This window comes from Pseudacidovorax sp. NFM-22 (assembly GCF_021401245.1).
Taxonomy (GTDB): domain Bacteria; phylum Pseudomonadota; class Gammaproteobacteria; order Burkholderiales; family Burkholderiaceae_C; genus Xenophilus.
On the sequence record NZ_JACBFY010000001.1, the window covers coordinates 1,129,429 to 1,240,687 of the forward strand.

At 69.4% G+C, this 111,259-nt stretch carries 110 protein-coding genes and 3 tRNA genes (1 of these 113 cut by a window edge); 51 read left to right on the plus strand and 62 right to left on the minus strand.

Translation table 11 applies throughout. The annotated features are described in order from the left end of the window. The 6 genes from L0984_RS05070 to yaaA all read right to left on the minus strand — a co-directional run. Positions 1-16, minus strand: the 5' portion of a protein-coding gene (locus tag L0984_RS05070; protein WP_234192633.1) for a hypothetical protein. The gene continues 668 nt to the left of window position 1, outside the view; the window shows 16 of its 684 coding nt (coding positions 1-16); its start codon is at positions 14-16; its stop codon lies beyond the left edge, outside the window. Further along, a complete protein-coding gene (locus L0984_RS05075; protein WP_234192787.1) occupies positions 13-369 on the minus strand; it encodes a response regulator in 357 nt (118 codons plus the stop codon). Before L0984_RS05075 ends, L0984_RS05070 begins: the two co-directional genes overlap by 4 nt. A 155-nt stretch (positions 370-524) precedes the next feature. Beyond that, a complete protein-coding gene (gene queF / locus L0984_RS05080) occupies positions 525-1,382 on the minus strand; it encodes an NADPH-dependent 7-cyano-7-deazaguanine reductase QueF (RefSeq protein WP_234192634.1) in 858 nt (285 codons plus the stop codon). Then, on the minus strand, positions 1,379-2,296 hold the full coding sequence (locus tag L0984_RS05085; protein ID WP_234192635.1) for an alpha/beta fold hydrolase: 918 nt from the start codon (positions 2,294-2,296) through the stop codon (positions 1,379-1,381). Before L0984_RS05085 ends, queF begins: the two co-directional genes overlap by 4 nt. Positions 2,297-2,312: 16 nt before the next feature. After that, entirely contained in the window at positions 2,313-3,143 is an 831-nt protein-coding gene (locus L0984_RS05090) for a 2OG-Fe(II) oxygenase (RefSeq protein WP_234192636.1), read from the minus strand. Between the two features lie 45 nt (positions 3,144-3,188). Beyond that, positions 3,189-3,968, minus strand: coding sequence for a peroxide stress protein YaaA (gene yaaA, locus L0984_RS05095; protein ID WP_234192637.1), 780 nt, complete (start codon positions 3,966-3,968; stop codon positions 3,189-3,191). A 117-nt stretch (positions 3,969-4,085) separates the two neighbouring features. On the opposite strand from yaaA, the gene L0984_RS05100 reads away from it, so the two are divergent. Then, positions 4,086-6,971: a valine--tRNA ligase gene (locus L0984_RS05100; protein ID WP_234192638.1), complete on the plus strand. Its 2,886-nt coding sequence runs from the start codon at positions 4,086-4,088 to the stop codon at positions 6,969-6,971. A 66-nt stretch (positions 6,972-7,037) separates the two neighbouring features. Beyond that, positions 7,038-7,925 (plus strand): UTP--glucose-1-phosphate uridylyltransferase GalU, encoded by an 888-nt coding sequence (gene galU, locus L0984_RS05105; RefSeq protein WP_043119077.1) that lies wholly within the window; start codon positions 7,038-7,040, stop codon positions 7,923-7,925. Positions 7,926-7,997: 72 nt separating this feature from the next. Here the strand turns inward: galU and L0984_RS05110 are convergent, their stop codons facing one another. From L0984_RS05110 to cysM, 3 genes are read right to left on the minus strand one after another with little or no spacing between them, the layout of a single operon-like run. Next, entirely contained in the window at positions 7,998-8,234 is a 237-nt protein-coding gene (locus tag L0984_RS05110; RefSeq protein ID WP_255697122.1) for a sulfurtransferase TusA family protein, read from the minus strand. Between the two features lie 23 nt (positions 8,235-8,257). Continuing rightward, positions 8,258-8,812: an NUDIX domain-containing protein gene (locus tag L0984_RS05115; RefSeq protein WP_076510984.1), complete on the minus strand. Its 555-nt coding sequence runs from the start codon at positions 8,810-8,812 to the stop codon at positions 8,258-8,260. Positions 8,813-8,870: 58 nt separating this feature from the next. Then, complete coding sequence (gene cysM, locus L0984_RS05120) at positions 8,871-9,773, minus strand: cysteine synthase CysM (RefSeq protein ID WP_234192789.1); 903 nt, start codon at positions 9,771-9,773, stop codon at positions 8,871-8,873. A gap of 87 nt (positions 9,774-9,860) precedes the next feature. On the opposite strand from cysM, the gene L0984_RS05125 reads away from it, so the two are divergent. Then, positions 9,861-9,945, plus strand: a tRNA-Leu gene (locus L0984_RS05125). 199 nt (positions 9,946-10,144) lie between these two features. Next, entirely contained in the window at positions 10,145-10,378 is a 234-nt protein-coding gene (locus tag L0984_RS05130; protein ID WP_234192639.1) for a hypothetical protein, read from the plus strand. Between the two features lie 13 nt (positions 10,379-10,391). Here the strand turns inward: L0984_RS05130 and L0984_RS05135 are convergent, their stop codons facing one another. Next, positions 10,392-11,783, minus strand: a complete 1,392-nt coding sequence (locus tag L0984_RS05135) for an aminotransferase-like domain-containing protein (RefSeq protein ID WP_234192640.1) — start codon at positions 11,781-11,783, stop codon at positions 10,392-10,394. A gap of 354 nt (positions 11,784-12,137) precedes the next feature. Here L0984_RS05135 and L0984_RS05140 point away from each other — a divergent pair, with 354 nt between their 5' ends. From L0984_RS05140 to L0984_RS05175, 8 genes are all read left to right on the plus strand, one after another. Then, on the plus strand, positions 12,138-12,620 hold the full coding sequence (locus L0984_RS05140) for an MSMEG_0572/Sll0783 family nitrogen starvation response protein (protein WP_234192641.1): 483 nt from the start codon (positions 12,138-12,140) through the stop codon (positions 12,618-12,620). A 20-nt stretch (positions 12,621-12,640) separates the two neighbouring features. Continuing rightward, on the plus strand, positions 12,641-13,636 hold the full coding sequence (locus tag L0984_RS05145; protein WP_234192642.1) for a Nit6803 family nitrilase: 996 nt from the start codon (positions 12,641-12,643) through the stop codon (positions 13,634-13,636). A 20-nt stretch (positions 13,637-13,656) separates the two neighbouring features. Then, positions 13,657-14,754: an MSMEG_0568 family radical SAM protein gene (locus L0984_RS05150; protein WP_234192643.1), complete on the plus strand. Its 1,098-nt coding sequence runs from the start codon at positions 13,657-13,659 to the stop codon at positions 14,752-14,754. Between the two features lie 134 nt (positions 14,755-14,888). Next, entirely contained in the window at positions 14,889-15,431 is a 543-nt protein-coding gene (locus tag L0984_RS05155; protein ID WP_234192790.1) for an MSMEG_0567/Sll0786 family nitrogen starvation N-acetyltransferase, read from the plus strand. Between the two features lie 239 nt (positions 15,432-15,670). Continuing rightward, complete coding sequence (locus tag L0984_RS05160) at positions 15,671-16,807, plus strand: sll0787 family AIR synthase-like protein (protein WP_255697203.1); 1,137 nt, start codon at positions 15,671-15,673, stop codon at positions 16,805-16,807. Continuing rightward, the gene (locus tag L0984_RS05165; protein WP_234192644.1) at positions 16,800-18,050 is read left to right on the plus strand and encodes an MSMEG_0565 family glycosyltransferase; all 1,251 of its coding nucleotides are present in this window, start codon (positions 16,800-16,802) and stop codon (positions 18,048-18,050) included. The genes L0984_RS05160 and L0984_RS05165 overlap by 8 nt, the downstream gene beginning before the upstream one ends. Continuing rightward, on the plus strand, positions 18,038-18,331 hold the full coding sequence (locus L0984_RS05170; RefSeq protein WP_234192645.1) for an MSMEG_0570 family nitrogen starvation response protein: 294 nt from the start codon (positions 18,038-18,040) through the stop codon (positions 18,329-18,331). Before L0984_RS05165 ends, L0984_RS05170 begins: the two co-directional genes overlap by 13 nt. A gap of 36 nt (positions 18,332-18,367) precedes the next feature. Beyond that, a complete protein-coding gene (locus L0984_RS05175; RefSeq protein WP_234192646.1) occupies positions 18,368-19,654 on the plus strand; it encodes an MSMEG_0569 family flavin-dependent oxidoreductase in 1,287 nt (428 codons plus the stop codon). A 12-nt stretch (positions 19,655-19,666) separates the two neighbouring features. On the opposite strand, the gene L0984_RS05180 is transcribed toward L0984_RS05175, so the two are convergent. From L0984_RS05180 to L0984_RS05225, 10 genes are all read right to left on the minus strand, one after another. Next, entirely contained in the window at positions 19,667-20,845 is a 1,179-nt protein-coding gene (locus L0984_RS05180) for a CMD domain-containing protein (protein WP_234192647.1), read from the minus strand. Next, positions 20,842-22,152 (minus strand): acyl-CoA thioesterase/bile acid-CoA:amino acid N-acyltransferase family protein, encoded by a 1,311-nt coding sequence (locus L0984_RS05185; protein WP_234192648.1) that lies wholly within the window; start codon positions 22,150-22,152, stop codon positions 20,842-20,844. Before L0984_RS05185 ends, L0984_RS05180 begins: the two co-directional genes overlap by 4 nt. A gap of 10 nt (positions 22,153-22,162) precedes the next feature. Further along, positions 22,163-23,737, minus strand: coding sequence for an ABC transporter substrate-binding protein (locus L0984_RS05190; RefSeq protein ID WP_234192649.1), 1,575 nt, complete (start codon positions 23,735-23,737; stop codon positions 22,163-22,165). Positions 23,738-23,777: 40 nt separating this feature from the next. After that, positions 23,778-24,821 carry an ABC transporter ATP-binding protein gene (locus tag L0984_RS05195; RefSeq protein WP_234192650.1) on the minus strand — a complete coding sequence of 348 codons (1,044 nt, stop codon included), beginning with the start codon at positions 24,819-24,821 and terminating at the stop codon, positions 23,778-23,780. Then, entirely contained in the window at positions 24,818-25,810 is a 993-nt protein-coding gene (locus L0984_RS05200; protein ID WP_234192651.1) for an ABC transporter ATP-binding protein, read from the minus strand. Before L0984_RS05200 ends, L0984_RS05195 begins: the two co-directional genes overlap by 4 nt. Next, positions 25,807-26,730 carry an ABC transporter permease gene (locus L0984_RS05205; protein WP_234192652.1) on the minus strand — a complete coding sequence of 308 codons (924 nt, stop codon included), beginning with the start codon at positions 26,728-26,730 and terminating at the stop codon, positions 25,807-25,809. The genes L0984_RS05200 and L0984_RS05205 overlap by 4 nt, the downstream gene beginning before the upstream one ends. Then, a complete protein-coding gene (locus L0984_RS05210; protein WP_234192653.1) occupies positions 26,727-27,701 on the minus strand; it encodes an ABC transporter permease in 975 nt (324 codons plus the stop codon). Before L0984_RS05210 ends, L0984_RS05205 begins: the two co-directional genes overlap by 4 nt. Continuing rightward, positions 27,698-29,209: a SidA/IucD/PvdA family monooxygenase gene (locus L0984_RS05215; RefSeq protein ID WP_234192654.1), complete on the minus strand. Its 1,512-nt coding sequence runs from the start codon at positions 29,207-29,209 to the stop codon at positions 27,698-27,700. Before L0984_RS05215 ends, L0984_RS05210 begins: the two co-directional genes overlap by 4 nt. A gap of 13 nt (positions 29,210-29,222) precedes the next feature. Further along, a complete protein-coding gene (locus L0984_RS05220; protein ID WP_234192655.1) occupies positions 29,223-30,251 on the minus strand; it encodes a LysR family transcriptional regulator in 1,029 nt (342 codons plus the stop codon). Between the two features lie 333 nt (positions 30,252-30,584). Continuing rightward, a complete protein-coding gene (locus L0984_RS05225; RefSeq protein ID WP_234192656.1) occupies positions 30,585-30,788 on the minus strand; it encodes a hypothetical protein in 204 nt (67 codons plus the stop codon). 200 nt (positions 30,789-30,988) lie between these two features. Between L0984_RS05225 and L0984_RS29780 the strand changes: the two genes are divergently transcribed. After that, positions 30,989-31,120 (plus strand): hypothetical protein, encoded by a 132-nt coding sequence (locus L0984_RS29780; RefSeq protein WP_255697128.1) that lies wholly within the window; start codon positions 30,989-30,991, stop codon positions 31,118-31,120. Between the two features lie 362 nt (positions 31,121-31,482). Next, entirely contained in the window at positions 31,483-32,217 is a 735-nt protein-coding gene (locus tag L0984_RS05230; protein WP_370645889.1) for a DNA/RNA non-specific endonuclease, read from the plus strand. A 113-nt stretch (positions 32,218-32,330) separates the two neighbouring features. Here the strand turns inward: L0984_RS05230 and L0984_RS05235 are convergent, their stop codons facing one another. The 3 genes from L0984_RS05235 to L0984_RS05245 form a co-directional block, all read right to left on the minus strand. Then, entirely contained in the window at positions 32,331-34,043 is a 1,713-nt protein-coding gene (locus L0984_RS05235; protein WP_234192657.1) for an ion transporter, read from the minus strand. Between the two features lie 39 nt (positions 34,044-34,082). Beyond that, positions 34,083-34,634 carry a hypothetical protein gene (locus L0984_RS05240; protein WP_234192658.1) on the minus strand — a complete coding sequence of 184 codons (552 nt, stop codon included), beginning with the start codon at positions 34,632-34,634 and terminating at the stop codon, positions 34,083-34,085. Positions 34,635-34,774: 140 nt separating this feature from the next. Then, positions 34,775-36,703 carry a solute carrier family 23 protein gene (locus tag L0984_RS05245; protein WP_234192659.1) on the minus strand — a complete coding sequence of 643 codons (1,929 nt, stop codon included), beginning with the start codon at positions 36,701-36,703 and terminating at the stop codon, positions 34,775-34,777. Positions 36,704-37,227: 524 nt separating this feature from the next. Here L0984_RS05245 and L0984_RS05250 point away from each other — a divergent pair. Continuing rightward, positions 37,228-37,896 (plus strand): enoyl-CoA hydratase/isomerase family protein, encoded by a 669-nt coding sequence (locus tag L0984_RS05250; RefSeq protein WP_234192660.1) that lies wholly within the window; start codon positions 37,228-37,230, stop codon positions 37,894-37,896. A 51-nt stretch (positions 37,897-37,947) separates the two neighbouring features. Here L0984_RS05250 and L0984_RS05255 read toward each other — a convergent pair whose 3' ends face one another. The 13 genes from L0984_RS05255 to L0984_RS05315 all read right to left on the minus strand — a co-directional run bounded on the left by L0984_RS05255 (position 37,948) and on the right by L0984_RS05315 (position 55,636). Beyond that, positions 37,948-38,646, minus strand: coding sequence for a prepilin-type N-terminal cleavage/methylation domain-containing protein (locus tag L0984_RS05255; RefSeq protein ID WP_234192661.1), 699 nt, complete (start codon positions 38,644-38,646; stop codon positions 37,948-37,950). Positions 38,647-38,666: 20 nt separating this feature from the next. Beyond that, a complete protein-coding gene (locus tag L0984_RS05260) occupies positions 38,667-39,794 on the minus strand; it encodes a type II secretion system protein (protein WP_234192662.1) in 1,128 nt (375 codons plus the stop codon). Further along, on the minus strand, positions 39,791-40,882 hold the full coding sequence (locus L0984_RS05265; RefSeq protein ID WP_234192663.1) for a prepilin-type N-terminal cleavage/methylation domain-containing protein: 1,092 nt from the start codon (positions 40,880-40,882) through the stop codon (positions 39,791-39,793). Before L0984_RS05265 ends, L0984_RS05260 begins: the two co-directional genes overlap by 4 nt. Then, a complete protein-coding gene (locus tag L0984_RS05270; RefSeq protein ID WP_234192664.1) occupies positions 40,879-41,976 on the minus strand; it encodes a hypothetical protein in 1,098 nt (365 codons plus the stop codon). The genes L0984_RS05265 and L0984_RS05270 overlap by 4 nt, the downstream gene beginning before the upstream one ends. A 95-nt stretch (positions 41,977-42,071) precedes the next feature. Next, positions 42,072-43,325, minus strand: coding sequence for a type II secretion system F family protein (locus tag L0984_RS05275; protein ID WP_234192665.1), 1,254 nt, complete (start codon positions 43,323-43,325; stop codon positions 42,072-42,074). Beyond that, positions 43,322-44,986, minus strand: a complete 1,665-nt coding sequence (locus L0984_RS05280; RefSeq protein ID WP_234192666.1) for a GspE/PulE family protein — start codon at positions 44,984-44,986, stop codon at positions 43,322-43,324. The genes L0984_RS05275 and L0984_RS05280 overlap by 4 nt, the downstream gene beginning before the upstream one ends. 15 nt (positions 44,987-45,001) lie before the next feature. After that, entirely contained in the window at positions 45,002-45,616 is a 615-nt protein-coding gene (locus tag L0984_RS05285) for a tetratricopeptide repeat protein (RefSeq protein ID WP_234192667.1), read from the minus strand. After that, a complete protein-coding gene (locus tag L0984_RS05290; RefSeq protein ID WP_234192668.1) occupies positions 45,613-49,182 on the minus strand; it encodes a hypothetical protein in 3,570 nt (1,189 codons plus the stop codon). The genes L0984_RS05285 and L0984_RS05290 overlap by 4 nt, the downstream gene beginning before the upstream one ends. Positions 49,183-49,826: 644 nt before the next feature. Beyond that, positions 49,827-50,783 (minus strand): phage terminase large subunit family protein, encoded by a 957-nt coding sequence (locus L0984_RS05295; RefSeq protein ID WP_234192669.1) that lies wholly within the window; start codon positions 50,781-50,783, stop codon positions 49,827-49,829. 74 nt (positions 50,784-50,857) lie between these two features. Next, a complete protein-coding gene (locus tag L0984_RS05300) occupies positions 50,858-51,463 on the minus strand; it encodes a hypothetical protein (RefSeq protein WP_234192670.1) in 606 nt (201 codons plus the stop codon). After that, positions 51,460-52,242, minus strand: coding sequence for a hypothetical protein (locus tag L0984_RS05305; protein ID WP_234192671.1), 783 nt, complete (start codon positions 52,240-52,242; stop codon positions 51,460-51,462). The genes L0984_RS05300 and L0984_RS05305 overlap by 4 nt, the downstream gene beginning before the upstream one ends. A 269-nt stretch (positions 52,243-52,511) precedes the next feature. Next, positions 52,512-54,935 (minus strand): DUF5906 domain-containing protein, encoded by a 2,424-nt coding sequence (locus L0984_RS05310; RefSeq protein ID WP_234192672.1) that lies wholly within the window; start codon positions 54,933-54,935, stop codon positions 52,512-52,514. A 164-nt stretch (positions 54,936-55,099) separates the two neighbouring features. After that, entirely contained in the window at positions 55,100-55,636 is a 537-nt protein-coding gene (locus L0984_RS05315) for a phage regulatory CII family protein (protein ID WP_234192673.1), read from the minus strand. 261 nt (positions 55,637-55,897) lie between these two features. On the opposite strand from L0984_RS05315, the gene L0984_RS05320 reads away from it, so the two are divergent. Then, the gene (locus tag L0984_RS05320) at positions 55,898-56,398 is read left to right on the plus strand and encodes a hypothetical protein (RefSeq protein ID WP_234192674.1); all 501 of its coding nucleotides are present in this window, start codon (positions 55,898-55,900) and stop codon (positions 56,396-56,398) included. Positions 56,399-56,709: 311 nt separating this feature from the next. Then, a complete protein-coding gene (locus L0984_RS05325; RefSeq protein ID WP_234192675.1) occupies positions 56,710-56,916 on the plus strand; it encodes a hypothetical protein in 207 nt (68 codons plus the stop codon). 197 nt (positions 56,917-57,113) lie between these two features. Here L0984_RS05325 and L0984_RS29930 read toward each other — a convergent pair whose 3' ends face one another. Continuing rightward, the gene (locus L0984_RS29930; protein WP_370645890.1) at positions 57,114-57,383 is read right to left on the minus strand and encodes a transcriptional regulator; all 270 of its coding nucleotides are present in this window, start codon (positions 57,381-57,383) and stop codon (positions 57,114-57,116) included. Here L0984_RS29930 and L0984_RS05330 point away from each other — a divergent pair. From L0984_RS05330 to L0984_RS05340, 3 genes are all read left to right on the plus strand, one after another. Next, positions 57,382-58,173, plus strand: a complete 792-nt coding sequence (locus L0984_RS05330) for a S24 family peptidase (RefSeq protein WP_234192676.1) — start codon at positions 57,382-57,384, stop codon at positions 58,171-58,173. The genes L0984_RS29930 and L0984_RS05330 overlap by 2 nt on opposite strands. Positions 58,174-58,501: 328 nt before the next feature. After that, a complete protein-coding gene (locus L0984_RS05335) occupies positions 58,502-58,903 on the plus strand; it encodes a hypothetical protein (protein ID WP_234192677.1) in 402 nt (133 codons plus the stop codon). A gap of 21 nt (positions 58,904-58,924) precedes the next feature. Further along, positions 58,925-59,098 (plus strand): hypothetical protein, encoded by a 174-nt coding sequence (locus L0984_RS05340; protein ID WP_234192678.1) that lies wholly within the window; start codon positions 58,925-58,927, stop codon positions 59,096-59,098. Positions 59,099-59,161: 63 nt separating this feature from the next. On the opposite strand, the gene L0984_RS05345 is transcribed toward L0984_RS05340, so the two are convergent. Beyond that, positions 59,162-60,052: a P63C domain-containing protein gene (locus tag L0984_RS05345; protein ID WP_234192679.1), complete on the minus strand. Its 891-nt coding sequence runs from the start codon at positions 60,050-60,052 to the stop codon at positions 59,162-59,164. Between the two features lie 564 nt (positions 60,053-60,616). Between L0984_RS05345 and L0984_RS05350 the strand changes: the two genes are divergently transcribed. Genes L0984_RS05350 through L0984_RS05395 form a run of 10 tightly spaced genes read left to right on the plus strand, consistent with a single transcriptional unit; the run spans position 60,617 to position 64,479 of the window. Beyond that, the gene (locus L0984_RS05350; protein ID WP_234192680.1) at positions 60,617-60,805 is read left to right on the plus strand and encodes a hypothetical protein; all 189 of its coding nucleotides are present in this window, start codon (positions 60,617-60,619) and stop codon (positions 60,803-60,805) included. 23 nt (positions 60,806-60,828) lie between these two features. Next, positions 60,829-61,236 carry a hypothetical protein gene (locus L0984_RS05355; RefSeq protein ID WP_234192681.1) on the plus strand — a complete coding sequence of 136 codons (408 nt, stop codon included), beginning with the start codon at positions 60,829-60,831 and terminating at the stop codon, positions 61,234-61,236. Further along, a complete protein-coding gene (locus L0984_RS05360) occupies positions 61,233-61,391 on the plus strand; it encodes a hypothetical protein (RefSeq protein WP_234192682.1) in 159 nt (52 codons plus the stop codon). The genes L0984_RS05355 and L0984_RS05360 overlap by 4 nt, the downstream gene beginning before the upstream one ends. A gap of 11 nt (positions 61,392-61,402) precedes the next feature. Continuing rightward, the gene (locus L0984_RS05365) at positions 61,403-61,627 is read left to right on the plus strand and encodes a hypothetical protein (RefSeq protein WP_234192683.1); all 225 of its coding nucleotides are present in this window, start codon (positions 61,403-61,405) and stop codon (positions 61,625-61,627) included. Then, positions 61,624-61,938, plus strand: coding sequence for a hypothetical protein (locus L0984_RS05370; protein ID WP_234192684.1), 315 nt, complete (start codon positions 61,624-61,626; stop codon positions 61,936-61,938). The genes L0984_RS05365 and L0984_RS05370 overlap by 4 nt, the downstream gene beginning before the upstream one ends. Next, positions 61,935-62,102, plus strand: coding sequence for a hypothetical protein (locus L0984_RS05375; protein WP_234192685.1), 168 nt, complete (start codon positions 61,935-61,937; stop codon positions 62,100-62,102). The genes L0984_RS05370 and L0984_RS05375 overlap by 4 nt, the downstream gene beginning before the upstream one ends. Positions 62,103-62,118: 16 nt before the next feature. Further along, positions 62,119-62,319: a hypothetical protein gene (locus L0984_RS05380; protein WP_234192686.1), complete on the plus strand. Its 201-nt coding sequence runs from the start codon at positions 62,119-62,121 to the stop codon at positions 62,317-62,319. After that, a complete protein-coding gene (locus tag L0984_RS05385; RefSeq protein ID WP_234192687.1) occupies positions 62,316-62,909 on the plus strand; it encodes a hypothetical protein in 594 nt (197 codons plus the stop codon). The genes L0984_RS05380 and L0984_RS05385 overlap by 4 nt, the downstream gene beginning before the upstream one ends. Before the next feature lie 5 nt (positions 62,910-62,914). Then, positions 62,915-63,574, plus strand: a complete 660-nt coding sequence (locus tag L0984_RS05390) for a hypothetical protein (RefSeq protein WP_234192688.1) — start codon at positions 62,915-62,917, stop codon at positions 63,572-63,574. Next, entirely contained in the window at positions 63,571-64,479 is a 909-nt protein-coding gene (locus L0984_RS05395; RefSeq protein WP_234192689.1) for a recombination-associated protein RdgC, read from the plus strand. Before L0984_RS05390 ends, L0984_RS05395 begins: the two co-directional genes overlap by 4 nt. A gap of 425 nt (positions 64,480-64,904) precedes the next feature. On the opposite strand, the gene L0984_RS05400 is transcribed toward L0984_RS05395, so the two are convergent. Further along, the gene (locus L0984_RS05400; RefSeq protein WP_234192690.1) at positions 64,905-65,600 is read right to left on the minus strand and encodes a hypothetical protein; all 696 of its coding nucleotides are present in this window, start codon (positions 65,598-65,600) and stop codon (positions 64,905-64,907) included. A 24-nt stretch (positions 65,601-65,624) separates the two neighbouring features. Then, positions 65,625-66,170 (minus strand): HNH endonuclease, encoded by a 546-nt coding sequence (locus tag L0984_RS05405; RefSeq protein WP_234192691.1) that lies wholly within the window; start codon positions 66,168-66,170, stop codon positions 65,625-65,627. Between the two features lie 479 nt (positions 66,171-66,649). On the opposite strand from L0984_RS05405, the gene L0984_RS05410 reads away from it, so the two are divergent. The 3 genes from L0984_RS05410 to L0984_RS05420 are packed head-to-tail and all read left to right on the plus strand — an operon-like array spanning position 66,650 to position 68,210. After that, positions 66,650-66,907 carry a hypothetical protein gene (locus L0984_RS05410; RefSeq protein WP_234192692.1) on the plus strand — a complete coding sequence of 86 codons (258 nt, stop codon included), beginning with the start codon at positions 66,650-66,652 and terminating at the stop codon, positions 66,905-66,907. Continuing rightward, a complete protein-coding gene (locus tag L0984_RS05415; protein ID WP_234192693.1) occupies positions 66,904-67,146 on the plus strand; it encodes a DUF4224 domain-containing protein in 243 nt (80 codons plus the stop codon). Before L0984_RS05410 ends, L0984_RS05415 begins: the two co-directional genes overlap by 4 nt. 32 nt (positions 67,147-67,178) lie before the next feature. Beyond that, positions 67,179-68,210 carry a tyrosine-type recombinase/integrase gene (locus L0984_RS05420; protein ID WP_234192694.1) on the plus strand — a complete coding sequence of 344 codons (1,032 nt, stop codon included), beginning with the start codon at positions 67,179-67,181 and terminating at the stop codon, positions 68,208-68,210. Positions 68,211-68,302: 92 nt separating this feature from the next. On the opposite strand, the gene L0984_RS05425 is transcribed toward L0984_RS05420, so the two are convergent. From L0984_RS05425 to uvrC, 6 genes are all read right to left on the minus strand, one after another. Then, a tRNA-His gene (locus L0984_RS05425) sits at positions 68,303-68,378 on the minus strand. A 47-nt stretch (positions 68,379-68,425) separates the two neighbouring features. Continuing rightward, entirely contained in the window at positions 68,426-70,354 is a 1,929-nt protein-coding gene (locus L0984_RS05430) for a SurA N-terminal domain-containing protein (RefSeq protein WP_234192695.1), read from the minus strand. Positions 70,355-70,705: 351 nt separating this feature from the next. Beyond that, positions 70,706-70,781 (minus strand) — tRNA-Val (locus L0984_RS05435). Between the two features lie 13 nt (positions 70,782-70,794). Beyond that, positions 70,795-71,067 carry an HU family DNA-binding protein gene (locus L0984_RS05440; RefSeq protein WP_017757574.1) on the minus strand — a complete coding sequence of 91 codons (273 nt, stop codon included), beginning with the start codon at positions 71,065-71,067 and terminating at the stop codon, positions 70,795-70,797. Positions 71,068-71,287: 220 nt separating this feature from the next. Continuing rightward, positions 71,288-71,863 (minus strand): CDP-diacylglycerol--glycerol-3-phosphate 3-phosphatidyltransferase, encoded by a 576-nt coding sequence (gene pgsA / locus L0984_RS05445; RefSeq protein WP_234192696.1) that lies wholly within the window; start codon positions 71,861-71,863, stop codon positions 71,288-71,290. Positions 71,864-71,937: 74 nt separating this feature from the next. Continuing rightward, positions 71,938-73,947 (minus strand): excinuclease ABC subunit UvrC, encoded by a 2,010-nt coding sequence (gene uvrC / locus L0984_RS05450; RefSeq protein WP_234192697.1) that lies wholly within the window; start codon positions 73,945-73,947, stop codon positions 71,938-71,940. A 226-nt stretch (positions 73,948-74,173) separates the two neighbouring features. Between uvrC and L0984_RS05455 the strand changes: the two genes are divergently transcribed. Further along, a complete protein-coding gene (locus L0984_RS05455; RefSeq protein WP_234192698.1) occupies positions 74,174-76,030 on the plus strand; it encodes a gamma-glutamyltransferase family protein in 1,857 nt (618 codons plus the stop codon). A 115-nt stretch (positions 76,031-76,145) separates the two neighbouring features. Here L0984_RS05455 and L0984_RS05460 read toward each other — a convergent pair whose 3' ends face one another. The 4 genes from L0984_RS05460 to L0984_RS05475 are packed head-to-tail and all read right to left on the minus strand — an operon-like array spanning position 76,146 to position 80,428. Continuing rightward, the gene (locus tag L0984_RS05460) at positions 76,146-77,129 is read right to left on the minus strand and encodes a Bug family tripartite tricarboxylate transporter substrate binding protein (RefSeq protein ID WP_234192699.1); all 984 of its coding nucleotides are present in this window, start codon (positions 77,127-77,129) and stop codon (positions 76,146-76,148) included. Between the two features lie 56 nt (positions 77,130-77,185). Beyond that, the gene (locus L0984_RS05465) at positions 77,186-78,187 is read right to left on the minus strand and encodes a Bug family tripartite tricarboxylate transporter substrate binding protein (RefSeq protein ID WP_234192700.1); all 1,002 of its coding nucleotides are present in this window, start codon (positions 78,185-78,187) and stop codon (positions 77,186-77,188) included. A gap of 37 nt (positions 78,188-78,224) precedes the next feature. Further along, the gene (locus L0984_RS05470; protein ID WP_234192701.1) at positions 78,225-79,208 is read right to left on the minus strand and encodes a hydroxymethylglutaryl-CoA lyase; all 984 of its coding nucleotides are present in this window, start codon (positions 79,206-79,208) and stop codon (positions 78,225-78,227) included. Then, positions 79,205-80,428: a CaiB/BaiF CoA transferase family protein gene (locus L0984_RS05475; RefSeq protein ID WP_370645891.1), complete on the minus strand. Its 1,224-nt coding sequence runs from the start codon at positions 80,426-80,428 to the stop codon at positions 79,205-79,207. The genes L0984_RS05470 and L0984_RS05475 overlap by 4 nt, the downstream gene beginning before the upstream one ends. 129 nt (positions 80,429-80,557) lie before the next feature. On the opposite strand from L0984_RS05475, the gene L0984_RS05480 reads away from it, so the two are divergent. The 4 genes from L0984_RS05480 to L0984_RS05495 all read left to right on the plus strand — a co-directional run bounded on the left by L0984_RS05480 (position 80,558) and on the right by L0984_RS05495 (position 84,242). Next, positions 80,558-81,451 (plus strand): LysR family transcriptional regulator, encoded by an 894-nt coding sequence (locus tag L0984_RS05480; protein ID WP_234192702.1) that lies wholly within the window; start codon positions 80,558-80,560, stop codon positions 81,449-81,451. Then, the gene (gene earP / locus L0984_RS05485) at positions 81,448-82,524 is read left to right on the plus strand and encodes an elongation factor P maturation arginine rhamnosyltransferase EarP (protein WP_234192703.1); all 1,077 of its coding nucleotides are present in this window, start codon (positions 81,448-81,450) and stop codon (positions 82,522-82,524) included. Before L0984_RS05480 ends, earP begins: the two co-directional genes overlap by 4 nt. 166 nt (positions 82,525-82,690) lie before the next feature. After that, positions 82,691-83,245 carry an elongation factor P gene (gene efp / locus L0984_RS05490; protein ID WP_234192704.1) on the plus strand — a complete coding sequence of 185 codons (555 nt, stop codon included), beginning with the start codon at positions 82,691-82,693 and terminating at the stop codon, positions 83,243-83,245. 124 nt (positions 83,246-83,369) lie between these two features. After that, entirely contained in the window at positions 83,370-84,242 is an 873-nt protein-coding gene (locus tag L0984_RS05495; RefSeq protein WP_234192705.1) for a TIGR00730 family Rossman fold protein, read from the plus strand. A gap of 268 nt (positions 84,243-84,510) precedes the next feature. On the opposite strand, the gene L0984_RS05500 is transcribed toward L0984_RS05495, so the two are convergent. The 3 genes from L0984_RS05500 to L0984_RS05510 all read right to left on the minus strand — a co-directional run bounded on the left by L0984_RS05500 (position 84,511) and on the right by L0984_RS05510 (position 87,136). Next, positions 84,511-85,233: a GntR family transcriptional regulator gene (locus tag L0984_RS05500; protein ID WP_114803412.1), complete on the minus strand. Its 723-nt coding sequence runs from the start codon at positions 85,231-85,233 to the stop codon at positions 84,511-84,513. Positions 85,234-85,304: 71 nt separating this feature from the next. Further along, the gene (locus L0984_RS05505) at positions 85,305-86,006 is read right to left on the minus strand and encodes a maleate cis-trans isomerase family protein (RefSeq protein ID WP_234192794.1); all 702 of its coding nucleotides are present in this window, start codon (positions 86,004-86,006) and stop codon (positions 85,305-85,307) included. A gap of 74 nt (positions 86,007-86,080) precedes the next feature. Beyond that, the gene (locus L0984_RS05510) at positions 86,081-87,136 is read right to left on the minus strand and encodes an ABC transporter substrate-binding protein (RefSeq protein WP_234192706.1); all 1,056 of its coding nucleotides are present in this window, start codon (positions 87,134-87,136) and stop codon (positions 86,081-86,083) included. Positions 87,137-87,415: 279 nt separating this feature from the next. Between L0984_RS05510 and L0984_RS05515 the strand changes: the two genes are divergently transcribed. Genes L0984_RS05515 through L0984_RS05525 form a run of 3 tightly spaced genes read left to right on the plus strand, consistent with a single transcriptional unit; the run spans position 87,416 to position 90,238 of the window. Beyond that, the gene (locus tag L0984_RS05515) at positions 87,416-88,507 is read left to right on the plus strand and encodes an ABC transporter ATP-binding protein (RefSeq protein ID WP_234192707.1); all 1,092 of its coding nucleotides are present in this window, start codon (positions 87,416-87,418) and stop codon (positions 88,505-88,507) included. A 5-nt stretch (positions 88,508-88,512) separates the two neighbouring features. Next, positions 88,513-89,370, plus strand: a complete 858-nt coding sequence (locus L0984_RS05520; protein WP_234192708.1) for an ABC transporter permease — start codon at positions 88,513-88,515, stop codon at positions 89,368-89,370. After that, a complete protein-coding gene (locus L0984_RS05525) occupies positions 89,363-90,238 on the plus strand; it encodes an ABC transporter permease (protein ID WP_234192709.1) in 876 nt (291 codons plus the stop codon). The genes L0984_RS05520 and L0984_RS05525 overlap by 8 nt, the downstream gene beginning before the upstream one ends. A gap of 59 nt (positions 90,239-90,297) precedes the next feature. On the opposite strand, the gene L0984_RS05530 is transcribed toward L0984_RS05525, so the two are convergent. Further along, positions 90,298-90,813, minus strand: coding sequence for a nucleoside deaminase (locus tag L0984_RS05530; RefSeq protein WP_234192710.1), 516 nt, complete (start codon positions 90,811-90,813; stop codon positions 90,298-90,300). Between the two features lie 38 nt (positions 90,814-90,851). On the opposite strand from L0984_RS05530, the gene L0984_RS05535 reads away from it, so the two are divergent. The 7 genes from L0984_RS05535 (at position 90,852) to pbpC (ending at position 98,480) form a co-directional block, all read left to right on the plus strand. Next, a complete protein-coding gene (locus L0984_RS05535) occupies positions 90,852-92,360 on the plus strand; it encodes an amidohydrolase family protein (RefSeq protein ID WP_234192711.1) in 1,509 nt (502 codons plus the stop codon). Beyond that, positions 92,357-93,280, plus strand: coding sequence for a polysaccharide deacetylase family protein (locus tag L0984_RS05540; protein WP_234192712.1), 924 nt, complete (start codon positions 92,357-92,359; stop codon positions 93,278-93,280). The genes L0984_RS05535 and L0984_RS05540 overlap by 4 nt, the downstream gene beginning before the upstream one ends. Beyond that, positions 93,277-94,026 (plus strand): aspartate/glutamate racemase family protein, encoded by a 750-nt coding sequence (locus L0984_RS05545; protein ID WP_234192713.1) that lies wholly within the window; start codon positions 93,277-93,279, stop codon positions 94,024-94,026. Before L0984_RS05540 ends, L0984_RS05545 begins: the two co-directional genes overlap by 4 nt. 71 nt (positions 94,027-94,097) lie before the next feature. Further along, positions 94,098-95,552: an amidase gene (locus L0984_RS05550; RefSeq protein WP_234192714.1), complete on the plus strand. Its 1,455-nt coding sequence runs from the start codon at positions 94,098-94,100 to the stop codon at positions 95,550-95,552. Positions 95,553-95,612: 60 nt separating this feature from the next. Continuing rightward, complete coding sequence (gene vapB, locus L0984_RS05555) at positions 95,613-95,858, plus strand: type II toxin-antitoxin system VapB family antitoxin (protein WP_234192715.1); 246 nt, start codon at positions 95,613-95,615, stop codon at positions 95,856-95,858. A 7-nt stretch (positions 95,859-95,865) separates the two neighbouring features. Then, a complete protein-coding gene (locus tag L0984_RS05560) occupies positions 95,866-96,270 on the plus strand; it encodes a type II toxin-antitoxin system VapC family toxin (protein ID WP_234192716.1) in 405 nt (134 codons plus the stop codon). Next, positions 96,267-98,480, plus strand: a complete 2,214-nt coding sequence (gene pbpC, locus L0984_RS05565; protein WP_234192717.1) for a penicillin-binding protein 1C — start codon at positions 96,267-96,269, stop codon at positions 98,478-98,480. The genes L0984_RS05560 and pbpC overlap by 4 nt, the downstream gene beginning before the upstream one ends. A 67-nt stretch (positions 98,481-98,547) precedes the next feature. Here the strand turns inward: pbpC and L0984_RS05570 are convergent, their stop codons facing one another. Together L0984_RS05570 and ompR are read right to left on the minus strand one after the other, a co-directional pair. Then, a complete protein-coding gene (locus L0984_RS05570) occupies positions 98,548-99,915 on the minus strand; it encodes an ATP-binding protein (protein ID WP_234192718.1) in 1,368 nt (455 codons plus the stop codon). Next, positions 99,912-100,640 carry an osmolarity response regulator transcription factor OmpR gene (gene ompR, locus L0984_RS05575; protein ID WP_234192719.1) on the minus strand — a complete coding sequence of 243 codons (729 nt, stop codon included), beginning with the start codon at positions 100,638-100,640 and terminating at the stop codon, positions 99,912-99,914. The genes L0984_RS05570 and ompR overlap by 4 nt, the downstream gene beginning before the upstream one ends. 297 nt (positions 100,641-100,937) lie before the next feature. Between ompR and L0984_RS05580 the strand changes: the two genes are divergently transcribed. The 3 genes from L0984_RS05580 to L0984_RS05590 are packed head-to-tail and all read left to right on the plus strand — an operon-like array spanning position 100,938 to position 102,956. Then, entirely contained in the window at positions 100,938-101,249 is a 312-nt protein-coding gene (locus tag L0984_RS05580; protein WP_234192720.1) for an EF-hand domain-containing protein, read from the plus strand. Positions 101,250-101,265: 16 nt separating this feature from the next. Continuing rightward, positions 101,266-102,126, plus strand: a complete 861-nt coding sequence (locus L0984_RS05585) for a sterol desaturase family protein (protein WP_234192721.1) — start codon at positions 101,266-101,268, stop codon at positions 102,124-102,126. Then, positions 102,123-102,956, plus strand: a complete 834-nt coding sequence (locus L0984_RS05590) for an alpha/beta hydrolase (RefSeq protein ID WP_234192722.1) — start codon at positions 102,123-102,125, stop codon at positions 102,954-102,956. The genes L0984_RS05585 and L0984_RS05590 overlap by 4 nt, the downstream gene beginning before the upstream one ends. Before the next feature lie 98 nt (positions 102,957-103,054). Here the strand turns inward: L0984_RS05590 and L0984_RS05595 are convergent, their stop codons facing one another. The 6 genes from L0984_RS05595 to clpS all read right to left on the minus strand — a co-directional run bounded on the left by L0984_RS05595 (position 103,055) and on the right by clpS (position 111,214). Next, entirely contained in the window at positions 103,055-104,218 is a 1,164-nt protein-coding gene (locus L0984_RS05595) for a GGDEF domain-containing protein (protein ID WP_234192723.1), read from the minus strand. Next, on the minus strand, positions 104,218-105,246 hold the full coding sequence (locus L0984_RS05600; RefSeq protein WP_234192724.1) for a GGDEF domain-containing protein: 1,029 nt from the start codon (positions 105,244-105,246) through the stop codon (positions 104,218-104,220). Before L0984_RS05600 ends, L0984_RS05595 begins: the two co-directional genes overlap by 1 nt. 154 nt (positions 105,247-105,400) lie before the next feature. Continuing rightward, entirely contained in the window at positions 105,401-106,846 is a 1,446-nt protein-coding gene (sbcB, locus tag L0984_RS05605; RefSeq protein WP_234192725.1) for an exodeoxyribonuclease I, read from the minus strand. A 43-nt stretch (positions 106,847-106,889) separates the two neighbouring features. Next, the gene (cls, locus tag L0984_RS05610) at positions 106,890-108,341 is read right to left on the minus strand and encodes a cardiolipin synthase (protein WP_114803396.1); all 1,452 of its coding nucleotides are present in this window, start codon (positions 108,339-108,341) and stop codon (positions 106,890-106,892) included. Between the two features lie 125 nt (positions 108,342-108,466). Beyond that, positions 108,467-110,788, minus strand: a complete 2,322-nt coding sequence (clpA, locus tag L0984_RS05615; RefSeq protein ID WP_234192726.1) for an ATP-dependent Clp protease ATP-binding subunit ClpA — start codon at positions 110,786-110,788, stop codon at positions 108,467-108,469. A gap of 60 nt (positions 110,789-110,848) precedes the next feature. After that, the gene (gene clpS / locus L0984_RS05620) at positions 110,849-111,214 is read right to left on the minus strand and encodes an ATP-dependent Clp protease adapter ClpS (RefSeq protein WP_370645892.1); all 366 of its coding nucleotides are present in this window, start codon (positions 111,212-111,214) and stop codon (positions 110,849-110,851) included. Between the last annotated feature and the right edge of the window lie 45 nt (positions 111,215-111,259).

A 111,259-nucleotide genomic window follows, 5' to 3' on the forward strand; every position in this document is an offset into this window, starting at 1 on the left:
TCGGGGAGGATTTCATGCGGAAGCCGGCCGGGCCAGCAGCCGGTCGAGCGCATCGAAGTCGATGGGCTTCTGAAGGTAATGGTCGAAATAGGGCACGGCCTGCGCACCTGTCGCGTCGCCGGCACCGTAGCCGGAAATGGCCACCAGCAGCAGCGGCCGGTCGCCGGCATTGCTGCGCAGGTGTTGCGCCACCTCGGTGCCCGGACGGTCGGGCAGCGTGAGGTCGACCAGCGCGACGTCGTAGCGGTCCTGCGAGAAGGCGTCGATGGCCTCCTGCGCGGTGTGCGCACAGCGGGCCTGGTGGTCCTGCAGGACGATCAGCTCCTGCAGCAGTTCGGCCGCGGAGACGTTGTCGTCGACGATGAGCACGTTCAAGCGGAAGGTCCTCTTGCGTTGTGTCTGGATGGAAGGCCGCTCCAGGGTCGGCGGCCGGTGGGGCAGTATGCGCGCCGCCGTCCGCCCAGGCTGTAGGAGCATGCCGACGGCGCGTTCCACGGCGGCGCCGGCCGGGCCGGGGCCCCGGCTCATTGCCGGGCGGTGCGGATGTTCGGCGGCAGCGCCTGCGGCGAGCTGGTGCGCCAGGGATTGATGTCGAGCCCCCCGCGCCGGGTGTAGCGGCAGTAGACGGCCAGGCGCGTCGGGGCGCAGCGGCGCCAGATGTCCGTGAAGATGCGCTCGGCGCAGGGCTCGTGGAATTCGTTGTGGTTGCGAAAGCTCACGATGTAGCGCAGCAGCCCTTCCTGGTCGATGGGCGGGCCGCTGTAGCTGATCTGCACGCTGCCCCAGTCGGGCTGGCCGGTGACGCGGCAGTTGCTCTTGAGCAGGCGGCTCGTCAGCGTCTCGTTGACCGCAGGCTCGCCCGGCACGGTGCGCAGCAGCTCGGGCCTGGGTTCGTAGTCGGTGCAGTCCACGTCCAGGCGGTCGAGGTCCAGGCCTGACAGCTCCTCCAGCCGCTCGGCATCGAACTGGGCCGGGGCCAGCAGCCTGACGCCCACGCTGCCGCTGCGCTCGCTGCCGCGCCAGACGGCCTCGCCCAGGTCGGCGCGCAGGCGCTCGCGCACGGCCTCGGCGTCGGCAAAGGTGCTGCTGTTGAAGCTGTTGAGGTAGAGCTTGAAGGACTTGCTCTCGATGATGCTGGGCGTCTCGCAGGGCACCGTGAAGTGCGCGATGGCCAGTTGCGGCTTGCCGCGCGGATTGAGCCACGACAGCTCGAAGGCGGTCCACAGGTCGGCGCCGAAGAAGGGCAGGCGCTGCGTGTCGATGCCCATCTCCTCGCGCTGCAGGGCGCGCGGCAGGGGGAAGAGCAGCGAGGGGTCGTAGCGGTCGACGTAGGCCGAGGCCCGGCCCAGCTGCGACTGCTCGGGGGTGTTGTCCAGACTCATGCCGCCGATTGTCGGCGGGCGTCGGCGTCCTGAAGAAAGGGAAGGACATGCCCCGCCAGCTGCGCCGCGACGGCCGGTGGCCAGTCGTGGCCCATGCCGGGGATGCCGACGAAGCGCGCGCCCGGAATGCGGCGCGCGGTGTCGCGTCCGCATTCGATGGGCAGCAGCGGGTCGGCCTCGCCGTGCAGCACCAGCGTCGGACACGCGATGCGAGACAGAAGCGCGGGCCGTTCGCTGTCGGCCCAGATGGCCAGCAGCTGGCGCTGCGTGCCCGCCGGGTCGTAGTTGCGGCGCAGGGCGGTGCGCACCTGCTCGCGCAGCACGGCGTCGTCCAGCGGCCAGGGGGGGCTCTGGATCAGGCGCAGCAGGCCGACGCTGTGGTCCACCAGGGCGTCCTCCCCGGCGCTGCGGCGCGGCGGCCGGCGCAGCATCGCGGCAGCCACCTCGGCCCGGGGACCGGGCAGGTGGCGGGCCCCGCTGCTGCTCATGACGCTGGTCAGGCTGAGCACGCGTTCCGGGGCCGTGGCCGCCATGCGCTGGACGATCATCCCGCCCATGGAGACGCCCAGCACATGCGCCTGGGCGATGCCCAGCGCGTCGAGCAGGCCCAGCGCATCGCCCGCCATGTCCTGCAGGCCGTAGGGCACGTCCAGCGCCAGGCCCATGCGCATGCGCAGCGCCTGCCACATCAGGTTGCTGCGCGCGGCATCGTGCAGGTGGGTGGAGAGGCCCGCATCCCGGTTGTCGTGGCGCAGCACGCGGTAGCCGGCGCCGGTGAGTGCATCGACCAGCGCGGCCGGCCAGGCGATGAGCTGCATGCCCAGGCCCATGACGAGGAGCACCGCGGGGCCCGAGCCGCCGCTGTCCTGGAAGGCGATGTCGATGCCGTTGGCGCGGGCGGTGCCGGAGGTCATCGCGACGCGATCCCGCTCACTTGAATTCGCCCTCTCGCAGCCATTTGGTGGCCACCCATTTCTCGCCTGCCTCCACCGGTGCGCCGCCGTGCAGCGTCTTGGTGGTGGGATGCGGCCGGTCGTAGGAGAAGAAGACGCCCGTGCCCCGCACCGGGGCCACGGCCAGGCCCACGTCCGGAAAGGTGGTGGCACCGCCGCGCTCGGGCTCCTGCAGGTACATCACCAGCGTGCCCACGCGCTGGCCGCCGCGGCGCAGGATGGTGGGCGTGCCGGGCTCGCCCGGGTCGAAGTAGTCGTAATGCGGTCGGTACTGGGCGCCGGGCGAGTAGCGCAGGATCTGCAGCCCCTCCCCCCGCTCCACCGGCCAGTTCAGCAACCGGGCGATGCGGGCCTCGATGCGGCTGACCAGCTCGCTCTCGCCGCGCTGGAAGAACATCCCGTCGCTGGTGCGGTCGGCATTGACGGCCTCGCCGCCCGTCTTGGTCTCCACCGTGAGCGAGCGGGCCAGCCGGGCCCGGGCCGCCTCGATCAGCCCCTCGCACTCCTCGTCGCTGAGCAACTGGCCGAAGACGACCACGCGCGGTTGGGCCAGCGTCTGCATCACCTGCACCCGGCGGTCGCCGGCGTCGAGGTAGAGCGGGTCACCGTCGAGCCGGGGCTCGGGCATCTCGGTGCGCCTGGGCGGCGGCTCGGCGGGTGCGCCGCGCTCCAGTTCGGCCAGCGCCATGTCGGTCGCATCGTCGCGCCAGCCGGCGGCATGCATCGACGCGCGCAGCGTGGCGACGGAATGGCCGGCAGCGAGCTGGGACTGGATCCACTGCCGGAGTTCGGGGGTGAGGGCTTGCATGCGCTGGGACTCCCTGGGCTTGGGCCGAATGCGTCAGGATACCTTTCAGCCGCGACGGAACACCAGTCGGTCCGGCTGCGAGACCTCGGGCGCGAAGGCATAGCCTTCGAGGTCGAAGGCCTCCAGCCGGCGCGGCGTGGCCGCCTTGTGCAGCACGGCCCAGCGCGCCATCAGGCCACGGGCGCGCTTGGCATAGAAGCTCACGATCTTGTAGTCGTCGCCCTTGCGCTCCTGGAACACGCATTCGACCACGCGGGCCTTGAGCGCCTTCTGGTCCACGGCCTTGAAGTACTCCTGCGAGGCCAGGTTGACGACCACCGGCGTGCGGTCCGCGGCCAGGCGCTCGTTGAGCCACAGCGAGATGCGATCGCCCCAGAACGCATACAGGTCCTTGCCGCGCGGATTGGCCAGGGCCGTGCCCATCTCCAGGCGGTAGGGCTGCAGCCGGTCCAGCGGACGCAGCACGCCGTAGAGGCCGCTGAGGATCACCACATGGTCCTGCGCCCAGGCCAGCTGCGCGGCGCTCAGGCTGCGCGCGTCCAGCCCGCCATAGACGTCGCCGTCGAAGGCCAGCGCGGCCTGGCGGGCGTTCTTCGCCGTTCCCTTGGGCGCCCAGGCCTCGTAGCGGGCGGCGTTGAGGGCGGCCAGCTTGTCCGACAGGTGCATCAGCTCGGCCACCTGCAGCGGCGACTTCTGGCGCAGCAGGCCGATGAGCTCGGCGGCGGGGCCGCGGGCGCCCTCGAACACGGGCTGGGTGGCGGGCAGGTGTTCGGGGACGGGTGCTTCGTAATCGAGCGACTTGGCGGGCGAGAGCAGGAAGAGCATCGGGGAATTATGGAAGACCCGGAGACTCGGGGAGTGCCCCGTAAAATTGCCCGCTTCCCGTCTTCGAACACCCACGGCATGCCGGCGCCCGCCAGCGTGCCCTGACTCCATCCGCCCATGAGCGACACCCCCCTGCAACCCGGCCTCCAGAGCCTCGCCAAGTCCTTCGAACCCGCCGCCATCGAGGCCCACTGGGGGCCCGAGTGGGAGCGCCGCGGCTATGCGAAGGCGGGCTTCCGCGGCACGCAGGCGCCCCAGGCCGGCGCGCCCTCCTTCGCCATCCAGCTGCCGCCGCCCAACGTGACGGGCACGCTGCACATGGGCCATGCCTTCAACCAGACCATCATGGACAGCCTGACGCGCTACCACCGCATGGCGGGCGCGAACACGCTGTGGGTGCCGGGCACCGACCATGCCGGCATCGCCACGCAGATCGTGGTGGAGCGCCAGCTGCAGGGCCAGGGCACCAGCCGCCACGACCTGGGCCGCAAGAACTTCGTCGCCCGCGTGTGGGAGTGGAAGGAACAGTCCGGCAACACCATCACCCAGCAGATGCGCCGCATGGGCGACACGGTGGACTGGAGCCGCGAGTACTTCACCATGGACGACAAGCTCTCCACGGTGGTGACCGACACCTTCGTGCGCCTGTACGAGCAGGGCCTGATCTACCGCGGCAAGCGGCTCGTGAACTGGGACCCGGTGCTGATGTCCGCCGTCTCCGACCTGGAGGTGGAAAGCGAGGAGGAAGAAGGCGCGCTGTGGCACATCGCCTACCCGCTCGAAGACGGTAGCGGCAGCCTGACGGTGGCCACCACCCGGCCCGAGACGATGCTGGGCGACGTGGCGGTGATGGTGCACCCGGAAGACGAGCGCTACACCGCCCTCATCGGCAAGCAGGTGCGCCTGCCGCTGGTGGACCGGCTGATCCCCATCATTGCCGACGACTACGTGGACCGCGAGTTCGGCACCGGCGTGGTCAAGGTCACGCCCGCGCACGACCACAACGACTATGCGGTGGGCCAGCGCCACGGCCTGGCCGTCATCGGCGTGCTGACGCTGGACGCCAAGATCAACGACAACGCGCCCGAGGTCTACCGCGGCCTGGACCGCTTCGCCGCCCGCAAGAAGATCGTGGCCGACCTCGAAGCTGCCGGCGCCCTGGTCGAGACCAAGAAGCACAAGCTGATGGTGCCGCGCTGCGCCCGCACCGGCCAGGTGGTCGAGCCCATGCTCACCGACCAGTGGTTCGTCGCCATGACCAAGGTCAGCGAGCAGGACCCGACCGGCAAGAGCATCGCCCAGAAGGCCATCGACGCGGTGCAGTCGGGCCAGGTGCGCTTCGTGCCCGAGAACTGGGTCAACACCTACAACCAGTGGATGAACAACATCCAGGACTGGTGCATCAGCCGCCAGCTCTGGTGGGGCCACCAGATCCCCGCCTGGTACGACGAGGACGGCCGCGTCTACGTCGCCCGCAACGAGGAAGAGGCGCAGAAGCAGGCCCCCGGCAAGACCCTCACGCGCGACGAGGACGTGCTGGACACCTGGTACTCATCGGCGCTGGTGCCCTTCTCCTCGCTCGGCTGGCCCCAGGCGCTGGAAGACGGCAACGCCCTCAAGGACTACGACCTCTACCTGCCCTCCACCGTGCTGGTGACCGGCTACGACATCATCTTCTTCTGGGTCGCCCGGATGATCATGATGACCACGCACTTCACCGGTCGCGTGCCCTTCAAGCATGTCTACATCCACGGCCTGGTGCGCGACGCGCAGGGCAAGAAGATGAGCAAGTCCGAAGGCAACGTGCTCGACCCGGTGGACCTGATCGACGGCATCGCGCTGGAGCCGCTGCTGGACAAGCGCACCCAGGGCCTGCGCAAGCCCGAGACCGCGCCGCAGGTGCGCAAGAACACGCAGAAGGAATTCCCCGAGGGCATCCCGGCCTACGGTGCCGACGCGCTGCGCTTCACCTTCGCGGCACTGGCCTCGCTGGGCCGCAGCATCAACTTTGACAGCAAGCGCTGCGAGGGGTACCGCAACTTCTGCAACAAGCTGTGGAACGCCACCCGCTTCGTGCTGATGAACTGCGAAGGCCAGGACTGCGGCCTGATGGACCACACCAAGGCCGACTGCGCCCCGGGTGGCAAGGCCCATGGCTACATGCGCTTCAGCCAGGCCGACCGCTGGATCGCCTCGCGCCTGCAGCGCGTGGAGCAGGAAGTGGCGCAGGGCTTTTCCGAGTACCGCCTGGACAACGTGGCCAACGCCATCTACCAGTTCGCCTGGGACGAGTTCTGCGACTGGTACCTGGAGATCGCCAAGGTGCAGATCCAGACCGGCAGCGAGGCCGAGCAGCGCGCCACGCGCCGCACGCTGATCCGCACGCTGGAAACGCTGCTGCGCCTGGCGCACCCGGTCATTCCCTTCATCACCGAAGAGCTGTGGCAGAAGGTGGCGCCCGTCGCCGGCCGGGCCAGCGAATCGATCATGGTCGCCGCCTACCCCGTGGCCCAGCCCGAAAAGATCGACGAGGCGGCCGAGGCGCACGTGGCCAAGCTCAAGGCGCTGGTGGCGTCGTGCCGCACGCTGCGCGGCGAGATGAACGTGTCGCCGGCCCAGCGCCTGCCGCTGTACGTGGTGGGCGACGCCGACTTCGTGCGGCAGGCCGCACCGGTGCTCCAGGCGCTGGCCAAGTTGAGCGAAGTCAAGGTTTTTGACGATGAAACGGCCTGGACGGCAGCGGCGCAGGCCGCGCCGGTGGCCGTCGTCGGCGAGGCGCGGCTGGCGCTGCACGTCGAGATCGACGTGGCCGCCGAGCGCGTGCGCCTGGGCAAGGAAGTCGCCCGCATCCAGGGCGAGATGGCCAAGGCCCAGGGCAAGCTGGGCAACGAGGCCTTCGTGGCCAAGGCGCCGCCGGCGGTCATCGCCCAGGAAAAGCAGAGATTGGCCGACTTTGGCGCCGCGCTGACACGTTTGCAGGAACAACTCGTGCGACTTGGCTGACAGCGCAGTCAAATGCGTGCAGTAGCATTGACCGATTCACGAATTTCAACTCTCCTGCACACACGCATGCCCACTTCCAGACGCATCCGCAAGGCCGTTTTCCCAGTGGCCGGCTTCGGCACCCGGTTCCTGCCTGCCACCAAGGCGCAGCCCAAGGAAATGCTGCCCGTGGTGGACAAGCCGCTGATCCAGTACGCCGTGGAAGAGGCTTATGCCGCGGGCATCCGCGACATGATCTTCGTGACCGGCCGCAACAAGCGGGCCATCGAGGACCACTACGACACGGCTTACGAGCTGGAAAGCCAGCTCGAAGCCAGCGGCAAGAACGCCCTGCTGCGCATCGCCCGCTCGGTGGCGCCCGAGGACATGACCTGCTCCTACGTGCGCCAGCCGCGCATGCTGGGCCTGGGCCATGCGGTGCTGTGCGCCGAGCATCTGGTGGGCGACGAGCCCTTCGCCGTGCTGCTGGCGGACGACCTGATGGTCGGTCCCGACGGTGGCGAGGGCGTGCTGTCGCAGATGGTGCGCACCTACAACAACCTCGGCGGCTCGGTGCTGGCCGTGCAGGAAGTGCCGCTGGACCAGGTGAAGCGCTACGGCATCGTGGCCGGCGACGCGATGGGCGACGGCCTCACCCAGGTGCGCGCCATGGTCGAGAAGCCCTCGCCCGAGAACGCACCGTCGCGCCTGGGCGTGGCCGGCCGCTATGTGCTGACCCCCGGCGTGTTCGAGGAGATCCGTCGCCAGCCCAAGGGCGCCGGCGGCGAGATCCAGCTGACCGACGGCATCGCCTCGCTGATGAAGAAGGAAAGCGTCTACGCCTATTCGTACAAGGGCGTGCGCTACGACTGCGGCAGCAAGGAAGGCTTCCTGCAGGCCACCGTCGAGCTGGCGCTGGCGCACCCCGAGGTGGGCGGCTTCTTCAAGGACTACCTGAAGAGCCTGCCGCTCTGAGCGGTCTCATCCGCTGGTGAAGAACGAAAGGGGCCTCGCGGCCCCTTTCTGCTTCTGGTGGCGTGCGCCGTCTCAGCGACGCCGGAGTACGTGGATGAACTCCGCGCCCACGGTCTCCTGCGACACCAGCCCGTGGCCGGTCTGGCGCGCGAAGGCCTGGAAGTCGCGGGTGGAGCCCGGATCGGTGGCCACCACCTTGAGCAACTGGCCGCTGGCCATGTCGTTCAAGGCCTTCTTGGCCTTGAGGATGGGCAGCGGGCAACTGAGCCCGCGGGTGTCGATTTCCTTGTCGATGGCGATGTCGGTCATGGGTCTTTCTTGCGCAGCGCGGTTCAGGTGGACAGGCCGCGGCGGCGCTCCTCGTTCTCTTCGGCGGTGAAGAACACCGGCTCGTGCCCGCGCGTGCGAAGCCAGTCGGCCAGTGCATAGCCCGTGCCGGCGGGCCAGCACTTGAGGTCGGCCAGGTCGTACAGGCGCCAGTCCACCAGCTCGGGCGAGAGCTTCACCTCGCCCTCGGCCACCACGTGGTAGGCAATGATGACCTGGTTCATGCGCTGGAAGTCGTAGGCGCCCACGATGCCGCAGCTGATCACGTCGAGGTTGGTCTCTTCCTTGACCTCGCGGGCGATGCCTTCAATGGGCGTCTCGCCGGCCTCCATGAAGCCGGTGATCAGCGCGAACATCTTGGGCGGCCAGGCCGCATTGCGCGCCAGCAGCACCTGCCCGTTGTATTCGACGATGGCGGCCAGCACCGGCGTCGGGTTGTTCCAGTGCGTGTGGCCACAGGCTGGGCAGCGCAGGCGGGCCTTGGGGCCGCCGTCTTCCATCATCTCGATCCATTCGAGCGGCGTGGCGCAGGCCTGGCAGAACTTGGGCAGGTTGTTCAAGGGCGGGGTCTCCGATGTGGTTGTTGTGGTGGTTGCGGGGACGGGGCCAGGGCGGTGCTCAGGCCGGGAACACGCCGGTGGAAAGATAACGGTCGCCGCGGTCGCAGACGATGAAGACGATGGTCGCGTTCTCCACCGTGCGGGCGATCTCCAGGGCCACCCACAGCGCGCCGGCGGCCGAGATGCCGCCGAAGATGCCTTCCTCGCGCGCCAGGCGGCGGGCCATTTCCTCTGCGCTGTCCTGGCTCACGTTGACGACCTGGTCCACGCGCGCGGGGTCGAAGATCTTGGGCAGGTATTCCTGCGGCCACTTGCGGATGCCCGGGATGCGCGAGCCCTCGGCCGGCTGCGCGCCGACGATCTGGATCGCCGGGTTCTTCTCCTTGAGGAAGCGCGACACGCCGGTGATGGTGCCGGTGGTGCCCATGGCGCTCACGAAATGGGTGATGCGCCCGCCCGTCTGCTCCCACAGCTCGGGGCCGGTGGTCTCGTAGTGGATGCGCGGGTTGTCGGCATTGGCGAACTGGTCGAGCACGCGGCCCTTGCCCTGCGCCACCATCTGTTCGGCCAGGTCGCGGGCGTATTCCATGCCGCCGCTCTTGGGCGTGAGCACCAGCTCGGCGCCGTAGGCCTTCATGGTCTGGGCGCGTTCGATGGAAAGGTCCTCCGGCATGATCAGCACCATGCGGTAGCCCTTGATGGCGGCCGCCATGGCCAGCGCGATGCCCGTGTTGCCCGAGGTGGCCTCGATCAGCGTGTCGCCGGGCTTGATCTCGCCGCGCTCCTCGGCGCGGCGGATCATCGACAGGGCCGGCCGGTCCTTGACCGAGCCGGCCGGGTTGTTGCCTTCGAGCTTGCCCAGCACCACGTTGCCGCGGGCGGCATTGGCAGCGGCCTCGATGCGTTGCAGGGCCACCAGCGGCGTCTTGCCGACCGCGTCTTCGATCGTCGGATAGGAAATGGTCATGGTTCTTGTGTAAAAGCCCGCTGCACCGAAGCGGTGTGCGAAGGCACTGTGCCATAATTTTGGGCTGTCTCGACGCTTCGTGCCGGAGTGGTGAAATTGGTAGACGCAGGGGACTCAAAATCCCCCGCCGCAAGGCGTGCCGGTTCGATTCCGGCCTCCGGCACCAACGACTGCGTGTCATGGCCTTTCCGGCCCGCGCCTGTCGTTCCAACCAGCGTTGCGCGTTCCCGCCTTCCGGCATCCGCAGCCTGCGGGCTGGTCCTCGTCCGAGGGCGCATGCCGGCACGGCTTTCCAGGGAGCCCGCCTCCCCTCGTACTGCGCTGCATTGACCGATACGCCCGATTCCCTTCCCCCAGCTTCCGGCATGAGCGACCGCCCGGCCGCGCCGATGGGTGCTCGCCCCACCGACGAGACCGACGGATCACGCATGCCTCCCGCCGGCAACACGCCGGAACCGGCCGTCGAATCCGACAGTCCCGCCTCGCTGCGCCAGCGTTTCGGCGAGGCCGCGTCGATGTTCGGCAAGCTCGACACCCGCCCCTTCGACGAGCGCAACCGCCCCGCGTCCTGGTGGTCGCGCTGGCTGCGCCGGCGTTGAGCTGAGCCCCTGATCAGGCCGCGCGGCAGCCGAGCACCGCGTCGCGCACCGCCCGCAGCGCCCGGCCGCAGTCGTCGCGCGTGAGCGGTCCGCCCAGGCACAGGCGCAGGGCCTCGGGCGGCATGCGGTCGGTCGAGAAGGCCTGGCTGGCCACCGCCGCCACGCCCATCTGCTGCAGCTGCTGCGCCAGCTCGGCGCTCACGCAGCGACCTCCCCCGTCCCCCTCATCTCCCTCCAGCGGCAGCCAGGCGTGAAAGCCCTGCGGATGCGTGCGCAGGCCCAGGTCGCCCAGCAGCTCGCGCGCCAGGGCGCTGCGCCAGCTGCATTCGGCGCGCATGGCATCGAGCGCCTGCGCCGCCAAGCCCGAGCCCAGCCAGTGCGTGACCAGGCCGGTCGTCAGCGGCGAGGCCATCACGGTCGTGGCACGCAAGGCGCCGGCCAGGCGCTGCGTGGCGGCATCAGTAGGCGCCAGCACGAAGGCATTGCGCAGACCCGCGCCCAGCCACTTGGAAGTGCCGCTCACGTAGTAGGTGAGCGCCGGGGCGAAGTCCGCCAGCGGCGGGGGCACGGCGGGCGCCAGCATGCCATAGGCATCGTCTTCGATGATGGGCACGCTGTGGTGGGCGGCGATGTCCGCCAGTGCCTCGCGCCGACCGAGCGACAGCGTGGCCGTGGTCGGGTTGTGCAGGTTGGGGCACAGGTAGAGCGCGCCGATGGCAGCGCTCTTGCACAGCGTCTCGAAGGACTGCGGCACGATGCCTTCCTCATCGCACTGCAGCGGCTGCAGCTGCGTGCCGAGCTGCGCGGCGATGGCCTTGAGGCCGGGGTACAGCAGCGACTCCACCGCCAGGCTCTGGCCCGGCCGCACCAGCAGGCTCAAAAGCGCCAGCAGCACGCTGTGGATGCCCGGCGCCACCAGCGTGTGCTCGGCACGCGCATGGCCCACCCACTGGCGCAGCCACTGCGCGGCGGCCTCGCGGTCGCGCGCGCTGCCGCCGAAGTCCTGGTAGCGCATCAGCTCGGCCACCGGCGTGGCGCCGACGAAGGCGGCAGCCTCGTCTTGCAACTGCTGGCCGACGGGATGGTCGCTCAGCTCCGGCGGCATGTTCATCGTCATCTCGGCGCCGGTGCCGCCGCGCAGCGGCAGGCCGATGAAGGAGCCGCGCACATAGGAGCCCAGCCCCGGCCGCGAGGCGATGAGCCCGCGCTCGCGCGCCTGCGCAAAGCCGCGCACCACCGTCGTGTAGTTCAGGCCCAGCTGCTGCGCCAGCTCGCGCAGCGGCGGCAGCCGGTCGCGCGGCGCGAGTCGGCCGCGCTGGAGGTCTTCGGCCAGCAGGTCGGGGATCAGCTGATAGGCCGGAAGTTCGCTGTGTCTCAGCCGCGCGGCCCAGTGCGAGAAGGGCATGGATCAATGGCTTTCAGGCGCTCGGGAAGCGCCAAGTAGAGCGCAATAAGCCGCCGCCGTGCGGTCGCAGTGCCTGCTTGTTTTGGTGCGCCATGCCATTGATCGGATGCATTGATTGCATCGGCCTGCGGCGCACTGGTGCATGGCGCGTGGGGCGCTCGTCATGCCGTGCCGGGCCGCGACCGGCCGCATGCACGCATGCCCATTGGCTTGATCGGCCATTGATCGGCCGCGCGGCTTGGCCAGCGGCCCGTTCCTCGCAAAGAGGCTGGCACCGCGGCACGAAGCGCCTGTCTTTCGAAGGCCTACCACCGCGGCCCGACCGATCCACCGCCAACCGCAACCGAGGTGCCCATGCCCCAAGTGACCCATCCCGCCGCCCAGAAGGGCGACTTCCTGGTCGACTACGAAGAGAAGGTCTTCGAAGACGTCAAGGCCGAGCCCGGCGAGAAGGCCCTGGTGACCTTCCACACCGTGGCCTTCGAAGGCTCCATCGGCTTCGTCAACCTGCTGCAGGCCACGCGGCTGCAGCGCAAGGGCTTCGAGACCTCGATCCTGCTCTATGGCCCGGGCGTGACCCTGGGCGTCAAGCGCGGCTTTCCCAAGCTGGGCGACTCCGCCTTCCCGGGCCACCAGAACTTCAACGAGCAGATCACCAAGTTCATCGCCGAAGGCGGCAAGGTCTACGCCTGCCGCTTCGCGCTGCAGGCGCTGTACGGCCATGGCGAAGGCGCGCTGATCGAAGGCATCCGCCCCATCAACCCGCTGGACGTGCTCGACATCGTGCTGCTGCACCGCAAGCAGGGCGCCTTCATCCTCGACACCTGGACGCTCTGAGCGTCGCCCCGGAGCAGCCGATGGCCCTGCCGAAGAAGAAGACCGTGCGCGCCGCCGCCGCGCAGATCGCGCCCGACCTGGACAGCGAAGGCGGCACCCTGGCCCGCGTGCTGGAGACGGTGCACGAGGCGGCCCGCCGGGGCGTGGAGCTGATCGTCTTTCCCGAGACCTTCGTGCCCTACTACCCCTACTTCTCCTTCGTGCAGCCGCCGGCGCGCCAGGGCGCGGACCACCTGCTGCTGATGCAGCGCGCGCCGACCGTGCCCGGCCCGATGACCGAGGCCGTGGGCGCCGCGGCGCGGCAGGCCGGCATGGTGGTGGTGCTGGGCGTGAACGAGCGCGACCACGGCAGCCTCTACAACACGCAGCTGGTCTTCGATGCCGACGGCCGCCTGGTGCTCAAGCGCCGCAAGATCACGCCGACCTACCACGAGCGCATGGTCTGGGGCCAGGGCGACGGCAGCGGCCTGAAGGCCGTGGACACGGCCGTCGGCCGCGTCGGCGCCCTCGCCTGCTGGGAGCACTACAACCCGCTGGCCCGCTATGCGCTGATGGCCGACCACGAGCAGATCCACTGCGCCCAGTTCCCGGGCTCGCTGGTCGGGCCCATCTTTGCCGAGCAGATGGGCGTGACGATCCGCCATCACGCGCTGGAGTCGGGCTGCTTCGTGGTCAACGCCACCGGCTGGCTGCACGACGAACAGGTGCGCCGCCTGATGCCCGACGAGGCCCTCCAGGGCGCGCTGCGCGGCGGCTGCCACAGCGCCATCGTCTCGCCCGAAGGCAAGTACCTGGCCGAGCCGCTGACCGAGGGCGAGGGCCTGGTCGTGGCCGACCTGGACCTGGCGCTGATCGACAAGCGCAAACGCATGATGGATTCGGTGGGCCACTACGCGCGCCCCGAACTGCTGTCGCTGGCCATCCGCCGCGACGCCGCCGCCACGACCCGGCCACTGGCCGCGGGCGAGCCGGCCCTTCTGTCCGACGACATCCCCCTGCCACCGGAGGCCGCATGAATCCGCAGACAAGACAGCTGATGACCGAACTGCAGACCCGCGGCCTGCGGCTCGAAGCCCCGCAGGCCGGCGCCGCCAGCCGCCGCGGCGGGGCCGGCCCCTCGGACCACAAGGCCGTGACGGTGGACGGCGTGACGCTGATGGTGCCGGTGCACACGCACGGCGCCTTCGACTCGCCCTTCGTCGCCGGCACGCCGGATGCGCAGGGCCGCGCCACGCTGCGCCACGGCACCATCCCGATCGCGCAGCTGAGCTTTCCGAAGGCGCCGCGCTTCTATGGCCGGCAGACGGCCGACGGCATTCCCTACCAGCAGATCGCCACGCTGCACGGCACCGACGTGCTGGCCACCACCGTGCTGCAGACCTGCATCCGCTACGAGAGCCGGCGCAAGGCCTGCCGCTTCTGCGCCATCGGGCAGTCGCTGGCGGCCGGCCGCACCATCGCCCACAAGACGCCCACGCAGCTGGCCGAGGTGGCGAAGGCGGCCGTCGAGCTCGACGGCGTCCGCCACATGGTGATGACCACCGGCACGCCACCCACCCGCGACCGCGGCGCGCAGGTGCTGTGCGACAGCGCCGCGGCCGTAAAGGCGACAGTGGACCTGCCCATCCAGGCCCAGTGCGAGCCGCCCGACACCGACGCCTGGTTCCAACGCCTGAAGGACGCGGGCGTCGACACGCTGGGCATGCACATCGAGGTGGTGGGGGAAGACCTGCGCCAGCAGATCCTGCCCGGCAAGGCCGAGGTGCCCATGGCCCGCTACTGGGAGGCCTTCGAGGCGGCCGTGGCCGTCTTCGGCCGGGGCCAGGTCAGCACCTACCTGCTGGCCGGCCTGGGCGACAGCGCCCAGACCCTGCTGGCCACCAGCGAGCGGCTGCTGGCCCTGGGCGTGTACCCCTTCGTCGTGCCCTTCGTGCCCATCAGCGGCACGCCGCTGGAAGACCATGCGCCGCCCGGCGCGGACTTCATGCGGTCCGTGCTGGAGCCGCTGGGTGCCATGGTGCGCCAGGCCGGCCTGCGCGCGGCCGACATCAAGGCCGGCTGCGGCAAGTGCGCGGCCTGCTCGACGCTGTCGGTGTTCGAGGACGCGGCGGCGCCCCTGGCCGAGGCTGCCTGAGCGTCCGGTCTGCTGATCTCCAGCCCCCAGACCTCCTGACCGCCCGAACACGCCGACAGCGCCAAAGCCAGTCCCTGCCCGAGTCCTCCGCTGGAGCCCATCTCATGATCCTCATTGATGCCCAACCCTGGCTCATGCCGTCGCCCCCTGCGCCGCGGGCCGACCACGCCTTCCGCATCCAGTGGGCCAGCATCCCCTGGATGCGGCGCGAGGCCCTGGCCCTGCGCCGGCAGGTGTTCTGCGAGGAGCAGCGCGTGTTCGACCGCGACGACCACGACGCCATCGACGCATTGCCCGGCACGCGCACGCTGGTCGCCTGTTCCACGCTGGCCGGACTGCCGGACGAAGTGGTCGGCACGGTGCGCATCCACGAGGAATCGCCGGGCACCTGGTGGGGCTCGCGCCTGGCCGTCGCGGCGCCCTGGCGGCGGCACGCGCTGCTGGGCACCGGCCTCATCCGCCTGGCCGTGAGCAGCGCCCATGCCCGCGGCTGCCGCGAGTTCCTGGCCCATGTGCAGCTGCAGAACGTGCCGCTGTTCGAGCGCCTGCACTGGCGGCAGGACGGCGTGGCCGACCTCCACGGCCTGCCCCATGCCCTGATGCGCGCCGACCTGCGCCAGTACCCGCCCTGCCACACGCCCGAGGCCGGCTTCGTGCTGGCAGGGAGCCGGGCATGAGCAGCCACGGCCCCGAATTCGTTCGCCCTGACTCCAGATCCGTTCGCCCTGAGCCTGTCGAAGGGCAGGACGGCGCGCGGCCAGGGCTTCGACAAGCTCAGCCCGAAAGGGTAGGGAGTGATCGGCCCGGACACCCCCAATCCGTTCGCCCTGAGCCTGTCGAAGGGCGGGACGGCGCGCGGCCGGGGCTTCGACAGGCTCAGCCTGAACGGATAGGGGGCGATCAGCCCTCCCGGCTTCTGCCCCCGCTGCTCGCCGCCCTGCGCGCCGGCCGCGGCTTCGCGCACAAGCGGGACATCGCCCGCGTGATGCAGGCGCTGGACGGCGACGCGGCACCCGCCATGGATGAACCGACGGTCATGCCCACCCACGCACCGACCACCGTCCCCAACGGCGACGACTGCGCCGTGCTGCCGCTGCCCGGCGGCGGCCACCAGCTGCTGGCCATCGAAGGACTGATGCCCGACTTCGTGCAGCAGCAGCCCTGGTTCGCCGGCTACAGCGCGGTGATGGTCAACCTGAGCGACGTGGCCGCCATGGGCGGCCGGCCCACCGCCGTCGTCGATGCACTCTGGAGCGCCGACGACGCGACCACCGCCGAGTTGCTGCGCGGCATGCGCGCCGCCTGTGCGCAGTACGGCGTGCCGCTCGTGGGCGGCCACACCAACCTTCGCAGCGCCGGCGCGCAGCTCGCGGTCGCGGTGCTGGGGCGGGCCGAGCGGCTCATCTCCAGCTTCGCGGCCCGGCCCGGCGACCGCCTGCTGGTCGCCACCGACCTGCGCGGCGCCTGGCAGGGCGATGCGCCCTTCTGGAACGCCAGCACTAGCGCACCCGCCGCACGCCTGCAGGCCGACTTAGCATTGCTGCCGCAGTTGGCCGAGGCCGGACTGGTGGACGCCGGCAAGGACATCAGCATGGCTGGCGTGCTGGGCACGCTGCTGATGCTGCTGGAATGCTCGGGCTGCGGTGCGCGTGTCGCACTGGAGCGCCTGCCCTGCCCCCCGCGCACCCACGGCGGCCCCGACTGGCACGCGGACAGCGACGCCGCCCATGCCGCGAGGCTGCGCTGGCTCAGCGCCTTTCCCAGCTTCGGCTTCGTGCTGGCCGTGCGGCCGGCGCTGGCCGCCGAGGTGCAGGCCCGCTTCGCAGAACACGGCATCGCCTGCGCCGACATCGGCGAGGTCCAGGCTGGCACGCGGCTGGATGTAGCCCTGGGCGAAGAGCAGGCCTGCCTGTGGGACCTGGCCGAGTCGGGCTTCATCCTCGGCGGGCCGGCGACATCGGCGACGGTTCCAACTTCAGCTTCGGCTTCAGCTTCGGCTTCGGCTTCGGCCCCGGCTTCGGTCGAGTCCGCGAAGGAGCGCCACCATGCCTGAGCGTCAGCAAGTGGGTCAGCCACGCGAGCACCTGCACGTCGGCCTCGCCATGCACAGCGTGCTGCCCCGCGGCGGTGTGATCCACACGCTGGAGCTGGCGACCGCCCTCGCCCGCCAAGGCGTCGCCGTGACCGTCTTCGCCCCGGTGGAGCCAGGCCAGACCCTGTTCCGCCCGCTGCCCGACGGCCTGCCGCTGCGACTGCAGGCCCTGCCCATGCCGCGCCCCAACGGCACCCTGCTGGCCGACCAGGTCGGCGAGCGCATCGCGGCCCTCCGTGCCGTACTGCCGGCCGCCGCGGCGCGGGCCGGCGTCGACGTGCTGCACGTGCAGGACAGCCTCAACGGCGCCGCGCTGGCGCAAAGCCCGCCGGCCATGCCCTGGCTGCGCACCGTGCATCACCTCGACGACTTCACCGATGCCCGCCTCGATGCCTGGCAGGCCATGGCGTGGCAGCGCGCACGGGCCGTCTGCTGCGTGAGCGACACCTGGTTCGACCAGTTGCGTGCCCGGCCTGAAGCTCCGCGCGTGCACCGCGTCTTCAACGGCGTGGACCTGCAACGCTTTCGCCCCGGCCCCGTGGCCGAGGATGCCGCGGCCCTTTCCGCACTGACGGCCGCCGGCCTCGACGGCGCGCCGCTGCTGCTGGCCCTGGGCGGCGTAGAGGCGCGCAAGAACAGCGCGCGTCTGCTGCGCGCCTTCGCCCGACTGCGCCGCGAGGTGCCGCAGGCCGCGCACGCCCGCCTGCTGGTGGCCGGCGGCGCCAGCCTGCTGCAGCACGGTGCCGAGCAGCAGCGCTGGCAGCTTGCGCTGGCCGACAGCGGTCTCGCCGAAGGGCCCGGCCAGCCGGTCTGGCGCACCGGCCCCCTGCCCGATGCGGCCAGCGCCGCGCTGATGCGTCGCGCCCGCCTGCTGGCCATGCCCTCGCTCAACGAAGGCTTCGGCCTGGTCGCGCTGGAGGCGCTGGCCTGCGGCACGCCGGTGCTGGTCTCGCGCCGGGCGCCCTTCACCGAGCACCTGGCCGGCAGCGCCGGCGTGAGCTGGTGCGAGCCCGAGGACGACACCAGCCTGGCCCTGGGCCTGGCCCGCGCCTGGACTCAGCCGCGCCTGGCGCAACCGCCCGCCGTCTGCCATACCCACAGCTGGGCGCGCAGCGCCCTGACCCATCTGCAGGTCTACCGCCAGTGCCTGGCGTCGGCCACCTCTTCCATGCCTACCCACGACCCCATCCCATGCCTGCCATGACCTACACCCTGCGCTGGCCCGATGCCAGCGAGACCGTCGCCTACTCGCCCTCGCTGGTGATCCAGGACTACTTCGCGCCCGGCCAGGCGTATGCGCTCGATGACTTCCTGCAGAAGCTGCGCGAGGCCACCGGCATCGCCAACGACCGGGTACGGGCCAAGTTCGGCTTCGCCTGCTCGCGCGCCAGCGACCAGTTGGCGGACATCGAGGCCCGCGTGGCCCGCCATGCCGGCGCGCCCGGCGCCCAGGTGCAGGTCGTGGCCTTCGGGCCGGCGGACTGAGCCACCGCGCCCGCTTCCCCATCCAAGGAGTAACCCATGACCGCTTCCACTGCCCTCGCCCCGCACTACCCCGTCGTCGTCATCGGCGGCGGCCAGGCCGGGCTGTCCACCAGCCATTACCTGCAGCAGGCCGGCATCGCGCACGTCGTGCTCGAAATGCACCGCATCGGCCATGCCTGGCGCGACCAGCGCTGGGACAGCTTCTGCCTGGTCACCCCCAACTGGCAGTGCCGTCTGCCCGACTTTCCCTACAGCGGCCCGGACCCGAAGGGCTTCATGCTGCGCGACGAGATCGTGGCCTACCTGGAGGCCTTCGCCCGCAAGACCCGACCACCCGTGATCGAAGGCGTGACGGTGCAGTCCGTGCGGCGCCATGCCGACGGCATGCTCGAAGTGAGCACCACGCTCGGCACCTGCCTGGCCGACCATGTGGTCGTGGCCACCGGCGGCTACGACCTGCCCATCGTGCCCGCCTGCGCCCACAGCCTGCCGCCGGCCATCACCCAGCTGCATTCGGTGGACTACCGCAACCCGGCGCAGCTGCCGCCCGGCGAGGTGCTGGTGGTGGGCTCCGGCCAGTCGGGCGTACAGATCATGGAAGACCTGCACCTGGCCGGCCGCAAGGTGCACCTGGCCGTGGGCTCGGCACCGCGCTCGCCGCGCGTGTACCGCGGCCGCGAATCCACCGAATGGCTGCACGAGCTGGGCTTCTACAACCTCACGGTCGACCGCCATCCGCTGGGCGACGAAGCCCGTCACAAGACCAACCACTACATGACCGGCCGCGACGGCGGCCACGAGATCGACCTGCGCCGCTTCGCGCTGGAAGGGGTGCGGCTGTACGGCACGCTGGCCGACATCCAGGGCACGCAGGTGAGCTTCCGCCCCGACCTCACGCGCAACCTCGACGAGGCCGACGAGGTGTACTGCAACATCCGCCGCGACATCGATGCCTACATCGCGCGCGCAGGCATCGACGCGCCGGTGGAACCGCCCTTCCAGAAGGCCTGGCAGCCCGATGCCGACCCCACGCTGCTGGACCTGCAGGCCGCCGGCATCACCAGCATCGTGTGGGCCATCGGCTTCCGGCCCGACCACCGGTGGATCGACCTGCCCGTCTTCGACGGCCGCGGCCATCCGCGCTTCCGCCGCGGCGTGACCGCAGAGCCGGGGCTCTATTTCGTCGGCCTGCCCTGGCTCAACACCTGGGGCTCCGGGCGCTTCCTGGGCGTGGCGGACGATGCGCAACACCTGGTCGAGGTGATCGGCCAGCGCATCGCCGCGGCCGCCGACCTGCCCGAGCCGGTGGCCGAGGCTGCCTGACGGGAGAAGGGCTCAGCCCTCGCCGCCGTACACCGGCTCGCCCAGGTTGAGCATCAGCCGGTTGGCCCAGGCGAAGATGGCGATGGCATGGACCAGGTCCAGGATCTCCAGGTCCGACAGGCCCGCCGCGCGCAGCGGTGCGATGTCACTGGCGCCGAAGCCGGCCGGGGCTGCCGTGAGCGTGATGGAGGCCTGCACGATGGCCCGCTCGCGCGCGTTGGTGCCGGCGCCCTGCGGTTCGTGGAAGACCTGCGCGATCACGTCGTTGCGCTTGGCCAGTTGCTCGAAGCGCTGGGCATGCACGGAGGCGCAGTACACGCAGCCGTTGATGCGCGAGACCACCGCGCTCGCCAGCTCGCGCTCAGCCCTCGACAGGCCGCCGGGCGCATACATGATGGCGTTGAAGACCGTGGAGCGCTCCTGCAGGATGGCCGGCTGCTGCACCAGCAGCAGGTAGTAGTCGCTGGTCTTGGCCTTGGGATGGCTGGTCTCCAGCACCGCGGTCTGCTCCGGTGTCGCGTTAGCCAGGTCCAGCACCGGCAGCCAGGCCTTCCAGCCCAGCGTCTCGCTGGTGAAGCCGTTGATGCGCAGCGGCTCGCCCGGCTTGGGCAGGTTGGCGGGGTGCACGAAGGGCGCTGTGTCCTCTGTCGTCGCGGCCGATGGGGCCAGCGCATCGCCGGCCGCGGCCAGCGCCTGCAGGCCGGCCAGCACGCGCACCTGGTAGGCCACGTAGGCGATCAGTTGGGCCAACGCCACCACGGCCGGCGTGTCGATGCCGGCGGCGGGCAGGCGCAGCAGCGCGGCCTGGTCGCCTTCGACAGGCTTGTCGGCCAGGGCGATGGCGAAGCGCAGGATCTCGGTCAGACGGGCGTCGTCGGCCGGCACCGCGTTGCCATCGAGCGCGGCCTGCTGGGCGGCGGTGGGCGTGCCCAGCGCCAGCAGCTGCGTCCGGTAGTGGTCGGCCAGGGCCGTCACGCCGGCACGGCGCGCGATCTCGTGCGCGGCCAGCAGACGCTCGGCCAGGCTCAGGCCGGTCAGCGCCGGGTCGAACAGCCGCGCGTGGCTGCCCTGCGTGGCCGTGACCACCTTGTCGCGCTGGTGGCGCACGGCATGCAGCGGCGCGCCATCGGCCAGCGGTACCAGCGCGTCGATCAGGTCGGGGACGGTGGGGGTGGAGGCAGCAGAAGTCATGGCTTGGCCTTGGCCGCCGAGGCGGCCTGTTGGAGGAAGTCGCGCACGCCGGCCCAGGAAGCCTCGTCGGCATGCGCATTGGCGGCGGGCGTGCCGCCGCTGGTGCTGAGCCGTCCCGAGACCGGATGGGCATAGGCCAGCTGCGTGGTCGGCACGTAAGGAAAGACGATGGAATGGCCGGCGCCCTCGAAGTCGAGGTGCTCCACCGGCCACGGGTGGCCATGCGCGGCCAGGCGCTCGACCACCATGCGCCCATAGAGGCTGGACGGCCAGGAGCCGTCGTCGGTGGCCGACAGCAGCATCACCGGCCCGCGGATGCGCTCGACAGGGATGCGGGCGCGCTCCACGGCCTCGGCGTCCTGCAGGGCAGTGAGCAAGGCATTGGCATGGCGACGCGGCTCCGGGCCTTCGTCCCAGGGCGCCCAGGTCGCCGTGCGGTTGCCCTGCCACAGGTGCGGCAGCGGCTGGCCGCGCCACCACCAGGCCGGGCCGTTGCGGCTGTCGGGACCGTTGGCCGGGTTGCAGGCGTTCTGCGCGCTGTGCACCACGGCGCCGGGCACGTAGCCGATCACGGCCGAGACCATCTCGGGCATCAGCGTGGCGAGCAGCAGCACCAGCTCGCCCCCGCGCGACTGGCCCGACAGCGCGACGAAGCCGCCCGCGGGTTTCAGCTGCGCATGCATCCATTGGAGGGCCGTCTCGAAATACTCCAGGTGCGTGTCCGAGATGTGATCCGGCCGGCCGGGCGACTTGAAGTAGCCCAGCGCCAGCGCCGCGTAGCCGTGCGAGGCATAGAGCGCCGCACGCGGCTCGTTGATGCCGCCCCCGCTGCCGTTGAGCACCATCACCGCCGGATGCGGGCCCGGCCCCGGCGGCAGGAAGAGCGTGGCCGACAGGCCGTCGTCCCGCACCTCGCGGCGCGTCACGCCCTCACCCATCAACCGCTGCACGAAGGCGGCCTGCCAGCGACTGCCGTCCGCGCGCGTGAGCACCAGCTCGGTCGTGAGCGGCGCAGCAGGCTCGGCCGCGAAGACCTCGCGCGGCGCGCCGGGCCGCTCGGGCACCTGCGCCCAGACCAGACCCATGGGCGAGACGCCCTCGTAGCTGCCGCCGGCCAGCGGCGCATCGCGGCCCAGGTCCACGGTGCCGTCGGCATCGGCGATCAGCCCGACCTGCGCCGTCCAGGCGATGCCCGGGCCGCGCACGGTGCGGCTCTCGATGCGCACCCGCTCGCCGGGCGCCAGTCCTTCGGCCGCGATGCGCCGCGGCACATCGATCAGCGCATCGGCGGGCGTGACTTGCAGCATCGGTGCAGCCTCAGTTGGTCCTGGTGACCTGCATGGCCGTCGTGCGGTCGCTCAGCAGCGGCACCACCTTCAGGCCCTTCTTGGCGGCCCAGATGTTCTGGTAGTGGAAGAGCGGAATGTGGCCCACGTCGTCGGTCACCAGCTTGGCCGCGTGGCGGAAGATGGCTTCGCGCCGGCGGGCGTCGAACTCGACGGTGGCGGCGTCCAGCGCCTTGTCCACGTTCTCGTTGCTGTAGCGGCCCCAGTTGTTGATGCCGCGACCGCGCTGGGGGTCGTAGCTGGCCAGGGTCTGCAGCAGGCCGTAGCCGGCCTCGCCGGTGCCGTTGCCCCAGGCGATCACGCTGACGGCGTATTCGTTCTTGGAGGCGCGGCCCGAATACACCGACCAGGGCACCACTTCCACCTTGGTCTTGACGCCGATGCGCGACCAGAACTGCGCCACGGCCTGCACCGTCTCGGGCGCCTGCGGATAGCGGTCGCCGGGCACGTGGATGGCGATCTGGAAGCCCTGCGGATAGCCGGCCTCGGCCAGCAGCTTCTTGGCCTGCTCGGCGTTGTAGGGAATGTCCTTGACCTCGGGGTTGTAGCCGAAGCTGTTCTTGGGCATCCACTGGTTGGCCTCGGTCACGGTGCCCTGCAGCACGCGGTCGACGATGGCCTTGCGATTGATGCCCAGCGACAGCGCCTGCCGCACGCGCAGGTCGGTCAGCGGGTTCTTGTCGAGCACCTTGCCGGCGTTGTCGGTGATGAACTCGTTGGGGCCTTCGCGCAGCGTGGGCTGCAGGAGCAGCACGCGCAGGCCGGGGTAGGTGTAGACGCTGACCTTCGGGTCCTTGCGCAGCTTCTCGACATCGGTGACGGCCACCTTGTCGATCACGTCCACGTCGCCGGCCAGCAGCGCCGCGGTGCGGGCCGCGCCGTTGTTGATGAAGCGGTAGGTCACCTTGTCCCACTGCGGCTTGGGGCCCCAGTAGCCGGGGTTGCGCTCGAACACGGTGCGGTCGCCCGGCGTGTACGAGATGAACTTGTACGGGCCGGTGCCCACCACGGCCTTGCCGCTGTTGTAGTCCTCGGTGCGCGCCTTCTCGCCCACATGCTTGCTCACCACGTAGATGGAGGCGATCTCCAGCGGCAGCATGGGGTTGGGCGTGCTGGTCTTGACGATCAGCGTGCCCGGGTCCTTGGCGGTGGCCGATTCGACCGAGCGCAGCGCGCCCGAGTACGAGGCCACCGAGCCCGGCACGCTGCGCGCACGCTGGAAGGAGAACACGATGTCCTCGGCCGACACGGGCGTGCCGTCCTGCCACTTGATGGCGGTGTTGATCTTGAATTCCCAGGTCTTGTCGTCCAGTGACTTCCAGCTGGAGGCCAGGCCCGGGTCCAGCTTGCCGCCGTCGCGCGAGGTGACCAGCGAATCCCAGAAATGCAGCGCCAGCGAGCGGTCGCCCGCATGGTTGTTGAGCTGCGGGTCCACCGACGAGACGGGATCGGCGAAGCCGATGGCGAGGTTCTGCGCCGCGGCGCCGGCGGCGGCGATCAGGGCGGCGGCCGCGACGGCCGCGGTGCGCAGGGAATGGGGAGTCATGGGCGATCCTTTCGTCAGGGAACAGCGGGAAGGGGGGCGATCAGAGGGCGTCCAGGTGGCAGGCGCTCTGGTGATGGATGGCGACGCCGCGAAGTTGAGGCACCTCGGTGCGGCAGCGGTCCATGGCGTGCGGACACCGTGGATGGAAGTGGCAGCCGCTGGGCGGCGCCAGCGGGCTGGGAATCTCGCCGCGGATGGGCGCGAACTGCGCACGCCGGGCATCGATGCGCGGAATCTCCTGCAGCAGCGCCCGGGTGTAGGGATGCCGCGGGTTGGCGAAAAGCTCGTCCACCGGCGCCGACTCGACCACGCGGCCGAGGTACATCACGACCACGCGGTCGCACAGGTGCTCGATCACGCCCAGGTCATGGCTGATGAACAGGTAGGCCAGGCCCAGCTGCTCGCGCAGGTCCATGAACAGGTTGAGGATCTGCGCCTGGATCGACACGTCCAGCGCGGCCACCGCCTCGTCGCAGACCAGCATGCGCGGCTGCACCGCCAGCGCCCGGGCGATGCCGATGCGCTGGCGCTGGCCACCGCTGAACTGGTGCGGGTAGCGGTGGCGCAGCGACGGATCGAGCCCGGCGCGTTCGAGCTGGGCGCAGACGTAGTCGTCCTCGCCGGCCGCGTCGGTCAGGCCGTGCAGCCGCGCCGCCTCGCCCACGATGCGGGCCACGCGCAGGCGCGGGTTGAGGCTGCCGAAGGGGTCCTGGAAGACCATCTGCACCTTCAGCCGCGCGGCAAGCCGGGCGCGGTCATCCATCCGTGCGATGTCGTGGCCGTCGACGAAGACCTCGCCCTCGCTCGGCGCCAGCAAACCGGCGGCGATGCGGCCCAGCGTGGACTTGCCGCAGCCCGATTCGCCCACCAGGCCGACCACCTCGCCGGGCTGCACCTGCAGGTCCACATGGTCCACGGCATGGGTGATGGCGGGCGCCTCGCCCAGGCCCAGGGTGCGCAGGCGGCGGTCCAGCCAGCCTTCCTGACGCTCGCCGAAGCGCTTGGAGATGGCGCGCAGATCGACCAGCGGCGTGGCCGCTGCCGGGTGCGCCATGTCGATGGCAGAAGAAGGCAGTGCGCTCATTCAGCGGCTCCCGGATGGATGCAGCGCGCCTGGTGCGCGGGCACCTCGGCCCGTGGCGCGACGAGGGCCGGCACGGCCGCCTGGCACTCTGGCGTGGCCCGCGGGCAGCGCGGTGCGAAGGCGCAGCCGGCGGGCAGGCGCGCCAGATGCGGCGCCATGCCCGGAATCTGCTTGAGCCGCGCCCCGCGCCGGTTGGCGCTGGGCAGGCTGCCGATGAGACCCTGCGTGTAGGGATGCTGCGGCCGGTCGAGCACGTCGTCCACCGCGCCGATCTCCACGATGCGACCGGCATACATCACCGCGATCGCATCGGCCAGGCCAGCCACCACCGACAGGTCGTGGCTGATCCAGATCATGGCGGTGCCGCTGTCCTTCACCAGCTTCTGCATCTCCGACAGGATCTGCGCCTGGATGGTCACGTCCAGCGCCGTCGTCGGCTCGTCCGCGATGATCAGCGCCGGCTTGTGCAGCAGCGCGATGGCGATCGCCACCCGCTGGCGCATGCCGCCCGAGAGCTGGTGCGGATAGGCGCGCAGCCGCTCTTCGGGGCTGGGGATGCCCATCAGCGCCAGCGTCTCGGCCGCATGGCGGCGGGCGGTGGCGGTGTCCACGTCGCGGTGGGCGCGCACGGCCTCGACCATCTGCACGTCGATGCGCAGCACCGGGTTCAGGGTGGCCATCGGGTCCTGGAAGATCATGGCGATGCGGTCGCCGCGCAACTGCCGCAAGGCTTTGGGCGGCAGCGTGCGCAGGTCCTGCCCCTGGAACAGCACCTCGCCGCCTTCGATGCGCCCGGGCGGATCGACCAGGCCCATGACCGAGAACCCGGTCACCGACTTGCCCGAGCCCGACTCGCCCACCAGGCCCAGCACCTGGCCGCGGCCCAGCGTGAAGGACACGCCATCGACCACGGGCAGCACGCCATCGCGGGTGTGGAAGCGGGTGCGCAGATCGCGCAGCTCCAGCACGGGAGTGGCTTCGCCGCTCATTTCTGCAACCTCGGATTCAGGACATCGCGCAGTTGGTCGCCCACCAGGTTGATCGCGACGATGGTGGCCAGCAGCGCCAGGCCGGGGAAGAGGCTGATCCAGTATTCGTTGGACAGCAGGTACTGGTAGCCATTGGAGATCAGCAGGCCCAGCGAGGGCTCGGTGATCGGCACGCCCAGCCCCAGGAAGGACAGCGTCGCCTCCAGCGTGATGGCCCGCGCCACCTGCAGCGCGCCGATCACCAGCAGCGGCGGCAGGCAGTTGGGCAGCACATGGCCGACCAGGATGCGCCAGGGCGGAATGCCCTGGCCGCGGGCGGCATCGACATACTCGCGCCGCGTCTCCACCAGCGCCTGACCGCGCGCGGTGCGGGCGTAGTAGGCCCATTCGAGCAGCACCAGCGTGAGCACGACGTTGGTGATGCCCTTGCCCAGGTAGGCCAGGATCATCAGCGCCATCAGGATGGTCGGAAAGGACAGCAGCAGGTCCACCAGCCGCATCAGCAGCGCGTCGACCCGGCCGCCTGCATAGGCGGCCAGCAGGCCCACCAGCGTGCCCAGCACTGCCGCGATGAGGGCCGAGCCCACGCCCACGCCCAGGCTGATGCGCAGGCCGTAGACGATGGCCGAGTACAGGTCGCGGCCCTGGCCGTCGGTGCCCAGCCAGTAGGTGTACCCGCCCTCGCCGCGCGGCGAGCCGGGCGGCAGGCGGGCGTCGAGCACGTCCAACTGCAGCAGGTCGTACGGGTTCTGCGGCGTGATCCACGGCGCGGCCAGGGCCACGACGACGACCACGGCCAGCATCAGCAGCCCGGCAATGGCGACGCGCGACTGCAGGAAGTCGCTGCCCACGCGCCACCAGAAGCCGCGTTCGGGCTTCGGTGCGGCGGTGGACGAAGAAGAGGTCGGCAACGCGCTCACTTGGCGCCCTCCAGCCGCACGCGCGGGTCGAGCAGGCGGTAGAGCACGTCCACCACCAGGTTGAGCGTCACGAAGATCACGACCACCACCATCAGGTAGGCGACCACCACGGGGCGGTCCAGCGAATTGATGCTGTCCAGGATCAGCTTGCCGGCCCCGGGCCAGGCAAAGATGGTCTCGGTGACGACCGCATAGGCGATGGTCGAGCCCAGCTCCAGGCCCAGCACCGTGACCAGCGGGATCAGCGTGTTGCGCAGCACGTGCACGCCCACCACCCGCACGGGCGACAGGCCCTTGGCGCGCGCGAACTTGACGAAGTCCTGCGGCAGCACCTCGCGCACGCCGGCGCGCGTGAGCCGCAGCACCAGCGAGATCTTGAACAGCGCCAGGTTGAAGGCGGGCAGCAGCAGGTGCTGCAGCCCGTCGAGCGTGAGCCAGGACCATTCGATGCCGAACAGGCTGCGCGTCTCGCCGCGGCCGCCGGCCGGCAGCCAGCCCAGTTGCACGCTGAACACCATGATCAGCATCAGCGCCACCCAGAAGGCCGGCAGCGAGAAGCCCACGATGCTGGTGGCCATGATGGCGCGCGACGCCGGATGCTCCGGTTTCATGCCCGCGAACAGGCCCAGCGGCACGCCGATGAGCACGGCCATCAGCAGCGCGGCCACGGCCAGCTCCATCGTGGCCGGCAGGCGCGCCAGGATGATGCGGATGGCCTCGTCGTGGTAGACGAAGCTCTTGCCCAGCTGGCCCTGCACCGCGCCTTCGAGGAAGGCCAGGTATTGGCGCCACAGCGGCTGGTCCAGCCCCAGGCGGGCGATGGCGGCGGCCCGCTCGGCCTGGTTCATGTCGTCGCCGATCAGGATGTCCACCGGGTTGCCGATAGCATGCAGCCCGACGAAGACGATCAGCGTCATCGCCCACACGACCAGCAGCGCCTGGCCGAGCCGGCGCAGCAGCCAACCGATCATGGGGCCGCCCCTTCGCGCGCCGGGACGGCCTGCTCGTCATAGACCGGGAACGCGGCCTCGGTCCATTCGTGGCCTTCGAGCTCGGGCTCGGCATAGCGCTGCATGGCGGCGAAATGCGCGTCGGCGTCCTCCACCATCAGCTGGCCGGCCAGGCCGCGGGCCAGGCGCTGCGAGCCGTCGGTGATCTGCGGGATGTCGCCCGCGCCGGCGCCCTGCGACAGCGCGGCGGCGTAGTTGTAGCAATGGATGCGCTCCAGGCCCGGGCAACTGCCGGGCTCGCGCGGCTGGAACTCGAACAGCGGGCCCAGGTCGGGCGACTCGGACAGTTCCTCGTCGTCCTGGCCCTCGGGCGCGGCGAAGCGGTCGCGCCACAGCCGCACATGGGGCTGCAGGCCGGCGAACTCGGGGCGCTGCGACCAGTCGATGCGAAAGCCGGTGCAGAAGATGACGAAGTCCGCCGCCAGCGGGCCCTTGGCCGTCTCGACCCGGATCACGCCATCGGACCGCACCGAGGCACCGGTCGCCCCGGCGCCCAGGTGGAAATGCGCCTGGGCATGGCGCGACACACGCAGCGTGCTGCCCTGCGGCGGCGGCACCTGCTGCACGTTGAGGTAATGGCGGAAGCGCCACTTCCATTCGTCCGGCAGCATCCAGTAGCCGTGCGACATGCCGGGGCTGCCCGAACCCTTGCCCTTGTTGATGCGCGGCAGCTCGCGGCGGCGGATCAAAAGGTCGACGCGGGCGGCGCCGTTCTCCAGCGCGGTGGCCGCGGCGTCCATGGCCGAGGCACCACCGCCGATCACGGCCACGCGTTGGCCGCGCAACATGGCGCCGTCCCAGGCATGCGAAGAATGAACCCAGCGCTCGCGCGGCAGGGCATGGGCCCAGTCCGGCACCCACGGGCCGCCCAGGCCGTCACGGCCGGTGGCGATGACCACGTGGCGCGCGAGCACGGTGTGGGCGCGGTCGCCCTCGCCTTCGTCGACCAGGTCCAGCTGCACCACGCCATCGGCGCGCGGACGCACCGCCGCCACGCGCTGGCGGTTGCGCACATCCAGCCGCAGCACCTGGCGGTACCAGCGCAGGTAGTCCATCCACTGCAGGCGCGGGATCTTGTCGAGCGCGCGCCAGGCCTCGAGCCCGAACTGCGACTCGAACCAGGCGCGGAAGGTCAGCGCCGGCAGCCCCAGGGCGGGGCCGGTCAGCTCCTTGGGCGAGCGCAGCGTCTCCATGCGCGCCGTGGTCGCCCAGGGCCCCTCGAAGCCGGCCGGCGACTGGTCGAACACCACCGCCTGCACGCCCAGGTGCTTGAGCGAAGCCGACAGCGTGAGCCCCGCCATGCCGCCGCCGATGACGACCACGTCGATCACCGACTGGCCGTCGCGCGCGCTGGGGGGCACCCAGTGCTTCGGCGGCAGGCCGAGCCAGAGCAGGTCCTGGCGCAGCCGCTGCTCCAGGTGGGGCAGGCCGGCCGGGGGCGTGAAGGCATCGGGGGCGGGCGAACTCATGGGGCGCTTTCGGTCAAGGTCGGGAAGAAGAGGAAGGCTCGGCCTGCGAGGCTTGCAAGAGCCGCGCATGGGCCTCGGGCGGATGGGCGACGAAACCGGGCAGGCGCGTCGCCGCCTGCTGAAGCGCATCGGCGAGGGCCTGCACCCGGCGGGTGACGGGCCGGCCCTGCGGCACCACGGCGCCGAAGAAGAAGGGGATGTGCACGTCCAGCGGCCGCACCTGCACGCCGGCCAGGGGCACGCCGTGCACCGTGAGCGGGTCCAGCAGCGCGATGCCCAGCCCCGCTCGCACCAGGGCCTGGGCGTTGACGGAGGAATTGGTGTCGATGACGTCCGCGCCGCGCGCGCCGCCCTCGCCTGCCGATGCGCTTTCGCCGGCTGCGTCGGCGTCGGTGGCGGCACGGCCCAGAAGCGCATCGATGCGGTGGCGCAGCCGGAAGGGGTTGCTCAGGGTGACCAGCCGACGCCCCGCGAGCGCGGCGGCGGGCACGACCTCGTGCGCGGCCAGCGGGTCGCCATCGGGCAGCAGGGCCACGCAGGGCGCCTCGCCGATCCACAGCACCTGCAGCCCGCGGTGTTCCAGCGGCAGGCTGGAGACGCCCAGCTGCACCGCGCCAGCCAGCACCGATTCCATCACCCGCTCCGGCGATCCGCTCACCAGGCGCACCGCGCCGGTGCCCTCGCCCGCTTCCAGGGCCTGCAAGGCCGCCGGCACGAGGCCCAGCGCCGCAGCCGACGTGGCCGCCAGCACCAGCGGTTGCGCGCCGCCACGGCCGATCTCGTCCACCCGCTGCTGCAGCCGCCGCCAGTCGCCCAGCAGCTGCTGCACCTCCTCGAAGAGCTGGAAGCCCTCGGCCGTCGGCGCCACGCGGGGTCCGTGGCGGGTGAAGAGCGCATAGCCCGCCGCCGCCTCCAGCTCGTGGATCAGGCGGGTGACGGCCGGCTGGGAGCGGTCGAGCAGACGCGCCGCGCCCGTGATGCTCCCGGAGGACATCACGGCGGCGAAGGCTTCGAGCTGACGAATATCGAGGTTCTTGATCATCCGATTTGCGGATGATCAAGCATGAAGCATGCAAGCTTCAAATACTTTTATCGAGAAAGCTTATTCGGGGGGCGGCGCGGCGGCCGGGATGGACCGCCGGTAGCCCCGCGTGGGTGCTGGCTTTCCCGGATGAAGCCGGGACGGGCTCCTGTTCCGGCCGACGCCGGGGCGAAAAAAAGCCCCAGGGCTGGGGCAACGTCGTTGAGCCTGTCCATTGATTGAAGTGGGACCGGCGGCACCGGGAGTCGGTGCCAGCGCCAGCCAGTCCTGCGACGCCGACGGCCGCTCTCAGGGGTCGAGGCTGCGCGCCGGGTGCCCCGGCCGTACGGCCGATCAGCCGTGCTGGGCGCGATCCGCGGCGCCCGGCGCCAGGATGCCGAAGACGGAAGACGCGAAGGCCGCGGCACCGGGCATCGCGCCGTTCAGATCGCGCTCCTCCCATTCCGCCGCCTGATGGCTGGCCCAGATCAGGCTGAAGAAGAAGAGGCCGCACGCCACTTCCACGGCGATGAGCGAGACAACGATGAAAACCCACATGGCAGCACCTGAAAAATTACGTCAAAACGTTACACCTCGAAACGTACGGTCCGCAACTGACGTTGACCCGACCCTCTTGAAAACGCCCTATGAAGGGCATAGGAAAAACGCTGAGTCGTGCGCTTTTGCACAGAAGCGCAGCGAAGCCCGCCGCGGTGGCCACCCGCGCGACGAGGGCGGTGCCGCTCAGTACACAGTCAGTGACAACCATTAACGTGGCGGCCATGGCACGCAAGGAAGACTTCGCCCACAAGGCCTCGCTGCGGGCCACCGTTCTGGCTCTTTGGCTCGTGGCGGCCACATTGGCCGTCGCGGCCATGCTGATGCAGTGAAGTGGAAACAACCCCATGCCGCGTCGCGGCTCCAAGCGGCCGCCGGAGGCGGTTGCGCATCGGGCACGTCCAAGCCTGCAGTGGCGGGCTTGGAGCCGCGGCGGTTTGATGCGATAGGGTTACTACTTAGCGCCCTGAAGACTTGAGGGGGTGCCAGCCAGGCGCAGCCGAGTCGACTCGCCCTTCCCCATCGACACGCACGCGCCCGGCGCTGACAGCAGGGCACCGCAACCGGCGGCGGGCTGCTCAGTAGACTCGCCGCCTTCATGGCGAATCTGAACAAACGTTTCCAACTCCTCCCAACCTTTTCACAAACTGTCGTCGCCCTGGCCGCGGCCGTGCTGCTCCTCGGCTGCGGGCCCTTGGAGCCCCACCCGCGCGGCGCCCGCGCCTCGGCTGCCGCCGCACGGCCGGCACCCGCCACCGCGGCGCTCAACCAGGATTTCGGCCGCTGTCCCCAGTTCTTCGCCGGTGGCCGGGCGCCTGCCGTGGCCATCGGCGGACGCCTTCGGGCCCTGTGCTTCGACAACTTCGCCGTCCTTCATTCCGGGGAGACGCGCACGCCGGTCTACGTGGCCGAGCGGCTGAACCGGGAGATCCTGCTCAAGGCAAAGACGGTGCAGCGCCACGACCGCTTCTTCGCAGACGCCCGCCTGCCCTCGGGCGAGCGCGCCGACCTGGACGACTACCGGGGCTCCGGCTTCGCACGCGGCCACATGGCACCCGCCGCGGACATGCCCACGGACCAGGCGATGGCGCAGTCCTTCAGCCTGGCCAACATGGTCCCGCAGGACCCGCGCCAGAACAGCGGCCCCTGGGCCCGCGTGGAAGAAGACACGCGCAAGTACGTCATGCGTGCGCAGGGGGACGTGCATGTGATCACGGGCCCGGTGTTCGCCGACCAGCGGGCCATCGGCCGCAATGGCGTGCGCGTGCCCTCGCACCTGTTCAAGCTGGTCTACGACCCGGCCACCGGCCGGGCCTGGGCGCATTGGCAGCAGAACCGGCCCGATGCCAAGGTCAACAAGCCGCTGAGCTATGCCGCCTTCCAGCAGTGGCTCAACCTGGACCTGCTGCCGGGCGTGAAGGTCCGCTGAGCGAAGGCCGGCGCCCGCACCTGTTCAGCGTCTTGGGTGTCGCGGCCGTCATGGAGGGCACGACGCGCAGCGAGCGGGGCATCGAAGGAGTGAGCGCGCGGTGGTCCGGCCGGCTACGCGGCCGTGCCGCCGTCGTCGGCGGGCGTGCCGCAGATGCAGGCCCAGGCCCGCCATTCGGCCTCGGTGAGCCGGCCATCGGCCCGTGCCAGGGCGGCGAACCGCGCGTGATCGGCCATGAGGCCGAGCTTGCGGATGTCGCACACGAGCGACTTGAAATGCTCGATCGCATGCGCCGGGTCGGCCGCGATGATGTGCAGCGGCAGCTTGGACAGGTCGGCGGCCATCTCCCGGGCGCGCCGGGCCTCCTGCATGAGCACCTCCACGTCTTCGGCCGACAGGTGCAGCCGCTTGGCCTCCCGGTTGAGGATCTCCGCTTCCTCCTCCGACAGCACGCCATCGCCCAGCATCTCGAAGAGTTCCTGGCGCAGGGCATCGCGCTCCTTGTGCAACTGGTCGGAGAAGGCCGACGACAGCAGCGCCGCCGGGATCGCGAAGATGCCGATGCCGATCAGGGCCAGCACGATGGTCACGGCACGGCCCGCGGGCGTGACCGGCGTGATGTCGCCGTAGCCCACCGACGCCAGCGTGATCACCGCCCAGTAGATGGACTGCGGAATGTTCTCGAACTTGTCGGGCTGCGCGTCGTGCTCGAACACATAGCCCAGGCTCGCCGTCAGCACGACGAGCAGCACCATGATGAAGGCCGCCGCCGCCATCACCGGCCATTCCCGCCCGATCACCTTGGCCAGCGTGCGCGTGGCGTCGGTGTAGCGCGTCAGCTTGAGCAGGCGCAGCAGCCGGAAGATGCGCAGGAAGCGCAGGTCCAGCACGTAGTTGAGGAAGGCTTCCGCAAAGAAGGGCAGGATCGCCAGAAGGTCGACCAGCATGCCCGGGCTGCGTGCCTGCCGCAGCCGGCCGAGCAGGGGCCCTTCGTGGCCTTCCTCTTCGACGCAGGCATACAGCCGCAGGCAGAACTCGAGCGTGAAGATCGCCACCACCGTGATGTCCACCGCCACCAGTTCGAGGTGGAACCGGTCATGGACCCACTGGACGGACTCCAGGATGACCGCCACCACCGAGACGAGCACGCAGCCGGCGATGACGAAATCGAAGGCGCTGTGCAGCCGGCCGCCATGGGGGCTGGCAAACACCAGGGCGTGGGCCTTCTGCCGCAGGCTGCGCCCCGCGTTCAGCTGCCGGAACTCCTGGACGGCCGGCACCAGGAAGCGGAAGAGCTTCAGGATGCGCAAGAGCCGGAAGACCCGCAGGACACGCAGGTCGATGGGCACCACGGCATGCAGCACGCTGGGCAGGATGGCGACGAGGTCCAGGACCGCATAGGGGTTGCGCATGAAGGCCAGCCGCGGACGCGCCGCCCCGGCGAAGGCGGGATCCTCTGGCGCCGTGTAGAGACGCAGGGCGTACTCGATCGCGAACACCGCCACCGAGATCGCGTCGAACAGGTGCAGCCAGCGCCGGGCCGCATCCGGCACGCCCGCCGTGGCCTCGAACACGGTCACCAGCAGGTTGGCGCCGATGAGCCAGGCGATGGCCCGGTCGAAGCGGCGCTGATGGTTGCTGGCATTGCCCGGGTCCAGCAGCCAGGCCCACAGGAGCCGGCGCAGCCGCTGGCGCGGGTTCAGGGCAGAGGCCTCCTGCCGCGCCCGGTCGCCCACGACGGCGGGCACCGGGCCTCGGCCCGCATGGCGGTAGGAACGCGGCTCGGGCGTCTTGGGCTCGTCGGTCATGGAGGGCATGGCGGACATGGATGGAAAGCGTGCGGGGCGTCGCGCGTGGAGTGACGCTCAGAGCGCCAGATCCGCCACGTCGATGGCATAGCCGGCGCTGTCGCAAACCTGCAGCCGCAGCGCCAGGGGATGGGTCAGGGCGTCACCCGGCGCCAGCCCGGCCGCAGTGCCGTGGCCTGCTGCGGCGTCGGATGCAGGCGGCACCCGCCGGCCGACCACGATCTGGCCGAAGGTGGCGTGCGCTCCGTGCTGGCATCGCTCGATCACCTGCAGCGGAGCGCCGCTGAAGGCATTGCGCACGCCCGCCAGCGGCCCGCCCTCGGCCACCAGCGCCCGGGCACAGTCGCCCCAGTGCGGCACCTCGCGAGGCCCGGACGGCGCCAGCGCGCAGGCCTGCGCCACCGGGTCGTCAGCACGGTGCCCGGCCTGCACCATCCATTGGTGAAGGGCGTGTGCCTGCGCCCGGCTCTGCTCGGTGCGCACGGCGCTGGACCAGGTCCGTTGCGCCGCCACCGCCATGCAGACCATGGCGGCCGCGGCGAGGACCAGAAAGACGGCATCGCCGCCGACGCGGCGTTCTGCAGGTGGGGAGGAAGGAGAGACTGGCACGGGCACCACGCAGCACAGGGAGAAGCCCCGGCGTCCGCAACAGGATGCGCCAGTCGGTCGACGGACCATGGCACATCTTTCCTGCCTACGCGCGAGGCGTTGTCATCGATCGTCAATGGGGCCGCGTGCCCCGGCGCGCGTCAGTGGGCCGTGGCCGGGCTGGCGTCGAAGGCGCGCATCCGTGCCGTCACGATGGGATTCGCATCGGCCACCAGGTCGTCGAAGCGGTAGTTGGCGATGCGGGCCATCTCGACCAGCGCCGCCGCGCGCTCGACCGCGGGCGCATTGCCCAGTCGCTGCCACCCCTGGCTCACCATGCGCTCGTAATGCGCGTCGCGGGCACTGATGATGAGTGGGAAGCCGAACTGCGCACGGTAGGCGCGGGCCATGGCCGCCACGTCTTCCTGCGAGGTGGCGGTCATGCCGGCCTTCTCGTGGTCGAGCAGGTACGCATTGGCGCCATCGCCCTCGCTGCCCAGGTCGGGAAAGGCACTCATCAGCGCCGCCTGCTCGTCGACGGTGCCCGTCAGCAGGGTGTTCTGGAAGGCGGTACGCAGCGCATGCGTGTTCTCGAAAGGCCGCAGGGCGAATGCACGCGCCAGCACCCAGTCCATGTTCTGCACCAGGGGACCGAAAGTGGCGTCGAACTCCCTGCGGCCCATGCTGTTGACCTGGTCGAGGCTCACCAGGCTTCCGGGCCGGCCGGCCACGGCGGTGTGGGCGCTGCCGCCCAGGTGGTTGAACACGATGTTCAGCAGGATGGCCGTGAGCGCGCCCAGCGTGATGCCGCTGCCGAACACGATCTCGGCCCAGCTCGGGAATGCCGTGGTGACGAAGGGCTGCGCGGTCACCAGCATGCCCAGGCCCAGGCTGGTGCCCAGGATCACGATGTTGCGGTGGTCGTTGAAATCCACCTTCGAGAGCGTCTGCACGCCCACCACGGCCACGGCGGCGAACATGGCCAGCGCCGCGCCGCCCAGCACGGGGTGAGGAATGCCTTCGACGATGGCGGCGGCCTTGGGCAGGGAGCCCAGCACGATCATGATGAAGCCCGCCGCCACCACCACCCAGCGGCTCTTGACCTGGGTGAGCCGCACCAGGCCGACGTTCTCGGCGAAGCAGGTGTAGGGAAAGGAATTGAACACGCGGCCCAGGAAGGTGGCCGCGCCGTCGGCGCGGATGGCCCGCGCGATGTCCTCGCTACCGATGCGCTTGCGCACGATCTCGCCGGTGGCGTAGACGTCGCCCGTCGTCTCGACCATGGTGATGCACATCACGATCAGCATCGACAGGATGGCCGTGATGCTGAAGGTGGGCATGCCGAAATAGAACGGCGAGGTGTAGCCGAACCAGGCCGAGCCGGCCACCTTGTCGAAGTGCGCATCGCCCAGCGCCCAGGCCACCAGCGTGCCCACCACCAGGCCCAGCAGCACCGCGACCGTGGCCATGAAGCCGCGGAACACGCGCTGGATCAGCACGATCAGCGCCAGCGTGCCGAAGGCATAGAGACAGTTCTTGAGCAACACCGGGTTCTGGATGGCGTTGGGCCCCTTGCCCACCACGATGTCGTTGGCAGCCACCGGCAGCAGGGCGATGCCGATGATCAGGATCACCGAGCCCGTGACGATGGGCGGAAAGAAGCGGATCAGCCGCGCGAAGTAAGGCGCCGCGAAGAAGGTGAACAGCCCGGCCACCAGCACGGAGCCATAGATCTGCAGCAGCCCGGTGACGCCACCGCCCGCGGCCAGGCCGATGGCGATCATGGGGCTCACGGCCGTGAAGGTCACGCCCTGCAGCAGCGGCAACCGCACGCCCACCTTGCCGAGCCCCCAGGCCTGGAGGATGGAGGCGATGCCGCAGGTGAAGAGGTCCGCGTTGATGAGGTGGATCAGCTGCTCGCTGCTCAGGCCCAGCGCACCGGCCAGGATGATCGGCACCAGCACCGCGCCCGCATAGAAGGCCAGCACATGCTGGAAGCCATAGGCCGCGAGCTGGGGAATGGGCAGCACTTCATCGACGGGATGGACCCGGCGCGGCGCCGTGGATGGGGGTGTGACAGCAGTTTGCATGGTCTTGCTCTTGGAGCTTGTGGAGGGAAACGAAGGAAGCGCTGAGGCGCGCGCAGCGCGCCGCGGAGTCCGTTGCCGATGACATGCACGCTCCCTGATTGCTTTTGTTCGTGCGTTCCCGTGACGCCAACGGTCTCCAACGTCGCATCCGGGCATGCAAGGGACATGCCGTCGGACGGGGCGGTGGACATTGAATCGCCAAGACCGCGAACAAGTTCACGACGATCCATCCGCAGACGGCCGAGTTCGCGCGGATGGCACTCTCCATTGGCCTTTCAACGCAGTGGCCCCGCCCTCCGGTGGGTCGCCATGCGCCATTCACGCACCCTGCGACGCACCATTCCATCGCACGATCAACGTCGAATTTTTCTCACCGATTGACACCCCATGGCCTTCCCCGCACCCGACAGGGCTTGGCAACACCACTCGTACATGGGCAGGCTTTCTGCTTGCCACCAAGTGGCTGTGACGGCCTCCGTGCAGGCGGCAGCGGACATGCAATCGAACCCAGGGACTCTCACACCATGACCGTGGACATCGCCTCACCCGACCTTCCTCTCCTCACCTATGCCGGCGGCATCGCCACCATCCGCCTGAACCGCCCCTTGTTCAGCAACTGGGTGCGCGACGAGGACCTGCGCTGGATCCTCAGCACGCTGCTCGCGCTCGATGCCGATCCCGCCGTCAAGGTGGTGGTGCTCACGGCCAACACGGGCGGACAGGCACGGCCGGTCTTCTGCGGCGGCTACGAGATCACCGAGGCCAATCCAGAGGCCCGCGACGCGCTCTTCACCACCACGACGACCGCCCTGGCGCAGCTGCGCCCGGTCACCCTGTGCGCCCTGAGCGGCAGCGTGTACGGACCGGCCCTCGACCTGGTGCTGGCCTGCGACATCCGCGTCGCCGTGAGCGGCACGACCATCCACCTGCCCATGGAGATGAGCCCGCTCAACAGCAAGTCCTTCTATGCGCGCGTCGGCCGCCATCTGGGCATCGACGGCGCAAGGCGCGCCTTCCTCTCGGGCAACGCCATCTCGGCCGAAGAACTGGGTGCCCGAGGCGTGTTCGAAGGCGTGGTCAGGCCGGACGCCTTCGACGGCTACGTCGGCACCCTCGCACGGCAGATCGCCACCCTCGAGGCCAGGACCATCCAGTCGGTCAAGCAGGCCCTCGACGCTGCCCTGCCGGGCTGACCCCCTCGCGCCCCGCCGATGCAGCCGGCCCGAAGTCTGATGGAACGACGCTCAGCGCCCGACCAGCAGGTAGGCCGTCAGCTCCACCGACTCGCCTTCGTCGGCGTTGCGCATGGACGCCGTCTCGTCCTGGCTCCAGTCGGTGGACGCGGCGCCCTGGCCCGCTTCCGAGCCCGCCTCGCGGAACTCGCCGAAGGACGCATCGATGCGCCCGTCCGTCATGGCGTCGAATGCCAGTGCCACCGACGGCGCGAGGCCCGTGATGCGCAGCACATGCCGTGGCACCGCCTGGAAGGTGCCCACGGTCGTGGCCGGCAAGGTCCACAGCACCGTCTCCATGCAGACCTGCACCTCATGGGGTGTGCCGCTCTTGTCGGTGTAGACATAGCGGTCGGGCATCTCGGCCGCCCGTCCGTGCGGCAAGCTCACCCCCTGCGCCAGCATGGCGTTGATGAGCGCATCGCCGCACAGCGGCGTGTTCACCGCGCCCCCGACGGCATAGGAGGGGCTGGTGGTCGAGTCGCCAGGCTGGATGCCGTAGCTGTTGGAGACGAAGGACAGATAGGCCGCACGCCAGCCCAGCACGAAGTCGCTGTACATGCGCTGGGTCATGGCCTGCCGGTAGACGTTCATGCCACCCATGACGGCGCCGATCAGGATCGAGATCACCACCAGCACCAGTGACAGCTCGACCAGGGTGAAGCCGGCCAGCCTCTGTCGGGAGGCGGCCGGTCGTCGTGTATTTCGCATGCTTGGCATTCCTTCCGGGTTCAGTCGAGGCTCATCCCGCCGGCAATGGCGGCGCGGGCCCGCGCCGCAATGGCGTCCACGAGTGCCTGCGCCTGGGACGCCTCGTCGTCGTGGGCCTGCTGGGCCTGCTCTGCTGCACTGGCGAGGTTCAGCGCGAGGCCTTTCAGGGCATCGATCTTTTCGAACAGGGTGATGATGTGCACCGCCACGTCGACGCCCGATGAAGCGCAAGCCGCAATGGCTCCGGGCTCCGCGACGTACTGGGGCACCGTGGCCATGCCCGTCACCACATCTGCGGTCAGGCTGGCCGCATTGGCGCAGGTCGCGAGCACGTTGGCCACTTTCGACGGCTGCCGGGCGGCCTCGGTGACCAGGTCGACGATGTTGTAGAAGTACGACGCCTTCGCGGCATCGAGATTCATGTTGGAGAGCGTGCGCTGCTCATTGGCCGCCAGCGCCATCATCCGCGCGGCCAGTGCGGCATTCATGTAGGCACGCCCCGCGCCCGCCACCAGGCCGCCGCAGTTCAGCTCGCCCCAGAGCTCGGGCAGCGTGCGGGTGACCTGGGCGCCCGCCGCGTCCAGCGCGCCGGCCGCGGTATTGGCGCCCGCGCCGACGCCGGCGCTGAACACCTGGTACGCCCGGGCCACGCGCCCGGTGGGCGCGGCCTTCATGGCCTTGCCGACGAGGTTGCACCAGTGGACGGTCCGGTCGGTGGATGCCTGGTCGAAGCCGACCACGCCCGGTCCGCTCGCGAGGTCGAGATTGATCACCCCGAGTCCGGGCGCCGCCTGCGCCAGCGCATCCCTGTCGATGGCATAGCGCAGGCTGCCGCCGCCGGCGTCGGGCAGCCCGATGGTCACCCAGGGCACGAAGCCGACCCGGCTCGCCATGCCGGCGGCGCAGTTCTCCACCCCGGTGTTGCTCGTCGCCGGACAGGGCAGGCGGGATTGGCGGGCGATGAAGGTCCGGATGGACTGGTCGGCGCGCGTCACCAGGTCCGTGTCGATCGCCTCCCGCGTCGCGACGATCGCGCCGCGCTGCAGCTTCCAGGCCGCCACGGTGAGCAGCCCGAGGATCAGCAGTGCGATCACCACCTCCAGGATCGATAGGCCACGCTGGGCGTGCCGCTGGCGGATGCGCTTCATGATGTCAACCCCAGGGCGGCCAGCCGGGCCAGTTCGCGTTTGGCATCCTCGAGGGCGGCGGCATAGTTGGCCTCCTCGGCCTGCGCCTGCGCCAGGGAGGCATTCAGTGCCGGCAGGTCGGTGTCGGACCAGCGCGAGATCTGCTCGCGCACGAGGTCGGCCTGGAGCACCACCTGGGCGATGCTCGACGCGTAGCCGGCGACCACGGCCAGGTGCGGCACTTCGTTCGCCAGCGACCAGGGCAGCTTGCCCACGTGCATGACTTCCAGGTTCGCCGCGTCGACGATCAGCAACCAGAGCCAGTCATTGAGCCGGGAGCCGCTCAGCACGGCGTTGGTGTTGCGGGCGTTGCCGGCCGTGATGGCATTGCGCCAGTGCGCGGTGTTCAGCTTGGCCAGTTGCAGGAGATCGGTGGCCACGTCGACATACTTGGCCGCCGCCGCCACGCGGGAGAGCCGGTCGCCGCAGCCCAGCGCGGAGAAGAGCTCCGCCGCAGAGATGGCTCGCGCCGCACGCCCCTGCGTCGATCGCAGGGCCGCGGCCGACGAGCCCGGCAACGCCACGTCGCCCGGCGAAGTGGCCGTGGGGCCCGACGACGAATACTCCATCAGGGCCAGCACCGGGATGGCGGTGCCGCCCTGCCCGGCCGCGATCAGCGACGAGGCGGACAAGCGGGTCAGCGACAGGCAGAAGTTCAAGCCCGGCGAATTGATGGCGAAGTTGGCCGACGGGCTGAACACCACCGACGGCGGCTGCGTGACGGCCGCCGCCACGTGGTAGCGCAGCCGATTGCCCCGCGCGTTGCCGGAGAGCTGGGCCGGCGCCCAACCGCCGTCCGAGGCTGGCAGCCGGGCATTGGCGCGGGCGAAGCCCACCAGCGCCCGATAGGCGCTCTGCAGACCGACGTTCTCCCGGTCTGCATTGGCCGCCCCCGTGGTGGACTGGATCAGCCGCGCCGCCACCACCACCGCGACGCCGGTGATCAGCAGCACGATGACGAGTTCAAGCAGGCTGAATCCGCCCTGGCGCCGGTCTCGGCGCCGGGGGCCGCATGCCTTCGCACGCGCAGAACGCAGGGAGAAGGTCATGGTCCGTCTTCCCAGATGAGCGGGCCCCGCGCGTCGACGTCGAAGAGGAAGGCGTTCTGCCCGTCCCAGATGTCCACGGCCTCGTAGCTCGCCTTGAAGTTCCGGGCCTGCGCGAGCTGGATGGCGGCCGCGATCACCCGCGTCTCGAGCGCGAGCACGTCCAGGGCCAGTGCAACCCCTTGAGCTGCCACGATGATGGCCTGAGCCACTTGGACCCCCGCGGCAACACAGGCGGGAAAGTACAGCGCAAAGCATGCCGCGTCGTCCTTGCCCTCGGACACGGCGATGCCGACCCCCAGCGCTGCCACCTCCGTGACGAACGACACCCCCTCGCCGACGGCCATCATCTGCGAGGTCGCCAGCGCATTCACCATGGGCCAGATGGTGTAGAGGCTGTACCAGTAGGCCGCGCCGGAACGCGCGTCCGGCATCGCGCTGTTCCACTGCGCCGCGATCGTGAGCATGTTGAGCGACCCGATCACGGCCCCGCAGTTGCTCGCCATCGCCAGCGAGCGGGCGTTGCCCGCGCGGACGCGCTCGCGGTAGATGAGCGTCTGCTCGCGGTCCTGGTCCTCCAGCGTCGCGCTGCTGCCCGCATTGAGCCCCGTGAACCCCGCCGGGCCGGGCGCCGCGAAACCGTAGACCAGCGGCGTCCTGACGCCCGCCGAGCCGGGCAGGCCACCGTCCACGCCGCCGACGCCAGGGTCGACGATCAGCAACTCGCGGCAGAAATCGTGGCCGTTGACGATGCCGTTGTTGTGCGGGTCCTTGGGGAACACGTCCTTGACGTTCGACAGCCGGGCGTCCGCGAAGTAGCGCAGTCCCTTCAGGCGCTGGGCCACGTCATCGGGCGCGAAGAGCGACGCGACGTCGGCCGGGAACCAGCCCTTGGCCAGCGTACCGTCGCAACGCTCGTTGCCCCCGTACGTGGCGGCCGGACAGGGCAGTCGCCCCTTGATGGCCGCAAACCCCTTCGTCACGGCATCGGCCTTGTCCAGGAGCACGTCCTGCGCCAGGCGGTCGGCGGCGAGCTGCTCGACCTCCCAGCGGTAGTAGACGACGAAGGCCACCACGCCCAGCAGGACCGCAAGCATGGTCACGGCCAGCAGCGAAAAGCCCTGCTGGCCTTGACGCGCGGCACGGCCAGGCTGCCACGATGGCGGACGGCGCCGCCAGGTCGCGGGGCCCCTCATCGCCGCACCGCCATGGCCTGGCCGATCAGGTCGTACACCGGCAGCACCAGCGCCACCACGAACACCGCCATCAGGCCGCCAGCGATGAAGATCACCACCGGCTTCAGGATCTCGGACAGCGTCGAGACCACGCGTGTCAGGCGCGTCCGGTACTCGCCGGCCAGGTAGTGCAGCTGATCGTCGATGGTGCCGGAGTCCTCTCCCACCGCGATCACGCGCAGCATCAACGGCGGAAAGCCGCCGATGCGCCGCATGGCGGCAGAGACACTCTCGCCGCGCTCCACGTACATCCGCACGATCGTGAGCTTCTCGCGGTAGTACAGGTCACTCGTGATGCTCTGCATCACCGTCAGGCTGCGCACGATGTCGACGCCCGCGCGCAGCAACAGCGCGAAGTACTCGGCAAAGAAGGCCATGCCACTGGCCGACATCAGGCGCTTGCTCACCGGCAGCACATGCAGCAGCCGGTAGACCTGCAGCCTGAATCTGTAGCTCGTGTACCAGGCGAACATCACCGCGGCCACGGCGGCGACCAGGCCCAGCAGCACGGCCAGCCCGTGGGTCGACACCCATTCCGACGTGCCGATGACCGCGACCGTGAGCGCGGGCAGCTTGACGCTGAACTGCTTGAACAGCGAGGCCAGGTTGGGCACCACGTAGTAGAGCCAGAAGCCCGCCGCCCCGAAGATGGCCGTGAAGACGAAGGCCGGGTAGATGAGCGCCTGCTTGGAGTCGGCCTTCAGCGTGGTGAGGCGCTCGACGTGGTCGGCGGCCTCCTGCAGCATGCGGTCCATGGCGCCGGTGGCATCGCCCAGGCGGATCAGGTTGCGCACCGGCTCCGGGAACACGCTGGGCTGCCGGTCGAAGGCCTCGCCCAGCGTCGCCCCCGCGCGCAGGTCGGCCAGCATCTTGGCGGCGACGGCCGCACAGGCCGGCCCGACGGATTCGGCGTCGTCCGCCAGCGTGCGGACCGCATCGATGATCGGCACACCGGCCTTCGCCAGCACGGCCATGTCGCGCAGCAGGACGACGAGATCCTGGTCCTTGAGCTTGCGGCCGAACAGGGCGCCCGCCGAGCGGGCCGACTGGACGAGCAAGGCCGGGATCTGCCGCACCGACAGCACGGCGCCGTCCTCGTACTCCTGCTCCAGCACTTCCCGCACCGATTGCGGGTCGGCATGGTCGAAGGCGCGCGCGGCCGAACGAACGGCGCCGGTCGCGTCCACCACGCGATAGAAATACCAGGTCAAGGTCCTACCCCCAGGGAGCGCATGATTTCCTCGCTCGTCGTGATGCCATCGCCGACGCGGCGCTTCGCGCAGGCCTCGATGTCGCGGAAGCCATTGCGCTCGGCCGCCTTGCGCAGTTCGGCGCGCCGGGCGTCGCCGGCGATCAGGTCCGCCAGTTCGTGGTTGATCGACAGGATCTCGTAGACCGGCACCCGGCCATGGAAACCCGTGCCCCTGCAACGCGGGCAGCCCCTGCCGCGCATGCCCCGGGCGCCCGCGGGCCGGCCGAGCCACCGGCATTCGCGCTCGCTCAGTTCCACCGGCTCGGCGCAGGCCGTGCAGTTGCGCCGCACCAGGCGCTGGTTCACCACCAGCAGCAGGTTCTCCGCCACGATGGGCGCCTGGCCGCCCAGCAGCGCCAGGCGCGGGACCGCGCCGAAGACCGAGGTCACGTGCAGCGTGGACAGCACCAGGTGCCCGGTGGTCGCCGCGTCCAGCGCCGCGACCACGGTCTCCGAATCCCGCATCTCGCCGACCAGGATCACGTCGGGGTCGTGCCGCAGGAAGTGCCGCAGCGCCGACTGGAATTCGTAGCCGGCCTTGCGGTTGACCTCGGTCTGCCCGGCGCCGGGCACGCGGTATTCCACCGGGTCCTCCACCGTCAGCACGTTGCGCTCGATCAGGTTCTGCATGCGCAGCGCCGCATGCAAGGTGCTGCTCTTGCCCGAGCCCGTGGGGCCGGTGATCACCACCAGGCCCGCGGGCTTGCCCAGGCCTTCCTCCAGCAGCAGCGCGTCTTCCTCGTAGTAGCCCATCTCCCGCAGCCCCTTGAGGTCATGGCTCTCGGGCAGCAGCCGCATCACCATGCGCTCGCCCAGGTCGGTGATGATGGTCGACAGCCGGATCGAATAGGGCACGTCGAGGATTCGCGTGCGGAAGCTGCCGTCCTGCGGCTTGCGCTTTTCCGAGATGTCGATCTCTGCGATCAGCTTGATGTAGCTGCCAATGCGGGTGAGTTCCTGCGGCAGCGCGAAGGCCGGATGCAGCACCCCGTCCACCCGCAGCAGCACATGGATGCTGGCCGCCGCCGGCGCGATGTGGATGTCCGTCGCCCGTTCCTGCACGGCCAGGTGCAGCAGGTGCTGCACGAAGGCCGCCGGGCTGCGGTTGCCTTCCTGGTCGGCCAGCAGGTTGCGGATCTCGGCATTGACCAGGTCGGGCACGGTGTTCTGCGCAAAGAAGAAGCTGTGCCGGATCAGCGTGCGCACGCGCGAGAACTCGCCGAGCACGAAGCGGCTGCGCAGCCCGCAGCGCCGCAGCACCAGTTGCCCGACCTCGGTGGGATTGGCGTCGCCCAGCAGCACGACGAGGTGATCGCTCTCGCGTCGCAGCGGCAGGAACTCCCCTTTCTGGCACAGCTCGCCGTTGAAAAGCGCGAGCGTCTCGGCGCCCGGCCGTTCCACCTGGTCGAGGTCGACGAACTCGATGCCGAACAGTTCGCTCAGCAGCATGCACACCATCCGCTCGCGCACGAGGCCGCTGTCCACCAGTACCCGCCAGAGGGGCTTGGCCTCGACCCGCTGCTTCTGCTGGGCGTAGCTCGCCTCGGCGGGGGACAGCAGGTGGCGCTCCTGCAGCTGGCGCGCCATGAGGGCGCTCAGGCGCTCGACGGAATACTCCATGGGTCCACCGCAGCCTCAGCCGCCGGACGCAGGGCGGCTGACCACCAGCGCCCTGCCCTCCAGCTCGGCCAGCAGGGCATCGAGCTCGATGGCGTCCGGATGGATCAGCTTGAGCTTGCGCAGCCGGGTGGTGGCCTCCTTGATGCGGCCGTCCTGGGCGTCCACGAGCGCGAGGTTCATGTTCGCGTTCAGGTCGTCCGGCAGCTTGGCCATGACCTGGCCGAGCAGCCGCCGGGCCATCTCGCGGTTGCCGCGCATCTGTTCGACCCAGGCCGCCCGCCGGACCATCGCCACGCTGTCCTGCGGCAGCAGCGACCGGAGCCTGTCGACGGCCTGCGCGGCAGCGTCGACATCGCCCTTGCGCTGGGCCTCGGAGAACGCCTCGATCTGGCGGGAGGTCTCGGCCTCGCGGGCGGCCAGCTCCTCCTTCTCGCGCGCGGCCCGCGTGGGCGGGGACTTGCGCGGCGGGGTGGGCGGCTTTTTGGCGTCCGCCGGTCGCTGCACCTCGACCGGCGTGGGCGCCGGCGGCTCGGCCGCCTTGGCAAGACCCGCGAGCACGACGGTGGCCCCCGCCACCGCAGTGAAGCACCAACGCGTCGTCGAAGGAATGCGGAAAGTGTGGGAAGTCATAGCAGGTTCGCCTTCAGCAGAATCACCAACTCGCGGCTGGTCTGGCCGTTGGAATTCGTGTCCAGCGCCCCGCCCAGGCCCGGCACGTCGCTCAGCCCGGGCACGCCCGTGTTGTTGACGTTGGACGACTGGTCGGCCAGGCCGCCCAGCACGATCAGGTCGCCGCTACGCACGGACAGGGTGGTCGCCACGCTCTTCGAGTCGATGATCGGCAGCGTGACGGAGTTGCCGCCGCCGAGCGCCACCAAGTTCAGCGAGCCCGAGCGCACGATCGACTGCAAGGGATGCACGAACAGCTCGATCGAGCCGTCCTCGCGGATCGCCGGCGTCATGCCGACCATCAGGCCCGAGAAGAGGGAATTGGTCTCGGTGCTGTAGACCGTCTGGACCACGCCCTGGACGATGTTGCTGGTGGCGGTCACCTTGGACACGTAGCGGTAGGTGGTGCCGACGCTCACGAAGGCGGGCTCCCCGCTGCGCGCACGCAGCGTGGGGTTGGAGACCAGCTTCACATTGCCGAAGGTGCGCAAGGCATTGACCACCGCCGACACGCGGCTGCCTCCCGACGCACCCCCGAAGTTGGCCGTCGCGCTGCCGCCTGTCCAGGTGCCGTTGTAGGTGCCGTCCGATGTCGTCCAGTTGGTCGTGCTGCTGTCCCACGTGCCGGCGCCGCCGTCGACGGTGTTGTTGGCTGTGGTGTTGGGGCCGTCCCAGTAGGTCAGCGGGACGCCAGTCACCACCAGGTTCACCTGGCCGGCCGTGGCCGTGCTGACGACGGCCGTGTAGCCCGCCGGCACCACGACCGACGAGAAGCTGCCCGTGGCCGTGCCCGAGCAGTTGAACAGCCGGTAGGTGCCCGGGCCGAAGGTGCCGCCGCTGGAGGTCGTCACCGTCAGCGTGCCCGCCAGCGTCAGGCTGCCCAGGCCGGCGGACAGGCTGTCGCTGGAGACGGTGCCCAGGGCCCGCGCGCGCTCGATGCCACCCGTGAGCGACCAGTGCTCGCCCAGCTTGATGGTGTTGCGCACGCCGTTGGCGATCTGCGCGGTGCGGGTGCTGTCCGCATCGGCCAGGCGGTACTCGTTGTAGACGCGGCCGCCTTCCATGTAGGCGCTTTCGATGCCCAGGATGCCGACGTTGCGGCTGGTGCTGGTGCTCGTGTCCTCGTAGAGGGTGGAGCTGAGTTCGTAGCGGCCGTAGACGCGGGTCTTGTCGGTGATGGCGTAGTTGCCGCCGACCGCCGCCATGTGCTTGCTGCTGTCGTTGGTGGCCTGCTCGCCCTCGACGAAGACCTGGGCCTGGGGCAGGCCCGGCACGGTGGCCGTGAGGCGCGCGCGCACCGTGGTCATGTCGTTCTGGCTGGTGGCCAGCGCGCTGCTGGCGGCGGTGCTGGCCAGGCTGCCCAGGCTGGTGACCGAGCTGGCACCGCTGGTGTTGCCGAAGCTGGAGACCTGGTCATAGCTGAACATCGACGCACTGCTGCTGGAGGTGGCGCCATGGCGCAGCCCCACTTCGCCGGCGAAGTAGTTGTTGAAGCGCTTGAGCAGCGAAATGGCCTCGCCGCGCGCCGCCTCGGTCTCGGTGGCGCTCTTGCTGTAGATGGCCTCGGCCCGCGCCGCCAGGGTGGGGCTGATGCGGTACTCGGCCCGGGCGCTCGCCTCGGTGTTGCCGGCGGTGAAGCCCGCCGCCGGGTTGTCGAAGCCGGTGGAGGCACGCGCGGCCTGCACCGAGATGCCCAGGTTCTCGGTCTGATGGCGCACCTCGATGCGGCTGGCCAAGCCCGCGCCCTTGTCGTCGCTGTGGGTGCGCACGGCCTCGGTGGCCATGCTGGTGTCGTCGCCGAGGCGCGCCAGGCCAGTGAGTGCGGTCATGCGCCGTGGGTTCTTGGGATCGTCGTCGATGTGGGCCACCACGCCGGCCTGCACCCGCTCGCCCACCTTGAACTGCGCGTCCACGCCCGCCACGGTGTACTTGGGACCGCCGGCGTCGACTTCATAGGTCACGCGGATGGACTGCGGATTGAGGCTGCTGTCCACCGCCGAGACCGGGCTCACGAACATCAGCCGGCGCGTGGTGGGCTCCAGGGTGTAGTCCACGTAGCGGGTGAGCGACGTGGTCTTGACGATCACGCTGGCCTGGTTGCGGTCGCGCGAGACGATTTCCACCGTTTCGCTGTTCTCGACCATGTCACCCAGGTTTCCCGCGAGGTAGTACGGGCCGGAGATGCCCTTGCCCGCGAACTCCTCGATCTGCTGGGTCTGCGAGGTGCGCGAGCCGTAGGCGGTGATGCGCATGCCGTTGTCGTCGTACACGCCCTTCATGCCAGTGAGCGTGCGACTGGTCTGGCTGAGCTTGCGCACCTCGGTGCTGCTGCTGGTCTGGAAGTCGCCATACAGCAGGTACGAGCGGTTCTTGTCGATGCGCACGTACAGCTTCTGCGAGCTCTGGGCGTCGTAGCCGCGCTCGGAGCTGTCGCCATAGACGGGGTAGAACTCTTCGGGGCGGATGTCGCGGAACAGACGGTCCTTGCTGGACTTGCCCGTGTCGAGGGCCGCGGTGAGCAGGTAGTCGCCCTTGATGGCGCCCTTGAGGAAGAAGGCGGCACGCCCGCCCGCACGGGCATTGCCGGTGTCGCCGTTGCTGCCGAGCGAGCTGAGCTCCTGCTCGAAGGCGGCGCCGGCGGGCAACTGGTCGACACCGAGCTTGCCGCGTTTGGTGAGGTCGAGCGTGCCCTCGACCACGCCCACGGCGATCATCGGGCGCAGGTCGGGCAGCAGCGTCAGACGCGCTTCCTGCACGATGGCGTTGACCGTGGCGCGCACGCGCAGGTCGCCCGGGGTGCCCGGCGGGATGAGGTGGAAGACGGCCTTGCCGCCCTCGATGAAAGCCTGCAGGCCCGGTTCGGTGGGGTTGAGGTCGTCCTCCTGCCAGCGGCCGGCGTCGCTCTCCAGGGTGATCTGGCTGCGGGCGGTGACGGGCACGCCGGCCGCGTCGGTCAGGAGCACTTCGACCGGCACGGGCGTGCGCAGGTCGGCGCGGGCGTCCTTGGGCAGCACGATGCGCACCAGGCCGAGCTTGTCGGGGGCGACGACGGAGATCTCCACGGGCTGCTCGCGCGGGATGCCGACGTCGTCGAGCACCTGCAGGCGCAGCTGGTTGCTGCCCGGCTTGAGCTGCACGCCGATGTATTCCCACGCGGTGGTGTTGGTGGAGGCGAGCGTGGCCTTCTTGCCGACACGGCGGCCGTCGAGCACGTCGCCGTTGACGGCAAGCTGCAGTTGGGCGCCCATCGGGCCTTTGACGCGCACGTTGACGACCTGGCCGGGCATGGTGTCCTTGTCGCGCAGGTCGATGAAGCCGGTGCCGCGCGGCAGGTCGGGCAGGAGCTTTTCGAGATCGACGGTGCTGGGGGCCACGGGTTGCGGCACGAGGCCAGCGGTGGGGCCACCGTCGGCACTGGCGGGCTGCTTGGCGGTGCCGGCCACGGGGACCTGGCCGGCTGCACCGGGGCTCATGCCCTTGGCTGCCTGCTGGGCGGCACTGAGGGTGACTGCCGACCAGGTCGTCATCCTTCGCTACAGGGTGAGCGTCGGCGTGGGCGCCCGCATCTCGGGCGACGCCACCAACCGTGCGCAGGCTTCCAGCAAGGGCTACACCTCCAACGAAGCCAGCCAGACCGTGCGTGTCAACGGCGGCGTGTTCTCTGACGAGGCCTTCGCCTTCGGCAAGGTCTACATGGACTGCAAGCGCGACCGCCAGCAAGAGGGCGAGGACGAGCCCGGTGTGCCTGGCGTACGCCTGTGGCTGGAGGACGGCACCAACGTCATGACCGACGGCGAGGGCCGCTGGAGCCTGTATGGCCTCAAGCCCGTCACCCATGTGCTGCGCCTGGACGAAACCACGCTGCCCGCAGGCGCCAGGGTGGCCATCCAGGACAACCGCAACGCCGGCACGCCGTCCAGCCGCTTCCTGGACCTCAAGAAGGGCGAGTTCCAGAAGGGCAACTTCCCGCTCGAAGGCTGCGACAACGCCGCCACCAAGGAGGATGTCGAGGCCCGCCGCAAGGCCGCGGCCAAGAGCCTCGATGCCGAACTGGCCGCGGCGTTGCGCACCCGGCTGGACCCCAAGGGCACCGTGGTGACCACGTCCGACAACCGCGGCATGCCGGCGTCGGGCCAGATCAACGGCAGCGGCGGCAATGGCGCCGGAAGCCTCACGACCAATTCCGGCCCGCTGATCGCGATGCCGTCCGGCGCCACCAACAGCGGCAGCGGCGCCGCTGGGGGCAGCAGCTTCCTCGACGGAGCAGGCTCCGTGGGCAGCACGAGCACCCGCGAATCTTGGATTCAGGGTTCTCTGCCACCCAGCTGCCGGCGGCGATCATGGCCGTCTTGTGGTGCTCTTCGATGTGCGCACCGCAGTCGCGGCAGACGTACCAGACCTGGCGGCCGTCGGGTGACCAATGCAGGCCGCCCCACTCCAGCGGCTGCGCATGGCCGCAGTGCGGGCACGGCACGTAGTACCGGCGCTGGTCGCTCTTGTTCCAAAGCTGCTCGATGCGGCTCAGGCCCTTGATCTGGGGCGTGCTGATGTAGAGCCGTTGCTGCGTGGTGGGGAACGCGCTGGTGCGGCCGTTGAGCATTTCCACCGGGTCGTCGCCGCCGATGAGCGCGGCGGAGAATTCGTCCAGCTCATCCACGATGAGCTTTCGCACCGTGGTGGACTTCAACCGCTGGGTGCTGCCCGCATGCTCGATCCACAGCTGGCCGCCCTCGAAGTCCTTGAAGGTCTTCGTGTTCGTCGCATCGCGCGAGGCCACGCTGGTCAGCGCGCGCTTCATGGCCGGCGTCTCATCGATCGCCGGGTTGAGCTTCTGGCCAACCCACTTGCCCATCGAGACTTCGCCGGGCAGGCAGACCATGATGGGGCACGGATCATGGTCCATCGAGTAGCCGAGCGCGTTGATGGCCACCTCGGTCTTGCCGAACTGAATGGGGAACATCAACACCGTTTGCTGCACGGTGCTGCGCGCGCTGAGGCAGTCCATGGGCTCGCGCAGCGGTGGGTTCCGGTCCGTGCGCCACTGGCCCACGATGGCGCTCCCCTTGCTGGACGTGCGCCGCTCAGCGTCTGCCCACTGGCTCACGGTCATGGGCTTGCGCGGCGCCATGGCCCGCTGCATGGCGCGCAGCCCACGGCCCGGGCTTGCGAAGTGCACCACGTCGATGCTCGGTGGGTTGGTGGTCAAGCGCAGCCCTCCGCTTCGGCTGCCATCTCGCCCAGCTGCGCGGCCAGCTCGCGCAGCAGCTGCTCGACCTGATCGGCGATGGTGGCCCGGATGCTGGCTTCGTCCCGGCCAAACAGCTGCGGGGGCAGCGTGGTGGCCCAGGTTTCCAGGCTGCTGCGCACCAACGCGCCGGCCTTGGCGAAGGCGGCGATGTGCTCGGCGACCTCGATCAGCTCGCGCGCTTCCTTGCGGTGTGCGGTCAGTTCGCGCTCGGCGGCGAAGTGCTCGCGCTTGGCCTTGCTGGCCTGATAGTCGTAGCGACCGACGGGGCCCGCGGGCATGTCGTCTTCGTCCGCGTCCGCATCGGAGTCCGGGGGCTCGTCCTGCAGGGCAGAGGCGGCGCCGCGCTGCTCGGCATGCCGCTGCACCACGCCCGCCTTGCTCGGGTCGGCCGTGGCCTTCACGCGCGCGATGCTATCGGCGACCTTCACGCGCTTGCCGTCGTCGGTCAGCACCAGACGGCCGTCCGCCTTGAGCTGGTGGCCGTAGTTGGGCTTGAACCCCATCAGCGTGGCGAACTCGCGCACGGTGAGGGTCTCGGGCAGGTCCTGGGCCATCGTCACACCCCGGCCGCCTGGCGGATGCGGTAGCGCATGCGACGGGCCAGGTACTCGCCGGCCAGGGCCTGCGCAGAAATGCGCTCCATGTCGAGGCGGGGCTGATAGGTGCCGATGCGCACGAACAGCAGCACGGGCCGCACGTCCACGTCGTCGGTGCCGCTCGCGGCCCAGATGCCAGGGGCAAAGTGACCGGTCCTGCCGCCGCGCAGCTTGCCGTAGGCCACGAAGTAGCGGCGGCCGGCCTGCTTCGCCGTGCCGCGCTGCAGGGCCTTCTTGCGCTTGGCCGTCATGTTGGCCCGGTAGCCTTGCTCACCGAAGGCCTGCAGGTAGCTCAGCAGCTGCACGAGGAAGGGCCCGCGCAGGTTGCCGCGGCCGTCGTCGCTGCCCGGGTAGGGCGTGGCGGGGATCGCCGTCTGGTACCCGTTGGGCAGCACGCCGATGCGGCGCAGAGCCACCTCGCTGCGCTTGTCGCGACGCCTGCCCCCGTACCCCTGGGCGCGGAGGATCTGCTGCGGGTCGATGCCCTTGCCGCCCATGTACGTCGGCCAGACGGTGGCCGTGAGGCGCTCGGGCGTGGCCCGCGGGTTCACCTGCACGCTGTTGAGCACGTAGGCCGTGGGGCGATCGAACACGCGGGCCATCTCGGCTTTCATCCCTCTCTGCACCTGAAAGGCCGCGTCATCGATGGCCTTCGCCAAGGCGCCGCGCAGCTGCCCATTGCTGAGCCGCTGCATGAGGCCCTGCACCTTCTCCAGCCCCTTGAATTCCATTCCGATCTGCATCTCTCTTCTCCGTGTGCGGTATGTGCTGTGTCCTGTGCGGGATGACAGTTCAGCTAACTCTTTGATTTAGAAAGGGTGTGCGGTATGTGCGGGGTGTGCGGCATGCAGGCGCACACACACGCCCGCGCCTGCACGCAGGCACACGCACCCGCACACCCACGGGAAACTGGGTTTGATGCCGCACATACCGCACAGCGTTGATCCGCAACGGTTTTTCACCGCACGGGATACCGCACGCCATACCGCACATACCGCACAGACCGGACGCATCACGCCGCCCCCCTGAAGTCCTTCAGCGCACGGCGGAAGAGATCCAGCCGCTCGCCGAGCCAGTCGGATTCATTCCTGCCGGGGCCGCATTCGTGCCCACCAGGCAGGAAGGTGATGGCCGCGGGGCCCTTGCTGCCGACCTCGGTGGCGTAGCGCTTTCGGACGGTGGTCGCCCTGTGCTTGCGCATGAGCGCGTTCGCGAAGCGCGGCTGATTGAGCGCGCGCAGGCCGACGCGGGCGCACCAGGCGCCATACAGCGCGAACAGGTCCGTGCTGAGCATGGGGCTGAGCAGCTTGGGCGAGTCGCGCGCGGGGAAGCCCTCGATGTCGCCCCCCTCGAAGGCGCGCATGAATTGGCTGGGGCTGTCCTGGCTCAGCCCGATCAGCTCCCGCTTGGCGTCCGTCATGGGCGGCAGGGTGCCGGGCCCGAAGGTGTCGAGGTTCAGGTGCAGCAGGTGGTGGTGCAGCGCCTCAACGCCGCCGTCGGCGATCTCCTTGAGCACATGGCCATAGAACTCCGGCGTGAGCTTCTCGGGCGTCCAGATGACGGCATGCCGGCGGTCGTCGTCCTCCAGCACCACCGGCATGGCCTCGTTCGAGAGGAAGACCATGTTGACGTGGTTGCGCTCGTCGTAGGCCGCCATGTTCTTGGGGTTGATGCGGATCCACTCCCCCGTGATGAACGCCTTCAGCTTGTTCTTGACGTGGTAGAGGTCGCTGCGGGCGACCACCTCGTCGGCGATCAGGAACAGCTTGCGACTGGCCCAGTCGTTGAACTTGTCTTCGATGGCTGACTGGTCGATCACCCGGCCATAGCGGCCGTAGATTTCCATGATGGCCTCGAAGAACATGTTCTTGCCGGTGCCCTGTGGGCCGTGGATCACCAGCGTGGTCTTCATCTTGGCGCCCGGGTGCTGGATCGGATAGGCCAGCCAGCAGATGACCCAGTCATACAGCTCCTCGGGCCGGCTGTCGCCCGCGCACATGTGCCGCAGCAGCTCCAGCAGGTAGTCGCACGAGCCCGCGCGCGGGCGCGTGGGCCAGCCTGACCACAGGTTGCAGCGCACCGCCTTGTCGGTACCAGCAGGATCAAAGCCCACCTCCGACACGCGCACGATCGCTTTCTCCGGGTGCTCGCGCCAGGCCTTGTGCAGCTCGCTGGTGAGGCAGGCATCGGACATGTCCTTGAGGCCCACCAGGGCGTGCTCCTGATGGTCGAACACCATGCCGCCCTGCCCGTACACGAGGGCGAAGCGCTCCAGCAGTTCATCGAGCGTGTCGATGGGCTTCAGGGGCGCCAGTTCTTCGGGTGCGTCGGCTTCCCCCGCCCCCTTGCTGGGCTGCGGCGGCGCCGCGTCGGTGGCACGCCAGCCCAACGCCGACAGGCGGGCCTCCACCTGGGCCCGCACGACGTGCAGCCCCTCGGCCAGATGCAGGTCGTTGAAGTCGTTCAGCTTGCGGCCGTGCTGGAGCCAGCCCTGCTTGCGCGCCTCGGGGTCGGCCCAGGTCGGGGCCATCCATGCGCCGCCGACGGCGATGCTGGCCAGGCTCGCCGCGCTGATGCCGGCATTGGCGGCCTGATGCTTCTCGCCGCAGCTGGGGCAGGTGTCGCCGTCGGACGGCCACACGCGGGCCTTGCACGCACGGCACTTCTGCGTGTCATCGTCATCGGCGCACACCAGGATGCGCGCGAGCTTGTAGCGCTTGCGCAGCGCTGCCACCACATGCGGAATGTTGCCCGCGTCGAAGGCGGCGGCTACGGGCAGCCCCGTGGCCTCGTGCAGGCTGGCCGCGGTGGCGTAGCCCTCGCCGACCAGCACCAGCCGATTGACCATGCCCATCAGGTGGAAGTGGCCCTTCGTGATGATGCCCTGGGGCCAATACTCCTTCTCCAGCTTGCGACCGCCGGCCTGTGCCTGCTTGCCGCGGATGATCTGCAGGCCGTGGATCCGGCCGCCGGTGTCCAGCAGCGGGATGACCATCGCGCCCTGCGGCGAGAAGCGAACGCCGTGCGCAGCCACGCCCTTGCGCTTGAGGTAGTCGCTGTCGCCCTGCTCCGTGCACTGCTGCCATGCCTTGCGTGCGCGCTCGGCCGCGCGCTCGGCCTCGGCCTTGCGCAGCAGCTCGGCGCGGCGACGGTCCTCCTGCAGCCGGGCCCGCAGACTGGCGGCCTGCTCGCGGCTCAGCGCGGTCTTGCGCAGCTCGACTTTCTGCGCGTTGTTCTCGTTGCCGCGCCAGACGCCGAAGCTGCCGACCAGCACGTCCTCGCCGGAGTCCAGGCGCAGCTCGTGCAGGCAGTACCAGCCCCGCTTCTCGCGCTCGCCCTCGACCTTGCACCGCCGCATGCGGCCGACGTCCAGCGCGTCGACCAGCAGGCCGGCGGCGCGAAGCTGGCCGAGGACGTCTTCGTAGTTGGAGGCCATCCGTCAGTAACTTCCCGCCCTGCTACCTACACACCCGAAGGGGCTCGAATTACCCTGATGGGGGTCGCCAGGGAGGACCCGAAAGCCTGGCCGCGACCGCGTCGCGCCGCAGCCTGCATCGAGCGCGCGGCGTGTGCCGCCCCTCGACCAGGGGGGTGTGGGGTTCATCGGGGCACCTCCGGGGCGGTTCGCAGGCGCGCGCGCAGCATCGCAAGGGCATGGCCGATGGCGCCGATGGCTTCCTGCGCATGGTGCTGGGCACGGCGCAGCTGGTTGGGCGACACGCCGGAGGGGCCGCCGTCCAGGCCGTCGACCACGGAGCGCACGAACTCGGCGAATTCGCTCTGGGCTTGGCTCATTGCCCGCAGGGGCTCGCCGCCGGATTGGTCCGGTGTCATGCGGGTGCAGGTGTAGCCGAGCGCATCGGCCATCGCATGCAGCACTGCGGCGTTGCCGCTCATCGCCTGCATGGCCACCGCCTCATGCAGGCTGAGGTGATGGGTCGTGTTCTGCTGGTTGACCTTGGCCGTCAGCGTGTTGGCGTTGACGCCCATGCGCAGAGCCAGCGCGCGGATGCCGCCCGGGTAGCCATGCGCCACGGCATACGCGGCATCGGCCACGTCCTGGCCGGGTTCCCTGTCGGGTGCGAACTCCACGGCGCCATAGCGCGCGGCATCGTGAATTGAGACAGTGCTGTTCATGCAAACAAGGTGGTCAGGCGATGAAGAAGACGGCGATGCGGCGCACCTGCGCCCGCTGCCCGCAGGGGCGTGCAAGAGTGCGGAGGGGCACGAGCTGGTGCTGGTATGCGTGGACCTTCAAGGGCGGCCCGTCACTCAGGGGGGCGTAGGGCGGCGGCACCCAGGCACGAGATATCTCGTCCATGCAGCCGGAGGCGCCTGCACCCCCAAGGGGCAGAATGGAAGCTCCACAGCAACCACCCCCTGGAGGGGCAGGCAAACATGGTCGACATCGGCGCACTCGCCTCAAGCCTCACCGGCACGCTCACCATCGCCAAGGCCATCGCCAGCGAGCGCGATGCGATCAAGCTCGCAGAGCTGCGCACGCAGCTCGGTGAAAAGATCATCGAGAGTCAGGGCAAGCTGCTGGAGGCACAGAGCTCGATCCAGGACCAGCTGGCCACGATCAGCCTCCTTCGCAAAGAGATTGATCAGCTTCGAGCAGAACGTAATGAGCGACAGCGTTACGACTTGGCCGCGGTGGGCGAGTTCGGGAACTTCTTTGCTTACAAGCTGCGTCCTGCGAGCGAGTTGGTTGATCGCGCGACCGAGCCCCAACATTTCCTCTGTCAGCCCTGTTTTGACGGCGGCCGAAAAAGCGTTCTCTTGCTCAACAGCCACTCGTACTGCTCGATCTGCAAACAGACCGTCCAGATCAAACGCAGCCCGCCCGCACCGCCCAACAGGTCCCGCGTGGCGAGAGGAATATCCCGGGACTGGTGAGGTAGCACTGCCCCCAGCGTCGACTGGGCGCGCCATGTCTTCGGCGCGATCGCGCAGCAACTGCATGTGGCGCTCGTGTACCGCCCCCTGGTTGCTCGTGGGCTCGACACTGATCGTCACTCGCGTTCTGATCTTCGCGACCGGCGCGCGCGACTCTCCCAGCGCTACGGCCTCCCGCTGCCTGCGGGACATCACGCGGCGGGGCTGGAGGCGGTCAGCCATGAGAGATCTCCTTCACGCAGCGGAAGGCGCCTGCACCCCCCAGGGGCAGAATGGAAGCTCTACAACAACCATCCCCTGGAGGGGCAGCCATGAACAAGTTCAAGAACGACGACGCAACCGTCAATGCCATCGTCAGTTCGGTTGGCGCCCTCGCGATGGTGCTCACGCGCCGTATGACTCCCGAACAGCGGGCAGAGACTGCAATGGAGATTGCCGAGCTGGCTCGCGATGCCGAGAAGCGCGGCGACACGTTGCTGGAAACGATGCTCATCGACATGCACCGCGCTATTCGCTGACGACGAATCGACGGTTGGCGTTCCAGCGCCGGAACTGCCATTCGACCGTTCCCGGAAACCCCGACAAGAGGCCTGGCAGCACCCTGCGGTACCAGGGCCCAGCAGTAATAGGTGCTGGCTGCGCCGTGCGCCAAGCCTCGAAGCGCTGGAGCAAGTCCGCGTCCAGGACAGGGCGGGACATCACGCGGGGGCGGCGGTCAGCCATGGACCACCTCACGGCCTACTGTGCCAAGGTGCGCCGCCTGCATGCGCAGGACATCCCAGGCAACGTCGGGCCGGAGGTCCTCGCACCTAACGACGCCGCCAGTGGCGCGCTCAATGGCTGGGCACCGCTCAGCTGGTACGCGCCGCCGTTTGTCGGGGTCAGTAGAGGCCCACGCGCTCAACAGCGGCGCGGGCACTCCAATGGCCTTCGCGAGGCGGGCTTGGGCGCCACGCTCGGAGGCAAAGTACTGAGTGAGATCCATGACCCAATTGTTTAGCGCACCGCTAACGAAAGTCAATAGCGCACCGCATATCGACGAAGTTAGCAACGTGCTAAATCATTGGCGCATGAAGACTGTGGAGACAATCCGCCGGGAGCGGCTGCTCGAGCTTGTGCGGGAGCACAGGACCGCAGCGGGCTTGTCCAAGCTCATCAACAAGGCACCCGCGCAGATCAGCCAGTGGGTCAATCAGTCAGTGGATTCAAAATCGGGCAAGCCGCGCGCCATGAGCGGCGCCATTGCTAGGGAGATCGAAGCGGCCTTGGGTAAGCCCACAGGGTGGATGGACAATCCGGACGACGACTTGGAGTCCAGCTCCGCGAGCACCCCCTTCCTTCCCGGGTTTCAAAAGCTGGCCGTGCCGCTCTTGGCCAACAGCGGCAGCATGGGTCCCGGCGATGAAGACATGGGTGAGGAAGTGATGACCGGCGCCCTCCCCGTCTCGCCGGAGTGGGCACAGCGCACGCTGAAGCCCACAGGCCTGCAGAACCTGCGCTTCATCCATGGCTACGGCGATTCGATGAAAGGCACTTTCGAAGATGGCGACCTCCTGCTGGTGGACATAGGGGTGCAGGAGCCGAAAATTGATGGCGTCTACGTGCTCGAAGCAAACGAACGGGTCTACATCAAGCGGGTCCGTCAGCGCATGGACGGCGTCTACGAGATCAGTAGCGACAACCCCAAGGTGCGTACCGTGGATGTGCTGGACGGCTCCATCGAGGTCAAGTGCCGCGGGCGGGTGCTGTGGGCCTGGAACGGCGTGAAGCTCTGATCGAGGCGTCTCATGCTGGGGCGCAGGAAGCGTTTGGGGCTCGATGGAGTTCATCGGCCGTGCGCGTGCCGAGCAGTTCGAACTTGATCTCTGACGCATCGGGTGCGCAAGTTTGTTCGCTACCCTCCCCCAAACTATGTAGGTACAACCACGCGGAACAAATGATGCGCAATCGATACACTTCGACACGATGCCAGCGAAGCTTGTTTTCCGAGTCTTTGACCCTCACACCGTAGCTGCAACCCGAACTGCGTGGTTGGCTGACGCCGATGCAGGCCTTGCGTTTCGTCCTGAAGTGTCTCGCTTACTAGACTGGGCGGGGACACATATGACGTATGTCGAAGGCGAGGGCATGGCATACGGGATCTTCGACGAAGCCAAGGATCCCGCAGTTGCCCTCGGCTTCTGTGAAGTAGCTATCACTCGAAAGTCAGCAAGGTCGAAGTGGGTGAAGATGTTGCGGCTACACTTGCGCCCTAGTGCTGATGCGCAACTGGTCTCTGGTGACTCTGGTGTCGCGATGGATGTGTTCACGGAATCGATCCTAGGTTCTATCCGCTTGCAAATGGCACACTCAGCATCCACATTGAAGGTGTACGGTCGCACCAACGAACAGCTGGGATTTCTTCAAGTCCTGGTGAAGCACCTACATACCCAAGCTTCCGAAGACGCTAAAAAGCAGTTCAAGGCCTCGATCGAAGGTCGGTTTCTGTCCATTGTCGTTAAGTAATCACGCCCCCTGGAGAGCCCTATGAGCAACCTCGTTCAACTACACCCGCTGGGAAGGGATGCTGCACTAGAGCACCTGCAGCAGATCGTCCCCGCAGCAGTGGCCGCAACCGTGCATGAGGTCGGAGTTCGAGGCTTACAGGCATTTTTCGATGGCTACAAGCACTCCGTCGACGAGAGCAAGAAAGCCGCGTAACCTTGGGCTCCCGCCCCCATACATGAAAGAGCCCGCCATGTGCGGGCTTTTTTCTGGGCCCGTCTACCAGGCCAGCTGCAAGTTATCACCTCGCTTGGGGAAGGCGCGATAGAAGCGGCTCTTGAACGCCTCCCAGTCATCCTCTGCACGCATGAACCCGATGAGCGTATGCATATGTTGAGCCAGCGCGGGGTGGCCGATGTCCTCAGTGAGCCACTGATGATGACGCGCCTTTCGGCGGCCCTTCCCATCTGAAGGGTTGCGAGCCTCGAGCTCTTCAATGACTCCGGGGCCAAGCCGCTCGTAGACAAGATCCTTGATGTAGTGACCAACCACACCTGGACGCCGAGAAGAGCCGCTCCAGGGCCATCGCTTCAAGCGATACAACTCTCGGAAGAACTCCAGCGGGAAACGTTGCACCCATGCTGCAAGCTCATGGCGCAGGAACTTCTCCAGATAAGCCTGCAGCGCATCTTTTGCCCTTATCTCCTGGAACCCGGTAGCCTCATCCACCAGCGCGATGATGCCTACCGTAGCAAACCCGTGCTGTAACACCTCCGCCCGCTGTGCCAAGTATGAGAGTCGCTTGTCAAGGGCGCCCGCCTGGCTCGCCTTCAGAATAGCCGAACAGATGTCAGGAAGCAGCGTTGCATCGTAGCCAGTCGCAGCGAGGCCTCCATGAGGTGCCAAGAACCGAATCGGATGATTTGCGCGCACCGCCAAGTCATTGATATCTATGCCTTTTTTTGCGAATCGCTCCATTAGCGCAGCGATTTTGCGCACACCCCCCTGACCACCGCCGTGGGACATCTGCAGTGCCCCGTGTAACCCTCGCAACGTGAGGACGCGTGTTTCGTCAGGCAAAACATAGCAAGGGATCTCTATCTCGCCGATGCGAAGGGGCCGATCAAGCGAGCCATGAGTAGCCACGGGGAGGTCGGCAAGGGAACTCAACTCTTGCAGCTGGCGGACGCGAGCTTGCGCACCTTGCTTCGCGATCTCGCTCCGCTTACTGGGCGGAAGCAACTTTGCACGCGCGACTCCGCCACGGGCCTGAGGAGGTTCAGAGGTACTCATTGCAAGCACTTTCAGCATCCAAAAGTGAAATTATCTTGCTAAGCGCGAAAAACGCAAGCTGTTCTCCGAGATTCAACTAAGTTGAGCTTGCCTTTAACTAAGCTAGCTTTACTCCCCACCCCAAAGCTCTCGTTATCTGTCGGGTCTGCTTCGAAGACCTCCGGTGGTACCAGGCGCGGGCTCGCGGACCCTCTATCGCAGTACTGGCACCCACTGCTCTCAACTAGTTGGCTCTAGGCGGGCTCAGTCCACGCTTGCTCGCTCCTGGCCCACTGGGATCGTACCGGCGCCAGCACTGAGCATGGATCCTCTTCTCCCTCCGGGATAAGCATGAAGCGAAAAGAGGTGAATCCGCTCAGACATTAGCGATGCGCTATTGACAAAATATTTAGCACTGCGCTAAATTATCTCCGCCGCACAACTGGTGCCAAAGGAGAATCGATGAACAGCTACCGCTGCTACTACGCCCCGCTCGACAAGCAGGGCTATCCCGCGATGACTGAGGCCGGCGTGTTGCCTTTCGTGCAGCTGCAAGCCGCCAACGCTGAGAGCGCGCTACGTGCCGCTCACCACGTCACGGGCTGCCCCGTGGCCGAGGCCGTCCGCCTGGACGAAGTGGTAACGGCCTGAGCCGCGCAGTTGACGAGCGCGCGATGGCAAAAGCACTGGGAACCGACGACAGCATCACGACCTGTGACTGCTGCGGCCGGTCGAACCTCAAGTTCACCGTGACGATGGAGCTGGACGACGGCCAGATCGTCCACTACGGCCAGGTTTGCGCTGGCCGCAACACGGGCAAGAGCCGTCCCCAGATCACCAGCGAGATCAAGGCCGCTCGCGCCGCCGCCGTGAAGGCTGCCCGCGCCGAGTACATGGACTCGCCCGAGTACGCCGCAGAGCGCGCCCGCTTCGCTGAGCGTTCGGCGCTGCCCTTCAACGACCCGCGCCGGATGGGCCTCAATGCGGCCGACTTCGTCCGTGAAGCCAGCGACGCCGCCGATGCGGTCTGCGCCCGGATCGCGGCCCGCCACGGCCTGAGCCACTGGGAAGTGCGCGCATGACGGTCATCAAGTTCAAGGCGGCGAAAGCCGCTATCCAGCGCAAGCGCTACGCCGGCTCGGTCCTGAGCGCATGGGACCGCCTGGACCGCGAGCAGAAGCGTCAGCAACGCGAGCAGCGCGCCGAGGTCGAGCGCAAGGCCCGCAACACATTCTGAGGAGAGCAGCGATGCACGAGCAAAAGGAGGCGGCACCCGTCCGCTATCAGCAGGGATGCTGCGCCGACAACGCCTGCGACGACGGCACCTGCATGGACTTGCCCAAGGGCCTGACCTGCGGTGACTGCGTTCACGAGCGGCGCTGCTGCACGATCTTCGGCCATACGCCGACGGACAACTACTGTGACTGGTTCCCGCGCCGGTTCCACCCCAAGGCCACCGGAGCCGCAGCATGAGCTTCGACCACGGCATCCTGAACACGCCGCTGCACAAGCGCGCGGGCAACATCCACGCGCAGATCGACGCTGCCAAGCGCGAGAAGCGCAAGGCGGATCGCAAGGAGCGGTTCGAGCGTGCCGCAAAGCTGACGGCCGCCCGCGCGAAGGCCCGCACCATCGTCGCTAGCTGGGACGAGGCCCGATTCCTTCGCCTGGGCCAACGCTTGGGCAAGACAGCCATCCAGGCGCGTCGCATGGCCGAGCGCATGGCGCACTGGGAGCCCGAGAAGATCCTGCAGATCGCGAAGCAGGAAGGCGGTGTGGCATGAGGGCGCTCGAGACTGCCGCCACGATCTTCCTGATCGTCGTCATGCTAGCCAGCATGGTCTGCGCTGATGAAGAGCCGACCGCGCCGGCCGTGGCCGAGGCCATCGAAGGCGCCCGCGTAGCTGCCCGCGATCGCGAGCTGCCCGAGCAGTGGCCGCCCCGGTGAGTCGTTGGAGCCAGCCATGCCGCAGCCCACCATCCCACACGGCGCCATGCCACCACGCCGCACGCGCGCCGACCTGATCACGCTCCTCATCGAGGCCCAGGCCGAAGCCGAGGAAGCCCGCGCCACGCGCGAAAGCGTTATCCCGCTGCTTGCCGCCATCGCCGCCACGTGCCTGTTCGCGCTGCTGCTGGGCCTGTACCTCGGAGGTCGGCCATGAAGACCTCGGGCATCTTCTTCCTACGCCGGCCGCCATTCCGGGTGCAGTTTGCATCGCCGCGCGACGGCCAGGACCACGGGTGGCAGCTGCTGCTCGGAGAGCGGCATTCCCAGCGCGGCATTCAGACGCTGTCGGCGATGTGGATCGGCGCAGAGGCCGATGCCTTCATGCAGCGCCATTCCCACCTCAAGGCCGGCGATTGCCTCTCTCTGCACCTCGACCGCCTGCACGTCAGCCGCGACGAACTCGTCGGCTTCGTGGAGCGCGGCGAAGCCGCGCCGCCGCGCTGGCCCATGGTCCCCACCGAGGACGCCGGGGCGGCCCTCCCCTCACCGCCGCAGGTCGTTTCGTGCGGTGCCCACCCTCTCACCTCTTCGACCCCTCATATGCCTCATTCCATCGTGGCCCTGGCCACCGTGAAGAAGCGGGCGCAGGACGCCGCGCGTGCCCGCAAGTCCGCCGACGAAGCTTGCCCCTACCCCTTCGAGAGCGCCGCCGCTGGCAGCTTCAAGGCCTACTACGAAGCCGAACTGCAGCGCATGCGCGAAGAGCAGGCTCAGGCCGCGCAACCGGAGGGCCAGCCGTCATGACATGGATGCTCACCCCCACCGGCGCCGAGTACCACCTGAGCGGCGCCGAGGCGATGACCGATGCGGGCCGCCCCGTCCACATCGAAGACGTCGCCCATCAGCTGGCCCTCATCAATCGCTTCCACGGGGCCACGTCGCGCCCCTACAGCGTGGCCGAGCACTCCCTGCTGTGCTGCGACATCGCCGCGCGCCTGGGGCGCTCGGCGCATGTGCAGATGGCTGCGCTCTGGCACGACGCGCACGAGTGCGTCACACAGGACGTCAGCAGTCCCGCCAAGCGCGCGGTGAATGCCGTGGCCTGCGCCGGCGGCGGCATCAGCGCCTGGACGCTGTTCGAGGCCACGCACGCGAAGCGCTTCCGCCGCGCGCTGGGCCTGGAAACGGTGTTCGTGACGGCCCGCGCGGCGCTGCATCACATCGACCTGACGGCGCTGGCCACCGAGCGCCGGGACCTGACGGCCTACGACCCGACGCTGAACCAGCCTTGGGCGGTCTTGCATGACGAGGACCCCGCCGAGCGGATCGAGCCCATCACCTGGGTGCGGCTGGACTCGCCCGAGCGCGCCGCGATGACCTGGCAGGACTGGCGGCAGGCCTTCCTCGATCGCTTCCACACGCTGCAGCACGCGATGCAGCAGCCGCAGGGGCAAGGGGGCATGGCATGAGATTCAAGCACTGCATTTGCTATCGCGTGGCGCCCGGCTGGTACGCCAACCTCGCGCTCGCCGAGGAACAGCTGCAGGCGCAGCGCTTCGTGCCCTGCAGTCCCACGCAGGAATCATCCGCGGGATGGGTCGAGCCGCGCGGCCAGCAGGAGGGGCCGCTGCTGGAGTCCGTCGCCGGGCAGTGGCTGCTCGAATACCTGATCGAGAGCAAGACCGTGCCCGCATCGGTCGTGCGCCGGAAGCTGGACGAGCGCTGCGCACAGATCGAGCGCCAGGCCGGACGCAAGCCGGGCAAGAAGGAGCGGCAGCAGCTCAAGGAGGACATCACGCACGAGCTGCTGCCGATGGCGTTCAGCCGCTTCGCGCGCGTCGCAGTGTGGATCGACTCCACCGGCCTGCGCCTGTCGCTCAACACTTCGAGTCAGGCACGCGCCGATGAGGTGGTGACGGCGCTGGTCAAGGCGCTGGACGGCTTCGGCGTGACGGCCTTCCACACGCAGACGGAGCCCAGCGGCGCCATGGCGGCCTGGCTGGCCGACGGCGGTGAGAACCTGTACGAGGCGCACGGCTTCACAATCGACCGCGAATGCGAGTTGAAGGCGACCGACGACTCCAAGGCTGTGGTGCGCTACGGCAGGCACCCGCTGGACATCGAGGAGGTTCGCCAGCACATCGCCCAAGGCAAGCGGCCGACCCGCCTGGCCCTCACCTGGGAGGACCGTGTCTCTTTCGAGCTGACAGGAGGCCTGCAGCTGCGCAAGCTGCGGTTTTTGGGAGGTGTGTTCGACGGCGCCGACCTGACCCAGGCTGACGCCTTCGACACCGATGCGGCCATCGTGACGGCCGAACTGGGCAAGCTGCTGCCGGCGCTGCTGGAGGCGCTGGGCGGAGAGGTCCGCGCATGATGCTTGTGCGGCCCACCCACATCGACAAGTTGCCGCCGACGGGAATCACGGCGCGGCGCCGGATCTGCTGCTCTACCTGCTTCGCAGCTGCCGAGCGGACAGGTGGCATAGCTACGCAAGATCGTCGACGAGCACAACCTGGAGGTTTTGGTGCGCGACCTGAACGACAACGAAGAGATGGCGGCGGGGGACTGCTGCTTGACGCTGCGCTTTCTGGTGCCCCGTGCGAAGCGCGTGTAGGCGAAGCGGTAAATCGAGCTGCTGTCAGGTTCGCGATCTGTGCTGTTGTTCGAATTGTCGATATGGCCTGCAGGTGTGAATCCCAAATTCCGAGTCCATTCATACCTTGCGAGGTTGCTTCGGCGCATACTTTGCGGCCAACCTGCGCGGTCCCGCGAAGGTTAGCGGCCAGATTGTCCAAACCTTTAGGCATTCGCAGCTCTCGTAAGTTCGTCACGTTCCGCTTGCGAAAGAATACTGGCGAGCTCCGAACTGACCCAGCGAGAGGCGATCGCAATGAGGCTCTTGAGAAGTTCTACCGCCTTGATCAAAGCAGGCATCACTTTCTCGTAGTGCTGGCGATCAAGGCTTCGCGTCGTCTCTATCGCTGCGCGTACGGATATCGCCCGCGCCACCATCTCCCCGAGCATTGCAAGTGCTGCCGGGGTCAGACTCTTTGCGTTCTCTTCCCGGAGTATCCGTTCTATCTCCAATGCCACGTGAAGCGCGGGATGGGGGGAAAACCTGTTGTCCCCAATCACGCCCTCCAGCTTTCCGACGAGCTCCGTACATGTGTAGAGGCTGGAAGCGAGTACCTGATAGCCACGGCTCTTTGCCACCCGCTCAACTTCATCCGCTCGTTCGGATGCCTCCCGCCGCTGTTCGGAGAGCTGGTACCTCATAGTGAACACGCCCGCTGCAATAGCGGCAATGGAACCGATCGCTTGCACCCAGGCTGCGATGGCACTCCACACATCTGCTCTCCACTGGCTCGGAACGGCATCGCGCATGACGTAGCCGGTCAATGCCGACACAGCCACAACTGCGATCACGTAGAAGAAGAGTCTATCGATCCAATTCCATCCTTCGCGCCACCAACCCAGCGCCGCAGGCTTCTTCACTTGTGCCCTCCGTTCAGTTCGCGTCTAGGTCCACAGGCCCCTCGCAGTGACTTCGGCCAACCGACCGCGGTGGTAGGTCATGTACTTGGACTGCCGCCTTGTAAATGGGCCGCTTCTGAGATTGGGCTCAATTCCCCAGTTACGCAACAGTATTGCCACTGCAGGGCCGGCGGTGAGGAGCTGGCCATCGTCTCCAAAGGAGATCCAGAAGCGATCGAACAGCCTATCGACGTGTGGCGCGAGAAGCAGTCCATTGTTGCCATCAAGCCGCTCTTTGTCCGAGCTCTTGCTCCATGGCTTGATGTGACTGGCCACCAAAACACGCGGGTCGGCGGTACCCGTCACTCTGCAGTGGGGAGATATGGCGCTCACCCGGCTGCGGAACAGACCCTGCCCCTTGCGCGCATTGATCAGCTGCTGCTTCGTGGTTTCCGGAATCGCGGAATGCGCGATGGCCTGCTCAGCGGCAGCGTCCTCGACAGCCCGCGGGATGTCTTCATTGTCGCGAGCGATCAGGCTCAGCAAGACAGAACCCAGTGCTTCATCCAGACCGGCGAGATAGACGTTCATAGCCCCTGTGCCGGCACTCGTGAGCGGGGAGTGCGCGGCGGGCATGAGCGGCTGAATCTGCGGCCAAACCGTCAGAGGCTGGAACGGTTCTGCAAGGCGCGCCCATTCAATTGGCACAAGCCACCCAAGGGCACTCCAGTTGGAGCCCGCCGATCGGTAGTCAGGCTTTGGTGCGTCGGAGTACTTTGCTTTGACGACCCCAACAGCTCGAATGGCCTTATGCGCGTACGAGAACACGACATCTCCGACCGCCGCTCTCGTGAGGTTCGTGTAGGTCTCCCGAGGTTTGCCATTGACGTCAGTGGGAGGGCACCAGATGTACCCGCCTGCCACCTCTTGGGTATGCGTGCCGCTGTGGTTTACCCACCAATAGGTCATGCGCTTTTCCTCGCTGGCTCTCTCCGCGGAGTATGCCGGCGATCGCTGTGTCGCGACGCCGATGAGCCGTCCGACAAACGGCCGATTACCCAGGAGGCGCCATGACCCGGTGGCTTAACCACTGCCACTTCGGCAACGTTCGCGCTGCGCCGCGCCGCAGGATAGAGGACGCCTTGCAGGTGCACACCGTCACCAGCACACCCTACTGGGGCCTGCGCTCCCACCTGCCGGCGGATCACCCGGACAAGCTCCTGGAGATCGGCAGTAAGCCCATCCCCAGGCAGTTAATCGGCATCGATCTGAACCAAACGAACGACCTGCTGCTTCCTCAACCCGCCCTCCTCTTGGAGTCCGCATGAGCGACCGCCCCGACCTCTCCGACGAAGAGGTGGACGAAATCTGCGCTGGCCTCAAGCAGAACGCCGCGAAAGTCAATTACCTGCGGCAGCTGGGCTTGCGCGTGCTGCGCCGGCCGAACGGCCGTCCGCTTGTCGCTCGAGACGACTGGCAGCGGGTGTGGGCTTCCCACAACAGCCGGACCGCCCCAACAAGGGCCATTGCGAACGGGCCGCGCTGGCGTGTGGCCGCTGGAGGTTGATCATGGGAAGACATCGTGATCGCTCGTCTGGTATGGGCCTGCTTCCCCGCATGGAGGCCAGGCCGCACAAGGACGGCAAAACCATCACCTACCGCTACCACCCGGTCGGCGCCAAGCCGATCAACCTCGGGACCGATCTTCCGACGGCCCTGCGCAAGGTGATCGACATGAACGGGCTTCCCGGCTGCGAGAGCTATGGCTCTTTGCGCTGGGTCTGGAACAGCTTCCAGGAATCGCCTCGATGGAAGAAGCTGGCCGAAGCCACACGCGCCGACTACCTGGGGGCCTGGCGGCAGCTGGACCAACGCCTTGGGCACATGCACATGGGCGAGATCACGACGTTCATGGTGGCCAGGTACGTGCACACCGAGCGGGCCGACGCGCCCCGCCGAGCGGACATCGAGAAGTCCCTGCTGTCACGGCTCTTCGGACACGGCATCAAGCTGGGCGTCGCCACCGCGAACGCGACCATCGGCGTCGAGCCCCACGGGAGCGAGCCGCGGACCGAGGCGCCGCCGGCGGCTGTCCTGGCCAGCTTCCTGCAGTGGATTGGACGCCAGACGCCGCAGCGCCGCATCATCGGCATGGCAGCGGAATACGCCAGTCTGGCCGGCAACCGCAAGGTCGAATTCCTGACGCTCACATGGCCGCAGGTGGACCGCAAGGCGGGCGAGATCAGGGTCTTCCGCGCGAAACAGCGCGGCAAGAAGCGCGAGCGACTGGTGGAGGTGATCGCGATCACGCCAGCCCTGAACGCCCTGCTGGATCGCCTATGGGCTCTGCACCAGGAGCGCGGGGTGGACTGCCTCTACGTCTTCCCGACCCGGGACAACAACCCGTACACGGCCCGCGGTTTCAAGACGCTGTGGCAGCGGTGCGTGGTGGATGCAATCGCGGAGAAGGTGTTGTCTGAGAGCGACAGATTCACCTTCCATGACCTGCGGGCCTACTACACCACACAGCACAAGACGCTGTACGGCGAGCTGCCGGACCTGCACAGCAACCCGGCCACGACGGCACGGGTGTACGACAGAAACAAGGAGGTGAAGCGCTCGGCGCTGTGACGAGTATTCCCACGGTGGGAATATCAGGGGAGCATGCGGGGGAGTGCGAAGCGTCCGGGCAACAAAAAAGCCCATGAGAACATGGGCTTAGATGGGGTGGCTGATGGGACTCGAACCCACGACGACCAGAATCACAATCTGGGACTCTACCAACTGAGCTACAGCCACCGAGAGAACTTCGGAGTATAGCGGAAAAATCCCGCCTCTCACGAAAATCAGTTCACGACCACCGAAGGAGCGCCGGAGGGATGCGGCACCTTGATCGTCGCCTTGAAGCGGTCCTTGAGCATCGCGTAGTAAGCCTCGGCCTCCGCGCCCGCCATGGCTTGCGAAAGCTGCGTCCGCTCTTGCTGGCGCTGGTCCGCGGGCACCTCGGCCGGCGGCAGCGTCTTGTTGACGCGCACCACGGCATACCCTTCGGCACCGAGATCCACGCCGACCCACGCGGGCAGCTTGGCGGGATCGGCACGCAAGGCTGCCTCGACCACAGCCGACGGCTGCGAGCTGGCGTTGTCGTTGCGTGACACGGCGATGGGCTGGCCCAGACCGGCAGGCACGGCACCGGCCGCCGCACCCTCCCAGGCCTTGAGCTTGGCCTCGCCCTCGGTCTTGGCGGCCGCTGCCGCGCGCTCGGCAACCAGCTCCTGGCGTACACGCGCCTTCACCTCGTCGAAGGTCTGCGTGCGCGCCGGAACGTGGCGCGTCACGCGACCGACGGCGAGCTGGTTGCCGCCCAGGTCGATGGCCTCGGTGTTGTGCTTGCGCTCTAGAGTGTCCGCCGCGAACAGTGCATTGATGAAGTTGCGGTTGCCCAGGGGACCCTGCGCGCCAGGCACGGGCGTGCGACCCACACCCTGTGCCTTCTGGATCTGCAGCTTGAGCGCATCCGCGGCGGGCTGCAGGCTGTCGGCCTGCTGGTAGACCAGGTCGGACAGGACCTCGGCCTGCTTGGCAAAGGCCTGAGAGGCCTGCTGGCCGCGGATCTCGTCCTCGATGCGGGCACGCACCTGCTCGAAGGGCTGCACCACGGCCGGCTTGATGTCGTCGAGGCGGATGATGTGATAGCCATATTCGGTCTCGACCACATTGCTGATCTCGCCCTTCTTGAGCGCGAACATCGCATCTTCGAAAGGCTTGACCATCGCACCTCGGGTCACGAAGTCGAGTGCCCCGCCTTGGGCCGCGGAGACCGGGTCCTGCGAGTTCTTCTTGGCCAGGTCACCGAAGCTGGCCGGCGTCTTGCGGACCTCGGCCAGCAGCTCCTCGGCGCGGGCCTTGGCCTTGGCGCGGTCGGCGGCGGGTGCGTCCTTGCCTGCGGCGATCAGGATGTGCGACGCCTTGCGTTCTTCCTTGGTGCCGAAGCGGTCCTTGTTCTGGTCGTAGTAGGCCTTGAGGTCGGCCTCGGGGACGGCGATGGTCTTCTTGACCGCATCCATGTTCAGCACGATGTACTCGACGTCCGCCTGCTCGGGCAGCTGATAGCGGCTCGTGTGGCTCTTGTAGTAAGACTCCAGGTCGGCATCGGAGACGGACACCTTGCCGGCGAAGTCGGCCGGCGCGAACCGGGCCACCTGCACCTCGCGGCGCTCGCGCAGCGCATTGCTCAGCACGTCGAGCAGCGCAGGGTTCGGCGCGGCCGAGCCGGTCACGCCGCCGAGCAGTTGCTGCGTGGCGAGATCGGCGCGCACCGCCGCCTCGAATTGTTCGGGCGTGCGACCGGTGGCCAGGATGAAGCGCTGGCGGTCGAAGTTGCCCTTGTCGTCGCGGAAGCTGGCAAGCCCAGGGTCCTCGGTGAAGACACGGGTGAGGCGGCCGTCGGACACGGTCATGTTGGTCTTGAGGGCCGCCGCCGTGAGCACACGATTGCGGACCATGCGTTCCAGCGTGGCATAGCGCGCAGCGTCGGAGTCGAAGACCGACGCATCGAGGCTGGGCATCTGCTGGCGCAACCGGTCGGTCTCGTTGCGATGCTGCTGCTCCCACTCGGTACGGGTGATCGACTGCCCATCGACGGAGGCGACCACGTCGCCGCGGTCGCCGTTGTTGGTGTAGTTCTGCACGCCGAACAACACGAACGAGGGAATGATCAGCAAGAACAGGACGATCATCACGATCTTGTTGTACTTGCGGAAGAAATCAAACATGCCTGCACACCTCTAGGATCGGACGCCACAGCGCCCGCGGAGACGACGAGAAACAAAGGCGAACATGACGTCCGCCACCGGTCACGGAGGGGGTGAATGCTCGGGGACGATCCCTGACCTTGGCTGGCAAGAGATGTTGTTGTACGACTGCTTGCAGCACCTGCCCTGACGCCGGCTGGTCGAACCGGCGGGCGGATTCTAGCTGCGGCGCCTGCACGCATTGCCGCCGACAAACGCCGATGCGACGGGGCCACGTGAACGCGAGGCGCCACGCGAACCCAAGTGGGAGTGCGGTTTCGCGTTAACAATGCAAAAGGCCCGGATCGCTCCGGGCCTTCGCATCAATCGGGGTGGTGGGTGCTGAGGGGCTCGAACCCCCGACCTACGCCTTGTAAGGGCGCCGCTCTACCAACTGAGCTAAGCACCCCCGATGGTTCGATTCAGTTCAGTGCGTCCTTGAGCGCCTTGCCGGGACGGAACTTGGGAACCTTCGCGGCCTTGATCTTAATCGCAGTTCCGGTCCGCGGATTGCGCCCCGTACGCGCCGCCCGCTTGCCCACCGCGAACGTGCCGAAGCCGACCAGCGACACCGAGCCGCCCTTCTTCAGCGTGGTGCGGATCGCACCCAGCGTGGACTCCAGCGCCCGCGTGGCCGCAGCCTTGGAGATGTCGGCGTTCTTGGCGATGTGTTCGATCAGTTCGGTCTTGTTCACAAGGGCCTCTTGGCGGAAGGTTGATCAGCAGTCGGAAGCGCGAGCAGACCCTCCGGGGGGCATGCGCCGTGGTCATCAAACGGGGAGGGAGGCGGTTCCGAGGACATCGGCCCTGGCGGCCGAGCGGCAGATTACAACCATGCGGTCAAGGAGTGTCAATAAGCCGTGGCCGCGCTGCCATCATCTGCAAACAGATTGCACAACAACTTCACAAAGTAGTTCAGCCGCGGGCCTCGGTGCGCGCGCGGATCTCGGGGATCGCCTTGCGCAGGTAGTACACCATCGACCACACGGTGAGCACCGCGGCGGCCCAGATCAGCCAACGTCCCCACAGGCCCGTGTCGATGGTTCCGAACAGCATGCCCTGGTAGAGCAGGAAGGGAATGGCAACCATCTGCACGGTGGTCTTGACCTTGCCGATCATGTGCACGGCCACGCTCTTGCCCGCGCCCAGCTGGGCCATCCATTCACGCAATGCAGAGATCGCGATCTCGCGCCCGATGATGATCAGGGCCACGAACACATCGGCCCGGTTGAGGTGCACCAGCACCAGCAGCGAGGCACACACCAGGAACTTGTCGGCGACCGGATCGAGGAAGGCACCGAAGGCCGAGGTCTGGTTGAGGCGCCGTGCGAGGAAGCCGTCAAGCCAGTCGGTGGCGGCGAAGACGATGAACATCACCGTGGCGATGAGGTTGCGCATGCCCTCGGGCAACGGCAGGTAGAAGATGCCCACGATCAGGGGAATCGCGACGATGCGCGTCCAGGTCATGATGGTGGGCAGGGTCCAGAACATCGGGAGATTGTGGCATGAGGTCACTACCCCCTTGACGCTGCCGATGCTGTGGCAAGGCCGCGTCCGGGCCGGCATCAGTGAAGCGCGCGATAGATCTCCTCAGCCAGGTCGCGCGCAATACCGTCGACGGACGCAAGGTCCTCCACGCTGGCCGCCGCCACGCCGCGGATGCCACCGAAGCGCTGCAGCAACCGGGCCCGCCGCTTCGGGCCCACGCCCGGGATGTCTTCCAGTTGGCTGCCGCCCACGCGCACCTTGGCGCGCTTGGCGCGCATGCCCGTGATGGCGAAGCGGTGGGCCTCGTCGCGGATCTGGGCGACGAGCATCAGGGCCGCGGAGTCCCGTCCCAGGTAGACCTTCTCGCGGCCGTCGGCAAAGACCAGTTCCTCGAGGCCCACCTTGCGGCCTTCGCCCTTCTCCACGCCGACGATCAAGGACAGCGGCAGGCCCAGCTCGACGAAGACCTCGCGCGCCATCGACACCTGGCCCTTGCCGCCATCGACCAGCACCAGGTCGGGCATGCGCGCGCCAGCCGTGCCGGGCGGTGCATCCGCGCCGCCGCCATCGCCCGGCGCAGGCGCCTGGGCCTCGGCAGCCATGGCCTCGGCGATCTTGCCGTAGCGCCGCATCAGCACCTGGCGCATGGCGGCATAGTCGTCGCCGGGGGTGATGCCCTCGATGTTGTAGCGGCGGTATTCGCGGTTCTGCATCGCATGGTCCTCGAAGACCACGCACGAGGCCTGCGTCGCCTCGCCCGCCGTGTGCGAGATGTCGAAGCATTCGATGCGGAACTGGGCGAGGTCGTCCGGCGCCAGCTCCAGCGCGTCGACCAATGCGCGCGTGCGGGCCTGCTGCGAGCCCTCTTCGGCGAGCAGGCGGGCGAGCTGGATGTCGGCATTCTTCTGCGCCATCTCCAGCCACAGGCGCCGCTGCGACCGGGGCTGGAAGACGGCCGTGACACGCTGACTGGACTGCTGCGCGATGGCCTCGATCAGTTCGCGCCCGACCACCTCGCCCAGCACCAGCGTGGCCGGCGCCGGCGCCTCGATGTAGTGCTGGGCGATGAAGGCCTCGAGCACCTGGCGCTCGACCGAAGGCACCAGCGTGCCCTCCCCCGCGCCTTCGGCCGGCCCGCCGTCGTCGTCGGCGGCGACGTCCTGCTGCAGCAGCGAGGCATCCTCCACATGCGCCGGGAAGTAGGCCCGGTCGCCCAGGTGCCGGCCGCCACGGACCATGGCCAGGTTGACGCAGGCCTTGCCGCCCTGCACCTTCACGGCCAGGATGTCGACGTCCTTGTCGTCCACGATCTCCACCGACTGCTGGTGCAGCACGCGCGACAGGGCCGACATGCGGTTGCGCAGTTCGGCGGCCTGCTCGAACTCCAGCCGCTCGGCGTGCTGCATCATGCGGCCCTCCAGTTCGGCCAGCACCTGCTGCGTCTCGCCACGCAGAAAGGCTTCGGCGTTGGCCACGTCATGGGCGTAGTCCGCTGGCGCCACGTGGCCCACGCAGGGGCCACTGCAGCGCTTGATCTGGTAGAGCAGGCAGGGCCGGGTGCGGTTGCCGTAGACCGTGTCCTCGCAGGTGCGCAGCTTGAACACCTTCTGCAGCAGCTGGATCGACTCCTTCACCGCCCAGGCACTGGGATACGGGCCGTAGTAGCGGTGTCGCCGGTCGGTCGCGCCACGGTAATAGGCCAGGCGCGGAATGCTGGCCGGCGCCAGCCCGTCGCTTCCATCGCGATCGCGCACGCCGGTGATCTTGAGGTAGGGATAGCTCTTGTCGTCGCGGAACAGGATGTTGTAGCGCGGCTTGAGCGTCTTGATCAGGTTGTTCTCGAGCAGCAGCGCCTCGGCCTCGGAGCGCACCACCGTGGTCTCCATGCGAGAGATCTTTCCGATCATGTGGCCGATGCGCGTGCCACCATGGTTCTTCTGAAAGTAGCTGGCGACACGGCGCTTGAGGTTGCGCGCCTTGCCCACGTACAGCACGGCGCCGGCGGCGTCGAAGTAGCGATAGACCCCCGGCAGTGAAGGAAGCGCGGCCACTTCGGCCAGCAGTTGTTCGGAATGCACCTCAGACATGGGCACCATTGTGGCCCGGCCTGTGCGAGTCAATCCCGAGGACCTGCGCGCCTATTCCGCACATGATGTGTCCGCACATCGCGTAAAAGGCCAATGCATGAAAGTCACCCAGACTGCTTCTCGACAGCTCGCCGCCATGGTCGCCCTGGCGGTCGGGCTCGGCTGCGCCTCCTGCGGCGACGCTACGTTGCAGCAAAAACGCGAACACTCCGCTTCGGATTCGCCCATGTCAGGCTGCCAGACCACTGCCAGCGGCGGCGCGCCGGTAGCAATGGGCTCAGGCCTGCAGGGCGACCCGGCCGCGCCGGAGCCGGCGTCCGGCTATGTGCCGGGCAAGAAGGTCATCTACGCGAAGACCTACATGGTGGTCGCCAACCACCCGCTGGCCACCAAGGCCGGCTGCGACATCCTCAAGGCAGGCGGCAGCGCGGTCGACGCGGCCGTGGCTGTGCAGGCCGTGCTCGGCCTGGTGGAACCCCAGTCGAGCAGCCTCGCCGGCGGGGCCTTCCTGCTGCACTTCGACGCCAAGACCAAGAAGGTCGAAGCCTATGACGGCCGCGAGACGGCCCCGGCCGCAGCCACGGCCGACTACCTGCGCTACATCAGCGACGCCGACAAGACCACGCCCAAGCCCAGCGCCCGCGCCAGCGGCCGCTCCATCGGCACCCCCGGCGTGATGCGCATGCTCGAACTCGCGCATGGCGACCACGGCAAGCTCGCGTGGAAGGACCTGTTCGGCGAAGGCACCAACCTCGCCACCAACGGCTTCAAGATCGGTGGGCGCATGGCCGCCGCCATCGCGGGTTCGGCCTCCAACCTCAAGCGAGACGACGAGGCGGCCGCCTACTTCCTCGACGCCTCGGGCAATCCGAAGCCCCTGGGCGCCACGCTGACCAATCCGGCCTATGCCGGCGTGCTCAAGGCCATGGCCTCGCAGGGTGCCGATGCCATGTACACCGGCCCGATCGCCCAGGACATCGTCGCCAAGATCGGCATCACCGCCGGCATCGATGGCTCCGTGATCACCCCCGGCCTGACGACGCTGGACGACCTGAAGAACTACCGCCCCAAGCGCCGCGATCCGGTGTGCGTGACCTACCGTACCTACTACATCTGCAGCATGTCGCCGCCCTCCTCCGGTGGCATCGGCGTGCTGTCCACGCTGGGCATCCTCGAGAACTTCAACATGGCGCTGCATGCGCCCACCGCCGTCGACATCGAAGGCGGCAAGCCGACCGTGATGGGCGTGCACCTGGTCTCCGAAGCCGAGCGCCTGGCCTATGCCGACCGCGACAAGTACGTGGCCGACACCGACTTCGTGCCCCTGCCCGGCAACAGCCCGGACACGCTGCTCAACAAGACCTACATGCGCACCCGCGCCAACCTGATCGACTTCACCAAGAGCATGGGCACGGCGCAGGCCGGCGACCTGGGCCCCGTGCCACTGGGCATCGACAAGACGCCCGAGAACGGCACGACGCACCTGACCATCGTCGACAAGGACGGCAACGTGGTCACGATGACGACCACGGTGGAGTCGTCCATGGGCTCCTACCACATGGCGCGCGGCATCCTGTTGAACAACCAGTTGACCGACTTCTCGGCCTCGCCCACCGACAGCAACGGCCTTCCCGTGGCCAACCGCGTCGCACCGGGCAAGCGCCCGCGCAGCACGATGGCCCCGACCATGGTGTTCAACGGCAGTGCGCCCGGCGACTTCGTGATGGCGACCGGCTCGCCCGGCGGCGGCACGATCATCCAGTACGTGGTCAAGACGCTGGTCGGCGCCCTGGACTGGAAGCTGGACGCGCAGCAGGCCACGTCGATGGTGGACTTCGGCGCCTCCAACTCGACCACCACCAACGTGGGCGGCGAGCATCCCAACATCGACGCGACCAGCAACGGCGCCAACGATCCGCTGGTGACCGGCCTGCGCACGCTGGGTCACACGGTCTCGGTCAGCGCCCAGTCCAGCGGCATCAGCACGGTGGTCCGCACGCAGGTGAACGGCAAGACGGTGCTCAGCGGCGGCGCAGACCCCCGCCGCGAAGGCATCGTGCTCGGCGACACCTTCACGCCGTGATGCGCGGGATGCGCACGAGGCGCCGGCGCTAGCCGGGCCTCGCCCCAGAACAAAGGGCGGTGCCGATGGCACCGCCCTTTGTTCCTTCAGCGGCGACTGCTCGCCGCCCTCGGCGTCAGTCCACCTCGATACGCGCCGTCTTCGCCAGTTGCGACCAGCGCGCGAGGTCGGCCGTCACCCGCGCGGCCAGCTGTGTCGGGTCCTGGAAGTCGGCCGTCGCGCCCTGGTCCTGCGCCAGCTTCCTGAAGGCGGGCGTGTTCAGCACGCGCCCGATCTCGCCCGCGAGCTTCTGCACCACCGCATCCGGCGTGGCCGCGGGCGCGAAGACCGCGAACCAGGAGCTGGCATCCAGCTTCGGAAAGCCCGCTTCCGCCGTGCTCGGCACGTCCGGCAGGCTGGGCAGGCGGCTGGTGCCGGTCACGGCCAGCACACGCAGCTTGCCGGCCTGGATGTGCGGCATGAAGGGAGGCGCGGTGCCGAAGGTCAGGTCCACCTGCCCGCCCAGCAGGTCCTGCAGGGCCGGGCCAGTGCCCTTGTAGGGCACGTGCACCATCTGCACGCCGGCCTGCTGCTCCAGCATGGCGCCGGTCACGTGCTGCAGCGAGCCGTTGCCCGACGAGGCGTAGTTCAGCTTGCCCGGATGCGCTTTGGCGTAGGCCACCAGATCGGCCAGCGTCTTCACGGGCAGGTCGGCCCGCACCACGATGATCTGCGGCGCGGACAGCACGTTGGCCACCGGACGCAGGTCCTTCTGCGCCCAGGGCAGCGGCGTCTTGCTCACCGCCGGCGTGATGACGTGGTAGCCGGAGTACTGCATCAGCAGCGTGTAGCCGTCCGGCTCCGCACGCTTGACGAAGGCCGCGGCAATGGCGCCGTTGCCGCCGCCCTTGTTCTCCACCACCAGCGACTGGCCCAGCGCCACGCCCAGCGGCTGCGCCAGCATGCGTGCCGACAGGTCGGTGGTGCCGCCGGTGGCGGTGGGCACCACGAGCGAGATCGGCCGCGACGGATAGGCGCCTTGCGCCAGGCTGGCGAGCGGCAAGGGCAGCAGGCAGGCGGCTGCAGCTGCAGCCAGGAAGCGTTGACGGGTGAGGGTCATGCGTGTCTCCATGTTCTTCATTGGCGGGTCGGAGGCCGGAACGCCCGGCCGCGGCGTCAGTCCACCGTCGCGCCCGTGTCCTTCACGATCTGCGCCCACTTGCGCAGGTCCGACTGCACCAGCGCGGCCAGTTGGGCCGAGCTGCCCTTGAAGGGCTCGCAGCCGACGCTGGCCAGCTTCTCCAGCACGTCGGGGCTTTCCAGCGCCTTGTTCACCTCGGCCTGCAGCCGGGTGACGATGGCCGCGGGCGTGCCTGCCGGCGCGAAGAGCGCATACCACGGCGCCTGGCCGAAGCCCGGCAGCGTCTCGCCGATGGTGGGCGAATCGGGCAGCGCCTTGATGCGCTGCGGGTTGACCACGCCCAGCACCTTGAGCTTGCCCGACTTGATGAAGGCGATGACCGAGGGCAGGCTCTGCACCGACAGCGGCACCTGCCCGCCGACCACGTCGGTCGCGGCTGCCGCCGAGCCCTTGTAGGGCACGTGCTGCAACTTGATGCCCGCGGCCTTCTGCACCATCTCCCCGATCAGGTGGTTGAGCGTGCCGTTGCCGGCGGACGCGTACGAATACGCGCCCGGCTGCGCCTTGGCCAGCCGGATCAGGTCGGCCATGTTCTGGCCCGGAAAGGACGGGTTGGCCACCAGCACATAGCCGGCGGTGGCGATGGGCGCGATGGGCTCGAAGTCCTTCACCGGATCGAAGCCCGGATTGCGGTAGAGCGCCGGGCTCGTCACCTGCGCGCTGTCGGCCGTGAGCAGCAGCGTGTAGCCGTCGCGCTTGGCACGGGCCGTCGCCGCCGTGGCCACGGTGCCGCCGGCGCCGGGCCTGTTGTCCACCAGCACGGTCTGGCCCAGTTGCTGCGACAGGCGCTGCGCCACCACCCGGGCGATGACGTCGTTGGCGCCGCCTGCGGCCTGGGGCACGACCACGGTGATGGGCTTGCTGGGATAGGCGTCCTCGGCCCAGGCGGCCGGGACGGCAGCACCGCAAAGCAGCGCGGCGCCGATGCCGGCCGTGATGCGGCGGCGGCCGATGGCGGGGAAGGGGGTCGTCGTCATGGTCTTGTCTCCGTTGTCGTGAGGGTCGGGCAAGTCGTCAGGTGCGCGCCAGGGCGCGCTCGCGCACGGCCGCGAAGTCGGCCGGCGGCGGATGCAGTTGCAGCCGCGGGCCGGCCTTGAGCAGTTGGCTGGGCACCTCGTGGCCGACCAGGGCGGGCAGGCGGGCAGCGGCGTGCATCACCCTCGCAAGATCCACCGGCACATGGAAGTCCATGCACTGCAGCGCGTGCACGATCTCCTCGGTGCAGACATTGCCAGTGGCGCCCGGGGCGTAGGGGCAGCCGCCGAGACCGCCGATGGAGGCGTCGAAGCGGTCCGCGCCGGCGTCGATGGCGGCCAGCACATTGGCCAGCCCCATGCCGCGTGTGTTGTGGAAGTGCAGCGTGAAGGTCTGGCGCGGCCAGCGGACCCGCGCCATCGCCACCAAGCGTGCCACCTGCGCCGGATGGGCCATCCCCGTGGTGTCGCACAGCGTGAGGCCGTGCACGCCCAGCTGGTCAAAGCGCTCGATGAGGTCGAACACCTCGTCGACCGCCACCTCGCCCTCCATGGGACAGCCGAACACGCAGGACAGCGACACGTTCACCGCCACGCCCGCCGAGCGGCCCAGCGCCACCACCTCGGCCAGCGCGCGGAAGGACTGCGCCCGCGTCATGCGCAGGTTGGCCAGGTTGTGGGTTTCGCTGGCGGACATCACCAGGTTCAGCTCGTCCACCTTCGATTCGATGGCGCGCTCGGCGCCACGCACATTGGGCACCAGCGCGGCATAGACGACGCCAGGGTGACGCTCGATCTCGCGCAGTACGACCTCGGCGTCGCGCAGCGCCGGCACCGCCGCAGGCGAGACGAAAGCGCTGACCTCGATCTTGTCCAGCCCCGCGGCAGAGAGCTGGTTCACCAGCGCGATCTTGTCCGCGGTCGGCACAAAGGCGGCCTCCATCTGCAGGCCGTCGCGGGTGCCGACCTCCTGCATGTGGATGCGGCGGCCGGCGCCCTGCCAGGCACTGTGCACGGCATTCATTGGATGATTCCCTTCTCGCGCAGTTGCGCGATCTGGCTGGCGCTCAGGCCTACCTCGGCCAGCACGGCGTCGGTGTCGTCGCCCAGGCGCGGCGCGCTGCTGCGCACGCGGCCCGGCGTGGCCGAGAGCTTGGGCACGATGCCCGGCACCGTGAGCGTGTCACCGTCGCGCGTCTGCTGGGTCAGCAGCATGTCGCGGGCGCGGTAGTGCGGGTCTTCGGCGATGTCGCGGGCGGTGTAGACCTTGCCGGCCGGCACGCGGACGGCGGCCAGGCTTTGCTGCACCTCGCGCACCGTGCGGCCCGTGGTCCAGTGCGCGATGGCCGCGTCGATCTCCTGCACGCGGGCCACGCGGCCGGCGTTGTTGGCGAGGTCGGGCGCGGCGGCCAGATCCGGGCGGCCGATGGCCTGCATCAGCCGTTTGAAGATGCTGTCGCCATTGCCCGCCACGAGCACCCAGCCGTCGGTGCACGGATAGGCATTGCTGGGCGCGATGCCCGGAAGTGCGCTGCCGGCGGCCTCGCGCACCACGCCGAAGGCGCTGTATTCGGGAATCAGGCTTTCCATCACGTTGTAGACCGCCTCGTGCAGCGCCACATCGATCACCTGGCCGCGCCCACCATGGGCCTGCCGGTGATAGAGCGCCGCCAGCACACCGATGGCGCCATGCAGCGCCGCCAGCGTGTCGCCCAGCGACACGCCGACTCGCACGGGCACCCGGCCCGGCTCGCCCGTCAGGTGGCGCAGGCCGCCCATGGCCTCGCCGATCACGCCGAAACCCGGCTGGTCGCGGTAGGGCCCGGTCTGCCCGAAGCCGGAGATGCGCAGCACGATCAGCCCCGGGTTGGCGGCCTGCAGCGATTCGGGGTCGAGGCCCCATTCCTCCAGCATGCCGGGGCGGAAGTTCTCGATCAGCACGTCGGCCTCCGCGATCAGACGCCTTGCCACGTCCTGGCCCTCGGGTGCGCGCAGGTCCAGCGCCACCGAGCGCTTGTTGCGCGACTGCACCTGCCACCAGACCGAGGTGCCCTTCTGCAGCAGCCGCCAGTTGCGCAGCGGGTCGCCGGTGACCGGCGGCTCGATCTTGATGACCTCGGCACCGAACTCGCCCAGCGTCTTGCCGCAGAAGGGCCCGGCGATGAGCTGGCCCATCTCGACGATGCGCACGCCCTGCAGCGCGTCGCCGCCAATGAGGGTGGGGGATGGAGGGCCGCTGTCCACGTGATGTCTCCTGGCATGGCCCGGCGGGCCGATCGGGTGCGGATCATGGCGGCTGGGCCTCCGCCCGCAAAGCGCCGGTGCGCGAGGCCACCATCGCAATCCGGCATGGCAGGTAGCATCGCCCCTCCCATGAACCTCGACCCCGTCTCCCTGCGCGTGTTCGTGGCCGTGATGGAGCACGGCACCATCGCCGCCGCCGGCGCGCAGCACCACATCGCGCCCTCGGCCGTGAGCCGCCGCCTGGCCGAGCTGGAGGGCGTGCTGCGCGTGCCCCTGTTCGCCCGCAGCAACAAGGGCATGGCGCCCACGCCGGCCGCCTTCGCGCTGCGCGACCTGGCGCGCGGGCTGATCAACGAGATGGAAGGCATCGCCCAGCAGATGCGCGACTACGGCCGCGGCACGCGCGGCCAGGTGCGGGTGGTGGCCAACATCTCGGCCATCACGCAATTCCTGCCGCGCGAGCTGCAGACCTTCCTGGCGCGGCATCCGCAGGTGGACGTGCGGCTGCAGGAGCAGATCAGCAGCGCCGTCGCGCGCAGCGTGGCCGAGAACGCGGCCGACCTGGGCATCCTGAACGACGGCGACTACGGCGATGCCGTGCGCCTGCTGCCCTACCGCGAGGACGAGCTGGTGCTGGTCGTGCCGCAGGGCCATGCGCTGGCGCGGCGCCGCCAGGTGGACATCGGTGCCGTGCTGGACCACGACGTCGTCGGCATGCATCCGGGCAGCGCGATCAACCAGCAGCTCACCCGGGCCGCCGCCGAGCGCGGACGGGCGCTGCGGCTGCGCATGCAGGTCAGCAGCTACGACGCGCTGTGCCAGATGGTGGCGGCCGGCCTGGGCGTGGGCGTGCTGCCGCGCGGCAGTGCCGCCCTCTTCCGCGGCGCGCTGCCGCTGCGCATCGTGGGCCTCACCGAATCCTGGGCGCGACGCCGGCTCGCGCTGTGCGTGCGGGCGGACGAGGGCCTGTCCAGCGTGGCGCAACTGCTGGTCGACCACCTGCGCGCGGAGGCCCAGGCATGAACTGGGACATCTTCTGCCGCGTGATCGACAACCACGGAGACCTGGGCGTGACCTGGCGCCTCGCCCGGCAGATCGCCGTCGAGCGCCGCGAGCCGGTGCGCCTGTGGGTGGACGACGCCAGCGCGCTCGCCTGGATGGCGCCGCGGGGCCAGGCGGGCGTGCAGGTGATCGACTGGTCCGACCCCGCCGCCGTGCACGCCGCTGCGGCCACCGGCCCGGATCCGCATGTGCTGATCGAGGCCTTCGGCTGCGACCCCGCGCCCGAACTCGTCGCCCGCTTCGCCGCGCGGCCCGGCGGCATCTGGCTCAACCTCGAATACCTGTCGGCCGAGGACTTCGTCGAAGGCCTGCACGGCCTGCCCTCGCCGGTGATGAGCGGCCCGGGCCGCGGCTGCACCAAGCATTTCTTCTATCCCGGCTTCACGGAACGCACCGGCGGGCTGCTGCGCGAAGCCGATCTGGCGCAGCGCCAGGCCGCCTTCGACCGCGGCGCCTGGCTGGCGGCGCAAGGCGTCGGCTGGCAGGGCGAGCACATCGCCAGCCTGTTCTGCTATGAGCCGCCAGCGCTGGCCGACTGGCTGGCGGGCCTGTGCCAGGGCGCAGGGCCGACGCGGGTGCTGGTGGCGGCCGGCCGGACGGCAGAGGCCGTGCGCGCGGTGCTGCCGCAGTTGCCCGCCGACCGGGGCGCCGTGCACATCGACTGGCTGCCACACCTGCCCCAGCCCGACTTCGACCACCTGCTGTGGGCCGCCGACTTCAACGCCGTGCGCGGCGAGGATTCGCTGGTGCGCGCCCTGTGGGCCGGCAAGCCGATGGTGTGGCACATCTATCCGCAGGACGATGGCGTGCACCACGAGAAGCTCGACGCCTGGCTCGATGCGCTGGACGCACCGGCCTCGGTCCGCGCCTTCCACGCCGCGTGGAACGGCCGGCCGGGCGCGCCAAGGTTGCCGGCCCTGGACGACGCGCTGCTGGCCGACGCCACCCGCATGGTGCAGGCCGCGCGCGCGCGACTGCTCGCTCAGGACGATTTGCTGACCCGGCTCGTCCGTTTCATTGCCCAAAAAAGCTAAAATCGCGGGCTTTGCGGAAATCTCCGCCGCGGCGCGTGCACCAGCCGGTGCGCCCCCACGGAGCCGCCAACCCGCCGCGGGAACCTGCTTTTGCCGCCGCCACCGACGTCCTTCCGGGCGGGAGTGACGGTCCGGGGCACGCCGAGCGGCCTCAACTCCAGCACCTATGAAAATCGCTCAAGAAATCCGCGCCGGCAACGTCATCATGCACGGCAAGGACCCGATGGTCGTCCTCAAGACCGAATACAGCCGCGGCGGCCGCAACAGCGCCACCGTGCGCATGAAGATGAAGAGCCTGATCGCCAACTTCAACACCGAAGTGGTCTTCAAGGCCGACGACAAGATCGACCAGATCGTCCTGGACAAGAAGGAGTGCACCTACTCCTACTTCGCCGACCCCATGTACGTCTGCATGGACAGCGAATACAACCAGTACGAAGTCGAAGCCGAGAACATGGGCGACGCCCTGAACTACCTCGAAGACGGCATGCCCGTCGAAGTGGTGTTCTACGAAGGCAAGGCCATCTCGGTCGAATTGCCCACCAGCGTCGAGCGCGAAATCACCTGGACCGAGCCTGCCGTCAAGGGCGACACCTCCGGCAAGGTGCTCAAGCCCGCCAAGCTGTCGACCGGCTTCGAAGTGTCCGTGCCCCTGTTCGTGAACCAGGGCGACAAGATCGAAATCGACACCCGCACGGGCGAATACCGCAAGCGCGTCTGAGCCTGCCGGCGGCAGACTCCCGCATCGCTCCTGCAGCACGAGGCCCCACCGGGGCCTTTTTCTTTGGCCGCTGGCCCGAGGATTGCTGCGAGCAGAATCCCCTGGCCACTTTCCACAGCGCCGAATGAGCCCCAAAGACAGCACGCACGACCTTCACAACAAGCGCCTGGCCGACGCCTGGGCCACGCTCCAGGCCCATTCCGACCGCGGCCTGCCGCTGGACCCGGATCCCTCCCGCCTCGCCTTCGCCGACCCCGAATTCCTGCTGCGCCGCGAGACCCGCGGCCTGCGCATGCAGCTCGAGCTGATGAAGCCCGACATCGAGATGCGTGCCCACGGCATCGAGAACACCGTGGTCGTCTTCGGCAGCGCGCGCTTCCGCAGCGAAGAGGAGATGACGGCCCTCATCGCCCAGGCCGAGGCCGCCGGCGACGAGAAGGCCGCCGCGCGCTGGAAGCGCCTGGCCCGCGGCAGCCACTACTACGAGCAGGCCCGCGCCTTCGGCAAGCTGGTCGCGCACTACAGCAACGACAAGGAGCCCGAGGACAAGCTCTTCGTCTGCACCGGCGGCGGCCCCGGCATCATGCAGGCCGCCAACCGCGGCGCCTACGAGGGCGGCGGCCTGTCGGTCGGCCTGGCCATCGCCCTGCCGATGGAGGAAGCCGCGAACGTCTACGTCACGCCCGCGCTGAGCTTCAAGTTCCACTACTTCGCCATCCGCAAGATGCACTTCATGATGCGGGCGAAGGCACTGGTGGCCTTCCCGGGCGGCTTCGGCACCCTGGACGAGCTCTTCGAGGTCGTCACGCTGGTGCAGACCCGCAAGGCCAAGCCGGTGCCGATCGTGCTGTTCGGCTCGGAATACTGGAAGCGGCTGATCGACTTCGAATTCCTGGTGGACGAAGGCGTGATCTCGCCGGAGGACATCGACCTGTTCAGGTACGTCGACACGCCGGAAGACGCGTGGACCGAGATCAAGCGCTTCTACGAGTTGTGAAATAGGAGCGCCGCCCGCCGTACACCCGGGCAAGGGCGGGGTGCTCGGGCGCAACGTCGAGGCGGAGGATGCCGGTATGCGTGCGGAGGTGCCATTCGCGGCGCCGTGCAGTGCCCCAGGCACATCGGTGGAAGGCGAGCACCCCGTCTTGTGCAGCAAGCCGGTCAGCGCGAGCGTGCACCGGGAGCGCGCATGCCGGCGTCCTCTGCCGGGTTAACGCCCCAGCCCCTCGGACCACCGGAACAACGACTTCAGCTCAGCGGCGTACTCACCCCAGCAGCGCCTCCGCCAGATCGATCTCCGGCTCCTCCTCCTGATGGAGGTTGAGCGACTTCTCGATGTGGTGCAGGTGCTCGGCCATCAGCGCCAGGGCCTCGTCGCTGCGGCCGGCCTCGATGGCGTCGATCAGCAGCGTGTGCTCGTCGTTGGGGCAGGCGGCGCCGGTGGGCGCCTCGAAGGTCAGGATGGCCAGACAGGTCAGCGGCGTCAGCTCGCGCATCATCCGCGTCAGCAGGCTGCTGCCCGACAGCTCGGCCAGCAGCACGTGGAACTCGCCCGACAGCCGCACCGCCGACCGCCGGTCGCCGTTGTCATGGGCCTGCTGCTCGCGCTTGACCAGCGCCCGCAGCTGCTTGATGGCCTGCGGCGCCTTGCCGGCGACGATGCGGTCCATCACCCGGCGCACGATGGCCGGCTCCAGCGTCCGGCGCACCTCCAGCACATCGTGCGCCTCGTCCACGCTGGGCGTGGTGACGAAGGCGCCGCGGTTGGGGATGAGCGTGACCAGCTGCTCCACCGCCAGACGCTGCAGCACGCCGCGCACCTGCGTGCGGCTGACCGAGAACAGCTCGGCCACCCGTTCCTCCGACAGCTTGGTGCCCGGCATGAGCCGGTGCTCCACGATGGCGTCATAGATGCGCTGGTAGATGTCGGCCTTGGAGGCCGACTTGCCGGTGGCCTTCAGGACCTGGCGAGGCGTGGGGATGGGCATGGCGTCGGATCGGACATTCGGCGAGTGTATGCAAGGGCGCGCACCCAGGCGCACACCGGCACAGGCGCACTTCACAGCGTGAACAGGCTGCCCCAGCCCGTCACGCGGCGCGTGTCCACGCCGGCGATGCGCAGCGATTTCCACACCGCCGTCGCCACCGAGTCATAGACCGGCACGCCCAGCGCCGCCTCCAGCTGCGGCACCAGGTGCGCGGCGCGCAGGTTGGTGCAGAAGGTGGTCAGGCATTGCGGGTCGCCGCTGGCCACGGCGGCGCGGGCCATGGCCTCGATCTGCGCAGGCGTGACCTCGGAGAAGGCAAAGTTGACCGACAGCCCCAGGTGCTGCTCCGCCACGCAGTCGAAGCCGCTCGCGCCGTAGTTGGCGACGATGCGCTGCTGCACCTCGGCCAGGTAGGGCGAGAGCAGGCCGAAGCGCGTGCGACCGGCCAGCCGCATGGCCTCGTTCAGCGCCAGCACCGAGGTGCAGGCGGGAATGCCCGTCTCGGCCGTGATGCGCGCGCACAGCGCCTCGTCGCGCTCGAAGCCCAGCCAGCCGGACGAGGTGCCGTTCCAGGCGATCACGTCCACCCGCGCATCGGCCAGCAGGCGCGCGGCCTCCAGGATCGGCGTCTCGTCGAACTGGCCCAGGGCCTGGTCGGAGAGCGAGATCTCGGTGACGCGGAAGCGCGCGAAATGCGCCGACACCTCGGGCAGGCCGGCCACCATGGCCGAGGTGATGGGCTCCAGCGCGGTGTTGGACGAGGGCGTGAGCATGCCCAGCAGCACGCGCCGGGGCGCGGCCCCGGGCGCCGCGGGCACCGTGGACGAAGCGATGTCGCTCACCGTGCTCAGACCTTGATCTCGCGGTTGAAGCGGTCGATGTACTCGCCGCGGCGCGGGTTGAGCTTGGCCCAGTCGACGCCGTTCATCTGCTCGATCTCGGCCATGTTCTTGGCGTAGGCCTGCAGGCCGGGGCTGAACTGGGCCTTGGTGCTCACGGGCGCCACGAAGTAGGGCTCGGCCGCCATCTTGGTCTGCACCTCGGGGCTGAGCGCGGCATTGATGTAGGCGGCGGCCAGGTCGGGGTTCTTGGTGTTCTTGACGATGTGCATCACGCTCTTGATGTGGATCCAGCCCGTGTCCGGCTTGGCCAGCGCCACCGGCACGCCCTTGGCCTGCAGGTCGCCCACGTTGTTGTTGTAGTGCACCGAGATGTCGATCTGGCCCTGCTGGAACAGCGTCGCCAGCGAGCCCGGGTTGCTGGCCACGGCACTCACGTTGGGCAGCAGCTTCTTCACGAACTGGAAGGCGGGTTCCATGTTCTCCTCGCTGCCGCCGTTGAGGCGCGCGATCTCGACCATCCAGGCCGACATCAGGGTGGAGCCCATGCCGGCCAGGCCGACGCGGCCCTTGAACTCGGGCTTGAGCAGGTCGTTCCAGGACTTCGGGGGCGTCTTGATCTTCTCGGTGTTGTAGGCGATGCCGATGATCTGGCCCGACACGAACACGCCCAGACCGCGCGGGTCGACCAGCTTGGCCGGCACGTCCTTGAGGTAGGGCATCTTGTCGGTGGGGATCTTCTCGAAGATGTCCTGCGACAGGGCGGCGAGGTAGGGGCCCTCGTCCAGGATGATGACGTCGTAGGGCGGGTTGGCCTTGGAGGCGGCGATCTTCGAGACCGTGTCCACCGCCAGCGAGGGCACCAGGCTCACCGAGGCGCCGGTGGCCTTGGTGAAGGCCGGCAGCAGGATGCTGCGGTGCGCCGACTCCCAGGCGCCCGGGTAGGTGGTGGCCGAGATCGACTTGCCCTGCGCCAGGGCCAGGCCGGCATGGCCGGCGAGTTGGACGGCGCCGGCGCCAGCGGCACCCTGCAGAAGACGGCGGCGGGACAGAAGCAGGCTCATGGATCTTTTCCTTTCAGTCGGAGCCGGCCACCTCGGCCGGATGCGGCTGGCCTGCGCAAGCTCCGTGCCACGGACGCCCACGACCGAAAGCCGTCGTATCCAATGCCGGCCTCCCCATTTCGGGGGGCGGCCTGCGCCAACTTGGTCAGGCACGCACCATTTCGTGCACAGTCAAACTAGTTTTTGTATCCAATTCATCGGCGTTTTGTGCCTCGGTCACTGGCATGGATCTTGAAGAAGACAGCTGCGGCCCTTCCCGCGAAACCAGGACCCATGCGCATGCCTTCTTCTCCCGCCGCCGCAGCCACCGCCGTCGAGCTGGACCAGATCCATCACCGCTATGCGGGCTCGGTGGCGGTCGAATCGGTCTCGCTGCAGATCCGCCCCGGCGAGCTGGTGGCGCTGCTGGGCCCCAGCGGCTGCGGCAAGACCACGCTGCTGCGCATCGTGGCCGGCCTGATGCGCCAGAGCGGCGGCCAGGTGCGCATCGGCGGCGAAGTGGTCGATGCCCTGCCCACCAACGAGCGCGGCGCGGGCATCGTGTTCCAGAACTACGCCCTCTTCCCGCACATGACTGTGCTGGCCAACGTGGCCTACGGCCTGCGCGCCCGAGGCGTGGGCGCCGCCGAGGCGCGCGCCACCGCGGAGCGCATGCTGGAGATGGTGCAGATGTCGCGCTTTGCGCAGCGCCATCCGCGCGAACTCTCGGGCGGCCAGCAGCAACGCGTGGCCCTGGCCCGCACGCTGGCCGTGCAGCCGCGCGTGCTGCTGCTGGACGAGCCCTTCGCCGCGCTGGACAAGAACCTGCGGCTGGACATGCAGATCGAGATCCGCCGCATCCAGCGCGAGCTGGGTATCACCACCATCCTGGTCACGCACGACCAGGAAGAAGCCATGTCCATGGCCGACCGCATCGCCGTGATGCATGCAGGCCGCGTCGAGCAGTTCGACACGCCCGAGGCCATCTACGACCGGCCCGCGTCGCTCTTCGTCGCCACCTTCATCGGCACCGCCAATCTGTTGCCCGGCCGGCTGGCCCGCGAGGGCGAGGCCGGCTTCGCGGTCGACTGCGACGGCGGTGGCCGCCTGCCGCTGGCCGAGGCGCAGCCCTGCTCGCGCGTGGGCGCCGTGGTGCTGGCCGCGCGGCCCGAGCACCTGGCCCTGGGCGCACCGGCCGCCGACGCCCTGCCCGCCACGGTCGAGATGGTGCTGCCGCTCGGCCCCTCACTGGTCTACGAGCTGCGCCTGCCCGGCGGCACCACCGCCAAGGTGACGCAGCCGCGCACGGCCGAGCAGCCGCGCTTCGAGGCCGGCCAGACGGTGGGCCTGCGGCTGCGCCAGGGCTCGCCCGCCAGCGTCTTCGCGGGGTGAGCGCCATGGCTGCCGCTGCCAATCCCCGCCTCACGCCGCCGCTGGCCCTGGGCCTGCCGCTGGGCCTGTTCTTCGCCGTCTTCGTGCTGGCGCCCATGCTGCTGCTGGCCTGGGTGAGCCTGCACAACGACACGGCCATGACGCAGTTCGGCGTCGGCCAGTACCTCAAGTTCCTGGGCGACGGCTTCAACCTGGGAATCCTGGGCAGCACACTGTGGCTGGGCCTCAAGGTCACGTTGCTGGCGGCCGTGGTGGGCTTTCCGCTGGCCTACCTCTACACGCAGGCGCCGCCGCGCTGGCAGGGCGTGCTCCTGCTGCTGGTGCTGCTGCCGCTGCTCACCAGCTCGGTGGTGCGCACCTTCGCCTGGGTGGTGATCCTGGGGCGTCAGGGCATCGTCAACACGGTGCTGCTGGACCTGGGGTTGATCGCCGATCCGCTCAAGCTGCTCTACACGCCCGGCGCCGTCACCGTGGCGCTGGCGCAGATCGAGCTGCCGCTGATGGTGCTGCCGCTGATCACCGCGCTGGCCAACATCGACGGCAACCTGCGCCAGGCCTCGCTGGCGCTGGGCGCGGGCCACTGGCGCACCTTCTGGCAGGTCACGCTGCCGCTGGCCATGCCGGGCCTGCTGGCGGGCAGCCTGCTGGTCTTCGCCAGCAGCGTGAGCGCCTTCGTCACGCAGACGCTGGTGGGCGGCGGGCAGCAGATGTTCATGCCCTTCTACATGTACCAGCAGGCCATCCAGGCCAACAACTACCCGTTCGCCGCTGCGGTCGCCATGCTGCTGCTGGTGTGCGTGCTGGGGGTGGTGGCCGCCATCAACGCGCTGGGCCGGCGCAGCAAGGGGTTCGTCCATGGCTGAGGCCTTCGTTTCCGGCACGCCGGTGCCTGCCGCCGCGTCGGCACCCATGGCCCGCGCCAACCCGCGCGGGCGCGCCGAGCGCCTGTCCTTCAAGCTGGTGTTCGGCCTGCTGGGCCTGATGGCGGCCGTGCTGCTGCTGGCGCCGACGGTGATCGTGGTCATCACCTCCTTCACCAGCGGCTATTCGCTCAAGTTCCCGCCGCCGGGCTATTCCACGCGCTGGTACGAGGCGCTGTGGGACCAGTCGCCCGAGCTGATCGAGGCCTTCGTGCTGTCGCTGGAGCTGGCGGCCACGGCCACGGCCATCTCCATCGTGCTGGCGGTGGCCGCGTCGCTGGCCCTGGCCCGCCGGCGCGAGGCCTGGGCGCGGGCGGCCGAGGCGCTGTTCCTGTCGCCGCTGATGCTGCCGGCGCTGGCCATCGGCCTGTCGCTGCTGATGCTGTTCAACCTGGCGGGCACGGGGCTGTCGTTCACGACGCTGGTGCTGGGCCATGTGGCCATCACGGCGCCCTACATCCTGCGCACCACCACGGCCAGCCTGGCCCAGCTGGACGGCGCACTGTTGGAAAGCGCCCATTCGCTCGGCGCCTCGGGCGTGTTCGCCTTCCGCACGGTGACGCTGCCGCTCATTGCACCGGGCGTGGCGGCGGGCGCCTTCATCGGCTTCATGTATTCCTTCGACAACGTGGCGGTGTCGCTCTTCCTGTCGGACGCGCGCAGCGAGGTGCTGCCGATCCGCATGTGGCACATCATCGAATCGAGCCTGGACGTGCGGGCCGCGGCGGTCTCGGGCGTGCTGATCGCCGCGACCATCGTGCTGATGGTGGTGATGGAGCGCGTGGCCGGCATCTCGCGGCACATGCGATGAGCGGTGCGCACGCGCCGTTCACGGGCCCGCCCCTGCCCGGGCGTGGAGCGCGGCGCGGATCAGGGCGCGGGCGCCACGCGGTCGCCGCCCCAGCGCAGGCGCAGCGCCAGGTAGTCGTCCTCCAGCACGCCGTCGCGCAGTTCCAGCGGGTAGTCGGTGAGATGGCAGAAGCGCTCGATGCTGTAGTCGCCCAGGTCCACGCGCCGCAGGCGCGCATGGCGCAGCGCCAGCACCAGCGTCTGCACGCCGGCAATGCGCAGCGCACCTGCGCACATGGGGCACGGCTCCATCGTGCAGTACAGCGTGGCACCCTGGGCCGCCTGCGGGCCGTGCGCGCGGAAGGCCGACTGCAGCGCATCGGTCTCGGCATGCGCCGTGGGATCGCCGCGCGTGTTCTGGCGGTTCTGTCCATAGGCCAGCACGCGGCCCTGCTTGATCAGCACGGCGCCCGTGGGCCAGTCGCCCCGGGCATGGGCGTCCAGCGCCTCGGCCAGGGCGGCGCGCATCCAGTGGATGTCGGCCGCCTCCGGGGTCATCGGCGACGTCGACGGTATCGGCATGGTGACAGCGGTCATCTCGTTCTTCCCCTTTCCCTTGATGGAGACACGCACGCATGAGCAAGAAGCGAACCCTGCTGCGCGGCGCCCAGGCCTTGCTGGGCGAGCAGCACCAGCATGAACCGCGCCCGCTGGATGTGCTGGTCGAGGACGGCCGCATCGCCGCCATCGAGCCGGCCGGCACGCTGGGCGGTGCCGACCGCGTGGTCGACCTGTCGCGGCACCTGCTGGTGCCGGGCCTGGTCAACGGCCACCAGCATTCGCACGAGCACTTCCAGCGCGGCCGCACCGAGAACCTGCCGCTAGAACTTTGGATGCACCTGGTGCGCACGCGCATGCCGGTGCCGCTCACGCCGCGCCAGGCCTACCTGCGCACCATGATCGGTGCCATCGAGTCGCTGCGCACCGGCTGCACCACGCTGGTGGACGACATGGCGCTGGGCGCGGCCATCGACCGCCCGCGCATCGAGGCCTGCCTGCAGGCCTACGACGATGCCGGCATCCGCGCGCTGGTGGGCTTCGCGATGATGGACAAGCCCATCGTCGACAACTTTCCCTTCCTGGCGCAGCACATGCCGCCCGCCATGGCCGAGGAGATGCGCGCCGGCCGCCGGCCTGATCCGCAGGACTGCCTGGCCCTGGTGCGCGAGCTGGCCGCGAGCCGCCATCCGCACAGCCGGCGCGTGGGCGTGCTGGTGTCGGCCTCGGCCCCGCAGCGCTGCACCGAGTCCTTCCTGATGCAGGTGCGCGCGCTGGCCGACGAACTGGCGCTGCCGGTCATCACCCATGTGCAGGAGACGCGGCTGCAGGTGGTCACCGGCCAGCTCTTCTACGGCTGCCCGATGGTCGAGTACCTGGACCGCATCGGCTTCCTCAAGCCGGCCACCAGCCTGATCCATGCCGTGTGGCTGAACCCGCGCGAAATCGAGGCGCTGGCCCGCACCGGCGCCACCGCGCAGCACAACCCCTGGAGCAACCTGCTGCTGGGCTCGGGCATCCAGCCGGTGCGCGAGTTGCTGGACGCGGGCGTGAACGTGAGCCTGGGCTCGGACGGCTCCTGCTCCACGGTCACCGTGAACATGCTCAACGTGCTGGGCAGCGCGGCGGCGCTCTCCAAGATCCGCGGCGACGACCACGCCCGCTGGCTCAGCGCACGGGAGGCGCTGCATGCCGGCACCGTGGCCGGCGCACGCGCACTGGGCTTCGGCGACCGCCTGGGCAGCCTGCGCGTCGGCGCCATGGCCGACCTGGTCGCCTACCGCACCGACACCGTCACCTTCACGCCGATGAGCGATCCGGTGCGCCAGCTCGTCTATGCCGAGCGTGGCGCGGGGCTGGACTTCTCGATGGTCGATGGCGAGGTGGCGATCCAGGACGGCCGGCTGGTGCGCGTGGACGAAGCCGCGCTGCTGGCCGAGATCCAGCACGAGTTCGCCGAGCTGATGCCGCAGTACGCCCGCGCCGAGGCCGACATGGCGCCGGTGCTGGCCGCCATGGAACGCATCCACCGCGAAGGGCTGGCAACGCCCATCGCGCCCGATACCTTTGCCGCACGGCTGCCATGACCCCTGCTCTGCCTCCGCGTGATTTCTCCGGCTACGGCGACAACACCCCTGCCATCCGCTGGCCCGGCGGCGCTGGCCTGGCGGTCTCCTTCGTGCTCAACATCGAGGAAGGCGCGGAGTTCGCCCTCTCCGCCGGCGACGAGCGCAACGAGGGCTGCCACGAGGTCACGAACGAGATCCGCGGCGTGCCCGACCTGTGTATGGAAAGCCACTTCGAGTACGGCAGCCGCGTGGGCTACCGGCGCATCGTGCGGCTGCTGGCCGAGGCGGGCGTGCCGCTCACGCTCAACTGCTGCGGCCGCGCGCTGGAGGCCACGCCCTGGATCGCCGAGGACGCCATGCGCCGCGGCTTCGAGCTGTGCTGCCACGGCTGGCGCTGGGAATCGCATGCCCACCTGGCCGAGGCCGAAGAGCGCGAGCGCATCGCCCGCACGGTTGCCACCGTCACGCGGCTGACGGGTCGGCCGCCGGTGGGCTGGCACACCAAGTCCTCGCCCTCGGTGAACACGCGCCGGCTGCTGGTCGAGCACGGCGGCTTCCTGTACGACAGCGACGCCTACAACGACGACCTGCCCTACTACCGCGAGGTGGCCGGCCGGCCACACCTGGTGCTGCCCTATGCCTTCGACACCAACGACATGCGCTTCTTCGACAGCCATGCCTTCGTGGCCGGCGAGGACTTCGCGCGCTATGCCATCGATGCCTTCGAATGGCTGCGGGCCGAATCGCAGGAGGCGCCGCGCATGATGTCCATCGGGCTGCACACCCGCATCATCGGCCGGCCGGGGCGCATCGGCGGTCTGAAGGCTCTCATCGACCACATCCGCGGCGCATCGGGCGTGTGGCTGGCCACGCGCGAGCAGATCGCCCGCCACTGGCTGGTCGAGGTGCCACCGCCCGCTGCCAAGGACGCTGCATGAAGCTGCTGCTGATCAACCCCAACCGCACCCAGGCCGTGACCGACGCGGTGCTGGCGGCCGCGCGCACGGCCGCCCGGCCGGGCACCGAACTGCTGGCCGTCACCGGCCGGCAGGGCCCGGCCATCATCGCCTCGCGTGCCGAGAACGCGCTGGCCCAGCAGGAGGTGCTGGAGCTGGCCGCGCAGCATGCGGCCGAGGTGGACGCCATCGTGCTGGGCGTCTCGCTCGACAGCGCGCTGTGGGCCTGCCGCGAGCTCTTCGATGTGCCCGTGGTCGGCATGACCGAGGCCGGCCTGCTGATGGGCGCCACGCTGGCCGGCCGCATCGGCGTGCTGACCTATGGCGCGCGCATGGCGCCGCTGTACCGCGAGCTGGTCGAGCAGCACGGCCTGGCCGCGCGCCTGGCCGGCATCGAGACGCTGGAGGTGACGCCGCAGCAGACCTTCGAGACGCCGCAGCGGGTGCAGGAAGCCGTGCTCGCCGGCATCGAACGGCTGGTCGTGCGCGATGGCGCCGAGGCCGTGCTGCTGGCCGGCGCGGCCATGGCCTCGATGGCGCCGGTGCTGCAGCCGCGCGCCAGCGTGCCGCTGCTCGACGGCGTGGCCTGCGCCGTCGCGCTGGCCCAGGCCCGCGTGGACCTGGCCCTGCCCGCCGCGCGTGCGGGCAGCCTCGCGCCCCTGCGCGGGCGGGACGTGACCGGCGTGACGCCGGCGCTGGCGGCGCGCTTCCGGGGCGCAGCGGCATGAGCGCCGGCCCTGCCCCTCTGCAAGGCGCGCCTGCCTCAGGCTCCATCGAAGCACAAGCTCGTCCAACGGACGTGAACCGCCTCGCCGCCTCCTCCGTTCGCCCTGAGCCCGTCGAAGGGCAGGACGGCGCACCCGCGTCGATCCCGCCGCTGCACGACATGGACGCCCGCGAACTGGCCACCCGCGTCGCACGCCGCGACCTGACGGCCACCGACGTCGCCCGCCATTTCATCGCCCGCGTCGAGGCGCTCAACCCCGGCCTGAACGCCATCGTCCAGTTCGACCCCGCCCGCGTGCTCGCCGAGGCCGAAGCGGTGGAGCGGCGCCTAGCCGCAGGCGAGCAGTTGCCGCTGGCCGGCGTGCCCTTCACCGTCAAGGACAACCTCTGGGTCGAGGGCTACCGCATCGCCCAGGGCTCGCGCCTGTTTGAGGACTTCGTCGCCCCGCGCGATGCCTGGGCCGTGGCCCGCCTGCGCGCGCTGGGCGGCGTGGTGCTGGGCATCACCAACTGTTCCGAATTCGCCTGCAAGGGCGTGACCAGCAATCTGGTCTACGGCGCGACGCACCATCCGCTCGATCCGTCGCTCACGCCCGGCGGCTCGTCGGGCGGCGCGGTCTCGGCGCTGGCCAGCGGCCTGGGCCTGCTCGCGCTGGCCACCGATGCCGGCGGCTCCACGCGCCGGCCGGCCGCGCACTGCGGGCTGGTGGGGCTCAAGCCCAGTCCCGGGCTCATCCCGCATCCGTGGGGCTTTGCCGAGCCCAACTACGGCCTGTCGGTCATCGGCGTGCTGGCGCGTGGCGTGGCCGACTGCGCCTGGGCCTTCGACCTGCTCGCGGCCTATGACGCCGGCGATCCGGCGGGCGTGCCGATCCCGAGCGGCCTCGCGCAGCCGACGCCAGAACCGCCGCCGCGCGACCTGCGCATCGCCTGGAGCCCGCGCCTGGGCTGCGACTTCGCCATCGACGAGGACGTGCTGACCCAGCTGCAAGCCCGCGTCGACGCCCTGCGCGCCGCCGGCTGGCAGATCGCCGACGCCGCCCCACCCTGGCCGCCCGAGGCGCGCGAGTACCCGCTGATCGCCCTCCAGCATGCCGGCCTGCATGCGCTCTACGGCGAGCAGTGGGCCGCCGACCCGTCCCGCATCGATCCGGTGCTGGGCGGGCAGATCGAGACCGGCGCCCGCATCGCGCCCGCCGATGTCGCGCGCGCCCTGCGCCTGCGCGAACGCATCGCGCACGCGCTGGCGGGCTTCTTCGAGCACTACGACCTGCTGCTGTGCCCCACCGCCCCGGTCACCGCCTGGCCGCTGGAGCAGTTGGGCCCGCCCGTCATCGGCGGCCAGCCCGCGGGCCCGCGCGGCCATGCGGCCTTCACGCCGCTCTTCAACTACTGCGGCGTGCCGGCGTGCTCCGTGCCTGCCGGCACCGTCCGCGACCTGCCGGTCGGCCTTCAGGTGGTGGCGCCGCGCTACGAGGATGCGCGGGTGCTGGGCTTCGCGGCGGTGGTGGAGACGACACCCGGCTGAAGTCTTGCGGCCCGGTGTCATGTATATACTGTATATACATGAACCATCCGGAGACGGGCCATGCAGACGCGCATCTTCAAGAGCGGTAATTCCCTCGCCGTGCGAATCCCCCGCGAACTCGCCTTTGCCGATGACGTGCAGGAAGTGGAGATCGAGCGCGTGGGCGATGCCCTGATGCTGCGCCCAGTCCAGCAGGCCACCCTGGCGGACCTGGGCGACGTGCTGGCCCAGTTCAGCCCCGGCTACATGGCGGGGGGTCGCGAAGAATCCCCCGAGCAGGACCGGCCGTGGGGCGGGAAGGGGTGAGCGGCCCATGCACTACATGCTCGACACCAACATCTGCATCTACCTCATCAAGGGCCAGCCCGCGGAGGTGCTGCGGCGCATGCGGACCCAGCGGGTGGGCGACGTCGTGATGTCCGCCATCACCTTCGCCGAACTGCGCGCCGGCCTCGAGATGCAGCCGGCCCTGCGCGCCCATGACGAGCGGGTGCTGGGCCTGCTGACCGAACGCATTCCTGTGCTGCCTTTCGAGGAACATGCGGCGGCGTCCTACGGCGAACTGCGCGCCGCCGTGCCGGAGCGCCGCCGCAACGCGCTGGACCGCCTGATCGCCGCCCATGCGCGCAGCCTGGGCCTGACGCTGGTGACCAACAACGAGGCCGACTTCATCGGCTATCCGGGCCTGGCGGTCGAAAACTGGACCTTGGCGCCATGAAGCCGGTGAAGCCGGGCAGTGCCCGACGTCGCGCAGGTCTGCTGGCGCTTGTGCTGACGCTGCTGCCCGCCGTCGCCCTCGCCCTGCCCCGCTTCGACGACGTCCGCCGCGACTTCCAGCCCTCCGACGTGCAGGTGCTGGACCAGGGCGGCGCGCTGGTGCAGCGGGTGCGCACCGATGCCAGCGTGCGCCGCGGCCAGTGGATCGGTCTGGCCGACATCTCCCCCGCGCTGCGCAATGCGCTGATCTACAGCGAGGACCAGCGCTTCTACGAACACAGCGGCGTCGACTGGCGTGCCGTCTCCGCCGCCGCCTGGGGCAACCTCTGGAACACGCGCACCCGCGGGGCCTCGACGCTGACCATGCAGCTGGCCGGCCTGCTCGACGAGGACCTGCGCCGCGGCGCCAGCGGCCGCAGCCTGGGCCAGAAGGTGGAGCAGGTCTTCGGCGCCGCCCACTTGGAGCGCGACTGGCGCAAGGACCAGATCCTGGAGGCCTACCTCAACCTCGTGCCCTTCCGCGGCGAGCTGGTGGGCATCGACGCCCTCTCGCGCACGCTCTTCGCCAAGGCGCCGCACGGCCTGGATGCGCGCGAAGGCGCCATCGCCGCCGCGCTGGTGCGCGCGCCCAATGCCTCGGCCGCACAGGTGGCGCGCCGCGCCTGCGAGGTGCTGCGCGCCATGCAGCCCGCACCGGCGCCGGACTGCGAATCCCTCGCCTTCTTCACCCAGGCCGCGCTGCAGCGCCGTGCCTTCGACGCCAGCGAAGGCATCGCGCCGCACTTCGCCCGCCAGGCGCTGCGCCAGCGCAGCGGCGATGCGCCGACCCTGCGCACCACGCTGCGCGCGCCGCTGCAGCGCGCCGCCGTCGAAGCGCTGGACCGCCAGATGCGCGAGCTGCGCGGCCGCAACGTGCAGGACGGCGCCGCCGTGGTGCTGGACAACGCCAGCGGCGCCGTGCTCGCCTGGGTCGGCTCCTCGGGCGCGCACAGCCGCGCGGCCGAAGTGGATGCCGTGCTGGCGCCGCGCCAGCCGGGCTCCACGCTCAAGCCGCTGCTCTATGCGCAGGCGATCGCCGAGCGGCGTCTCACGGCCGCCTCGCTGCTGGAGGATTCCCCCGCGCAGATCGCCACGCCGGGCGGCCTGTACATCCCGCAGAACTACGACCGGCATTTCAAGGGCCTGGTCTCCGCACGCACGGCACTGGCCGCCTCGCTCAACGTGCCGGCGGTGCGCACGCTGGTGATGGTCTCGCCCGACGCCTTCGCGCGCCGCCTGCAGGCTGCCGGCCTCGCCCTGCGCGAGAGCGGCGACTACTACGGCTACAGCCTCGCCCTGGGCAGCGCCGAGGTCAACCTGCTGGCCCTGACCAATGCCTACCGCATGCTGGCCAACGGCGGGCGCTACACGCCCACGCGCCTGCTGCCGGGTGCCGCCGCCGACCCGCCGAAGCCGGTGCTCGATGCCGGCGCCGCCTTCATCGTGGGCGACATCCTGTCGGACCCGAATGCCCGCGTGCGCACCTTCGGGCCCGACAGCCTGCTGGCCACCCGCTTCTGGACGGCGGTGAAGACCGGCACCAGCAAGGACATGCGCGACAACTGGGCCATCGGCTGGTCGCAGCGCTACACCGTGGGCGTGTGGGTGGGCAATGCCGACGGCTCGCCGATGTGGGACGTGAGCGGCACCAGCGGCGCGGCGCCCGTGTGGGCCGAGCTGATGCGCCAGCTGCACCAGCGCGAGCCCAGCCGCGCGCCCGCGCCGCCGCCGGGCGTGGTGCAGCAGGCCGTGCGCTATGCCGCCGCGGACGGCAGCGAGCGCGGCACGCCGCTCGAAGCCGCCCGCAGCGAATGGTTCCTGGCCGGCACCCAGCAGGCGCTGTTCACGCCCTCGGCCATCCGGGCCGGGGCGGGCGACGAAACCGCCGGCCGGACCGCGCGCATCACGGCGCCAGCGGACGGCACCATCCTCGCGCTGGACCCGGACATCCCGCCGCGCCACCAGCGCGTGCGCCTGGCCGCCGACGGCGCGCCCGGCGATGTGCAGTGGCGGCTGGATGGCCGCACGCTGGCGCGCGGCACCGCGGCCGACTGGCTGCCCTGGCCCGGCCGCCATCGGCTGGAGCTGGCCGATGCGCGCGGGCAGGTGCTGGACAGCATCCGCATCGAGGTGCGCGGCGCGGGCGTGGTGGGCCCGCCGCCGCGTCGCTGAGGCAGGGCCGCGGCATCGGCGGGCACCCCGTCGCGAGCCGCGGTGTCTGGCGCCGGGGTGGCCGCCGTCAGGGCTCGGCACGCGGCAGCATCACGCGTGCGCACAGCCCGCCGCGCTCTGCCTTCAGCAGCACCAGCTCGCCGCCGTGCTCGCCCGCGATGCGCTCCACGATCGCCAGGCCCAGACCGGCGCCCGAGCCGCCGGCGCGCGCATCGCCCGCACGATGAAAGGGCTGGCACAGCCAGTCGGCCTGGGCGGGGTCGATGCCCGGCCCATGGTCGATCACCTCCAGACACACCCGGCCGCCTTGCGCGCAGGTGCGCAGCAGCACCGGCGGTGCGCCGTGCCGATGGGCGTTCTCCAGCAGATTCACCAGCATGCGCCGCAGGGCGGCCGGCCGGCCGCTGACGGCCGGCAGGGAACGGGCCGGCTGCCATTGCACGGGCTGCCCGTGGTCGGCGAAGTCGGCGCACACACGGGCGCACAGGGCATTCAGGTCCACCGGCTCGCGCAGGCCGGGCTCGTCGGCGGCGCGCGCGTAGTCGAGGAACTGGCCCACGATGCCGTCCATCTCCTCCACGCTGCGGACCATGCTGGCGCGGGTGGCGGGGTCGGCTGCGTCGCCGACGATCTCCACGGCCAGGCGCAGCTTGGTCAGGGGCGTGCGCAGGTCATGGGAGATGCCCGCCAGCATCAGCGCCCGCTCGCGCTCCTGGCGGGCCAGGCTGTCGGCCATGCGGTTGAAGCTGCGGCTGACGGTGGCGATCTCGCTGGGCCCGTCCTCCGGCAGCGGCGGCGGCTTGCGGCCGGCGCCCAGGCTGCCCGCTGCCTGCACCAGGCGGGACAGCGGCCGATCGAGCCGGCGCTGCAGCCACAGCGCACCCGCCAGCGCCAGCAGGCCGCTGCCCGCGCTCACGGCCAGCCAGGCCCCGGTGAACTCCCGCGCGGGCAGCACGCCGGGCAGCACCAGCCAGTGGGCATCGCCGTCCAGCGCCACCCGCAGGGCCAGGCCACCGTCGCCTGCGCGGCGCCACAGGGCCTGCATGCCGGCCTCGCCCAGGCGCTGCGACACCCGGCGGATGAAGCGCCGTTCCAGGGCCGTGAGCCGCGGGGTCGCGTCCGCGTCGCTGGCCACGTCCCCGCCCACCGGACGGCGGTTGAAGGCCGTCACGAATGCCGCGCGCTGGGCCGGCGGCAGGCTGGCCAGCCCGGCGCGCACGGCCAGCAGGTTGGTGGCCACGCCATCGGCCGCCTGGGCGAGCCGCGGCTTGAGCACCATCTCGCGCAGAAGCAGCGCGCTGCCGATCTGGCCGATCAGGATCAGCAGCACGATCAGCAAGGCATGGCGCCCGAGCAGGCTGCGCGGCCAGCGCGCGATGGCGGCCCGGGCACCGACCGCGCCTGCCTCGGTGTCGCCCGCGGTGCGGGCGCTCATCGGGTCTCCCCATCCGGCACGAAGACATAGCCCACGCCCCACACGGTCTGGATGAAGCGCGGCTGCGCCGGATCGGCCTCGATCAGCTTGCGCAGCCGCATCACCTGCACGTCGATGCTGCGGTCGGTGGCCTCGTGCTCGCGGCCGCGCGCCAGCTCGATGAGGCGGTCGCGGCCGAGCGGGCGCCCCGGGTGGCGGCAGAAGGCAGCCAGCAGCGTGAACTCGCCCGTGGTCATCGGCAGATCCTGGCCCGCGCGGCTGAGGCGGCGGCGGCCGAGGTCGAGCACGAAGTCGGCGCCGAAGCGCAACTCGCCCTCGTCCGGGGCAGGGCCGGTGTGCGCGCCCAGCATGCGCTGGCGCCGCACCATCGCCTGGATGCGGGCCAGCAGTTCGCGCGGGTTGAAGGGCTTGGGCAGGTAGTCGTCGGCGCCCATCTCCAGGCCGACGATGCGGTCGACCGGATCGCCGCGCGCCGTGAGCATCAGGATGGGGATGGTCTCGCCCTGCGCACGCAGCCGGCGGCAGACGGACAGGCCGTCCTCGCCCGGCATCATGACGTCGAGCACCAGCACGTCGAAGCGCTCGCGCGCGAGCAGGCGGTCCAGGGCGGCCGCGCCTTCGACGGTGCGCACGGCGTAGCCCTGGTCACCCAGGTAGCGCTGCAGCAGCGCACGCAGGTCGGCCTCGTCGTCGGCCACCAGGATGCGGGCAAGCGGCTCGGTCATGGGACGGCGACCGGCGCAGGGCGCGCGGCGACGCGGGACGGCGGCAGGGCAGGAAGCGGCGGGCGCGGCAACAGGGACATGGCGGCATCGTAGACAGCGCCGCCGTCCCTCCGGCCCTCCGAAATCATGACAAACGATGACAGGCCGGGGCGCCCGTCACGGCTGGTCATGAGCGGGGGCGGCGCCGTGACGAGTGCGTGACAACCCGGCCCGACAGTGGCGGCCTGCACTTATCCAAAGGAGCTCGCTGTGACCACCCCCCTGCCTTGCCCTCTGCCGCGAGCGGCCGTGACCGCCATGCGACCTCCCCTTCGCCGGCTCGCAGCCGCCCTCCTGGCCTGCCTGGTCGTGGGCGCCGCACACGCCCAGACCGCCCCGCCCGACGCCTCACGCGGGGACGCCCTGCGCAGCCAGTTGGCGCCGCGCTTCGCCGCCGCCGACACCAATGCCGACGGACGCCTGAGCCGCGACGAGGCCAAGGCCGGCATGCCGCGCGTCTACCGCGCCTTCGACGCCATCGACAGCGCGCATGCCGGCAGCATCACCCTCGCGCAGATCGAGGCCTACCTGGCCAGCCAGCGCGGCAAGCGCGGCGCGGGCGCCCCCTGAAGCCGTCGCACGCACCATGCAGGCCGACCTCCTTCGCCACGCCCTGGGACCGGAGGCGCTGCCCTGGCTGCTGGCCCTGCTGGGCCTGGTGCTCGTCGCGGCCACGGCCGAAGGGCTGGTGCAGACCTTCGTGCGCCGCCAGCCCTACGACTGGCGGGCCTATGCCGCGTCGCTGGCCGACACGGCGGGCCGCCGTGCGGTGGACACGCTGGGCCTGTCCATCGCCGCGCCGCTGCTGGCGCTGGCCTGGACGCACCGGCTGACCACGCTGCCGCTCTCCACCCCCGCGGCCTTCGTCCTGCTCTTCCTGGGCCAGGAGCTGTGCTACTACGCCTATCACCGCGCCGCCCATCGCGTGCGCTGGTTCTGGGCCACGCATGCGGTGCACCACTCGCCCAACGAGCTGACGCTGGCCGCGGCGCTGCGCCTGGGTTGGACGGGCAAGCTCACCGGCACGACGCTGTTCTTCACACCGCTGGTGTGGCTGGGCTTCTCGCCCACGGCGGTGATGGCGACGCTGGCCGCCAACCTGCTCTACCAGTTCTGGCTGCATGCGCCCTGGCTGCCGCGCCTCGGGCCGCTGGAATGGGTGCTGAACACGCCCACCCACCACAAGGTGCACCACGCCTCCAACCCGGAATACCTGGACTGCAACTACGGCGGCGTGCTGATCGTCTTCGACCGGCTGTTCGGCACCTTCGTCGACCTGCGCGCAGACCTGCCGCCCCGCTACGGCCTGACCACGCCGCTGCACACCCACAATCCGCTGCGCATAGCCTTCCACGAATGGGCGCGGCTGGCGCAGGACCTGCGCCGGGCCCGCGGCCTGAAGCAGCGGCTGCGCGTCCTCTTCGGCCCGCCTGGAGCCCTGCCATGACCCCGATCCGACACTGGCTGCCCGCCATCGCCCTGCTGCTGACCGCCGCCCTGGCCCATGCCGTCCCCGATCGGCAACTGGCCTACGGCCCCGATCCCGCCCAGCGGCTGGACGTCTACCTGCCCGCGCAGCCGCACGGTGCCCCGATCCTGGTGATGGTGCATGGCGGTGCCTGGATGTTCGGCCGGCCCGACGCCCCGAACGTGGTGGACGCCAAGGTGGCCCACTGGGTGCGCGAGCGCGGCTTCGTCTTCGTCTCGGTGGGCTACCGGCTGGTACCGCAGGTGGACGTGCGCGCACAGGCCCAGGACGTGGCCCGTGCGCTGGCCGAAGTGCAGCGGCTGGCGCCGGACTGGCATGCGGACGCGGACCGGCTGGTGCTCATGGGCCACTCGGCCGGTGCCCACCTCGTGGCGCTGCTGAGCGCCGACCCATCACTCGCGACCGCGCAGGGCGCCCGCCGCTGGCGCGGCACGGTGGTGCTCGACAGTGCGGCCCTGGACACCGAAGGACTGATGCAGCGCCGGCACCTGCGCTTCTACGACCGGGCCTTCGGCGCCGACCCGGCCCTGTGGCGCGCCGTGTCGCCCACGGCACGTCTCGCCGTTGGCAGCCTTCCGATGCTGCTGGTGTGCGCCAGCGAGCGTCGCGACGATTCGTGCGGCCAGAGCGCCCGGTTCGCCACCCTGGTGCGCGCGGCAGGTGGCCAGGCCACCATGCTGCCCCAGCCGCTGTCGCACGGCGAGATCAATGCGCAGCTCGGAACGCCGGGCGGCTATACGCAGGCGGTCGACCGGTTCATCGACGGGTGGGCCGCCCCGGTGCGCTGAGGCCACCGTTGACTGGCGCCGGCGCGGCGTCGGCAGGACCGGCACCGGCGGTAGGCTGCACCGGCAGCGCTGGCCCACCCCGGCGGCTGCGGCGCCGTTCAGGGGCGCCGCAGCGCGCGCCAGGGCCGCCAGGTCCGCCGTTCGGGCGCGGCAGGGATCAACGGCATCCGGCCGGAAGGCGGCGCCACCGCCAGTGTGTCCTTGCCCCGCGCCTTGGCCTGGTAGAGCGCCTCGTCGGCCAGGGCCAAGGCGCGGTGCAGGGGCACATCCGGCTCGACGGTGGCCACGCCGGCGCTCACCGACAGGCGCAGCCCGTCCACGCGCAGGTGATGCACCGCCGACACGCAGGCTGCCGCCACGTCGGCCGGCGATGCCGAGGCGTCCTCGATCCAGATGCAGAACTCTTCGCCGCCCAGGCGGGCGCACAGGTGCGGCGCGCTGGCGCCACGCAGCGCCTGCGCCACCGCGCGCAATGCGCGGTCGCCACCCTCGTGGCCCAGGCGCTCGTTGATGCGCTTGAAGTCGTCCACGTCCAGCAGCACAACGTTGAACACGCCGGCCGGCATGGCGGCCAGCGCCGCCTGGGTCCGCTCGAGGAAGGCGCGCCGGTTGGGCAGGCCGGTGAGCACGTCCTCATAGGCCAGCGCCGCCAGCCGCAGTTGCAGCACATGGCCGCTGCGCCGCTCGCGCGACAGCGCCAGGTGGGCCAGCAGGCACAGCGTCAGTGCGCCCGCCGCGAAGAAGGCCAGCACCGGCCGCTGGGCCGGCGCGACGCTGCGCATCAGTGCGCCATCGACAAAGACCAGGCCCACCGCCCCGATGCCGGCCAGGAAGTCGCGCAGCCGCACGTGGCACAGGGCCAGGCACATGCCGAAGAGCATCAGCAGCGGCAGCGTCCAGAAGGCCTGGGCCGCACTGCCTTCCAGGTTCAGCCGGAAGGCGATGGCCAACGACACCGTGACCATCAGCCCGCCCAGGCTCAGCAGCCAGGGCGGCCGGGGCCGCAGCGACAGCAGCATGCCCAGGCCCGCCGCGGCGGTGCAGAGGAGCTCGGCGGACAGATGCGCGCCACCACCCGGCCCGGAGACCATCAGCGTCATCAGCCAGATCAGCACACCCGTCGCCTCGCAGGCCAGGGCGAGCGACCGCACCTCCTGGCGCAGCGCGCGCCGCAGCGCCTGGGCCTGCGCGGCGGGAACCGAAGGCACCAGCCAACGCCAGAGGCGGCGCGCCCGCCGGTACAGCAGCATGCGCAGCGGCATCACCCCGCCGCCTCGGGCGCCAGGACCACGCGGTTCTTGCCCGTCCGCTTGGCATCGCCCAGGGCCGTGTCGGCACGGCGCATGGCCTGCTCGAGGGCCTCGCCGGGCTGCACGAGCGCCGCGCCGGCGCTCAGCGTGAGGCCCACCCCCTGGGCCGACACGCGCCGCGCCGCCTCCAGCACACCGCCGGCAAAGGCCAGCAGCGCCGCTGGCGAGGCCGCGGGCACCAGCACGCAGAACTCCTCGCCGCCCGTGCGGCCCGCAAGCGCTTCGCCGGGCAGCCGTTGCAGCAGCCGGCCCACGGCATGCAGCAGGCGGTCGCCCACCTCGTGGCCATGGCGGTCGTTGATGCGCTTGAAGTCGTCCACGTCGAGCGCGATGAGGCCCTGCGGCCCGGACGCCCGTAGCTTCTCCATGGCCACCTCCAGGAATCCGCGGCGATTGGCCACGCCGGTCAGGGCGTCCTGGTAGGCCAGGACGGCCAGCGAGGCGGCGGCCGCCACGCGCCGGCGCCGCGCCAGCGCCACGCCCCGGTGGAGCAGCAGCGCCAGCGTGAAGCCGCCCACCACCAATACGCCACGCAGGGCCTGGCCCGCGGGCCACGGAGCGAAGGCCGCACCCGGCAGCAGCACCAGCCAGACCGTCAGGCTGCACAGCACATAGCTGCGCAGGCGGACCTGCACCAGGCCCAGCACCAGCGACAGCATCAGGCACAACGGAAGCACCCAGAGTTCGCCGCCGCCCAGGACGTCGAGCTGGAAGCGGCAGCCGGCGGCCATCGCCACGGTCATCAGGCCCACGCCACTGTCATGTCCCGCGGCGTGGCGCGCGCCCATGCACAGGGCCAGCCCCACCGCCTGCACGAAGGTCCAGCAGAACAGGGGCAGCGCAAAGGCGGACAGCAGGGGCCAGGAGACCCAGAGCGACACGAGCCAGGCGAAAGCGGCAGCACAGGCCAGCACGCGGGCCGGCTTGCGCTGATGACGCACCACGTCATCGTCCAGGCGGCGCGCCTTTTGGGTCGCCACACTGGCCCGGCCGCGGGTGGCCAAGCTGTGCGCCGGCGAGGGCTCCCGCCCGGAATGTGAACCATTGATTGTCAAAACTTTGTTTCCAGCATGGCCGGACGCAAGTTAGACAGGAACGGGGGCGCGCTGTGTCAGCCAGCTTCCCCAGGGCGTTTCATCCTTGGGGCACAACCGCCTCGGCGTAGTCGTAGAGCTCGCCCAGCAGCGCCTCTGCACGCTCGTCGGCGTTCTCGGCGAGCGTGTCGATCTCCGCGAAATAGCGGTCCACGTTCAACCAGCCGTCCTCGCCCTCCACCAGGCGCGCGGTGCGCAGCGCCTCCCAGTGGGCGGCCTCCTCCTGGCTCAGCGTGGCCGGGAAGTTGCGCGCGCGGTAGCGCAGCACCAGTTCGGCCAGACGCGCATCGTCGAAGCCCGAGCGCGCGAGCGCCAGCTCCTGCGGCGACAGCGCGCGCAGCTGGTTCAGCCGCCGGCGGTCGGCCGGGCCGATGAAGCCGCCATAGAGGTCTTCGTCCACGTCCAGCGCCGGGCCGCGAGGCCGATCGAAGAGCTCGCGCCAGCGCTCGCTCAGATCGGGCAGGCCGGCGGCGGTCAGGGCATGGCGCTCGGCCTGCGCGAGGTCGATGCCCCACCGGCCGGCGGCCATCTCCACCATCTTGGGATTGCCCACGACCATGGGCGACTTGTTGAGGTGGATCGACTTGATGGGCAGCCGCGCCACGCCCTCGGGAAGATCAGCGCTGCGGGTGAACAGGCGCAGCCGCATCGTCTCCAGGTCCAGGTCGGCCAGCTCGGCCGGGTCGTGCGACAGGTCCCAGGCCAACAACTCATTGCGGTTGGTGGGATGGCTGGCCAACGGCCACATCAGGGCCAGGCAGCCGCGCTCGGTGCCGAACATGCCCGACACGTGCACGAAGGGCCGCGCCGTCTGCGGCGAGGCCGGCAGGCCCAGTTCCTGCGCCACGCGCTCCTTGCGTCGCAGCGCGAGCGCGAAGTCGAAGAGGCGCGGCCGCTCCTGGCGGATGAGGCGGGCCATGGCGATGGTGGCGCGCACGTCCGACAGGGCGTCGTGGGCCGTCTCATGCACCAGCCCGTTGGCGCGGGCCAGGTCCTCCAGCTTGAAGCTGGGCTTGCCGTCGGGATGCTTGGGCCATTCGATGCCCTCGGGGCGCAGGGCGTAGGTGAGGCGCACCACGTCCAGCAGGTCCCAGCGGCCGCATTCGTTCTGCCACTCGCGGGCATACGGGTCGATCAGGTTGCGCCAGAACATGAAGCGCGTGACCTCATCGTCGAAGCGGATGGTGTTGTAGCCCACGCCGATGGTGCGTGGCTGGGAAAAGGCCGCCTCGATACGGGCGGCGAATTCATGCTCGGGCACGCCCTCGGCCAGGCAGCGCTGCGGCGTGATGCCGGTCAGCAGGCAGGCCGTGGGGCTGGGAAGGAAGTCGGGCGCCGGCTGGCAGTACAGCATGATCGGCTCGCCCACCTCGTTGAGCTCGGCATCGGTGCGCACGGCCGCGAATTGCGAGGGCCGGTCGCGGCGCGGGTTGGCGCCGAAGGTTTCGTAGTCGTGCCAGAGGAAGGTGTGGGAAGCGTCGGCCATGGGTCGGGGTCGGAAAGCAGCCGGCCATTGTCGGCCAACGGGTTCACAGCAAGGGCGAGAAGAGCCGCGCGACGGCCTCGCCCAGCCGCAGCCAGAAGCTGCGGTGGCGGTGCGTGCGCACGGGCGAGGCACTCTGCAGGTCGGTCTCGAACTGCGCGGTCAGCGGCCCCGCGAGCGCGGGGCCATAGACCACCGCCATCACCTCGAAGTTGAGCAGGAAGCTGCGGTTGTCGAAATTGGCCGTGCCGATCATGGCGCAGTGGTCGTCCACCACCAGCGTCTTGGAATGCAGCATGCGGGCCTTGTATTCCCACACCTTCACGCCGGCGGCCAGGAGCTCGTCGTAGTAGGAGCGGGCGGCCGCGCTCACCACCAGCGAGTCGCTGCGCCGCGGCACCAGCACCCGCACGTCCACGCCGCGCAGGGCCGCGTTGGTCAGCGCCATCAGCGCCGGCTCGCTCGGCACGAAATACGGCGTCGTGAGCCAGGCCCGCTCGGTGGCGGCGTGGATGGCCTCCACATGCATGCGGTGGATGGCCTCCAGCGGCGTGTCGGGGCCGCTGGTGACGATCTGCACCGCCACCGGGCCGGCCTCCACGGGCGGCATGAGCCGCGCCATCAGGCTGCCGATGCCGTGCAAGGGCTCGCCGGTGGCATAGACCCAGTCCTCCAGGAAGGTGGTCTGCAGCCAGCGCACGGCGCTGCCCTCGATGCGCAGGTGGACGTCGTGGTAGGCGTCGGGGCGGGTGCGGCGGTCTTCCTCGTCCGTGATGTTCACGCCGCCGGTGAAGCCCACGACCCCATCGCAGACCACGATCTTGCGGTGGGTGCGGTAGTTGGTCACCGGCCGCAGGCGGCGGCCGATGCGCGTGTCGTGGAAGAACACGACCTGCCCACCTGCCTCGCGCAGCGGCGCCAGGAAGCGCCGCCCCACCCGCTTGGCGCCCAGCGCATCGATCAGCAGGCGCACCTGCACGCCGGCGCGAGCCCGCTCGATCAACAGGTCGCGCAGCGCGGTGCCGATGCGATCGGGCTCGAAGATGTAGTACTCGAGGTGGACGTGGTCCTGGGCGCCGCGGATGGTTTCGAAGATGGCGTCGAACGTCGCCGCGCCGCCCGAGAGCAATTGCACCGAGCGGGCGCTGGACACTGGCAAGCCGCAGGCGGCCAGGCCCAACGTGGCCAGCTGGTGCAGCGCGGGCGGCGCGTCCTCTGCCGCCTCCCGCAGCAACGCCATGTCGGCCGGCGCCTGCGCCATCACCCGGCTGCGCAAGCGCTTGAGCCGCTGCTTGGCCAGCCGCTGCGGCCCCAGGAAGTAATAGACGAAGAAGCCCAGGTAGGGCAGCAGCGCCAACGACAGGATCCAGCTCATGGTGGAGACCGGTGCGCGCTTCTGCATCACGATCCACACCGACAGCACGGCGATGTAGGCGCTCCAGGCGAGCGACAGGCCGGTGGTCCAGGCGGGACTGAGGTGGAACTCGGGCAGGGTCATCCAGAGGCTCGGCACGCCACCAGCCATTCGACCGGAAGCGGCCAAGAAAAAAGGCCGGGAGCGCGATGCTACCGGCCTTGTGTGGCACCGCCCGTGGGGGCGGACGCCAGCGTGGCGTGGGTCGATCAGCCGGCGGCGGCTTCCTCGGCCTCGGGCTTGGACTTGCCTTCCTTCTTGGGCAGCGGCGTGATGTCCAGCTGCACCTCGTCCTTGTCGTCCAGGTCGACCTCCAGGCGGCCACCGTCGGTCAGGCGGCCGAACAGCAGTTCGTCGGCCAGCGCGCGGCGGATGGTGTCCTGGATCAGGCGCTGCATCGGGCGGGCGCCCATGAGCGGATCGAAGCCCTTCTTGGCCAGGTGCTTGCGCAGCTTGTCGCTGAAGGAGACTTCCACCTTCTTCTCGGCGAGCTGCGTCTCCAGCTGCAGCAGGAACTTGTCGACCACGCGCAGGATGATCTGCTCATCCAGCGGCTTGAAGTTGACGATGGCGTCCAGCCGGTTGCGGAACTCGGGGGTGAACAGGCGCTTGATGTCGGCCATCTCGTCGCCGGCCTGCCGCGGGTTGGTGAACCCGATGGTGGCCTTGTTCATGGTCTCGGCGCCCGCGTTCGTCGTCATGATGATGATGATGTTGCGGAAGTCGGCCTTGCGTCCGTTGTTGTCCGTCAGCGTGCCGTGGTCCATCACCTGCAGCAGCACGTTGAAGATGTCCGGATGCGCTTTCTCGATCTCGTCGAGCAGCAGCACCGCATGCGGCTTCTTGGTGACGGCCTCGGTCAGCAGGCCGCCCTGGTCGAAGCCCACGTAGCCCGGAGGCGCACCGATCAGGCGCGACACCGCATGGCGCTCCATGTACTCCGACATGTCGAAGCGGATCAGCTCGATGCCCAGGATGTAGGCCAGCTGCTTGGCGGCCTCGGTCTTGCCGACGCCGGTGGGGCCGCTGAACAGGAAGGAGCCGATCGGCTTGTCGCCCTTGCCCAGGCCCGAGCGGGACATCTTGACCGCGGAGGCGAGCACTTCCAGCGCCTTGTCCTGGCCGAACACCACGCTCTTGAGGTCGCGCTCGATGGTCTGCAGCTTGCTGCGGTCGTCGTTGCTGACGTTCGCCGGGGGAATCCGGGCGATCTTGGCGACGATCTCCTCGACCTCGGCCTTGCCGATGGTCTTCTTGCGCTTGCTGGCCGCGAGGATGCGCTGGGCTGCGCCAGCCTCGTCGATCACGTCGATGGCCTTGTCGGGCAGGTGGCGGTCGTTGATGTACTTGGCCGACAGCTCCGCCGCCGCCTGCAGGGCCGCAGTGGCGTACTTGACGCTGTGGTGCTCCTCGAAGCGGCTCTTGAGGCCCTTGAGGATCTCCACCGTCTCGGCCACGGTCGGCTCGACCACGTCCACCTTCTGGAAGCGCCGCGACAGCGCCGCGTCCTTCTCGAAGATGCCGCGGTATTCGGTGAAGGTGGTGGCGCCGATGCACTTGAGCTGGCCGCTGGACAGCGCCGGCTTGAGCAGGTTGGACGCGTCCAGCGTGCCACCCGAGGCGGCACCCGCGCCGATCAGCGTGTGGATCTCGTCGATGAACAGCACCGCGTTCGGCTTTTCCTTCAGCGACTTGAGCACGCCCTTGAGACGCTGCTCGAAATCGCCGCGGTACTTGGTGCCGGCCAGCAGCGCGCCCATGTCGAGCGAATAGACCTGCGAGTCGGCCAGGATCTCGGGCACGTCGCCCTGCGTGATGCGCCAGGCCAGGCCCTCGGCGATGGCCGTCTTGCCCACACCGGCCTCACCCACCAGCAGCGGGTTGTTCTTACGCCGACGGCACAGGATCTGGATGACACGCTCGACCTCGTACTCGCGGCCGATCAGCGGATCGATCTTGCCTTCCTTGGCCTGGGCGTTGAGGTTGACGGTGAACTGCTCGAGCGGCGAGGCCTTCTCGTTCTTCTCGGCGCCGCCCTCCTCGCCTTCGCTGGAAGGCGCTTCGCTGCTGCCCTTGGGTTGCTCGGGCGGGTCGCTCTTCTTGATGCCGTGGGCGATGAAGTTGACCACGTCCAGCCGCGTCACGCCCTGCTGGTGCAGGTAATAGACGGCGTGCGAATCCTTCTCGCCGAAGATGGCGACCAGCACGTTGGCGCCGGTCACTTCCTTCTTGCCATTGCCCGTGGACTGCACGTGCATGATGGCGCGCTGGATCACGCGCTGGAAGCCCAGCGTGGGCTGGGTGTCCACGTCGTCGGTGCCGGCGACCTGGGGCGTGTTGTCCTTGATGAAATTGGTCAACGACGAACGCAGGTCGTCGATGTTGGCCGAGCAGGCTCGCAGCACTTCGGCGGCGCTCGGGTTGTCCAGCAAGGCGAGCAGCAGGTGCTCGACGGTGATGAACTCATGGCGTTGCTGCCTGGCCTCGACGAAGGCCATGTGCAGGCTGACTTCCAGTTCCTGGGCAATCATGTGATTTCCTTTGCCTTGCTGTGAATACTTCTGAAGACTTCAGATGGGTCGGATCGCGGTTTATTCAACCGGTTCACTGACGCACTGGAGCGGGTGGCCCGCCTGGACGGCGGCTTCCATCACTTGATTGACCTTGGTGGCCGCGACATCGCGCGGGTAGACCCCGCACACGCCCCGGCCGTCGAGATGAATCTTCAGCATGATCTGGGTGGCCGTCTCGCGGTCCTTGTTGAAGAACTCCTGCAGGACGACCACCACGAATTCCATCGGGGTGTAGTCGTCGTTGAGCATGACGACCTGGTACATCCGGGGGGGCGCCGTCCGCTGCGGACGCCGCTCTGCCACCACGGAGCCACCGTCGTCCCTCTGGGGGCGAACCGGCGCCGGAGGGGGTGCCGAGGGATTTTTCGTGGCCATGAAAATCATTCTATAGAGCACTGGAACTCGTGGCGTGAGGGCGGAATTCAAGCG

Bases quoted from the DNA above. Each gene is read 5' to 3' on its own strand.
- L0984_RS05210 (WP_234192653.1), bottom strand. From the start codon at position 27,701: ATGATCGGTTGGCTGCTGCGCCGGCTCGGCCAGGCGCTGCTGGTCGTG.
- L0984_RS05155 (WP_234192790.1), top strand. From the start codon at position 14,889: ATGCCGTCGCCCCCTGCGCCGCGGGCCGACCACGCCTTCCGCATCCAG.
- L0984_RS05270 (WP_234192664.1), bottom strand. From the start codon at position 41,976: ATGCTTGCGGTCCTGCTGGGCGTGGTGGCCTTCGTCGTCTACTACCGC.
- sbcB (WP_234192725.1), bottom strand. From the start codon at position 106,846: ATGGCCGACGCTTCCCACACCTTCCTCTGGCACGACTACGAAACCTTC.
- L0984_RS05420 (WP_234192694.1), top strand. From the start codon at position 67,179: ATGGGCCTGCTTCCCCGCATGGAGGCCAGGCCGCACAAGGACGGCAAA.
- L0984_RS05340 (WP_234192678.1), top strand. From the start codon at position 58,925: ATGAGCAACCTCGTTCAACTACACCCGCTGGGAAGGGATGCTGCACTA.
- L0984_RS05190 (WP_234192649.1), bottom strand. From the start codon at position 23,737: ATGACTCCCCATTCCCTGCGCACCGCGGCCGTCGCGGCCGCCGCCCTG.
- L0984_RS05350 (WP_234192680.1), top strand. From the start codon at position 60,617: ATGAACAGCTACCGCTGCTACTACGCCCCGCTCGACAAGCAGGGCTAT.
- clpA (WP_234192726.1), bottom strand. From the start codon at position 110,788: ATGATTGCCCAGGAACTGGAAGTCAGCCTGCACATGGCCTTCGTCGAG.
- L0984_RS05325 (WP_234192675.1), top strand. From the start codon at position 56,710: ATGAACAAGTTCAAGAACGACGACGCAACCGTCAATGCCATCGTCAGT.
- L0984_RS05580 (WP_234192720.1), top strand. From the start codon at position 100,938: ATGCGACCTCCCCTTCGCCGGCTCGCAGCCGCCCTCCTGGCCTGCCTG.
- L0984_RS05175 (WP_234192646.1), top strand. From the start codon at position 18,368: ATGACCGCTTCCACTGCCCTCGCCCCGCACTACCCCGTCGTCGTCATC.
- L0984_RS05560 (WP_234192716.1), top strand. From the start codon at position 95,866: ATGCACTACATGCTCGACACCAACATCTGCATCTACCTCATCAAGGGC.
- L0984_RS05415 (WP_234192693.1), top strand. From the start codon at position 66,904: ATGAGCGACCGCCCCGACCTCTCCGACGAAGAGGTGGACGAAATCTGC.
- L0984_RS05395 (WP_234192689.1), top strand. From the start codon at position 63,571: ATGAGATTCAAGCACTGCATTTGCTATCGCGTGGCGCCCGGCTGGTAC.
- L0984_RS05150 (WP_234192643.1), top strand. From the start codon at position 13,657: ATGACCGAACTGCAGACCCGCGGCCTGCGGCTCGAAGCCCCGCAGGCC.
- L0984_RS05375 (WP_234192685.1), top strand. From the start codon at position 61,935: ATGAGGGCGCTCGAGACTGCCGCCACGATCTTCCTGATCGTCGTCATG.
- L0984_RS05385 (WP_234192687.1), top strand. From the start codon at position 62,316: ATGAAGACCTCGGGCATCTTCTTCCTACGCCGGCCGCCATTCCGGGTG.
- L0984_RS05380 (WP_234192686.1), top strand. From the start codon at position 62,119: ATGCCGCAGCCCACCATCCCACACGGCGCCATGCCACCACGCCGCACG.
- pgsA (WP_234192696.1), bottom strand. From the start codon at position 71,863: ATGTTCTGGACCCTGCCCACCATCATGACCTGGACGCGCATCGTCGCG.
- L0984_RS05305 (WP_234192671.1), bottom strand. From the start codon at position 52,242: ATGCAGATCGGAATGGAATTCAAGGGGCTGGAGAAGGTGCAGGGCCTC.
- L0984_RS05470 (WP_234192701.1), bottom strand. From the start codon at position 79,208: ATGAATGCCGTGCACAGTGCCTGGCAGGGCGCCGGCCGCCGCATCCAC.
- L0984_RS05365 (WP_234192683.1), top strand. From the start codon at position 61,403: ATGCACGAGCAAAAGGAGGCGGCACCCGTCCGCTATCAGCAGGGATGC.
- L0984_RS05455 (WP_234192698.1), top strand. From the start codon at position 74,174: ATGTCAGGCTGCCAGACCACTGCCAGCGGCGGCGCGCCGGTAGCAATG.
- L0984_RS05180 (WP_234192647.1), bottom strand. From the start codon at position 20,845: ATGACTTCTGCTGCCTCCACCCCCACCGTCCCCGACCTGATCGACGCG.
- L0984_RS05525 (WP_234192709.1), top strand. From the start codon at position 89,363: ATGGCTGAGGCCTTCGTTTCCGGCACGCCGGTGCCTGCCGCCGCGTCG.
- L0984_RS05390 (WP_234192688.1), top strand. From the start codon at position 62,915: ATGCTCACCCCCACCGGCGCCGAGTACCACCTGAGCGGCGCCGAGGCG.
- L0984_RS05135 (WP_234192640.1), bottom strand. From the start codon at position 11,783: ATGCCCTTCTCGCACTGGGCCGCGCGGCTGAGACACAGCGAACTTCCG.
- galU (WP_043119077.1), top strand. From the start codon at position 7,038: ATGCCCACTTCCAGACGCATCCGCAAGGCCGTTTTCCCAGTGGCCGGC.
- uvrC (WP_234192697.1), bottom strand. From the start codon at position 73,947: ATGTCTGAGGTGCATTCCGAACAACTGCTGGCCGAAGTGGCCGCGCTT.
- ompR (WP_234192719.1), bottom strand. From the start codon at position 100,640: ATGACCGAGCCGCTTGCCCGCATCCTGGTGGCCGACGACGAGGCCGAC.
- L0984_RS05170 (WP_234192645.1), top strand. From the start codon at position 18,038: ATGCCTGCCATGACCTACACCCTGCGCTGGCCCGATGCCAGCGAGACC.
- L0984_RS05495 (WP_234192705.1), top strand. From the start codon at position 83,370: ATGAGCCCCAAAGACAGCACGCACGACCTTCACAACAAGCGCCTGGCC.
- L0984_RS05260 (WP_234192662.1), bottom strand. From the start codon at position 39,794: ATGAAGCGCATCCGCCAGCGGCACGCCCAGCGTGGCCTATCGATCCTG.
- L0984_RS05090 (WP_234192636.1), bottom strand. From the start codon at position 3,143: ATGCAAGCCCTCACCCCCGAACTCCGGCAGTGGATCCAGTCCCAGCTC.
- L0984_RS29930 (WP_370645890.1), bottom strand. From the start codon at position 57,383: ATGGATCTCACTCAGTACTTTGCCTCCGAGCGTGGCGCCCAAGCCCGC.
- L0984_RS05330 (WP_234192676.1), top strand. From the start codon at position 57,382: ATGACCCAATTGTTTAGCGCACCGCTAACGAAAGTCAATAGCGCACCG.
- L0984_RS05355 (WP_234192681.1), top strand. From the start codon at position 60,829: ATGGCAAAAGCACTGGGAACCGACGACAGCATCACGACCTGTGACTGC.
- L0984_RS05540 (WP_234192712.1), top strand. From the start codon at position 92,357: ATGACCCCTGCTCTGCCTCCGCGTGATTTCTCCGGCTACGGCGACAAC.
- efp (WP_234192704.1), top strand. From the start codon at position 82,691: ATGAAAATCGCTCAAGAAATCCGCGCCGGCAACGTCATCATGCACGGC.
- L0984_RS05465 (WP_234192700.1), bottom strand. From the start codon at position 78,187: ATGACGACGACCCCCTTCCCCGCCATCGGCCGCCGCCGCATCACGGCC.
- L0984_RS05370 (WP_234192684.1), top strand. From the start codon at position 61,624: ATGAGCTTCGACCACGGCATCCTGAACACGCCGCTGCACAAGCGCGCG.
- L0984_RS05430 (WP_234192695.1), bottom strand. From the start codon at position 70,354: ATGTTTGATTTCTTCCGCAAGTACAACAAGATCGTGATGATCGTCCTG.
- pbpC (WP_234192717.1), top strand. From the start codon at position 96,267: ATGAAGCCGGTGAAGCCGGGCAGTGCCCGACGTCGCGCAGGTCTGCTG.
- L0984_RS05515 (WP_234192707.1), top strand. From the start codon at position 87,416: ATGCCTTCTTCTCCCGCCGCCGCAGCCACCGCCGTCGAGCTGGACCAG.
- L0984_RS05200 (WP_234192651.1), bottom strand. From the start codon at position 25,810: ATGAGCGGCGAAGCCACTCCCGTGCTGGAGCTGCGCGATCTGCGCACC.
- L0984_RS05290 (WP_234192668.1), bottom strand. From the start codon at position 49,182: ATGACGACCTGGTCGGCAGTCACCCTCAGTGCCGCCCAGCAGGCAGCC.
- clpS (WP_370645892.1), bottom strand. From the start codon at position 111,214: ATGATTTTCATGGCCACGAAAAATCCCTCGGCACCCCCTCCGGCGCCG.
- L0984_RS05590 (WP_234192722.1), top strand. From the start codon at position 102,123: ATGACCCCGATCCGACACTGGCTGCCCGCCATCGCCCTGCTGCTGACC.
- L0984_RS05280 (WP_234192666.1), bottom strand. From the start codon at position 44,986: ATGGAGTATTCCGTCGAGCGCCTGAGCGCCCTCATGGCGCGCCAGCTG.
- L0984_RS05255 (WP_234192661.1), bottom strand. From the start codon at position 38,646: ATGCGAAATACACGACGACCGGCCGCCTCCCGACAGAGGCTGGCCGGC.
- L0984_RS05250 (WP_234192660.1), top strand. From the start codon at position 37,228: ATGACCGTGGACATCGCCTCACCCGACCTTCCTCTCCTCACCTATGCC.
- L0984_RS05245 (WP_234192659.1), bottom strand. From the start codon at position 36,703: ATGCAAACTGCTGTCACACCCCCATCCACGGCGCCGCGCCGGGTCCAT.
- L0984_RS05545 (WP_234192713.1), top strand. From the start codon at position 93,277: ATGAAGCTGCTGCTGATCAACCCCAACCGCACCCAGGCCGTGACCGAC.
- L0984_RS05110 (WP_255697122.1), bottom strand. From the start codon at position 8,234: ATGACCGACATCGCCATCGACAAGGAAATCGACACCCGCGGGCTCAGT.
- L0984_RS05320 (WP_234192674.1), top strand. From the start codon at position 55,898: ATGGTCGACATCGGCGCACTCGCCTCAAGCCTCACCGGCACGCTCACC.
- L0984_RS05295 (WP_234192669.1), bottom strand. From the start codon at position 50,783: ATGGCGCCGCGCAAGCCCATGACCGTGAGCCAGTGGGCAGACGCTGAG.
- cls (WP_114803396.1), bottom strand. From the start codon at position 108,341: ATGACCCTGCCCGAGTTCCACCTCAGTCCCGCCTGGACCACCGGCCTG.
- L0984_RS05130 (WP_234192639.1), top strand. From the start codon at position 10,145: ATGAGCGACCGCCCGGCCGCGCCGATGGGTGCTCGCCCCACCGACGAG.
- queF (WP_234192634.1), bottom strand. From the start codon at position 1,382: ATGAGTCTGGACAACACCCCCGAGCAGTCGCAGCTGGGCCGGGCCTCG.
- L0984_RS05520 (WP_234192708.1), top strand. From the start codon at position 88,513: ATGGCTGCCGCTGCCAATCCCCGCCTCACGCCGCCGCTGGCCCTGGGC.
- L0984_RS05140 (WP_234192641.1), top strand. From the start codon at position 12,138: ATGCCCCAAGTGACCCATCCCGCCGCCCAGAAGGGCGACTTCCTGGTC.
- L0984_RS05265 (WP_234192663.1), bottom strand. From the start codon at position 40,882: ATGACCTTCTCCCTGCGTTCTGCGCGTGCGAAGGCATGCGGCCCCCGG.
- L0984_RS05215 (WP_234192654.1), bottom strand. From the start codon at position 29,209: ATGAGTTCGCCCGCCCCCGATGCCTTCACGCCCCCGGCCGGCCTGCCC.
- L0984_RS05315 (WP_234192673.1), bottom strand. From the start codon at position 55,636: ATGAACAGCACTGTCTCAATTCACGATGCCGCGCGCTATGGCGCCGTG.
- L0984_RS05505 (WP_234192794.1), bottom strand. From the start codon at position 86,006: ATGCTCACGCCCTCGTCCAACACCGCGCTGGAGCCCATCACCTCGGCC.
- vapB (WP_234192715.1), top strand. From the start codon at position 95,613: ATGCAGACGCGCATCTTCAAGAGCGGTAATTCCCTCGCCGTGCGAATC.
- L0984_RS05410 (WP_234192692.1), top strand. From the start codon at position 66,650: ATGACCCGGTGGCTTAACCACTGCCACTTCGGCAACGTTCGCGCTGCG.
- L0984_RS05595 (WP_234192723.1), bottom strand. From the start codon at position 104,218: ATGCCGCTGCGCATGCTGCTGTACCGGCGGGCGCGCCGCCTCTGGCGT.
- L0984_RS05185 (WP_234192648.1), bottom strand. From the start codon at position 22,152: ATGCTGCAAGTCACGCCCGCCGATGCGCTGATCGATGTGCCGCGGCGC.
- yaaA (WP_234192637.1), bottom strand. From the start codon at position 3,968: ATGCTCTTCCTGCTCTCGCCCGCCAAGTCGCTCGATTACGAAGCACCC.
- L0984_RS05360 (WP_234192682.1), top strand. From the start codon at position 61,233: ATGACGGTCATCAAGTTCAAGGCGGCGAAAGCCGCTATCCAGCGCAAG.
- L0984_RS05145 (WP_234192642.1), top strand. From the start codon at position 12,641: ATGGCCCTGCCGAAGAAGAAGACCGTGCGCGCCGCCGCCGCGCAGATC.
- L0984_RS05500 (WP_114803412.1), bottom strand. From the start codon at position 85,233: ATGCCCATCCCCACGCCTCGCCAGGTCCTGAAGGCCACCGGCAAGTCG.
- L0984_RS05535 (WP_234192711.1), top strand. From the start codon at position 90,852: ATGAGCAAGAAGCGAACCCTGCTGCGCGGCGCCCAGGCCTTGCTGGGC.
- L0984_RS05310 (WP_234192672.1), bottom strand. From the start codon at position 54,935: ATGGCCTCCAACTACGAAGACGTCCTCGGCCAGCTTCGCGCCGCCGGC.
- L0984_RS05570 (WP_234192718.1), bottom strand. From the start codon at position 99,915: ATGAGCGCCCGCACCGCGGGCGACACCGAGGCAGGCGCGGTCGGTGCC.
- L0984_RS05085 (WP_234192635.1), bottom strand. From the start codon at position 2,296: ATGACCTCCGGCACCGCCCGCGCCAACGGCATCGACATCGCCTTCCAG.
- L0984_RS05480 (WP_234192702.1), top strand. From the start codon at position 80,558: ATGAACCTCGACCCCGTCTCCCTGCGCGTGTTCGTGGCCGTGATGGAG.
- L0984_RS05405 (WP_234192691.1), bottom strand. From the start codon at position 66,170: ATGAACGTCTATCTCGCCGGTCTGGATGAAGCACTGGGTTCTGTCTTG.
- L0984_RS05165 (WP_234192644.1), top strand. From the start codon at position 16,800: ATGCCTGAGCGTCAGCAAGTGGGTCAGCCACGCGAGCACCTGCACGTC.
- L0984_RS05195 (WP_234192650.1), bottom strand. From the start codon at position 24,821: ATGAGCGCACTGCCTTCTTCTGCCATCGACATGGCGCACCCGGCAGCG.
- earP (WP_234192703.1), top strand. From the start codon at position 81,448: ATGAACTGGGACATCTTCTGCCGCGTGATCGACAACCACGGAGACCTG.
- L0984_RS05220 (WP_234192655.1), bottom strand. From the start codon at position 30,251: ATGATCAAGAACCTCGATATTCGTCAGCTCGAAGCCTTCGCCGCCGTG.
- L0984_RS05100 (WP_234192638.1), top strand. From the start codon at position 4,086: ATGAGCGACACCCCCCTGCAACCCGGCCTCCAGAGCCTCGCCAAGTCC.
- L0984_RS05530 (WP_234192710.1), bottom strand. From the start codon at position 90,813: ATGACCGCTGTCACCATGCCGATACCGTCGACGTCGCCGATGACCCCG.
- L0984_RS05460 (WP_234192699.1), bottom strand. From the start codon at position 77,129: ATGACCCTCACCCGTCAACGCTTCCTGGCTGCAGCTGCAGCCGCCTGC.
- L0984_RS05285 (WP_234192667.1), bottom strand. From the start codon at position 45,616: ATGACTTCCCACACTTTCCGCATTCCTTCGACGACGCGTTGGTGCTTC.
- L0984_RS05235 (WP_234192657.1), bottom strand. From the start codon at position 34,043: ATGTCCGCCATGCCCTCCATGACCGACGAGCCCAAGACGCCCGAGCCG.
- L0984_RS05335 (WP_234192677.1), top strand. From the start codon at position 58,502: ATGACGTATGTCGAAGGCGAGGGCATGGCATACGGGATCTTCGACGAA.
- L0984_RS05510 (WP_234192706.1), bottom strand. From the start codon at position 87,136: ATGAGCCTGCTTCTGTCCCGCCGCCGTCTTCTGCAGGGTGCCGCTGGC.
- L0984_RS05585 (WP_234192721.1), top strand. From the start codon at position 101,266: ATGCAGGCCGACCTCCTTCGCCACGCCCTGGGACCGGAGGCGCTGCCC.
- L0984_RS05225 (WP_234192656.1), bottom strand. From the start codon at position 30,788: ATGTGGGTTTTCATCGTTGTCTCGCTCATCGCCGTGGAAGTGGCGTGC.